Origin of the sequence: Sulfitobacter aestuarii (assembly GCF_042685005.1) — a bacterium.
In the GTDB taxonomy this organism is placed as follows: domain Bacteria; phylum Pseudomonadota; class Alphaproteobacteria; order Rhodobacterales; family Rhodobacteraceae; genus Sulfitobacter; species Sulfitobacter aestuarii.
Genome location: NZ_JBHUMP010000004.1, coordinates 1 through 113,180 on the forward strand (window position 1 = coordinate 1; position 113,180 = coordinate 113,180).

Here is a 113,180-nt window from a genome sequence, read left to right on the forward strand (position 1 = left end):
AAGGGATTTAGTGGCGGAGAGACAGGGATTCGAACCCTGGGAACCCGTGAAGGCTCAACGGTTTTCGAGACCGCCCCGTTCGACCACTCCGGCACCTCTCCGCGGGGGTCTGGTGGGGGGCGTTTAGTCGGGTTTGGCGGGGGTGGCAAGGGGGTTTCGGCATCGAGCCGCCTTTGACGCTGATTTTCATTGCCCCCGGCAGGGGATGACCTAAGCTGAAGGCCAGTTTTTCCGTAAAGGAGCCGCCGATGCCCGCGTCGATCCGACAGATTCCATTCCAGATTATCCTGATCCTGACGCTCCTTGCCGCTTTCGTGACGGGCCCGGCGCAAGCGGCGGATCGGGCCCGGCTCGAGGCGTTTCTTGAGGTCACCGGCTTTGACGTCGCGCTCGAAAGCATCAGGCTTTCCGCCGATTCCGCGCCCGGTATGCTGGGGCTTGAGGCTGAGGATTTCGGTTCCGAATGGTCGCGGCTGGTGCAGGAGATCTTCGCCACCGAACTCATGCATGACATGGCGCTGGAGATTCTCGGCGAGACGCTCAGCGACGCGCTGCTCAGCCATGCCGCCGATTTCTATGCCAGCGAGCTCGGCCAGCGGCTGGTTGCGGCCGAGAATGCCGCGCATATGATCGAGGAGGACGGTCTAAAGACCGAAGCGGGAGAGCAGATCATCGCCGCGCTCGAACGGATCGGCTCGCCGCGGCTGACGATTCTGCACAGGCTCAACGGCGCCAGCGACGTGGAGGATTTTTCGGTGCGCGCCATACAGGAAGTGCAGATCCGGTTCCTGATGGCCGCCGCCGCTGCCGGGGTGATCGAGCTGCGCATGGAGGAGCCCGATCTGCGTGAAGCGATGCGCGCCGAACAGGACGATCTGCGTGCTTCGATCCGCGAGAGCGCGCTGGCCGGATCCGCCTATACATACCAGGCGTTTTCCGATGGGGAGCTGGCCGAATATGCCGAGGCGCTGGAACAGCCGAAGATGCAGAAGGTCTATGAGCTGATGAACGCCGTGCAATACGAGATCATGGCGAACCGTTTCGAGGCGGTGGCGGCGCGGCTGTCGAACATGCAGCCGAGCCAGGACCTGTGATGCGAACTGCTCTGCTGTTGGGGCCGCTGCTGGCGGTTCTGGCGCAGCCCCTCTGGGCGGATGCGCGGATGACAATCCTTGTCGACCTGCTGCAACTGCCGGAGACCGCGCGCATCCTGCATCAGGAGGATCTCGCCTATGCCGAGGAGCTGCACGGCGACATGCTCGGCGGCGATGCGGGGCTGGCATGGCAGGTGCAGGTCGAGGCGATCCTTGAACCCGCACGGGTGATCGAAACCGTCCGGCGGGCGCTGGAGGCCGAGATCGAAGGGCCGCTGCTCGAACAGACGATCACCTTCCTGCGCAGCGACCTCGGCGCCCGCACCGTGACGCTGGAGAATGCCGCCAGAACGGAGATCGCCGACGAAGCGGTCGAGACGGCGGCGCGGCAGCGCTATGCGGAGCTGGCGGGGAGCGGCAGCGCCCGGCTGGCCCTGCTCGAGCGGCTCGCCGCCGCGGGTGACATGATCGACCGCAATGTGACCAGCGCGATGAATGCGAATTTCCAGTTCATGCGGGGCATGGCCGAGGGCGGGGCCTATGAGATGAGCGAGGCGGATATGCTGGCGGACATCACCGGCCAGGCCGATGCCATTACCGAGGACACCGAGGCGTGGCTCTACGGTTACATGCTCCTGGCCTATCATCCGCTCAGCGATGCGGAGCTGCGTGCCTATGCGGAATTTTCCGAGACCGAGGCCGGGCGGGCGCTGAACCGTGGCCTGTTCAATGGGATCGAAGCTTCCTATGCGGATATTTCCTATGGGCTGGGCCGGGTCGTGGCGCTCAACCTGCGGGCCGAGGAACTTTGAGCTTGGGGCCGATGTAAAATCCACGTAATTGTCGGGAGCGGCTTGACTTGCCCGGGCAGAGCGCCGATAAGCCCGCATCCCGACGGAGACTCCGTTTTCGGGAATGTATTCAATGACGCCCAAGGGCGCGCAGTCCGCGGTGACCATCCGGTCGCAAACGCCCGCAAGGGGACCACAAGACGCGAAAGACAAGAGAAGGAAGACGCATGTTTGCGGTCATCAAGACAGGCGGCAAGCAATACAGGGTTCAGTCCGGCGATATGCTGCGGGTTGAACGTATTGCGGCAGATGCTGGTGAGAAGGTACAATTCAACGACGTGCTGATGCTGGGCGGCGATAGCCCCAAGGTCGGCGCGCCGCTGGTAGAGGACGCGGGCGTTCAGGCCGAAGTCGTCGATCAGATCAAGGGCGAGAAGGTGATTCACTTCGTGAAGCGCCGCCGGAAACATTCGTCCAAGCGCACCAAGGGCCACCGTCAGAAGCTGACGCTGGTGAAGATCACTGATATCCTGGCATCGGGCGCGGGCAAGTCCGACGTCAAGCAGGCCATCGGTACCGGTTCGGTCAGCGCGGCCGCGGTTTCGGCGATCAAGGGCAAGTCGGATGCGACTGCCGCGAAACCCGCCAAGACCAAGAAGGCCGCCGCCTCGAAAGCTGCGCCGAAAGCCGAAGCGACCGCAGGCGCCGACGACCTGAAGGCCCTGAGCGGCGTCGGTCCGGCTCTGGAAAAGAAGCTGCATGCCGCCGGCGTGACCTCCTTCGAGCAGATCGCAGGCTGGTCGCAGGACGAGATCGACGCGATGAACGAGAAACTGTCGTTCAAGGGCCGGATCGAGCGTGAAGGCTGGGTCGAGCAGGCCAAAGAACTGAGCAAAGGCTAAGGAGAGACCAAATGGCACATAAAAAAGCAGGCGGCTCATCCCGTAACGGGCGCGACTCAGCGGGTCGTCGTCTTGGCGTGAAGAAATATGGCGGCGAAGCCGTCATCCCCGGCAACATCATCGTGCGTCAGCGCGGCACCAAATTCTGGCCCGCAGAAGGCGTCGGCATGGGCAAGGATCACACGATCTTCGCGACCGTCGATGGTTCGGTGACCTTCCACAAGGGTCTGAAAAACCGTACCTTCATTTCGGTTCTGCCAGTGGCGGAGGCCGCAGAGTAAGCGCCACCCGAAGGGTTTTGAACAATCAGGGATCGGCGGGCATCGCCGGTCCCTTTTCACATTTCCGATCTGAAAAGCTGAGACCTGTCAGCATGAATGTCGCCATCACCAGTTTCGCGATCTTCGCGGCCTCGCAGGTCGGGACCCCGGGCCCGGCCAATATGGCGCTGATGGCCACCGGGGCGCGATACGGTTTTCGCGCGGCATTGCCCTTCGTGGCAGGAGTCGCGCTCGGCAAGCAATTGGTGATCTGGCCGGTGGGCTTCGGCCTGATGGACCTGGCGGGCCGTGCGCCCTGGGTGTTCGAGATGCTGAAATACGCATCGGCGGCCTATATTTTCTGGCTCGCCTGGAAGGTGGCCAATCTGCGCCTTGGTGCCGGTACGGGGGCAGGGGCGGCGGCACCCGGATTCCTGGCCGGGTTGGCGGTGCATCCGCTGAACCCGAAGGCCTGGGCAATGATCGTCGGCGGCTTCACCGCCTTCGTCGCCCCCGGTACCCCGGCTTTGGAAGCGACCGCGATCATCGCCGCGGTGCTGCTGCTCAGCCAGATCGTTTTGCATCCGCTCTGGACCCTCGCCGGTGCACGCATCGCGCGCAGCGTCGCCGGAACCGCGGCGGAACCCCTATTGATGAGGATTTTGGCCGGGCTTACAGTGGCTTCGGTCCTGTTCGTATTGTTCGGAGGAGGGACATAACGATGAACGTACAAGTGAGTTTCAACCAGCAGGTGATCGAAACCGAACGGTTCGACCTGCGGCCGCTGCGCCGGTCCGATCAGGGGCTGATCGAGATGTATGCAGGCGACAAGCGGGTGGCGTTGAACACCTTGTCGATCCCGCATCCGCTGCCGCCCGGGGTCATCGAGGCCTTCATCGCGCGCGCGCTCGCCGAGCCGCGCGACGAGGATGTCTGGGTGATGGACGGCACCAAATCCGACAGCTCCGAAGTGATGGGGCTGATCTCGCTGACCCGGCTCGACCGCAACCAGACCGAGGTCGGCTATTGGGTCGCGCCCGCTTTCTGGAACACCCATCTCGCCTCCGATGCGGTGCAGGCCTTGATCGAGACCAATCCGCTGGGCAACGACACGATGTTCGCCGCGGTCTTCCATGACAATCCGGCCTCGGCGAAGGTGCTCACCAATGCCGGATTCGTCTATCTCGGTGATGCGGAAACCTATTGCCTGGCGCGCGATGCAACCGTACCTACCTGGACATACAGCCGCAAACTCTGACGCCCGAAAGGCCATGCGATGAAATTCCTCGACCTCTGCAAAGTCTATATCCGCTCCGGCGCGGGCGGCGGCGGCTGCGTGTCCTTCCGGCGCGAGAAATACATCGAATTCGGCGGCCCCGATGGCGGCGACGGCGGCAGTGGCGGCTCGGTCTGGGTCGAAGCGGTCGATGGGCTCAACACGCTGATCGACTTCCGTTACCAGCAGCATTTTTTCGCAAAGAACGGCCAGCCCGGCATGGGCAAGCAGCGGACGGGCAAGGATGGCGAGGATATCGTCCTGCGGGTGCCTGTCGGGACGGAAATCCTCGACGAGGACCAGGAAACCCTGATCTGCGATCTGACCGAACTCGGCCAACGCGTGCAGCTCGCGCGCGGGGGCAATGGCGGTTTCGGCAACCTGCATTTCAAATCGGCAACCAACCAGGCGCCGCGCCGCGCCAATCCGGGTCAGGACGGGGTCGAGCGCACGCTCTGGCTGCGGCTCAAGCTGATCGCGGATGTCGGGCTGCTCGGTCTGCCCAATGCCGGGAAGTCGACCTTCCTCGCCGCAACGTCCAACGCGCGTCCCAAGATCGCCGATTATCCTTTCACCACCCTGCATCCGAACCTCGGGGTGGTCGGCGTGGACAATACCGAATTCGTGGTCGCCGACATTCCCGGCCTGATCGAGGGCGCCTCCGAGGGCCGGGGGCTGGGCGATCTGTTTCTCGGCCATGTGGAGCGCTGCGCCGTCCTGCTGCATCTGATCGATGGTACGTCGCAAACCATTGCCGAGGATTACCGCACGATCATCAACGAGCTTGAGGCCTATGGCGGCGAACTGGCGGAGAAACCGCGTGTCACCGTTTTGAACAAGATCGATGCGCTGGATGAAGATCAACGTACAAGTGCCAGAGATGAATTGCAAAAAGCTTCAGGCGGTAAGATCATGCTGATGTCGAGCGTGGCGCGCGACGGGTTGACGGAGGTGCTGCGGGTGCTGCGCAGCAATATCGACGATGACCGGCTGCGCTTCCGCTCCGAAGAGGACGAGACACCGTGGCAACCCTGAGCGACGCACAACGCATTGTGGTCAAGATCGGCTCGGCGCTGCTGGTTGACCGCGACAGCGGCGCGTTGCGCAGCGCCTGGCTGCGCAGTTTGGCCGAGGATGTCGCCTGGCTGAAAGGGCTCGGCAAGGATGTCGTTCTGGTCTCCTCCGGGTCGATTGCCCTGGGGCGCGGGGTGCTCGGCCTGCCGCCCAGCACGCTGGCGCTGGAACAATCCCAGGCCGCCGCAGCCGTCGGGCAGATCCGTCTGGCGCGGGCCTATGAGGAAGTGCTGGCACCGCACGGGATCACCACGGCGCAGGTTCTGCTGACCCTGGACGACAGCGCCGACCGGCGGCGCTATCTCAACAGCCGCGCGACGCTCGAACAATTGCTCAGCCTGGGCGTCGTGCCGATCGTGAACGAGAACGACACCATCGCCACCGACGAGATCCGGTTCGGCGACAACGACCGGCTGGCGGCACAGATCGCCGTCACGGCCGGCGCGGACCAGCTAATCCTGCTGTCGGATGTCGACGGGTTCTATACCGCCAATCCGGCCGATGACCCCGGGGCCACCCGCTTTGACGTGATCGAGCGGATCACGCCGCAGATCGAGGCGATGGCCGGGGATGCGGGTTCGGGCCTCTCGAAAGGCGGCATGAAGACCAAGCTGCTGGCCGCGCGTACCGCGACGGCGGCGGGCTGCGCGCTGGCGATTACCGAGGGCTCCGTCCTGCATCCGCTGACTGCGCTCGAAGCGGGCGCCAACGCGACCTGGTTCACCGCGCAGACCGATCCTCACGCGGCGCGCAAACGCTGGATCGCGGCGATGAAGCCGCGCGGGGCGGTGAGCCTGGATGCCGGGGCCGTCGCCGCCATGGCGCGGGGCAAATCCCTGCTGCCTGCGGGGATCACCGATGTGGCCGGACCTTTCGGGCGCGGCGATGCGATCGCCATGCTCGATGGCGCCGGTCACGTCATCGGCCACGGGTTGAGCCGCTATACCTCGCTGGAGGCGGAACAGATCAAGGGCCATCAGTCGAGCGAGATCGAAGCGCTGCTCGGCTATCCGGGCCGCGCCGCCTTGATACATCGCGACGATATGGCATGCTGATCGACGCTTTCGCCGCCGGTCAGGCCGGGAAAACGCGTTGGGATCACTTCAGGAAACAGGGACAGGTTGATGAAAGATATGGATAACATTCCTGAACTCATGGCCGACATCGGCACGAGGGCCAGAGCCGCGGCAGCGATGCTGGCCAGCGCCAGCCCGGATGCGAAGCAATTGGCCCTCGAAACGGCCGCCGAGTCGGTCTGGGACCGCCGGGCCGAGATTCTGGGGGGCAATGGGCAGGACCTCGCCTTTGGTCGGGACAAGGGGCTGAGTGCGGCAATGATGGACCGGCTCACCCTCGACGAAGAGCGGTTGCGGGGCATCGTTGCTGGTCTACGCAGCATCGCCGCGCAGGTGGATCCGGTCGGCGAAGTGCTGGCGGAATGGGACCAGCCTTCGGGTCTGCACATCAAGCGGGTGCGCACGCCGCTCGGGGTGATCGGGGTGATCTACGAAAGCCGCCCCAATGTGACGGCGGATGCCGGGGCGCTCTGTCTGAAAGCGGGCAACGCGGTGATCCTGCGCGGGGGGTCGGAATCCTTTCACTCCTCGCGCGCGCTGCATGAGTGTCTGCAACACGGATTGCGCGCTGCCGATCTGCCCGAAGATGCGATCCAGTTGGTACCGACCCGGGACCGGGCAGCGGTCAGCGAGATGTTGAGGATGACCGATCACATCGACGTCATCGTGCCGCGCGGCGGCAAGGGGCTGGTCGGGCTGGTGCAGCGCGAGGCCCGGGTGCCGGTGTTTGCCCATCTGGAGGGGATCGTGCATATCTATATCGACAAGGACGCCGATCCCGAGAAGGTGCTGAAGGTCGTGCTCAACGCCAAGACCCGTCGGACCGGGATCTGCGGTGCGGCGGAATGTCTTCTGATTCATCAGGATGTCGCCAAGACCATCGGGCGGGGCGTGATCATGGCGCTGATCGATGCCGGGGTCGAGGTGCGCGCCGATGCGACTCTTGCCGAAATCTCCGGAACCGTTGCGGCAGGTGACGAAGATTGGGGCCGCGAATATCTCGACATGATCATCGCGGCCCGACAGGTGCCCGATATCGATGCGGCGATCGCGCATATCCGTCAATACGGCTCCAGCCACACGGATTGCATCATCACGGAAGATCCCGGAGCGGCGGAGAAATTCATGAACCGTCTCGATTCCGCGATCCTGATGCACAACGTTTCGACGCAATTCGCCGACGGCGGTGAGTTCGGCATGGGGGCCGAGATCGGCATTGCCACGGGCAAGATGCATGCGCGTGGCCCGGTGGGCGCGGCACAATTGACCAGTTTCAAATATCTGGTCACCGGCGACGGCAGCGTGCGGCGCTAGAAACTCAGGGTCACCGTCTGGGTGTCCGTCAGCATGCGCAGGTCACATCCGGCATCGGCGGCGACTTGCGGAAGCAGGGCGAATTGCACATGGGCGGGCTGCAGCTCCGCCTGCTGCTCCTGTCCCTTGAGCAGGCCCCAGAGCGGCGCATCGATGTTGAGCTTCTCCGCGCTGCCGTTCAACTGCCATTTTCCCTGGTTGAGCAGGATCTGCACCTCCCCCCCATAGGGCATCGCGCTTTCAAGGCACATCAACCCCAGGAAGGTCAGCCGCAACATGGTGCGCGGTTGCGATTTCAGCGGCGCGAAGCTGACATCCAGCCGCCCGGTACCGTAAAGGTCGCGCAGGATCGACATCGTTTCCGAACGCCTGATCATCTGTTCGCCCGCCGCGCCGAAGGCGATGCGGAAATAGCGGATTCTCGCGGTCGCGGCCTCGACGCTTTCGTTGATCAGCTCAAGCTCCGCTCCGGCGCCGCCGCCAGACATCGTCAAAAGCTCCATACCGTTGTTGATGGCGCCGATTGGCGATATGAGGTCATGACATATGCGGCTGCCGATCAGGGCGGCCAGATTGATGTTGCTTTGGCCCAATTCAGCCTCCACCAAAGTTAGGAAAGTGAATGGACGATCTCAACGCCATGCTGACACCAGGCATGCTGGTGCGCCATCCTAACAGGCCGGATTGGGGCGTCGGACAGGTGCAGAGCAACATCAACGGCAAGTTGACGGTAAATTTTCGCGATGAGGGGAAGATCGTCATAGAATCCTTCCGAATTGGCATGTTGCCGGTCTTTGATGACGGATCATCCTTTTCAAATGGTTAACGTCGCCGGAATCCTTCGCGGTATCCACTGCGAGCAAGGCCCTGGAGCGGCGCGGGGCGCCGCGAGGATTGCACCGGACCGCGCAAACGCCTATGTCCGGCGCGACCGCATCAGGAAGGCATCCCGGCGATGATCCAAGGCGCTGCCGTAGATTTCACCGTCAGACTGGCCGAGACCGAGGCCGAATTGCGGGCCGCGCAGCGTCTGCGCTACGATGTCTTCGTGACCGAACTCGGCGGCGGCGGGCCGTTGGTGGATCATCAGCAAAGGCTCGAACGCGATCACCTTGACCCGTTCTTCGATCACCTGCTGCTGATCGACAATCGCGACGGCGCGGTGGTCGGTGTCTACCGTCTGCTGCGCTGCGAACAGGCGCGGCGCGCTGGCGCCTTCTATTCGGAAGCCGAATATGACCTCACGGCGCTCAAGACTTCCGGCCGCCGCCTGCTCGAACTGGGGCGTTCCTGTCTTCATCCGGCCTATCGCGGTGGCACGGCGATGCATCATCTCTGGTCCGGGCTTGCAAAATATGTCGCCCGCCACCGGATCGAGGTGTTGTTCGGGGTGGCCAGCTTTCACGGCACCGATGTGAATGCGCTTGCGCAGCCACTATCGCTGCTGCATCACCGGCACCTTGCGCCCGAGAACCTTCGGGTCCATGCGCTGGAACCGGCGTTTCAGCGCATGGACATGATCGCGCAGGAGCATCTCGACCGGCATCGCGCCATGGTTCAGGTGCCGAGCCTGATCAAGGCCTATCTGCGGCTCGGCGGCTGCGTGGGCGAGGGGGCCTATGTCGATCATGCGTTCAATACCACGGATGTCTGCCTGATCATGGACACCGCGCGGCTGAGCCCGCGACAGGCGCGCATATACGGCACTGGCGGGCAGTGAGACGCGCCGCATGAGCATCGTCTGGGACAGCGCCGAGCCGCCGCGCCGGGAGGAGATCTCCGCCTTTGGCTGGCTGCGCATCCTGCTGCGCGGCACGGCGCTGGCGGTGCTGGTCTTCGGGGGCCTGGCGATCATGCTGCTGTTGCGGCTTATCGAGAGGCCGCTCTGCGGTCATGCGCGGCCGGTGACGCCCCATATCACCCGGTCGGTCTGTAAAACCGCGCTGCGAATCATTGGGCTGCGCCTGGAGGTCAGCGGCGCGCCGATGCGTGCGCGGGGGGCGATCGTGGCCAACCACGCGTCCTGGCTCGATATCTTCGCCCTGAACGCGTCCAAGCGGATCTATTTCGTCTCTAAGTCCGAGGTCGCGCGCTGGCCCGGCATCGGCTGGCTGGCGCGGGCCACCGGCACCGTCTTCATCGAACGCAATGCCGCGAAGGCGCGGGAGCAGACGCAAGTGTTCCGTGCGCGACTACTGGCCGGGCACAAGCTGCTGTTCTTTCCCGAGGGCACGAGCACGGACGGCCGCCGGGTGCTGCCGTTCAAGACCACGCTGTTCCAGGCCTTTCTCGCCCCGGAACTGCGCGCCGCCATCGCGGTGCAGCCGGTCACGGTGATTTATCGCGCCCCGGACGGCGCGGATCCGCGGTTTTACGGGTGGTGGGGAGATACGTCCTTTGCCGCGCATCTGCGCGATACATTGGCCCAGAGACGGCAGGGCGCAGTCAAGGTGATCTATCATGCACCGCTGGCGGTCGCGGCATACGGCGATCGCAAGGCGCTCGCCAAAGCCTGCGAGGATGCAGTGCGCGAAGGCTGGCTGACGGGGTCATTCGGCACCGGGGGCTGAGCCGACGTCCGGGCCTTCAACCGCGAAGGGCAGGATCAAGGAACATAGGCGAAGGCGGTGTCGGGCACCGGCAGCATCTGCCCGGTGACATCCCAATCCATCATCAGACATGCTGTGCCCTTGCGCTGAAAATAGGTCGCGGAGAGCTCGTACCAGCCTGCTTCGGGCACCGAGACCTGCTGCGCTCCCGCGGGTTCGCAGCCATGCACCTCATCATAGAGCGCTACCTGCTGGCCGCCGATCGACAGGGCGATCCCGTCATTGCTGATCACATCGACATTGTAGCTGCCGGGCGCATCGAAGCGGATATAGCCGGAGATCGCCGCCGCCACTTTCTGGGCGCTACGGGCGGTCAGGGTCAGGTCGCCCTCGTTGTTATCGTCATAGGACAGCCCGATGAGCGGCGGACCTTCCTTGCCCCGCCCCAGCGCCTCCTCGGCATCCGCGAGCGTGCGAACCTCCTTGGGATAGGCATATTCGACGGCAAGGCCGGGGCTCAGGATGTCCGGGTCGGGCTGCGGATCTGCCGGGGTCAGAATCAACGGTGCGGCATAGGCGGGCAGGGGGAGAAACAGGGCGGCGAGCAGCGTGGTTCTTTTCATGGCGATTTCCCGGCGATCGGCTATAATTGGGCTTTAGCCTCCAAGCTTGCGCGTGTGTTGGGGGTCTTGTCCAATTCTTTCTGCGCCGCGCGATATGTCCTGTGCATATCCCCTTGCGTGTGACCAGCGCCTGCATTATACGCGCCGCACTTAAACCCGCAGTCGGGGTTGGGCCCTTGGGGGAGAAATCCTCATGTGTCCGCCGGTTGGCAGATCCTCTCCCTGTCGTTTCAGAGCGAAGATCCCGTCATACCCCCGATGAGGCTAAACCGGAAAGGTATAAAAGACATGGCTCTTCCTGAGTTCTCCATGCGCCAGCTGCTTGAAGCAGGCGTTCACTTCGGCCACCAGACGCAGCGTTGGAACCCCCGTATGGGTCCCTATATCTATGGCGCGCGCAACGGCATCCACATCATGGACCTGACCCAGACCGTTCCCATGCTGGAACAGGCGCTGCAGGTCATCCGTGACACCGTCGCCAAGGGCGGCAGCGTTCTCTTCGTCGGCACCAAGCGTCAGGCTGCCCAGCCGATCGCCGATGCCGCAGAGAAATGCGCACAATATTACATGAACCACCGCTGGCTCGGCGGCACGCTGACCAACTGGCAGACCGTCTCCCAGTCGATCAACCGCCTGAAGTCCATCGACGAGCAGTCCGAGCGCGGCTTCGCCGGGCTGACCAAGAAAGAGCGTCTGGGCATGGAGCGTGACCAGAGCAAGCTGGAATCCTCGCTCGGCGGTATCCGCGAGATGGGCGGGCGTCCGGACCTGATCTTCGTCATCGACGTCAAGAAGGAAGCGCTGGCCGTTGCGGAAGCCAACAAGCTGGGCATCCCGGTCGTGGCCGTGGTCGACACCAACTGCTCGCCCGACGGCATCGATTACATCATCCCGGGCAACGACGACGCGGCTCGCGCCATTGCCCTCTACTGCGATCTGGCTTCGCGTGCCGCGCTTGACGGCATGAGCGCCCAGCTTGGCGCCGCCGGTGTCGATATCGGTGCGATGACCGAAGCCCCGGAAGAAGAGGCCCTGGCCGAAGAATCCACCGGTGTGGAAGTCGGCAATGCCTCGAGCGAGACCGTGTCCGACGACGCGATCGCGAAAGATGCGCCCTACGATCTGGAATCCAAGAAGGAAACCGTCGAAAAGGCAGCCGAGAAAGCCGACAGCTGAACCGCGACGCGGCGCTGACAGCCGGGGCAGGGATCTCCTGCCCCGATCTCACAAGACAGCGGGCTCCGCGCCCGACAAGCATTCCCAGAGGAGAACCAAGAGATGGCAATCACCGCATCCATGGTCAAAGAACTGCGCGACACCACCGGTGCCGGCATGATGGACGCCAAGAAGGCATTGACGGAAACCGACGGCGACATGGAAGCGGCCGTTGACTGGCTGCGTACCAAGGGTCTGGCCAAGGCGGCCAAGAAATCCGGTCGTACCGCGGCCGAAGGTCTTGTCGCGGTCAAGGTCGAAGGCGGCCATGGCGTCGCGGTCGAGGTGAACTCGGAAACCGATTTCGTCGGCAAGAACGCCGAATTCCAGCAGATGGTCAGCGGCATCGCCGACGTCGCCCTGGGCGTTTCCGATGTTGAGGCGCTGAAGGCTGCCGACATGGGCGGCAAGTCCGTCGAAACCGTGGTCACCGACAAGATCGCCACCATCGGCGAGAACATGTCCGTGCGCCGCATGGTGTCGATCGATGGCGATACCGTCGTCTCCTATGTGCATAACGCGGCGGCGCCCGGCATGGGCAAGATCGGCGTGCTGGTCGCGCTGACCGGCGGCGACGAGACCTTCGGCAAGCAGGTTGCCATGCATATCGCCGCGGTGAACCCGGCGTCGCTCTCCGAAGATGACCTCGACCCGGCGGTCGTGGAAAAGGAAAAGCAGGTCCAGATGGACATCGCCCGTGAATCCGGCAAGCCGGAAGCGGTGATCGAAAAGATGATCGCCGGGCGGATGCAGAAATACATGTCCGAAGTGACCCTGCTGAACCAGAGCTTCGTCGTGAACCCTGACCTGACCGTGGGCAAGGCTGCCGAAGAGGTTGGTGCCACCATCACCGGTTTCGTGCGTCTCGAAGTGGGCGAAGGTATCGAAGTGGTGAAGGAAGACTTCGCCGCCGAGGTTGCCAAGGCGGCCAAGGGCTGATCCGGGCCACATAGACTGGCCACAGGGCGGTACAATTCGGTTGTACCGCCCTTTTTCTGCCGACAAGACCGGCCCGGAACGGCGGAGCACCGCCGAAAATGGCTCGTCCCGTCGAAAATGTGATGGCGCATCCCCAGAAATGTTAAAGACGAAGCAGCCGGATCTGACTGCTTCGTCTTTGTCCGGTTGGGACAGTTACTCGGGGAGGAGCAGCAGGCCCGGACGGTAGCCCGGTCAGCCGGACCGATCAATAGGTCCGACTGATACCGGAGGCGCGGCAGAGCTCTGTAATCTCAGAGATGTGGTGCGCCGGGTGTTTCCGTTGGATAACCCAAGTATCGGGAACAGGTTCACCTAACGTTAATAACCTCGACTCTGCCAGTCTGGGATTCCTTACCTTTCGGTAACTTTATGGAAACAAGTTGCCCGTATTTGGCAGAATCGTTGAACGCCGATTCCGCGCCGTTCCGGAAACATACGAAAAATCAATAACTTGCTAGGAGAAGCCCAATTTTCTACCAAGGCGGGAAAGCGCCATATTGCAGACAGGTTCGGGCCGAATCTTCGATGATGATGCGTGAGCCGATCAAATCTCGTAAATGAACATCTGATTGGCAAAGGCAGCTTTCAGCACGGCCTGGGCCGTGGTCTCGACCGAGAGCGCCTCCCGCGCCAGACGCAGATGTTTCTCGACCGTCGCCTGTGTCAGGTTCATCAGCGTGGCGATATCCTGCGTCGTCTTGCCATCGCCGACCCATTGCAGCACCTCGCGCTGACGCGCGGTCAGGCTGCGGCGTGGCGAGCTATAGGGCAGGGTGAGGATCTTGAGATGCACGAGCTCGTTGATCAGCTCGATATCACAGCCATGCTCGGCCCAGATCGCGTCGACATCCTCCTGGCTGAGACCCGGTCGCGCCGTCAGGGCGATGGCCCCCTTGGTGCGCGTCGAGACGGAGCGGAAACTGATTGTGTAGCCCGCGGTTACGCCGAAAGCACAGTTGAACCGCATGACTTCCTGCTCGTTCTCGCTCAACCCGTCCGGACGTTCCAGCTCGGCGATCGAAGACCAGCTGCGGGCGCCGTCGTTGTTGAGCGCCCATTGCAGCATCGGCCCATGGACAAACCGGCCTTCGCCGACATAGCCGTCGACATATTCACGGCTATGGTTGCTGAAGATCACATAATCATCGGGATCGCCCAGCGAAGTCTCGGTCCGGTAGCGGGTAAAGCCATAGATCAGGCGGTCGAAGCCGTAATCCGCCATCTTCTGGACATGCGCTTCCCAGAGGCTTTCGACATTCGGGGTGCGCATGATGGAATGCAGGACGTCTCGCAGGGTCATCTGGCGTCCAGATGGGCCGCCAGACCGTCGAGCGCCATCAAATAGCCGCGGGCGCCGAAACCGCAGATCTGCCCGAGCGCCACCGGGGCGATATAGGAGGTATGGCGAAAGCTCTCGCGGGCGTGGATGTTGCTCAGATGGACCTCAACGCAAGGCAGTTCCACCGAAGCGATCGCGTCCATCAGAGCGATGGAGCTATGGGTATAGGCGCCGGCATTGAGAATGATCCCGTCGTGGGCACCCCTGGCAGCATGGATATGATCTATCAGCACGCCTTCATGGTTGGATTGGGCGAAGGCCAGGTCGAGCTTCAGTGTCCTGGCGCGTTTCTCGCACATCCGTTCGATATCGGCCAGGGTGGCCGCGCCATAGACGTCAGGCTGCCTTGTGCCCAACAGCTTGAGATTGGGGCCGTTCAGGATCAGGACAGATGACATGGCGGAAACCTCGTTGATTTGCACGCAGTTAACGGTTTCGCCGACGGGCTGTCCAGTGTCGGCTGCCGTCGCCTTACGCGGATGGCAGAAAAGTCATAACGTCGTCCAAAATGCAACGTTAGGAGCACAGGCTCCGATCCTGTGGAAATCCTATAATTGGTATTATGTAAATATTTTCGCCACGGGGCGGGATGAGGACGCTGTTCCTCAAACTCCCTGAGATATTTGAGGTCAGAAGAAGCTGTCAGCCGAGCGCATAGCCGGTGCCGCGGATGGTTCTGATGGGATCAGTGCCGCCATGGCGGCCGAGGGCGCGGCGCAGGCGTGCGATATGGACATCGACCGTGCGGGTATCGACATAGATGTCGCGGCCCCAGACATGATCGAGCAGTTGATCGCGTGAGAAGACGCGGCCCGGTCTTTCCAGCAATGTCAGCAGCAGACGGTATTCCGTCGGGCCGAGCTTGAGCTCCTCACCGTTGCGGCTGACGCGATGGGTCTGCGGATCAAGCGAGATGTCTTCGAAACCGAGTGTGGCACCGGCCGCGGCTGGCCGTGTCCGGCGCAGCTGGGTGCGCACCCGGGCCATCAGCTCCCGCAGGCTATAGGGTTTGATTACATAATCATCGGCGCCGGTTTCGAGGCCGCGTACGGTATCGACTTCCTCGGAGCGCGCCGAAAGCATGATGACCGGAATGGCGCGGGTCTCGTCGCGGGTCTTGAGCTGGCGGCAGACTTCGATGCCGCTCATCAGCGGCATCATCCAGTCGAGGATCACCAGGTCCGGTGCGTTCTCGGAGATCATCAGCAGCGCCTCCTCGCCATTCTCGGCGCGGCGCACCGCATAGCCCTCGGCCTCGAGATTATAGGCCAGCACTTCGCGTTGAGCCGGTTCGTCCTCAACCAGCAAAACCTGGGGCTGCGGGATCGACATGGGCTAGACCTCCGGATCCACCGAGGTGGTATCGGCTTTCGGGCGGGTCTCGTCAGGTGGCTGGCCGGTGACCAGATAGATTACCTGTTCGGCGATGGCGGTGACGTGATCGCCCATGCGTTCGGTATTCTTGGCGATGAAATGCAGATGCATGCAGGCGGTGATGTTGCGCGGTTCTTCCATCATGAAGGTCAGGATCTCGCGGAACATCGTGTTGTACATCTGATCGACCTCCTCGTCCCGCGCGATCACCTCGGCGGCGAGTTCCGGATCGCGCTGGATATAGGCATCGAGCGCATCGCGCAGCATCGCTTCGACCGTCCGGGCCATCCGGCGGATCGCGCCGGTGCTGTCGGCGACGGGCGGCATTCCGGTCAGCACGCCGGTGCGTTTGGCCATGTTCTTGGCGTAATCACCGATGCGTTCGAGATTGGCGCTGATCTTGATGACGCTGAGGATCAGCCGCAGGTCGATCGCCGTCGGGGCGCGCAGGGCGATGATCCGAGCGGCACTTTCGTTGATCTGCTCCTCGAGCCCGTCGATGGCCTTGTCCCCTGCCCGTACTTTTTCGGCCAGCTCCGCATCGCGGGTCTCCAAGGATTGCGCGCTGAGGCGGATCGCATCCTCGACCAGCCCGCCCATTTTCAGGATCTGCGCCTGAACGGCTTCGAGGTCGCGGTCAAAGGCGGATGCAATATGTTGATGTGACATGGTTTTATCCAATCCGGCCGGTAATGTAGCTTTCGGTGCGCGGGTCTTTCGGGTTGGTGAAGATATCGTCGGTATCGCCATATTCCACCAGGTTGCCGAGGTGGAAAAAGGCGGTTTTCTGGCTGACCCGGGCGGCCTGCTGCATCGAATGGGTGACGATCACCACCGAGTAATTCCGCCGCAATTCGTCGATCAACTCCTCGACCTGGGCGGTGGCGATCGGATCGAGCGCCGAACAGGGTTCGTCCATCAGCAGCACTTCCGGTTCGGTGGCCACGGCGCGGGCGATGCAGAGGCGCTGCTGCTGGCCGCCGGAAAGCCCGGTGCCGGGGGCCTGCAGCCGGTCCTTGACCTCCTCCCAGATCGCGCCGCGGCGCAGGGCCCTTTCGACGATCTCGTCGAGCTCGGCCTTGTTGCGTGCCAGCCCGTGGATCCGCGGACCATAGGCGACATTGTCATAGATCGATTTGGGGAACGGGTTCGGCTTCTGGAACACCATCCCGACCTTGGCCCGCAGCTGCACCGGATCGACCTTGCGGTCATAGATATCCTCGCCGTCGATGCGGATCGTGCCCTCGACACGGGAACTCGGGATCGTGTCGTTCATCCGGTTGAGGCAGCGCAGGAAGGTGGATTTTCCGCAGCCCGACGGCCCGATGAAGGCGGTGACGTTCCGATCCTGAATATCGACCGAGACATCGCGGATCGCATGGGTCTGATCGTAATAGACCTGCACATCGCGGGCGGCGATCTTGACCGGCTGTTGTGTCACGTCATTCTCCGAAATCTTGAGGTCTTTCATGAAGAAGAGCTCCGTTTGAGCAAGGGGTCCGGCAATCTCACCGGCTTACCAGCGCCGTTCGAACCGGCGGCGCAGCAGCACCGCGATGGCGTTCATGGTGATCAGGAACACCAGCAGGATGATGATACCGCCCCAGGCGCGTTCGTAAAAGGCCGGGTCGGCGCGTTTGGCCCATTCGTAGATCTGCGCGGGCATGGCCGAGTTCGGCGCCATCAGCCCTTCGGCGATACCGTCGGGCGGGTTCGAGGCGATGAAACCGACCATGCCGATCAGCAGCAGCGGCGCGGTTTCGCCCAATGCCTGTGCCAGCCCGATGATAGTGCCGGTTAGGATGCCGGGGGCGGCCAGCGGAAGAACATGGTGGAACACCGATTGCATCTTGCTGGCCCCTACCCCCAGCGCCGCATCTCGGATTGACGGCGGCACCGCCTTGAGCGCGGCGCGGGTCGAGATGATGATCGTCGGCAGGGTCATCAGGGTGAGCACCAGCCCGCCGACCAGCGGTGCCGAGCTCGGCAGGTGCATGTAGTTGATGAACACCGCGAGACCAAGGATGCCGAAGACGATCGAAGGCACCGCCGCGAGGTTGGAGATGTTGACCTCGATGATGTCGGTGATCCAGTTCTTCGGCGCGAATTCCTCCAGATAGATCGAGGCCGCGACGCCGATGGGCAGCGCCAGAGCCAGCACCACCAGCATCATGAACAGCGAGCCCAGCATGGCCACTCCCATGCCCGCCGCTTCGGGCCGTGCGTCGGACGCGTCGGCGCCGGTGATGAAGTCAAGGTTGAAACGCTTGTTCAGTGCGCCGTCGGCGATCAGCGCGTCAACGAGATCAAGCTGTTCGGCGCTGATGTTCTTGTCGTTGGCGATGCTGTCCCGGGTCACCCTTCCCTTGAGGTAACCATCCACGCGGCTGTTGGTCAGGAACTCGAATTCAATGGTTTGTCCAACGAGATCAGTGTTCTGCAAGACGAAGTCGCGCAGCTGCGCGGCAGCATCCTTGGACAGGATATCGGCCATCTGCTTGGGTTTCAGCCCGGTTTCGATCCCCGCTTTCTCGACCTTAGCTGCCAGCGCTGCGCTCATCAGCGGCGCATAGCCGAAGGTCGAGACCTTCTTGATATCCTCGATGTCGCGGTTGCCTTTCTTGTCGAGCTTGGCAGCGGAGAGCTCGACCGGCAGGGTCAGGAAGCTTTGCTGGAAGGCACCGGTGCCGCGCGACAGGATCGTGCCCAAGAGCACCAGCAGCATCAGCAGGCCAATACAGATGGCGAGGATGCCGTAAAGCTTGAACCGGCCTTCGGCGCGGTTGCGCTTTGCAGTACGCGCGTCCTGCACCAGCAGCGAGGCGCCACGCGGGTCGGCGATGGGCGCTGCCGGGTTGGGGATCTCACTCATTCGTATTGCTCCCGGTATTTGCGCACGATGATCAGAGCCAGCACGTTGAGCCCTAGCGTCAGCACGAAGAGGGTCAGCCCGAGCGCGAAGGCGACCAGCGTTTCGGGGCTGGCGAAATCGGTATCGCCGGTGAGCTGGCTGACGATGCGGGTGGTGATCGTGGTCATGGCCTCGAAAGGATTGGCGGAGATCCGGGCTATCGCCCCGGCGCCGAGCACCACGATCATGGTCTCGCCAATGGCGCGCGAAGCGGCCAACAGCACCGCGCCGACAATGCCGGGCAGCGCCGCGGGCAGCACTACCTGACGAATGGTTTCGGAATGGGTGGCGCCGAGGCCGTAGGATCCGTCGCGCAGGCTTTGTGGGACCGCGTTGATGATGTCATCGGACAGCGAGGAAACGAAAGGGATCAGCATGATCCCCATGACCAGCCCGGCGGTCAGGACCGATGTGGCGCCGCTCATCCAGTCAACGCCGAGCAGCCCCTGATCACCACGTCCGAACACCTTGACCAGAAACGGCCCGACGGTCAGCAGCGCGAAAAGACCGTAAACGATCGTCGGAATACCGGCGAGGATCTCCAGCAGCGGCTTGGCGATGCTTCGGATCCGGTTGTCGGCATATTCGCTCAGATAGATCGCCGCGAACAGCCCGATGGGCACGGCGACCAGCAGCGCGATCAGCGAGATATAGAGCGTGCCCCAGAGCAGCGGCATGATCGACAGGTCTGAATCGCCGCGGAAATTCGGTGCCCAATTGTTGCCGAGAAAGAAGTCCTGCCAAGGGTGCAGGCGGAAGAAATTCAGCGTTTCGAAAAGCATCGACAGGACGATGCCGATGGTGGTGAGGATCGCCAGCAGGGCTGCGAGGATCAGCAGCGCCTTGATGCCCCGTTCCACCATGTTGCGGGCGCGGAAATCCGCGGTACTGACGCGCAGGGACAGAACCAGTCCGGCCAGGGCCAGTGCCAGCACGACGAGAATGCGCCAGACATGGCCGGTGGCATCGAGGCTCCTATAAAGCTGCGCTCCTGCCAGCACCGGCGGGCTGAATTCGCCCCCGAGTGCCACGCCGAGATCGGCAAAGATGCGTTGCAGTTCCGGGGCGTCGGCACTGATCCCCTCGGCCTGCTGCCGGCTCAACATGTCTTCGGCCACCGCGAGGTCGAGCCCACTCGCCATCCGGCGCACGTCGCTCATCACCAGATTGACCGATGCGCCCTCGCCCACGGCGCTTGGCGGGATCGTGTCGAGCACCGAGGACTGGATCAGCATTGGCTGAAGCAACGACCAGAGCGCCAGCACCAGCAGCGCCGGGAGCAGGGTCGTCATCGCGGCATTGGTCCCGTAATAGCGCGGCAGCGAATGAAGTCTGCGTGCGTCGCCCCCGGCAGTTGCGAGCGCGCGGGACCGGGCCAGGAAATAACCTGCCCCGGCCAGCGCCAGCAGCAGGATCGCCAGACCGCCCCCGGTGATGCTGTTGAAGAAATCGCTCACGCTACCCCCGTCTGCCGGTCTCTCGCGCCCCGGCCCGCAAAGAAAAGCCGAAGGGCGCGTGGCACCCTCCGGCATCGTGGTTCAAGCTCAGGAACCGCCGTCCATCACCTTCTCGTCAGCCACGACGCTCTGGGTTTCGGCCAGTTCGGGGTCGGAGACGAGGCCATATTCGGCCAACGGTCCGTCCGGACCGGCAACTTCATCGGCGACGAAGAATTCGACGAATTCCTTGAGACCGGGGATCACGCCGATATGGGCCTTCTTGACGTAGAAGAACAGCGGCCGCGACACCGGGTAATCGCCCGCGGCGATGGTCTCGGTCGTGGGCTCGACACCGCCCATGGTCGCGACCTGCAGCTTGTCAGTGTTGTTCTCGTAAAACGCCAGACCGAAGACGCCGATCCCGTCCTTGTTGCTCTCGATCCGTGCCAGTGTTTCGGTGTAATCGCCGTCGATATCGACCGATTTACCGTCACCGCGCAGGGTGATGCAAGCCTTTTCCGCGGCCTTCTTCCTGGCCTTCTCATCGGCACCCTCTGCGGTTTCCATGAATTTTTCGAAATCGCCGGTCGCCTCGCAGCCCGCGAGGATCACGTTCTCCTCGAAGACTTCGCGCGTGCCGTGCTTGGTGCCGGGGATATAGGCCTGGATCGGCTGGTCGGGGAAATCCGGGTTCACGTCGGACCAGTTCTGATGGGGATTGGCGATCACCTCGCCATCCTTGACAATCTTGTCGGACAGGGCCGTGTACCAGTCGCTCGGGGCGAAGGCGAAGCTCTCGCCGTTGATGTCGGAGGCAAAGACGATGCCGTCATAACCGATACGCACTTCGATGATGTCACTCACGCCATTGGCGGCGCAGGCGGCGATCTCGTTTTCCTTGATCCGACGGCTGGCATTGGCCACGTCGATCGTATTTTCGCCAAGCCCTTCGCAGAACCGCTTCAACCCCGCCGAGGAACCGCCCGATTCCACGACCGGTGTCGGGAAGTCGAAATTCTCGCCAAAGGCTTCGGCGACGATGGAGGCATAGGGCAGCACGGTGGAGGACCCTGCGACCTGCACCTGATCGCGCGCGGCAGCGGCGGTGGCGGATACGGCGGCGATCGCCAGCGCGGATGTGGTGAGTTTTGCGAGTGACATGATGTCTCCTGTCAAATCCGGGTATTCAGGACCACCCCATGGTGGTCCGCCGCCCGTCTAGGCTGCCTGTGCTGAGCTTTTGTGACAGCGACGTTACAGTTTTATGACAAGATGCGACTTTTTGCGTTTCGGCGCGAAAATTCAGCTTTCCGGCGCAGTCAGCGGCAGGATCACCGTGAAGCGCGCACCCTGCCCCGGCGTGCTCGCGATCTTGAGCCGCCCGCGATGCCGGTTGAGAATATGTTTCACGATCGCAAGGCCAAGCCCGGTGCCGCCCATGGCGCGGCTGCGATGGCTGTCGGCGCGGTAAAACCGCTCGGTCAGGCGCGGCAGGTGCCTTGCTTCGATGCCGGGTCCATGATCGATCACCGTGACCCGCACGGCCGGGCCGCGCAGCGCCGCATCGCGCAGGCTGGTCTCGACAAGGAGATCGACCGTCTTGCCGCTGCCGCCATATTTGATCGCGTTTTCCACCAGATTGTTAAAGACCTGCTGGAGCTGGTCCGCATCGCCATAGAGCTGAAGCGCCTCGCTGCCGCAGTCGCATTTCAGGGTCACATCGCTGTCACCGGCCAATCTCTCGAGATTGCGCAGAGTCGCGCCCAACACCGCGCGCAGGTCGATATTGCTGGTCGGGCGGACCCGCTCGTCAACCTCGACCCGGCTCAGCGACAAGAGCTCCCCGACCAGCCGGTTCATCCGCTCGGCCTCGCCCGCCATGATGCCGAGGAACCGCTCCCGCGCCCCGGCGTCATCCCGGGCCGGGCCGCGCAGGGTCTCGATGAATCCCATCAGGGCAGTCAGCGGCGTGCGTAGCTCATGGCTGACATTGGCCACGAAATCCCGGCGCATCTGTCCGGCCTGTTCGAGAGAGGTCACGTCATGAAAGCTGAGCAGCAGAAGGTCGCTGCCCTTTATGACGCGCAGACTGACCTCGTAGGTCGCGTCGCTGCCGCCCTGCTGGCTGAGGTAGGAGGCCATGCGCGGCGCACCGTCGAGCCGACATTGCTCCACCGCTTCGACAAGCGCGGGCTGGCGCAGCACGTTGATATAGTGCCGCCCCGTCGCGCCCTGCCCCAGCAACGTTGTCGCAGCTGCGTTCAGCGCCGCGATATGATCATTACGGTCGATCGCCAGCGCCGCCAGGGGCAGCGCGTCAAGCAGATCGGCCAGCGGCAACGCCTCGCTCACCGCTCAGAGCGGGGTGAGATCGTTGCGAAAGCGCAGGGCGTTACGCTGATAATTCTCGGCACTGGCGGTCAGCGCCGCGATTGCCGCCGCGTCGAGCGTGCGCACGACCTTGCCCGGCGCGCCCATCACCAGCGAACCGTCAGGAATTTCCTTGTTCTCGGTAATCAGCGCTCCGGCCCCGATCAGGCAGTTCCGGCCAATTTTCGCGCCGTTGAGCACCGTCGCACCCATGCCGATCAGCGAATTCTCCCCGATCGTGCAGCCATGCAGCATCACCTTGTGACCGATGGTGCAATTGCGCCCGATGCTGAGCGGATAGCCCATGTCGGTATGCAGGACACAATTCTCCTGTACGTTGCTTCCCGCGCCGACGAGGATCAGCTCGTTATCGCCCCGCAGGGTGGATCCGAACCAGACCGAGGCACCTGTTTCCAGCGTCACCTTGCCAATGATATTGGCATCCGGCGCCACCCAGGCGTCAGGATCGATCGTCGGTCTTGCGTCTCCAAGGGCGTAAAGTGTCATGCCATATCCTCGAATTCAGATTGAAGTTTACGCACGTGCTCGTTGAGCCAAGGCTGCTGGATGCGGCGCAGGCGGGTCGCCTCCACGATGGTCTTCAGCCGCGCCTCGGTCTGGTCGAGATTGTCATTGACCAGGACATAATCATAGCCGCCCCAATGGCTGATCTCGTCCCAGCTCTTCTCCATCCGCCGTCCGATCACCTCGGTACTGTCGAGATTGCGTTTCTCAAGCCGCGCGCGCAGTTCTCGGATCGAGGGCGGCAACAGGAAGATCGACAACGTATGCTGGCCAAGTGCGGAATTGGTGATCTGCTGCGCGCCCTGCCAGTCGATGTCGAACAGCACATCGCGCCCGGCTTCAATCGCCGCCTCGACGGGGCCGCGCGGTGAGCCGTAGAAATTGCCGAAGACATGCGCATGTTCGAGCATCTCGTCGCGCGCGACCTGCTCCTTGAACGTCTTTTCGTTCATGAAATGGTAATCGACCCCGTCCGTCTCGCCTTCGCGTTTCTGCCGTGTCGTGGCGGAGACCGAGAAAGCCAGATCCCGGTCCCATTGGCGCAGCCGCGCCGCGAGGGTCGATTTGCCCGCGCCGGAGGGCGAGCTGAGGATGATCAAAAGACCACGGCGATTATCACTCATGCCGGTTTACTCCACATTCTGTACCTGTTCGCGCATCTGGTCGATCACCGCCTTCAGCGCCAGTCCGATCCGTGTCAGCCCGCTGCTCTGCGCCTTGGCACAGAGCGTGTTGGCCTCGCGGTTGAATTCCTGCATGAGGAAGTCGAGCTTGCGCCCGACAGCGCCGCCCTGCGCGATCAGCTCACGCGCGGCGGCGACATGCGCCGCGAGACGGTCAATCTCCTCTGTGACATCCGTCTTGACCGCGATCAATGCAAGTTCCTGCGTCAGACGGGTCTCGTCGAGCCCGTCGGCATTGTCGAGCAGGAGCGCCAGATTGCGGCGCAGGCTGGCCTTCATCTCCGCGCGCCGCTCCTCTGCCGCCTCCCCGGCCTCTGCGACCAGAGCTTCGATCTCGTCGAGTCTGCCAAGCAGCAACTGCTCCAGCGCGGCGCCTTCGCGGGCGCGCATGTGATCGAAATCGGTCAGTACCGGTACGAAATCGGACAGCAATGCCCGCGCAAGCGCCGCGTTGTCCTCTTCCCGGCTGGCCTGTTCGAGCACCCCGCGCTGGAAGAGGATGTCGCTTGCCTTGGACGGCGCGAGCGAGAGACCGGCGTCCATGGCGCGTCGCTCGATCTCGTGCATCGCGGCGAGCAGATTGTCGAGCTGGGCGATATTGACGCCGAGCGCCGCGCTGTCGTCTTCCCTTGCGAGGCGCAGATTGCAGGTGATGTTGCCGCGCGTCGCTGTCGCGCCGATCTGCTTGCGCAGTCCGGCTTCGAGCCCTTCGATCCAGTCCGGCACCCGCAGCCTCAGATCGAGACCCTTGCCATTGACCGCGCGCAATTCCCAGCTCCAGCTGAACGGTTCCCAGACACCGCTGCCGGAAGCATAGCCTGTCATCGACCTGATCATCGCGCATGTCCCTTCTGCCGGAAGATGGCCCTGCCTTACGTGCAAACCCCGCCTCGGGGCAACCCCCGCCGGGGCGCGATGCCTGTCAACCAGTTAACCAGTCAGCGCGATAGCCCGCCAATTGTCTCAAAGCTGAGATATTAATCCCGGGGTAAGATTCATGAAGATTCGACCCCCTGCCGCGTCTTTCCCGTCGCGGCAAGCCGCATCGGCGAAGGTGCGGAGCGGCCGAAACAGCAGAGGACGCGGATCGATGGACAAGCCGGGCGGGATTTCGCAAAATGTCATCAGCATGACACAGTTTCAGCCAGAGACCGGCTTCACCGCGCTTGCCCAGATCGAAGCCTATTGGGAGGCCCTGCGCGGCGATCGGCTCATGCCCAGACGTTCGGAGATCGACCCGCGCGGGATCGAGGCGGCGCTCGAACATGCGTTCATCGTCGAGCGGATCGCCCCCGGCGTCGCCCGGATCAGGATCGCGGGCAGCCATCTGGGCGAGCTGATGGGCATGGAGGTGCGGGGCATGCCGCTGACGGCCTTTTGCCGGGCCGGTTCACGGCGCATGCTCGGCGATCTGCTGGAGGAGGTTTTCCAGCGTCCGGCCATCTGCCAGCTGCAGCTCGTGACACGTGAAGAGGTGCAGGCACCGGAGGCGCGGATGGTCCTGCTGCCGCTGGAAAGTGATCTTGGCGATGTGAGTCGCATCATCGGCGGGCTGGTCTCGCGCGAGATCCCGTCGGAACCGCCGCAGCGTTTCGATATCCGCGATCATGCAATCCGCCCGATTCTACCGACGCCGCGCAGCTATCCCGTGCCCGCGCCGCTCGCGACGCCGCCCCCGCCTGCACCGGTGCCCCTGCCCGGCTTCGCCGCGCCGCCCCAGACCCCGTATCGGGGCCGCGAACGCGCGAGCCGTCCGCCCTATCTGCGGCTGGTCAAATCCGACGAATGAGCTGTCGGTGCCGGAATGTCGGATCGAAATTGCGAGACGCCGCCCCCTGAACCCGGGGCGGCGTCTTGACCTTGCACTTGCGACGCAGCGACGGTGGCCAGGATCAGCCCGCCTTGGCGGCCTGATTGCCGCGCCGTGCCGAAAGCTCCTCTGCCACGAGGAACGCAAGCTCCAGCGACTGGTTGGCATTGAGCCGCGGGTCGCAGGCGGTGTGGTAGCGGTCCGACAGATCCTCGAAGCTCACTTCGCGCAGACCGCCGGTGCATTCGGTCACGTCCTGGCCGGTCATCTCGAAATGCACACCACCGGGCACCGTGCCTTCGGCGGCATGAACGGCGAAGAATTCGCGTACTTCACGCAGCACCGAGTCGAAGGGCCGGGTCTTGTAACCGTTGCTGGCCTTGATCGTGTTGCCGTGCATGGCGTCACAGGTCCAGACCACGTTCGCGCCCTCTTCCTCAACGGTCTTGATCAGACGCGGCAGATGGTCGCCCACAGCCCCGGCGCCGAAGCGGGCGATCAGCGTCAGGCGACCGGCCTCGTTGTCGGGGTTCAGCGTCGCCATGAGGCGCTTGAGATCGTCGCTGGTCATCGACGGGCCGCATTTGAGACCGATCGGGTTCTGTACGCCGCGGGCAAATTCGACATGGGCGCCATCGGGCTGACGGGTGCGGTCGCCGATCCAGATCATGTGACCGGAGCCTGCCAGCCATTTGCCGGTCTGGCTTTCCTGACGGCACAGCGCCTCTTCATATTCCAGCAGCAACGCCTCGTGGCTGGTATAGAATTCCACCGACTGTAGTGTATGGGCGGTTTCCGAGGTCACGCCGGCGGCGGCCATGAAATCCAGCGTGTCGGAGATCCGGTTGGCGATCTCGCGGTATTTCTCAGCCTTCTCGCCGTCGGTGAACCCGAGTGTCCAGCGGTGCACCTCATGGACATCGGCATAGCCGCCCGTCGAGAAGGCGCGGATCAGGTTCAGGGTTGCGGCCGCCTGGGTATAGGCACGCAGCATCTTGGCCGGATCGGGAATCCGGGCGGCCTCGGTGAACTCGAGCTCGTTGATGATGTCACCCCGATAGCTCGGCAACTCGACGCCATCCACCGTCTCGGTGGCTGCGGAGCGTGGTTTGGCAAACTGGCCGGCCATGCGACCAAGCTTGATCACCGGCACCTTGGCGCCGTGGGTCAGCACGATCGCCATCTGCAGCATGACCTTGAACGTATCGCGGATCATGTCGGAGCTGAATTGCTCGAAGCTCTCGGCGCAATCCCCGCCCTGCAACAAGAACGCCTCGCCACGGCTGGCGGCGCCGAGATGCTGTTTCAGTCGGCGTGCCTCACCGGCAAACACCAGAACCGGATAGCGCGAGAGCTGGCCTTCAACGGCGTGCAGGGCTTCCTGATCCGGATAATCCGGCATCTGGATCCGCGGTTTGCTGCGCCAGCTTGATTTGGTCCATTCGCTCATCGTCTCTCTCCGCATTGGGGGCGCCACGCATGGCGCGATCCTGCCCCATCCTATACAAAAGCAGGCGACAAGTGACCAGAACGGAAATGCGCCCTCTTGACCTGAGAGAAAGGCCGTGAGCAAGGTCAATTGCAATATATGTCGGAACTGTCGCTTCCGGCACAGAAACGACCAATAGAAAGTTGCCGCGATGTCAGAACCGCGCCCGGCTACCCGTATTCCGCCCGAAACCGGCAAGCCACGTCGTTACGTATTCGTCTTACTCGAAAATTTTACGTTGCTGAGCTTTGCTTCGGCGGTGGAATGTCTGCGCATCGCTAACCGCATGGCGGGACGCGAAGCCTATTGCTGGCGGGTCGTCGGCGAGGGCGGCGACACGATCACCAGTTCGGCGGGCGCCGAGTTCCGGCTCGACGGCGATCTTGAGGATCTGTCGCGCGACGATACGCTGCTGATTTGCGGCGGCATCGATGTGCATAACGCCACGACCAAGAAGGTGCTCTCCTGGCTGCGCCGCGAGGCGCGCAAGGGCATGGTGCTCGGCGGGCTCTGCACCGCCGCCTTCACCCTGGCACGCGCTGGTTTGCTCGAAGGCAAGAAGGCCACGGTTCATTGGGAGAACCAGGACAGTTTCTCCGAGGAATTTCCGGATGTTGACCTGACCAAATCGGTTTTTGTGGTCGATGGTCAGCGCATGACGACCGCCGGGGGCACGTCCTCGATTGACCTGATGCTGAAGCTCATCGCCGATCACGAGGGCGAGGATCTTGCCAATGCGGTGGCCGACCAGCTGATCTATTCGTCGATCCGCACCGACCAGGACACCCAACGCCTGTCTGTGCCGACGCGCATCGGCGTGCGGCATCCGAAGTTGAGCCAGGTCATCCAGATGATGGAAGGCAATATCGAAGAGCCGATCAGCCCGTCGATCCTTGCCAAGGATGTCGGCATGTCGACCCGTCAGCTCGAACGGCTGTTCCGGCGCTATCTCAACCGCTCGCCCAAGCGCTACTACATGGAGCTGCGATTGCAAAAGGCCCGCAACCTGCTGATGCAGACCGACATGAGCGTGATCAACGTCGCGCTGGCCTGTGGCTTCGCCTCACCGTCGCATTTCTCCAAATGCTACCGCGCGCATTATGACACCACGCCGTATCGCGAGCGCGGCAGCCATGCGGCGCGGCTGTCGATCTGACCCCGATCAGGACGCCGGTACGATCCGGTAGACCGTTCCATGGGTTTCCGAGATGAACCAGATCGCCCCGTCAGGCGCCTGCACGATGTCCCGCACCCGTTCGGTCTCGGGCGATTTGATCTGCGCGACCTCCTTCAACGGGTCGCCCGACAGCCGCGAGATATAGTCGAACTTGAGCGCGCCGACGAAGATGTCGCCGTGCCAGTCGGGAAACAGCGCACCGTCATAGACCAGCAGCCCCGAAGGCGCGATCGACGGGTCCCAGTAATGTTTCGGCTGTTCCATGCCGGGCTTGCTTGTGCCTTCGCCGATCTTCTTGCCCGAGTAATGCCGTCCGTAGGAGATCACCGGCCAGCCATAATTGGCGCCGCGGCGGATCCTGTTGACCTCGTCACCGCCGCGCGCGCCATGTTCTGAGACCCAGAGATCGCCCGCCCGGTCGAGCCCTGCGCCCTGCGGGTTCCGGTGACCATAGGACCAGATCTCCGGCAGGGCCCCGGGCATGTCGATAAACGGGTTATCTCGCGGGATGCTGCCGTCGCGATTGACGCGGATGATGCTGCCGTTGTGGCGGGAGAGATCCTGCGCGGCGGGGCGGTCGCCGCGTTCGCCGAGGGTGACGAAAAGCCTGCCATCGCGCGCCTCGACCACACGGGAGCCGAAATGCTGTCCGCCGGAATTGCCTGGCTTCATCTCGAATATCTCACGCAGATCCTCCAGCCTGCTGCCATCGCGCGATAACCGCGCCACCGCCAATGTCGTGCCGCTGCCTCCGTCGTGCTGGGTCTTGGCATAGGTAAGAAACAGATCGCGGGTCTCCGCGAAATCGCGGGCCAAGGTGACGTCCAACAAGCCCCCCTGCCCGGCACTGGCCACTTTCGGCAGACCCTGCACTGCTATCCGCTGATCGCCCTTTACATGCAGCAGCCGACCGGCTTTCTCCGTGACGAGCGCCCCGCCCTGCGGCAGAGGTGCGACCGCCCAGGGCATGTTGAGCCCCGTGATCACCGGTTCAATGGGCGGCGTCGGCTGCGCGGCTGGCGTTCCCGCCGTATGGGTATAAATACCAAGAAACAGGACTATCGCGGTAAATTCTCGCAAGAAACGCATGAGCTGGCTCCGGTTGTGAAACAGGATTGCACCAACAATAGTGTCGCGGCGTGGCATTTCGACCTCGCTTCGCGAAACCGTGAGCTTTGCTGCGCAACAAGCAGAAAATCATGCTTTTCTTTTGGCGGAACCCCGCCTAGCTTCCTTGACGAACATTATGTTCCAATGAGGGAGTTACACATGAAAAAGATGCTCATGGCCACGACGGCCGCGGCACTTCTCGCGACCAATGCCTGGGCCGAGAGCCATGCCGGGGACGTCAAGATCGGCATCAGCTTCGGGTTCACCGGACCGATTGAATCTCTGGCCGGCAACATGGCCAACGGCGCCGAAATGGCGATTAACGAAGTCAGCGAAAGCGGCAAGCTGCTCGATGGCGCCAAGGTCACGGCCACGCGCGCCGATACTGGCTGCATCGACAACGGTCTCGCGGTCTCGGGCGCCGAGCGCCTGATCTCGGAAGGCGTGAACGGCATCGTCGGGGGCGATTGCTCGGGCGTGACCGGCGCGATCCTGCAGAACGTCGCGGTGCCCAACGGCATGGTGCTGATCTCCCCCTCCGCGACCTCGCCGGGGCTGAGCACGATGGAGGACAACGGGCTGTTCTTCCGCACGTCGCCCTCGGATGCCCGTGAAGGCGAAGTCATGGCCGAGATCCTCAAGGAACGCGGCATCGAATCCATCGCCCTGACCTATACCAACAACGATTTCGGCAAGGGCCTGTCCGACGCCATCTCCTCGAGCTTCGAGAAGGTCGGCGGCGAAGTCACCATCGTGGCAGCGCATGAAGACGGCAAGGCGGATTACTCGGCAGAAGTCGGTGCGCTTGCCTCGGCCGGCGGTGATATCCTGGTGGTTGCGGGCTATCTCGATCAGGGCGGTGCCGGGATCATCAAGGCGGCGCTGGATTCCGGTGCCTTTGATACTTTCGGCCTGCCCAATGGCATGGTCGGTGATGCGCTTCCCAAGAACATCGGTCCCGATCTCGACGGTTCCTTTGGCCAGATCGCCGGTTCCGAAGGACCGGGCATCGAGGCGTTCAAGAAGATGGCCGAGGAAGTGGGCTTTGACGGCACGTCTTCCTATGCGCCTGAATCCTATGACGCGGCGGCGCTGTTCCTGCTGGCCATGCAGGCGGCCGGTTCCAGCGATCCGGCGGAATATGTCGGGAAGATCACCGAAGTAGCCAATGCGCCCGGCGAGAAGATCTATCCCGGCGAGCTGGCCAAGGCGCTCGATCTCCTCAAGGAAGGCACCGATATCGATTATGTCGGCGCTTCCTCGGTGGAGCTGATCGGCCCCGGTGAATCCGCCGGTACCTACCGGATCATCGAGGTTCAGGACGGCGAAATCGCGACACTCGGCTTCAAGTAAGGTTTGCTGACCTGTTTCTGGCGCGATAGGAAGGAGCAGCCCGGTCAAGCCGGGCTGCTCCTGCATTGACTGCAGGCAAATAAGAAAAGTCCCCGCAGCTGACGGGGTTACAGGGATGAGAATATGATCGTCGTTGACGATGTACATAAACACTTCGGTGGGTTCCACGCCGTTGACGGCGCAAGCCTGTCGATTGCCAAGGGTTCGATCACCGGGCTGATCGGTCCGAACGGCGCCGGAAAGACGACGCTTTTCAACGTGATCGCCGGGGTTCTTAAACCGACTTCGGGCCGGGTCACCATGGATGGCGAGGACATCACCGGCCTGCCGCCGCATGAGCTGTTCCACAAGGGACTGCTGCGCACCTTCCAGATCGCCCATGAATTTTCATCGATGTCCTGCCGCGAGAACCTGATGATGGTGCCGGGCGGACAATCGGGCGAGACGCTGTGGAACACCTGGTTCGGGCGCAAGCGCATTGCCGATCAGGAACGCGCGCTGCGGGCCAAGGCCGACGAGGTGCTGGAGTTCCTCACCATCGAACATCTGGCCGAGCAGAAGGCCGGGCAGATTTCCGGCGGTCAGAAGAAATTGCTGGAACTCGGCCGCACGATGATGGTCGATGCAAAGATCGTTTTTCTCGACGAGGTCGGCGCCGGGGTGAACCGGACGTTGCTGAACACCATCGGCGACGCGATCATCCGGCTCAACAGGGAGCGCGGCTATACCTTCGTGGTCATCGAGCATGACATGGATTTTATCGGCCGGCTTTGCGACCCGGTGATCTGCATGGCCGAGGGTCATGTGCTCGCCGAGGGGACGCTGGCCGAGATCAAGGCCAACGAGCAGGTGATCGAGGCCTATCTGGGCACCGGGCTGAAGAACAAGGCACAGGTGGGCGCGTGATTTCAGTCGAGGAGCGGCGCGGCGGGGCCGCACGCGTTTTCGGGATCCTTGGGGCTCTGCCCCAAACCCCGGAGTATTTCGGGCATAAAGAAGCGAAGGAGCGGCTGCATGGGCAGTGATCCCTATGGCGACCGGGGCAACAAGGACCGCTCGATCGCCAATCCCAAGGGCATGGGCAGCGCCCGTCCGGTGAAACAGGGCGGCAAGGCGCATCCCGCGCCGGGCGGCGCCTTTCTCGTCGGCGAGGCAATGACCGGCGGATATGGCAAGGGGCCGGATATCCTGCATGATTGCACCATTGCCGTCGATCAGGGCGAAATCGCGGTGATCGTCGGGCCCAACGGCGCGGGAAAGTCGACGGCAATGAAGGCGGTGTTCGGGATGCTCGATCTGCGCCAGGGCCATGTGCGGCTCGATGGCGAGGATATCACCGCGCTGAGCCCGCAGGACCGGGTAGCGCGCGGCATGGGTTTCGTGCCCCAGACGAGCAATATCTTCACCTCGATGTCGGTCGAGGAAAATCTCGAGATGGGCGCGTTCATCCGGCGCGACGATTTCCGCGATACCATGGCGCAGGTCTATGACCTGTTCCCGATCCTCAAGGAAAAGCGCCATCAGGCGGCCGGGGAACTGAGTGGCGGGCAGCGTCAGCAGGTGGCGGTGGGCCGGGCGCTGATGACCCAGCCGAAGGTGCTGATGCTCGATGAACCGACGGCCGGGGTCTCTCCGATCGTGATGGATGAGCTTTTTGACCGGATCATCGAGGTCGCCCGCACCGGGATCCCGATCCTGATGGTCGAGCAGAATGCCCGTCAGGCGCTGGAGATCGCCGACAAGGGTTATGTTCTGGTGCAGGGCGCCAATGCCTATACCGGGACCGGCAAGGAATTGCTGGCCGATCCGGATGTGCGTAAATCTTTCCTCGGGGGCTGAGCCATGGAATTTCTCAACGCCCTGGTGGCGGTTTCGAACTACGTTCTGATCCCCGGGATTGCCTATGGCAGCCAGCTGGCGCTCGGTGCGCTGGGGGTGACGCTGGTCTATGGCATCCTGCGGTTCTCCAATTTCGCCCATGGTGACACGATGGCACTCGGCACCATGGCGACGGTGCTGATGACCTGGCTGTTCCAGTCGATGGGTATCGGCTTCGGCGTGTTGCCGACGGCACTGCTGGCCCTGCCCTTCGGCATCGCCTTCGCGATGGCGCTGACGCTAGGCACCGACCGGCTGGTCTATCGCTTCTACCGTGAGCAGAAGGCCAAGCCGGTGATCCTGGTGATTGTCTCGCTCGGGGTGACTTTCATCTACAATGGCATCACCCGGTTCATCATCGGCACCGATGACCGCAACTTCTTCGACGGGGAACGCTTCATCATCTCGGCGCGCGATTTCAAGAAGATGACCGGGCTCGACGAAGGGCTGGCGATCAAGACCACGCAAGGGATCACGGTGATCACCGCGATTGTCGTCGTGGCGCTGCTGTTCTGGTTCCTCAACAGGACCCGGTCGGGCAAGTCGATGCGGGCCTATTCGGACAACGAGGATCTGGCGCTGCTGTCGGGCATCAATCCGGAGCGTGTGGTGATGATCACCTGGCTCATCGTCGCGGCGCTGGCGACCGTGGCCGGGGTGCTCTACGGGCTCGACAAGACCTTCAAGCCCTTCACCTATTTCCAGTTGCTGCTGCCGATCTTTGCCGCGGCCATCGTCGGCGGTCTCGGCAATCCGATCGGCGCCATTGCCGGGGGCTTCGTCATCGCCTTCAGCGAGGTGACCATTACCTATGCCTGGAAAAAGGTGCTGGGCTATCTGATGCCGGAGAGCATCGAGCCGAGCTCGCTGGTGCAATTGATGAGTACCGATTACAAATTCGCGGTCAGTTTCGTCATTCTGCTGATCGTGCTGCTCTTCAAGCCTACGGGCCTTTTCAAAGGACAGACAGCATGAGCGTTCCGATGAAAAACACGCTGCTCTTCGTTCTGGTCGTGGCGATGATCCTTTATGTCGGTGTTTCCAGCTCCTGGAACTCGGCGCTCCTGATCGTGGCGATGGGGCTGATCTCCTCGATCATGGCGCTCGGGGTGAACCTGCAATGGGGGTTTGCCGGTCTGTTCAACGTCGGGATCATGGGGTTCGTTGCGCTCGGCGGCCTGGCCGCGGTGCTGATCGGCATGCCGGTGACGCCCGGGGCCTGGCAGGCGGGCGGTTTCGGGATCGTGGCGGCATTGCTGCTCGGGGCCGGGACGATCCTCGTGGCATCGCTGCTGATGAAGCGGATGGCCCGGGGCTGGCGGCGCAACCTGGTGATGCTGGCGCTGCTGGTGCTCGGGTTCATCCTTTTCCGTGCCCTGCTCGACCCGTCGGTCTCGGCGGTGGAGGCAATCGATCCGGCGCGCACCGGCTATCTTGGCGGGCTCGGCCTGCCGGTGATCCTGGCCTGGCCCGTCGGCGGGCTGCTGGCGGCGGGCGCGGCCTGGCTGATCGGCAAGACCGCGCTCGGGCTGCGCTCGGATTACCTCGCGATTGCGACGCTGGGGATTGCCGAGATCATCATCGCGGTGCTGAAGAACGAGGATTGGCTGACCCGCGGAGTGAAGAACGTCGTCGGCGTGCCGCGCCCCGTGCCCTACGAGATCGACCTGCAGAACAGCCCCGGCTTCGTCGAACGCGCCGCGGCGTTCGGCTTCGATCCGGTGGAAGGCTCGACACTCTGGGTCAAGTTTCTCTATGTGCTGCTCTTTGCGGCGGTGCTGCTGTTGCTGCTCTGGCTGAGCCAGCGGGCGCTGAACAGCCCCTGGGGGCGGATGCTGCGCGCGATCCGCGACAATGAGGTGGCCGCCGAAGCCATGGGCAAGGATGTCACCGCACGGCACCTGCAGGTCTTTGTTCTGGGTTCCGCGATCTGCGGCATTGCCGGGGCGATGATGACCACGATGGACGGGCAGCTGACCCCGGGCACCTATCAGCCGCTGCGCTTCACTTTCCTGATCTGGGTCATGGTGATCGTCGGCGGATCGGGCAATAATTTCGGCGCCGTGCTCGGCGGCTTCCTGATCTGGTTCCTGTGGGTGCAGGTCGAGCCGATGGGCCTGTGGCTGATGAACCTTATCACCTATGGCATGGCCGAAGGCTCAGCGCTGAAGGCCCATCTGATCGAAAGTGCCGCGCATATGCGGCTGCTGACCATGGGGCTCGTGTTGCTGCTGGTGCTGCGGTTCAGCCCCCGGGGCCTGATCCCGGAAAAATAATGCCAAGAATGTGGATCAACTGAACAGGGCGCGGTGCGAAAAAGGCATCGCGCCCTTTTTCATCGCCCCCTGAAAAGACTGCCGAGAATGCCACGGACAATGCGCCGCCCGGTGGTGCCCTTGAGCTCCTTGATCACCACGTCGGCGATGGCACCGCCGATCCCTTCCTCCACCTTGCCCCTCCCGGCGGAGGAACGCTCCACGCGCCTGCCGGAATAGCGCCGCGCCTTGTTGAATTCCCGTTCCTCCGCTTCGGCCGCTTGAGCCTGCCGCTCGGCCTGTTCCGCGTCGGCCGCCGCCTGGGCGGCACGCGCGCGCAACATTTCGAAGGCGGAGTCCCGGTCCAGCCTCGCGTCATATTTTCCCGCCATCCGCGAATTGGCCATCAATACCGCGCGTTCGCTCTCCTTGATCGGGCCGAGCTGCGAGGATGGCGGGCGGATGAGCGTGCGTTCGACCATCCCCGGCACACCCTTGCGCTGCAGCAACGAGGTGACGGCCTCCCCGACACCGACTTCGCGGATCGCCTCTTCGGTATCGAAACGCGGGTTCTCGCGATAGGTCTGCGCCGCCTGGCGCAGCTCCCGGCGGTCCTTGCCGGTAAAGGCGCGCAGCGCGTGCTGGATGCGGTTGCCGAGCTGTCCGAGAATATCCTCGGGCACATCGGCCGGGTTCTGGGTGATGAAATAGACGCCGACGCCTTTCGAGCGGATGAGGCGCGCGACCTGTTCGACCTTGTCGAGCAGCGCCTTGGGTGCATCGTCAAACAGCAGATGCGCCTCGTCGAAGAAGAACACCAGCTTCGGCTTCTCCGGATCACCGACCTCCGGCAATTCCTCGAACAATTCGCTCAGCAGCCAGAGCAGGAAGGTGGCATAGAGCTTGGGCGCCGCCATCAACCTGTCGGCGGCGAGGATATTGATCATGCCGCGCCCCTCGCTGTCGTTGCGCATCAGATCGCGGAGCGCCAGCGCCGGTTCCCCGAAGAATTGCGCCGCGCCCTGGTTTTCCAGCACCAGCAGGCGGCGCTGAATCGCCCCGACCGAGGCTGGAGAGATATTGCCATAGCGCAGACCGAGATCGCGGGCATTTTCCCCGACCCAGACCAGGAGCGCCTGCAGATCTTTCAAGTCAAGCAAAGGCAGGCCGTCTTCATCCGCCACCCGGAAGGCGATGTTGAGAATGCCTTCCTGGGCCTCGCTGAGCCCGAGAAGCTGCGCCAGCAACAGAGGTCCCATCTCCGAAACGGTGGCCCGCATCGGATGGCCATGTTCGCCGTAAAGGTCCCAGAAAGTGACCGGAAAGGCTTGGTAGGAATAATCCTCGAAGCCGATCTTTGCGGCCCGTTCAGCGAAAGCCCCGTGCAGCTTGTGCCCGGCGCTGCCGCTGAGCGCGAGGCCGGAGAGATCTCCTTTGACATCGGAGAGGAACACCGGCACCCCGGCGGCGGAGAAGCCTTCGGCGAGAATCTGCAGTGTTACGCTCTTGCCCGTGCCGGTGGCCCCGGCGACGAGCCCGTGCCGGTTTGCATAACCGAGATCGAGAGATTGCGGAATGGCATGGCCCTCGCCACCGCCGCCGATGAAAATTCCCTTGTCCACTCGATTTCTCCCTGCAAAGTCAACGGCCCGCCGCGCGTATCCCCGAGCATACTAATTTAACCTCTGCAGGGCATAGTCTATTCGTTCTGCCCCACATGTCCTTGGAGGCCGGGCATATCCTCCCTGTCAGACTGGCCGCGCCGCCTCGGCGCGGTCCTTTTTCTTCGGGGCGTCAAAAGAGGGCAAAAGGTCGCATTTTCCCTGTTGACCGCTTGTTGGCGCTCTTCTAACGTGACCGCAATAAGTCGGCCCAGTCCGACGGGGAGAGAGATGCAAAAAGAGGGCGCCGTGGGTGCCCTCTTTTTCGTTTGCCCCGGATAGCATCCGAAATCATTCACATATTGCCGGGCAACGGCGGGTTTTTGCCTTTGATTCAAGTAAATCGCCGCGATCCCCACTGACATCGGTGGGCCCGCATGTTAGGGGGCGATAACGCAACAAACGTGGATTTATCATGAGCAAGTTTTTGACGTCCCTGCCGCTCTGTGCCGCTCTGGCCCTGATGGCACCGGCCGGGGCCTACGCGCAGACCGACACATCCAGCAGCGAAGAAGCCAGCCCGTCCGATGCCGAGGTGAGCACGACCGAGGACAACGGCACGACCGAGGATAGCAGCACCACCGAGGATAGCAGCACGACCGAGGATAGCAGCACGACCGAGGATAGCAGCACGACCGGCAACACCGGCGCCTCGGCTGACGAAGTCGAAAACCAGCTGAGCCTCGGGGAGGACGCCGACAAGGACCCGCAGCTCGGCAAACCCTATACCAAGGAAGAGATCGGCGCCTGGGAAATGCGCTGCATCAAGACCGAGGAAGAGGTCGACCCGTGCCAGATGTACCAGCTGCTCGATGACGGCGAAGGCAATCCGGTCGCCGAATTCTCGCTCTTCCGCCTCCCCGGTTCGGGCAAGGCAGAGGCGGGGGCGACCATCGTCGTGCCGCTCGAGACCGCCCTGCCCCAGCAGCTCACCGTCTCCGTCGACGGCGGCAAGGCGCGCCGTTACCCCTATGCCTTCTGCAATCCGGTCGGCTGCTACGTGCGGCTCGGCCTGACCAAGGAAGACGTCGCCGTCTTCAAACGCGGCAAGAAGGCCATGATCACCATCGTACCGGCACTGGCGCCGGATCAGAAGGTCGAACTCGGCCTGTCGCTCGACGGTTTCACCGCCAGCTATGACAAGGTCTCGGTAATCCAGCAGTAACTGCGTTGCACTACCGCTTGTAGCAAAGCCCGCCGGTCGCGCCCGGCGGGCTTTTTCGCACCATCCGGCGGTGCGATCTTCTTTATGCGCGCAATACTCCGGGGTTTGGGGCAGAGCCCCAATTCACCGCCCCTGTCGCAACCTTCAATCGCCGTTGTTGAGCAAGTTCAGCGCCATGGCCTTCTGCACCGCATGGGCCGTGGTCTGCGCGTTCAAGGCCTCGCGCGCCATGCGCAGATGTTTCTCGATCGTCACGGAACGCACCCCCATGATCGTCGCGATATCCTGCATGGTCTTGCCCTGGCTGCACCATTGCAGCGCCTCGCGCTGGCGGCTGGTGAGGGGGCGGCGCGGATCGGTCTGAGGCAGCGAGGCGACGCGCAGATGCAATAACTGGCAGAGGATCTCGATATCCTTGCCATGCCGTGCCCAGAGCCTGTCTGCTTCGGGCTGGTGTAGCCCGCGCGCCGGGCTCATGCCGATGATGCCCCGCATGCCGGGCACCAGCCCCTTGAGCGAACCGACATAGCCTGAACAAATACCGAAATCGGCATTGAGCTTGAGGATCCGCTTGTGGGTCAGGGTATCGATCGGCCCGAGCGCCGCGATGGCATCGGGCCAGCTGGCAAAGCCGGAATTCTGCGACGCCCAGGCATAGGCGGGTGAACCGCGATAGAGCTCGCTGCCAAGATATTGATCAAGATATTCCTGCGGTCCCAGGTGCAGCAACAGGGCATCGTTGATGTCCTCGACAAGGCACCCGCCCGGCATCCGGATGCCGCAATAGAGGATCTTGTCGAAACCGAAAGCCACCAATGCCGTAGAAAAGCTGCGCCAGACCGCATTGATATCCCTTGCCGCCAGCACATCGATAATCGCATCGCGAAGCGCCGGAGCCTGCCGTTCGATATTCATCGCCCGATCACTTGCTTCTCCCCAATTGACCTCAGTGTCCCTGCATCGGGATATTCAGGCAAGAGAAAAGAAAATTGCTATTCCGCCCCGGCGCCCTTGAAACCGCTGGCCACGACGAATTTTTCCGAGGAATCCGCCCTGCTTGCCGGTGGTTTGATATTCGCGACCTTGGTGAAACGCTGTTTCAGCAATTTCTGAAGATCCCCCTCGGCACCGCCCGCCAGAACCTTGGCAACGAAGGTGCCGCCCTCTTCCAGCACATCGAAGGCGAAAAAGGCGGCCGCCTCGCAGAGCGCGATGATTCGCAGATGATCGGTCTGTTTATGCCCAGAGGACGCGGCGGCCATGTCCGACATCACCACATCGGCCTTGCCGCCGAGCCATTCCTTGACCTTGAGATCGGCATCGTCCTCCATGAAGTCAAGCTGATGCAATTCGCATCCGGCGATGGGCTCCATCTCCTGCAGATCGACGCCGAGGATCGTCCCCACCGCCTTGCCGGACTTTTCGCCGAGCACGTTGCAGCGTTTGACCGCGACCTGGCACCAGCCGCCCGGCGCGGCGCCGAGGTCAACGACACGGGCGCCGGGCACAAGGAAGCGATACTTGTCGTCGAGCTCCATGATCTTATAGGCCGCGCGACCCCGATAACCTTCGGCGCGGGCGCGCTTCACATAGGGGTCATTCAGTTGCCTCTGCAGCCAGCGCGTCGAGCTGAGCTTGCGGCCGCGGGCCGATTTCACCTTCACTTTCAACTCGCGCTGACCGCGTCCAGAAGTGTTCTTGCCGTCCGGTGTCTTGGCCATCAAAAGGCCCCCTCTTCCAATACGCCATCGGCGCTCATCTGCGCATATAGCAGGCCTTCGCGCAGACCGCGATCCGCAACTGACAGCCGATCGGTCGGCCAGCAGCGCATCAGCGCCTGCAGGATCGCCGCGCCCGACATGATCAGCGCCTGCCGATCCTGACCGATGCGCGGATCCGCACGCCGCCCCCCCGGCCCCATTGCCAGGTAGGAATGAATCACCTTGTCGATCTGCGCGGAGGTCATGCGCAGCCCGTCGACCTTGGTGCGGTCATACCTCTTGAGCCCGAGATGGCTCGCCGCGACGGTCGTCACGGTCCCCGAGGTGCCGACGATCTGGAACCGCTCCTGCGGCTGAACCGATTGATAGGGCGTAAATTCGGTCAGGTTCTCCTCGAAGAACCAGGACATCAGCGCGAAACGCGCCGCGTCATCCTCCACGTCGGAAAACTGATCGCGCAGTGTCGCCACGCCCAGCGGAACCGAGATCCAATCCACCACCTTGGCGGCCGGAATATCCGAGACCGCCTGTTTGAAACCGCCATGCAGCCGCATGATCGACTGCGCACGATCGGCGCCCGGCACGTGTTTGATGTCGATCCACACCAACTCGGTCGATCCGCCGCCGATATCGACCACCAGCAGGTTCTCGGTCTTGCGACTGACCAGCGGTGCGCAGGAGATCACCGCGAGCTGCGCCTCTTCCTCTGGTTTGATGATATCAAGCTTCAGTCCGGTCTCGCGTTGAATGCGGGCCATGAACTCGGCCCCGTTGAGCGCGCGACGGCAGGCTTCGGTGGCGACGAGCCGCATGCGGCGTACCTTGTTACGCCGCAGCTTTTGCTGGCAGATCCGCAATGCCTGAATGGTGCGCGCCATCGATCCGCGCGAGAGCCGCCCGGTTTTCTCGAGCCCCGACCCGAGCTGGACGGATTTCGAGAAGGAATCGACCACATGAAAACCGCTGCCCTTGGGCTGAGCGATCAACATGCGGCAGCTATTGGTACCCAGATCAAGGGCCGCGTATAGGTCTGACGATCCGGGCGGTACTGGCGCGGGGCTCAGAGCCGGTATTCTGTCGAGCGCGCCCGCACCTGTGGGACGCTTTGGCGCCATGGGTCGCGCCTTTCATATCGAGTTGCCTCCAAAGTAATGCCTGGAAGGGACCTCTGCAAGCGCCAACGACGGGCTCGGCGGCCCTGCGCGCGCCGCCAGTCGGGCTGACCTGACGTCATTTATAGGGCACTCGCACGCTCAGGGCGGCCCGTGGACCGCCCTCGCTGCCGTTCAAGAAAGGTCGAAAAATACTAGCTGGGCATGACCTCGGGTTCCGGCGCCGCCGGTTCCAGCGGCACCACCGCGCGTCGGTAGAGATGCCAGGTGGCGTGACCGAGCACCGGCAGAACGATGATCATGCCGATGAAAAATGTCACCGCGCCGATCCCCAGCATGACGACCACGACCAGACCCCAGAGCGCGACCGTGCCGGGATTGCGCTTGGTCAACTCCATGGAGGTCACGACCGCATGGGGCACACCGACATGGCGGTCGATCAGCAGCGGGAAGGACACCACGCTGGTTGCCAGCACCAGGGCTGCGAAGAAGAAGCCGACAATCACCCCGATGATCAGCATCGCCCAGCCTGCGCCGGTCGTGAAGATATCGGAGATGAAGCCCGAAATCGAGCTCGGCGCCTCCGGTCCCAAGGTCAGATAGTAGATATAATAGGCGCTGATCATCCAGGCGACGAACATTGCGAAGAGATAGAAGCCAAGCACCAGCACCGGCGCGAAAGCCGGGCTGTTGATCACCGCAAAACCATCACCGAGACTCGTTTCCATCCCCAACTCCCGACGCCGACTCATCTCGTAGAGCCCGATCGCCGCGACCGGTCCGAGCAGCGCGAAGCCCGAGATCAGCGGGAAGGCCAAGGGCAGCAGATTGGTGTTGAGAGCGAACCAGACCAGCAGCAGACCGAGCACCGGATAGATCAGCACGATGAAGATCACGTCGGTGCGCAGAGCGGTGAAATCTTCCATCCCCTTGCGCAGGGCCAGCTTGACGTCATCGGCCGTCAAATCCCTGATCTGCACGACGGCGCCGTGTTCGCCGCCAAGCTCGCTGGTCCCGACCCCGACACGATGCGCGCCCCGGCCAAAGGCCGCGGCCGTCCAGGACAGCGGATTTCCGATAGTACGAACCATATTGATTTTCCTCACTGCAAGCATGTGTTGGGATCGTTTGCGATCCGGAGCCGTAACGGCAGACAGGCAACGAATGATTTCGATCCTACCATAATAACAAGGATTTGTCGCGCATTCTGACGGAGCATCGATTGATGGTTGCGCAGGCCGCCCGGCAGGGCATTGCGGCGGCGCGCAGAGATCAGTGGCGGGGTCGGACCCCCGATCATCCGGTCTCCGGCGACGATTTTGATCCTTCGACGTCGCACATCGCGCGCTACTTGTCGAAATCAGCCTTCGGAGAAGTTACGCTTTCGCTTAGAGAGGGCAAAGGACGCAGGGCGCAGGGAGGTGGAGATGCCAGAAGTCACAATCGTCTATTGGCGCGATATTCCGGCACAGGTGATCGTCGGCAAGGGGCGGCGCGGCTCAAAGCGACCGTTGCCCGAGCGCTTTGAACAGGCCATCGACCGCGCCGCGATGAAGGTCAACGCGCGCGATAGCGACGCCTATCTGGCGGAATGGCGCAAGGCCGACCCCGTCGAGGTCGCGGGCGAGCCCGAGGCCGTGGCCGATGCCGAGGTCACTCGCCTCGATACCGAATACGACAACGACCGCCTTAAGACCCTGATTGCCAACGACGGCTGGGCCTGAGCCCTCCATGTTCAAGGATAACATCATGTCCCTGTTAAACTTCCGCCGCAAGGAAGCCCCTGCCCCGCAGCAGCCCAACGCCGAGGTCGAGGCCTTCTTGCAGGATTACTCGATCGAGGTGATGCCGCGCACCGCCGAGAAGGTGGAGAATTTCCGCGATCTGCTGCCCGAGGGCACCCGCGTCTATATCGCCCATATCGAAGGCACCCCGATCGAGGACATGGTCGCCACCGCCGCACGCCTCAATGCCGATGGCTTCAAGGTCATGCCGCATTTCCCGGCCCGGATCATCAAGGACCGCGCGACGCTGGAAAACTGGATCGCCATGTATCAGGGCGAGGCGGATGTGAAACAGGCGCTGCTGCTGGCCGGCGGCGTGACCGATCCGCATGGAGATTTCTCCGATTCCATGCAGTTGATGGAAACCGGTTTGTTCGACAAACACGGTTTCGAGCGCCTGCACGTCGCCGGGCACCCCGAAGGCAACCGCGACATCGATCTCGACGGCACGCGTCTCAAGGTTGACAGCGCCTTGAAGTGGAAACAGGGCTTTTCCGAGCGCACGGATGCGAAAATGGCCATTGCCACGCAATTCGCCTTCGAGGCCGGGCCGATCATCGAATGGGCCGACAGTCTCAAACACGCGGGCATCGACCTGCCGATCCACATCGGCATCGCCGGTCCGGCGAAGCTGCAGACGCTGATCAAATTCGCCATCGCCTGCGGTGTCGGCCCCTCGCTCAAGGTGTTGCAGAAACGCGCCATGGACGTGACCAAACTGCTGCTGCCCTATGAGCCGACCGACGTCGTTGCCGAACTGGCCGCGCACAGGGCTGCGAACCCCGATTTCAACATCACCCATGTGCATTTCTTCCCGCTCGGCGGGATCAAGACCAATGCGCAATGGGCCATCGACAACGGTGGCCGCGCGACCACCCCTGCAAACGTTTCCTGAAGGACAGTAGAATGACCCGTACCATCGTCGAATCCAAGACCAAGACCGCCATTATCGGCTTTGACCAGCCGTTCTGCGTGATTGGCGAGCGGATCAACCCCACGGGCCGCAAGATCCTGTCCGAAGAGCTGGAGCGCGGCGATTTCTCCCGCGTGGAGGCCGATGCCATTGCCCAGGTCGCCGCAGGCGCGACGGTGCTGGATGTGAACTCGGGCGCGGTATTTTCCAACAAGATGGCCGAAGACCCGCGCTATGCCGACAACAACTTTGTCGAACCGACGCTGATGCCCGAGCTGATCAGGGTCGTGCAATCGGTGGTCGATGTTCCGATCTGTATCGACAGCTCGGTGCCGGGCGCGCTTGAGGCCGGGCTCGAGGCCTGTGAGGGCCGACCGCTCTTGAATTCGGTGACCGGCGAGGAAGAACGGCTGGAGCTCGTGCTGCCTCTGGTGAAGAAATACAACGTGCCCGTGGTGGCGATCTCGAACGACGACACCGGCATTTCAGAAGACCCCGACGTACGTTTCGCGGTGGCCAGGAAAATCGTCGAACGCGCCGCCGATTTCGGCATCCCGGCGCATGACATCGTGGTCGATCCGCTGGTCATGCCGATCGGCGCCATGGCGACGGCAGGTCATCAGGTGTTCACGCTGGTGCGGCGACTGCGCGATGAGCTCGGGGTCAACACCACCTGCGGCGCCTCCAACATCTCCTTCGGCCTGCCCAACCGGCACGGCATCAACAACGCTTTCCTCCCGATGGCCATGGGTGCAGGCATGACCTCGGCGATCATGAACCCGGTGGCAGTGCCGATCAACGCCACCAGGATCGCGGAGAAGAAAGCGGAGATCGCGGCCTCGGGGATCATCCTGCCCGCGGACATGGATGACGAAACCTTCGTCACCCTGTTCGGCCTCGGATCGACCAAGCCGCGGGCGGGCAAGGAGATGGAGGCCATCCGCGCCGCCAATTTCCTCTTCGATCGTGATCCGCACGGAACGGAATGGATCAAGTTCAATAAGGTCGCCCCGAAGGCCGGGCAGGAAGGTCGCGGTCGCGGCGGGCGTGTCGGCGGACGTCGCCGGGCCTGATCCGCAAGACAGAACGGTTGGCGTCCCGATGGCCGGGGCGCCGTTTGCAGACAGGCGTCGGTTCAGATCGCGCGCAGAGCCACCACCGCGTTCATCCCGCCGAAGGCAAAGGCATTGCTGAGCGCCACATCGACCTGCGTCTCGCGGGCCATGTTCGGCACCACGTCGAGCGCGCATTCCGGGTCGGGTTCACGATAGCCGATCGTTGGCGCAATCACGCCATCGCGCAGCGCCATGATACAGGCCAGCAGTTCGACGGCGCCGGTGCCGCCGATCAGATGCCCATGCATCGATTTGGTCGAGGAGATCATCAAGTTTTCGGCATGGTCGCCGAACACCTCCCGCACGGCGGCGCATTCGCTTCGGTCGTTGGCAGCGGTGCCGGTGCCGTGGGCGTTGATATAGCCGACCGCTTCCAGCGCGATCCCGGCATCCGCCAGCGCCCCGCGCATCGCGCGTACGGCACCGTCCCGGCTCGGCATGACGATATCGCTGGCGTCCGATGTCATGGCGAAACCCGCGACCTCGCAATGAATATCGGCGCCGCGGGCCCGGGCATGCTCATATTCCTCGAAGACGAAAATCCCCGCGCCCTCACCCTGCACCATCCCGCTGCGGTCCCTGGAAAACGGACGACAGGCATCATGGCTCATCACCCGCAGCCCTTCCCACGCCTTGACACCACCGAAACACAGCATCGCCTCGGACCCGCCGGTGAGCATGGCCGGGGCCATGCCCGACCGCACCAGCGCAAAGGCCTGCGCCATCGCGTGATTGGAGGAAGCGCAGGCGGTCGAAACGGTGAAAGACGGGCCCTGCAGATTCCAGGCCATGCTGAGATGCGCTGCTGCGGCATTGTTCATGAGCCGTGGCACGGTGAAGGGATGCACCCGGTTGCGTCGCTCTTCATAGACCGCACGATAATTGTCGTCCCAAGTGCCGACGCCGCCCCCGGCCGTACCGAGCACCACGCCCGAACGGCCTGCAAGGTCACCATCGAACTCGAGCCCGGATTGCGCGACCGCCTCCTGCGCAGCGGTAAGGGCGAATTGGGTGAAACGATCATATAGGGTGCGCTGCTGTCGGTCGAACCGGGCATCGCCATCAAAGCCGCGCACCTGCGCGCCTATGCGTATCGACAAACGATCGACATCACGCATATCCAAGGGCCCGATCCCGCAAATCCCCTCGCGCATCGCCGCGAATGTCTCAGGTACCGAATGCCCCAAAGCGTTGATCGTGCCCGCCCCGGTGATCACCACGCGTTTCACGACCCGTTACCCCTGCGCCGCCTTCAGCCCCTCGACCCCGGCGACGATGGCGCCGACGGTGGAGATATCGAAGGCCGTTTCGGCCGGGTTGTTGGCGTTGAAGGGTACGTTGATGTCAAAGGCCTCCTCGATGGCGAAAATGCTTTCCACCAAACCGAGCGAGTCGATCCCCAGCGAGTCCAGCGAGCTTTCCATGCCGATATCCTGCGGTTCGAGCACCGCCTGTTCGGCGATGATCGCGATCACCTGGTCTCTGATGTTCATCGATGATATTCCCCTGCTTCGTCGCGGCGAAATCTAGGCATCTCCGTCGGGTTTTGAAACCGTCTTTTGCAATGCAGCGATATCGCGCAGGGCGCGCGGCAGACGACGCAGCGCGCGGTAGATATCCATCTGCTTGTCCATCGCGGTAGCCGGATAGCCCAGCATCGTGCGTCCTGCCGGCACGTTGGACAGCAGCTTGGTCCCGCCGCCGGCGATCACCCCGTCGCCGATGAAAATATTGTCGCTCGCCCCGACCTGACCGCCGAGCACGACATTGTCCCCGATCACCACCGAACCCGCGACGCCGACCTGGCCGCAGAGCAGGCAATTGCGCCCGACCACCACGTTATGGCCAAGATGGACGAGGTTATCGAGCTTGCTGCCATCGCCGATGATTGTGTTGCGGATGGTGCCGCAATCGATCGTGGCGTTCATCCCGATTTCGACATCGTCGCCGATCTCCACGGAGCCGAGCGAATGAATACGTGTCCAGGGCTGCGCCTTACGTTCGCCCTGATCCCCGAGGGTCTTGCGGGCGGATTCGACGTTCGACGGTTCGGCGGTCACGAAGGAGAAGCCATCTCCGGCCACCCGCGCGCCGGGTTGGGCAATGAACCGATCCCCGATTACCGCCCGGGCACCGATGCTGACCATCTCGCGCAGAAACGCGTCCTTTCCAATCGTGACATCCTGCCCGATATGGCAATGCGGCCCGATCACGCTGCCTGCGCCGATCCGGACCCCGGCGGCAATGACGCTAAGCGGTCCAACGCTGACATCCGCTGCCAGCTCGGCACCGGGATCGATCACGGCACTTGGATGAATCCCGGATGCAAAGCCCTGACCGCGGTCCATCATCCGCGTCACCCCGGCCATGGCGAAACGCGGCCGGTCCGGGAAGATTGCCGCCTTGAGCCCCAGTCCGCGCCAATCGGCTCCGGGCCAGAGCATGGCAGCCTGCGCCCGTCCCTCGGAGAGCCCCGCGGCATATTTGGGATCCATCGCCAGGGCGAGATCGACGGCCCCCGCGGCTGCCGGTTCGGCGAGCCGGTTGACACGAAGAGAAGTGTCACCCGCGGTTTCTGCACCAAGCGCCGCTGCGATCTCGTCAATCGTATAGGTCATTGTCTTCCCCCGTTTCAGGGACCGGATCTACCCCCGATAGGCACGCAATGCCACCCCTGCCTTGCTGAGCGCCGACCAGATCCGCGCGTCCCGGCCATAGATATCGGCACGATACTCAGTCTGGCCCCGGGCATTGGTAAAGGCGGTCCGGTAGATCAGATGCACAGGCACCGGCGGTTCGAGATTGACCCGCGTTTCGCGACCGGTATTGAGTTTGGCATGAAAGAGTCCCTCGGGATCGTCGCTTTGCGGGGCCAGCAGCGCATAGGCGAATTCGAAAGGATCGGCCAGCCGTACGCACCCGTGGCTGAAGGCCCGGACATCGCGCTGGAACAGGCTCTTGGCCGGGGTGTCATGCAGGTAGATATTGTACTTGTTCGGAAACATGAACTTGACCAGCCCGAGCGCATTGTCGTGGCTTGGCGGTTGGCGCATGGAGAAGGGAAAGTTGCGGGCATTGTAATTGTTGAAATTCACCGCACCCCGATTGATCTTGCGCCCCTGCCGGTCGGTGACCTCGATATGACGCACGGCATAGGGATTGCGCTTGAGCTGCGGCAGATATTCCTTCGTGACGATCGAGCGCGGCACATACCAGCTCGGGTTGATCACCATGAATTCCATGCGGTCGGAAAATTCGGGCGTGGGCCGGTCATCGCGCGCGGCCCCGACGACGGAGCGGGTCGAGAAGGTCACCTTGCCATTGTCGATGATCCTTGCGGAAAAATCGGGGATGTTGACGAGGACGTGACGATCCCCGCGGTCGAGGTTCAGCCATCGCTCCCGCTCGAGCGCGACGATCACCGATTGCAGCCTTGTCTCGACCCCGCTGTTGATCTGGCGCATCGTCTCCGGCCCGGCGATACCGTCCTGGTTGAGACCATGCGCCAGCTGAAAGGATTTCACCGCTGTGGTCATCGTCTCGTCATAGCTCTGGGTCAGGGTGCGGTCCAGAAAACCCATCGAGATCAGCCGGTTGCGCAGAGAAAGCACCTCTTTGCCAGTGTCGCCGGGACGCAGGGTGCCCGACTGGACTGTGGGCCCCCAGCCGCCTGCGGCAAGCAACCTCTCCAGCGTCAGCTTCTCCTTCAGCAATGCGTTGTATTCGATGGTTCGCGGCGGCAGCCCGCGGAACAATGCCGCCGGCGCGGTGGTGTTCAGACTGGCGAGATAGGCACCGCGGTCGCGATAGGGGATTTCGCGCACGATCTGACGGTCAATGCGCGACGGGATCAGTACGCCGGTCTGGATGTCCCGGGCATATTGCAGGAAGACCCGGCTCATCGCCACCTCGGCCAGCCCCCTGTCACGCTCGCTGCGCACCGCGCCAAGCTGCGCGACGAGCCCGGCAGGATCGTAGCGGGCGACCGGCAACCCGTGCGCTTCGGCATTTTCGATAGCCCGCAGAAGCTCGGCGCGGCGCGCCCGGTCGCCGTCCCCGGTTCCGGTCCAGAGCGGGGCATATTCATTCTCGCGGTAGAACCCGGCGATATCGCTGTCCTCTGCCGCCGCTTCGGCTACCGCCTGTTTGAACGGGGTCACCTGCGCAACCGCGCCAGAGGCGATCGGCAAGCTGAGCAAGAGGGACAGCAGACCCGGCACCGCGAAACCGCGGCGCATCGATGCGAGACCCATACCTGTCATTCTTTCCCCCGAGCATGTGGCCAGCAATAAAGGATACCGGCATAGCCTAACCCTTGTCCGAAATGCCCCGGATCAAGTCCATTCACATTCGCACCAGCCAAGTAAACAACGGGTAAAGTGATGCGCAAAAGCCGCTCGGATTGGCGAAAACGCGTGCTGAATGGACCCGATATGCGCGAAAAATTGCCGAAAATTTTTGGCAGATGGAACCATCCGGATTCAGTACTTGGTTCATTTTTCCCGCTATGCAATAACCATGTTGCATCTGGGGAAGAGATGAAGTGCCCGTGTAACATCATGGACACATTGTAGGCAGACGACGGGACAGAAAGACATGACAGGCATCAGCTCTTCGGGCATGACCCGACGCGCCGTTCTCGGCGCCTTCGCGGCTACTGCAGTGACAGCCGCACCGACATTCGCCAATGCCGCAGGATTCCTGCGCGGCGCGGGCGACGTTCGACGTATCCGCATGTATTCGGGCCGTACGGGTGAACGGCTCGACATGATTTACTGGATCGAAGGCCAGTATATCAAGGATGCGGTCAAGGAAATCAATCACTTCATGCGTGACTGGCGCACCGATGACGTCAAGAATATCGACCTGCGCACGGTGGATATCATGGCGGCGTCGCACAACCTTCTGGATGTCAGCGAACCCTATATGCTGCTCTCTGGCTACCGCAGTCCGAAGACCAACGCGATGCTGCGGTCCCGCTCGCGCGGGGTGGCGAAAAACTCCCTGCACATGCGCGGTCAGGCCGCCGACCTGCGGCTCGGGTCGCGGACGGTGCACCAGGTCGCCAAGGCGGCGATAGCGTGCCGTGGCGGCGGTGTCGGGCGTTATTCCGGCTCCAATTTCACGCATATGGATTGTGGTTCCGTACGGTCTTGGGGCGGTTGAACCCGGTCATATTACCTTGAAATGAGCGCCCTGCGGGGCGCTTTTTTCATTCCACGAATACAACTTCTATTTCGACACCCGGATCCGCCTGCATACGGGACGTGACCATCCGCGCGAGTTCGCCCGCGTCCCAATTTGTCATGCGCACGCAGCCATGGCTCTGGTTGGTGAACAATTTCGAAGGTTCGGAAGTGCCGTGCAACCCGTAGGTCGGCTTGTCGAGGTCGATCCATGTCGAGCCAACCGGCCCGTTCGGTCCCGGCGGCAGGGTGAGAAACTCGGTATTGTCGCCCTGCTGGAAATTCACATCCGGATTGTAGCTATAGGTCGGATCGGGCGCCACGGCAGTTACCAGATGGGTCCCGCTCGGCGAAGGCGTCCCGTCAGAGCCAATGGTGACGGGATAGTCGGAGAGCACCCGACCGTTGACATCGAGCGCTTGGAGCCGCGAGCGCGGCTTGTCGATGACAATCCGGGCCAGCGGCGCATCTTCGCGGCGCCGCGTGACATCGACGACGGTCACCGTCTCCCCTGCGACCCAATCGAGCCCCGGATTGAGACCGATGAGGAAGTCCTCGTCCATGTGATATTGTTCGGCAATTGCCTCCGACACACGGGTAAAGCCGATACGGTCGAGCTTTGCCAACTCGGCGTAATCGTTTGGCAAGGGACCGGGGGTCAGTTGCGATACGTCGGCTGGCGAAATCACATGCGCCTTGGTCACCTGACCGACCTGCGCCCCGCCAAGCGCGTCCCAGACCTCGCCGTCAAGGACACCGTCCACCGGCAGGTTCTGCTGACGTTCGAAAGCGCGCAGGGCCGTGCCGGTCATGCCGCCGGAATATCCATCGATCACTCCCGGCGACATGGCGGCGCGGTCGAGCAGCACCTGTAGCTTCACGGTCAGGGCCGAGCGCCCCTCGGGCAGCGGTTGATCGCGGTACTCGGCGGCGTCGATCTCCTCGGGATTCGGGATCCGGTGATTCACCTTATCGGCGCGCGAAGGTACCGCCGTTCCCTGATCCGCTGTGCCATCCCCGGTTGCGCTCTCTTCGACCGGAGGCAGCGGCGTCGTGCCGATGCTGTCCTGTTCATTCGCCCGGCGCAGCAATTCCTCGAGCTGCGATTCAGTAACGATCGGTTCTTCGGCGAGGGCGGGACCGGCCAACATGGCAATCATGGGGAGCGCGGCGAGCCGCAGACGGGCGGTACAAGACAATTTCATCGGGGCTTCCTGCTCATTGTTTGCAGGTCAACGCCATCGGATGACGAATTGTTCCTCCCGCGCAGGTGTGACACTATCATCGGATCGATTTGAGATAAAAGGAAAATTGGCGGACCGTAGAGGATTCGAACCTCTGGCCTCTGCCTTCGGAGGGCAGCGCTCTATCCAGCTGAGCTAACGGTCCATGGGGGCGGTATAGCTAGGCTTCCCGCCCCCTGCAAACGGAAAATTGGCGATCAGCCAAAGAGTTCCCGCGCCAGTTCCAGCGCCTCGACAAGCGCGTCAACTTCGGCCTCGGTATTATAGAGACCGAATGACGCGCGACAGGTCGCAGTCACCCCGAGATGGGTCATCAACGGCGCGGCGCAATGATGCCCGGCGCGCACCGCGACGCCCTTCTTGTCAAGAATGGTGGAGATGTCATGGGCATGGGCCGCGCCTTCCAGCGTGAAGCTGAAGATCGCGGCCTTGTCCTTGGTCGTGCCCTGCTGCTGCAACCAGTTGAGCCCGTCGAGCCGCGCGACCGCATAGTCACGCAGCCGGTCCTCATGGGCCGCGATGTTCTCCATTCCGAGGGACATCATGTAATCAAGTGCCGCGCCGAGGCCGATGGTCGCGACGATCCCCGGCGTGCCGGCCTCGAATTTCATCGGTGCATCGTTATAGGTGACGTTTTCCTTGGTCACATAGCGGATCATGTCTCCGCCGCCGATGAACGGGCGCATCTCGGCCATGCGCTCGGATTTGATATAGATAGCGCCGGAGCCCGAGGGGCCGTAGAGCTTGTGGCCGGTAATCGCATAAAAGTCACAGCCGATTTCCCGGACATCGACCGGCATATGCACCGCGCCCTGCGAGCCGTCCACGAGGACCGGCACATCCTTCTCATGCGCCGCCTCGGTGATGGTTTTCACATCGACCTTGGTGCCCAGGACGTTGGAAAGATGCGAGATCGCGACCAGCTTGGTGCGCGGGCCGATAGCATCGATCACCGCTTGGGGGTCCAGCGCGCCGGTGCTGTCCACATCGACCCATTTGAGAACAACGCCCTGCCGTTCACGCAGGAAATGCCAGGGCACGATATTGGCGTGATGCTCCATGACACTCAGCACGATCTCGTCCCCCGCCTGCATCCGCGGCATGGCCCAGCCATAGGCGATCGTGTTGATCCCCATGGTCGCGCCGGTGTTCATCACGATCTCGTCTTCGGATGCGGCGTTGAGGAAGCGCGCGATGGTGCCGCGCACCGCCTCATACTTGTCGGTCGCCAGGTTGGAAAGATAATGCAACCCTCGGTGAACATTGGCGTATTCCATGGAATACGCCTGCGTAATCGCGTCGATCACCACCTGCGGCTTCTGCGCCGAGGCACCGTTGTCGAGATAGACCAGCGGCTTGCCGTTCACCTGACGTGACAGGATCGGAAAATGCGAGCGGATTTCGGTGACATCATACATGGGGCAGTAATCCTTGGGCAGTGATGCCGATGAAGGAGATCAGAAGGCCGAGTCCGAGGATCAGGCCGATTCCGGCGACAACCAGAGTTGCGATGGCGTGGAACAGCGTCGGCAGTTGCAACGCTGTCACGATGAAGTTCAGCAGGATCCAGACGCCCCAAACTGCGACCATCAGCGACAGGATCATCCCGAGCGGCGGCAGCAGCAACGCGATCAGCAGAATGGCGAGCTGTGCCGCGGCGCGCAGCGACTGGAGCCAGATGACGAGCATCAGGACAGTGTCGATATCCCCCTGCCCGCCCAGGGCCCACCCGGCCCAATAAAGCGCGTAGACATAGATGACCAGCAGTCCGGTAAGCAGGAAGAACAGTGCAAGCGGCGCCTCGAAATAACCCGGCAATGCCATCTGCGGCGGCGAGGCCGCGAGCAATAGCACCAGAATCAGCGTGTTGAGCGCCGCCACCAGCGCCAACGCTGTCCAGAGCACATCGCGCCCCGGACGATAGGCAAGGATCACCGCCGCCGCCTGGCGCGGGGTGAAAAGAGTTGCCTGCACCAGCGGCGCGAGAGCCGCGACATTCATGAAGCTTTCCTTTCGGCCACCAGCAAGCCACCGATCCAGAACCAGAGAAACACGCAGAGCCAGAGCAGCCCGACGATGCTGAGTTCGATCCCGGGGCCGACGAAACCGGCCGTCAGCCCGTGCAGAAGGATCAGCGGCGAAGAGGCCAGCAGTGCCCAGAACAACGCCAGACGCGCGTTGTAGAAGCTGCCCCTGCCGCCGAGCAGTCGGGCAACCAGATGACTTACCCCGGCGAGGACGTAGAGCAGCAGCGGCGCGATGAACAGCCACGCCATGAGCGTCGCCCCGAGCAGCATGTCGAGCTCGGTCCCGGTCAGATGCGCCTCTCTGGCCAGTCGCGGGGTCTGCGCCACGAAAATGATCAGGCAGGCGATCATCAGATAGATCAACGCCCGGTCTTCCCGCGGGCCCGGCGCCAGAAGGCGCCGGACCACCGCGGCTGGCCCTCGATAGGTGGCCAGAATATCGCGGGTTGCCGCCATCAGCCGCGGCGACGGTCCAGCCAGGAGGCAAGCCGCCCGTTGATTTCGTCGCGCAGCTCTTCGGTCTCGATTTCCTCCACCGCCTCGGCGAGGAAAGCCATGGTCAACAGATCGGTCGCCTCGCTCCGCTCGATGCCACGGGCGCGCAGATAGAACAGCGCCTCCTCGTCGATCGCGCCCGATGTCGAGCCATGCGAACAGGCGACGTCATCGGCATAGATTTCGAGCTCCGGCTTGGCGAGGAACTGGCTGTCCTCATCGAGCAGAAGTGACTGGCTGATCTGATAGCCGTCGGTCTTCTGCGCGCCTTCCTTGACCAGGATCTTACCCTGGAACACGCCGGTCGCTCCGTTGCGCAGCACCTTCTTGAACACCTGACGGCTCTCGCAGTTCACCGCGTCATGGCTAACGAAAACCGTGTCATCATGATGAAACGCCCCATCGCCGACACAGGCGCCCGCCACATGGGCATTGGCATCGTCGCCGGTGAGTTCGATCACGCATTCGTTGCGCGTCATCTGCCCGTTGACGGTGACGGTGAAGGATTTGAACGAGGATTCACGGCCCAGCCGGGCGAAGATATGTGTCGCCGCCCGCCGTTCATGATCGCGCCCCTGGGCGCGAACATGATGGAACCGCGCCTTATCGGCCACCTCGACCTCCATCACCATGTTGAGCCGCGCCGCCGCCGGACCATTCTCGAGCAGGGTCATTTCGGCCCCGGCATCGAGCTTGATGCAATGGTGCAGGATTGCGTCGGAAGTATCTGATTCATGGAGGTAAATCAGGTTCACAGGCTTGCTCACCCGGTCCGTGACATGGATAAGGATCCCGTCCAGCGCAAATGCGGTATTGAGCGCTGCCAACGGACGCTGCACCGGCGTCTGGCCGCGCGATTCCAACGTTCCGTAAAGGTCGCGCGCCCAATGCAGATCGCTGTCCGCCGCGGCAAGCCTTTCGATCCGGATGCCTTCGAGCGCCAGATCGTCGGAAGCCTCGACGTCAAAGACACCGTCGACGAACACCAGCTTCAGCCGGTCCATCTCGTCGAACAGCGGCGCCTCGTCATGCACGAAGACCGCGGCGGGCACAGGATCGGGTTGGGTCAGCGTATCGGGACGGGTGAATTTCCAATATTCATCGCGCCGCCCGGGCAGACCCATGCTGCGCAACCGCGCCAGCGCATCTTCCCGTGCGGCCCGGCTCCAGCCGCCGCCCGGCATTTCCAGCCCCGCGAGCATCGCGTCGGTGGCGTTCTGTTTCAATTCTGCCAGTGCCATTTAAGCCACCTCGGCGAGAATATCACCATATCCGTTGTTCTCGACCTCAAGCGCCAGCTCCGGCCCGCCGGATTTCACGATGCGGCCATCGGCCATGATATGCACCACATCCGGTTTGATGTGATCGAGCAGACGCTGGTAATGGGTGATGACGAGGAAGCCGCGCCCCGCATCGCGCAGCGCGTTGACCCCCTCGGCCACCAGCTTCATCGCATCGACATCAAGACCGGAGTCGGTCTCGTCGAGGATGCACATCTTCGGCTCCAGCATCGCCATCTGCAGGATCTCGTTGCGTTTCTTCTCACCGCCCGAGAAACCCATGTTGACCGGACGTTTCAGCATGTCCGCATCGATCTTGAGCTCCTTGGCCTTGGCGCGGATCAGCTTGAGGAAGTCGGAGGCCGACATCTCCTCCTCGCCGCGCGCCTTGCGCTGCGCGTTTACCGCGGTGCGCAGGAAGGTCATGTTGCCGACGCCGGGGATCTCCACCGGGTATTGAAAAGCCAGAAACAGCCCTGCCGCGGCGCGTTCTTCGGGTTCCATCTCCAGCAGGTCGACACCTTCCAGCGTCGCGGATCCGCCGGTGACCTCATAGCCCCCCTTGCCGGAGAGCACATAGCTCAGCGTCGACTTGCCCGAGCCGTTCGGCCCCATGATCGCATGGACCTTTCCGGCTTCGACTTCCAGATCCACGCCCTTGAGGATCTGCTTTTCTTCTTCTTCGAGTTCGACCGTCAGGCCCTTGATGCTCAGCATGTCATGCTCCTTCTGGCGGCGTCACGCGCCGCAATGTCAGTAATGTCCCGGGCGTCACGACGCCCGATGTCAGGTCGGGATCAGCCCACCGACCCTTCAAGCGAGATCGCCACCAGCGCCTGGGCCTCCATGGCAAATTCCATCGGCAATGCCTGCAGCACGTCCTTGCAGAAACCGTTGACCACCAGTGCGACGGCCTCTTCCTCGTCCATGCCGCGCGACCGGCAATAGAACAGCTGATCGTCATCGACCTTGGAGGTGGTGGCCTCGTGTTCGACCCGGCTGCTGTTGTTCTTGACCTCGATATAGGGCACCGTATGCGCCCCGCATTTATCGCCGATCAGCAGCGAGTCACACTGGGTGTAGTTGCGGCTCTCCTTGGCCTTCGGGTGCATCGAGACCAGCCCGCGATAGGTGTTCTGCGCCTTGCCCGCCGAAATCCCCTTCGAGACGATACGCGACTTGGTGCGCTTGCCGAGGTGGATCATCTTGGTCCCGGTATCAGCCTGCTGCATGTTGTTGGCGATGGCGATCGAGTAGAATTCGCCCTGGCTGTCATCGCCGCGCAGGATGCAGGAGGGGTATTTCCACGTCACGGCCGAGCCGGTCTCGACCTGCGTCCACATCACCTTGGCCCGATCGCCCCGGCAATCGGCCCGCTTGGTCACGAAGTTGTAAATCCCGCCCTTGCCGTTCTCATCGCCCGGATACCAGTTCTGCACCGTGGAATATTTCACCTCGGCGTCTTCCTCGACGATGATCTCCACCACCGCGGCATGCAGCTGGTTCTCGTCGCGCTGCGGCGCGGTGCAGCCCTCGAGATAGGACACGTAGGAGCCCTTGTCGGCAATGATCAGCGTGCGCTCGAACTGGCCGGTATTCTCCGCGTTGATGCGGAAATAGGTGCTCAATTCCATCGGGCAGCGCACGCCCGGAGGCACGTAGACGAAAGAGCCGTCCGAGAAAACCGCCGAGTTCAGCGTGGCGTAGAAATTGTCATTCACCGGCACCACGGTGCCGAGATATTTCTTCACCAGCTCGGGATGTTCGCGGATCGCCTCGGAGATCGAGCAGAAGATCACCCCGGCTTTTTTCAGCTCCTCCTGGAAGGTCGTCCCGACGGATACGGAATCGAACACCGCATCGACCGCCACCTTGCGCCCCTCGGCCGGTGCATCCTCGGCCCCCTCGACACCCGCCAGGATCATCTGTTCCTTGAGCGGAATGCCAAGCTTCTTGTAGGTCTCCAGCAGCTTGGGATCGACATCATCCAGCGACTTCGGCTTCACCGCCATGCTCTTCGGGCGGGCGTAGTAATACTGTTCCTGGAAGTCGATCTTCGGATAATGGACCATCGCCCATTCCGGTTCTTCCTTGGTCAGCCACCGCTCATAGGCACCAAGGCGCCAGTCGGTCATCCATTCCGGCTCCTCGTTCTTCTCCGAGATCAGCCGCACGATATCGTGGTTGAGCCCTTTCGGCGCATATTCCATCTCGATATCGGTGGACCAGCCGTGCTTGTATTTGCCGCCAACCTCGCGCACGGCATCCACGGTTTCCTGATCGACGCCCTCTTTGACGCCGTCATGTTCTTTGACGATCACATTTTCCAAGGTCTCAATCCTTTCCCGAGGGCGCGTTCACGCAGCCCGCATTACATGTTTCTTCATCTTGGCGATCCACGCATCGGCGAAACGCAAGACATCTTCCCGGCTGGTCTCCAGCCCCAGCGACACCCGGATGGCACTGGCGGCCTCTGTGTCATTATGACCCATCGCGCGCAACACGGCGCTGGCGCGCACCTTGCCGGACGAACAGGCCGAACCCGCCGACACGGCATATCCGGCCAGGTCCATCTGCATCACCTGGGTCTCGCCGCGCCAGCCCGGTGTCATGATACAGGAGGTATTGGGCAGACGGCGGACATCTTTCCCTATAAAAATAGTCGGGCTTGAGGCGGCTGCAAGGGCCTCCTCAAGCAAATCCCGCAGATGCGCCACTTCGTCCCAACGACCCCCCAGCAGATCCCGCGTCGCCGCCTCGGCCGCCGCAGCGAATCCGGCAATTCCGATCAGGTTCTCGGTGCCCGAGCGACGTCCCATCTCCTGCCCGCCGCCCCTGATCTGCGCAGGCACCTCCTGCCCGCGCCGCAACACCAGCGCACCGATGCCTTTCGGTCCGCCGAGCTTATGCGCAGAAATCAACGCCATGCGCACACCGGAAGCGGTGAAGTCACAGGGCAGCTTGCCAAATCCCTGGGTCATGTCGCTGACCGCCAGATCCTGCGGCAGGTCCTGCACAACGCCGGTCTCCGAATTCGCCCATTGCAACGTCGCGCCACCGGGATCCGTCACGGTCACCTGGCCCTGTGCATCCACCGGCAGATCACTGCGCACCCAGGAAGCCACCGCGTCGTGCTCGACCCTCGACCCGCGCAGGTCACGCCCCGCGAGCGCCAGACCAGCAGCCTCGGTCGCACCGGAGGTAAAGACGACATCCGCCTCCTCTGCCCCCATCGTCGCGGCGATCTGAGCGCGCGCGCGCTCGATCAACGCCTTGGCCGCGCGCCCCTCGGCATGCACGCTCGAAGGATTGCCGATGACATCCATCGCCGCGACCATCGCGGCGCGCGCCTCGGTGCGCAACGGCATGGTGGCATTATGATCCAGATAGGCCCTCATCGCGTCTTCTTTATGCTCCGAACACTCCGGGGGTACGGGGGCTGGCCCCCGGTCGCCGTCGCCACGCGGCAAAACGCCGGATCCATGCCGCTGCGCCCTGTTCTGCTCATGATTCATCCACCACGGCAAAGAGATGCGGCACCGCCGGACAGGGCACCATGCCGTTGCTGATCACATCGGATAGTCGCGTCTGGTGCAGGAATACATAGACATGCGCGCTCAGCCCTTCCCAGAGCCGGTTGGTGAGGGATTGCGCGCGGCTCCCCGACAGCCCGCCGGAGGCGCCTGCCCCCTTGTGCATCGCATCGAGTGTCTCATCGACCGCCGCCAGGATCTCCACCACCCGGATCTCCACCGCCGGACGCGCGAGGCGATAGCCGCCGCCGGGGCCGCGCACCGAAGCGACGAGCTCGGCACGCCGCAGCTTGACGAACAATTGCTCGAGATAGGGCAGCGAGATCGACTGGCGTTCGGAAATATCCCCCAGCGAGACCAGGGCATTGTCCGACTGCAATGCGATATCGGCCAGCGCCACCATGGCATAGCGACCCTTGGTCGACAGCTTCATGCCTTTTCCCCCAACCGGGCACGCCACTCGATTGACGCGGCCGCGCGAAATGCCTAAGTCCGAAACCTGACCCGCACAAAGCCTGTGCGCGCAAGATTAGAACCGTTCTAAGGTGTCCTAGCGAATTCGTCAACTATTCGTCTTGCCTTCAGAACCCCAAACAGGGACGCCCATGCCCGAGGTTATTTTTCCCGGACCCGAAGGCCGCCTCGAAGGCCGCTACCATCCGCAGAAGGAACGTGACGCGCCGATTGCCATCGTGCTGCATCCGCATCCGCAATTCGGCGGGACGATGAATCACAAGGTTGTCTACAACCTGCATTACGCGTTCTATAACATGGGCTTCACGGTGCTGCGGTTCAATTTCCGCGGCGTCGGGCGCAGCCAGGGCGAATATGACCAGGGCATCGGCGAGCTGTCGGACGCGGCCAGCGCGCTCGACTATTTGCAGTCGATGAACAACAATTCCAAACATTGCTGGGTCGCGGGCTTCTCATTCGGCGCCTGGATCGGCATGCAATTGCTCATGCGCCGCCCGGAAATCACTGGCTTCATCTCGGTTGCGCCCCCGGCGAACATGTATGACTTCTCCTTCCTCGCGCCCTGTCCGGCCTCCGGTTTGGTCATCAACGGCACCGCCGACCGCGTCGCGCCGCCCGCTGATACGGTGAACCTGGTCAGCAAGCTGCACGAGCAGAAGGGCATCACCATCACCCATCAGGAAATCGAAGGCGCGGGCCATTTCTTCGAGGAACCGCATATGGACACGCTGATCGCCTCTACCTCCGACTACGTGAAGCGGCGGCTGACCGAGAGCACGCGCTGATGGCCGATGCCGCCGTCATCGAGATGGCCAACAAGCTGGCGGAGGAATGTCTGGCCGTGCAGTCGGAGATCGGCAACGACCGGCTGTTCATGGAGATCGGGGCCGAGCTTGGCACTTCCTCCCAGACGCTGGAAGAAGCTTTCCTGACCGCGATCCGTACACGGATGGCCGAGCAGAAGGGCCGCGCCCTGCTGGCACGCAGATTGCGGGAATACCGCGCCCAGAGCGCCCCCGCCTCCGGGGCGCAATGACCCTGCGGCTCGACCAGCAGATCGCCTTTCTGAACGAGGCCGACCGGCTGAAATCGACCTTGCGCGCCACCACGCTCTGCGACGGGTCGCGCCCCGAAAACTCGGCGGAACATTCCTGGCACCTGTGCCTTTACGCGCTGGTACTGGCCGATCAGGCGGGTCCGCAGGTCGAGATCGACCGGGTGATCCGGATGTTGATCCTGCATGACCTTGTGGAGATCGACGCAGGCGACAACCCGATCTACGGTGATTTCGACCAGACCGTTGTCGAGCAGCAGGAACAGCTCGCGGCGGAACGGCTCTTCGGCCTGCTTCCGGACGATCTACGTGATGAGCTGCGCGCCATCTGGGAGGAATTCGAGGCGGCCGAGACGCCCTCGGCCCGCTTCGCCAAATCGCTCGACCGTTTCCAGCCGCCGATGCAGAACCTCGCCAGCGGGGGCGGCAGCTGGATCGACTACAAGGTCACGCCCCAGGATATCGAAACCCGTATCGCCGCCAAGATCACCCGCGGTGCGCCCGGTCTCTGGACCTATGCGAAGCGCCGGATCACCGCCTTCTTCGCGCAGGGCGCCCTCTGAACGCGGCGCGGCCCGGTTTCGGTATGCACTTGTATACCATCTTCCCCTCCCCTGCGTTTTGCGCTACACGGCGCGCAAAGCCACACCAACCCGAAGGAAATCTGCATGACTAAGATCAAGGTGGAAAATCCCGTCGTCGAGCTCGATGGCGATGAGATGACCCGGATCATCTGGGACTTCATCAAGAAGAAGCTGATCACCCCCTATCTCGACATCGATCTCAAATATTACGACCTCGGTATCGAGGCGCGGGACGAGACCGACGATCAGATCACCGTCGATGCGGCCCATGCGATCCAGAAATACGGTGTCGGCGTCAAATGCGCGACGATCACGCCGGACGAGGCCCGTGTCGAGGAATTCGGTCTCAAGCGCATGTATCGCTCGCCCAACGGTACGATCCGCAACATCCTCGGCGGCGTGATCTTCCGCGAGCCGATCATCTGCCGCAACGTGCCGCGCCTTGTGCCGGGCTGGACCCAGCCGATCGTGGTCGGACGCCACGCCTTCGGCGATCAATACCGCGCCACCGATTTCCGCTTTCCGGGCAAGGGCAAGCTGACGATCAAATTCGTCGGCGAGGATGGCGAGACCATCGAGAAGGAAGTCTTCGACGCGCCCTCCTCCGGCGTTACCATGGCGATGTACAACCTCGACGACTCGATCCGCGACTTTGCACGCGCGTCGATGAATTACGGTCTTGCGCGTGGTTGGCCGGTGTATCTGTCGACCAAGAACACCATCCTCAAAGCCTATGACGGTCGCTTCAAGGATATCTTCCAGGAGATCTTCGACGCCGAATTCGCCGAGGAATTCAAGAAGAAGGGCATCACCTACGAGCACCGCCTGATCGACGACATGGTCGCCGCGGCGATGAAATGGTCGGGCGGCTATGTCTGGGCCTGCAAGAACTATGACGGCGACGTGCAGTCCGATACCGTGGCGCAGGGTTTCGGCTCGCTCGGGCTGATGACCAGCCAACTGATGACCCCGGACGGCAAGATCGTCGAGGCCGAAGCGGCGCATGGCACCGTGACCCGTCATTATCGTCAGCACCAGAAGGGCGAGGAAACCTCGACCAATTCGATCGCCTCGATCTACGCCTGGACCGGTGGCCTCAAGCATCGCGGCAAGCTCGATGGGAACGAAGCCCTGATCAACTTTGCCGAGACGCTCGAAAAGGTCGTGGTGAACACGGTCGAAAGCGGCCACATGACCAAGGACCTCGCCCTCCTGGTCGGTCCCGACCAGAAATGGCTCACCACCATGGGCTTCCTTGAAAAGGTCGACGAGAATCTCAACAAGGCCCTGCAGGGCTGAGTTCAGGAGGGCCGCAGCGATGCGGCTCTTTTCGTTTCTCTGCTGCTTTCGATGAGATGACGGGCTCTGAACTCATCAAGGCGAAGCTGCATCACGCCCCGCGAGACTGCGTCCGTTCATAAAGCCGCGCGATGATTTTGCTGGCGGTCTTCTCGAACAGACAGGGAATCAGCGCATGCACCAGCGCCGCCCCGCCCGCAGCAAAAAGCAGGGCAGCAAATTTCATCGCAAAATGCATGTGTTCGAGGAATGTTTCCTCGACTTGGGCGGGATGGCTGAGAAAAATGCGGGCGAACATCGGCAAGAACTCCTGTATCTACGGTTCAGCGCCAGCCTAGCGTTCCATCCGCGAGATTAATTCCCAATTCTCAACGAATTTCTGCTGGCGACGTGAAATCCTCCCGAGTTAAGATAGATAATGATAACAATCGATGATACCGACCGCCGCATTCTGGTGGAACTGCAACGTGACGCCAGCCAGTCGCTCGACCGGTTGGGCGACAAGGTCAACCTGTCCCGCAATGCCTGCTGGCGGCGCATTCGCGCACTCGAAGCTGCCGGGGTGATCAAGGGACGCGTCACGCTGCTTGATGCCGACCGGCTCGGGTTGAGCTTGACAGTCTTCATGCAGATCCGCACCAATGCCCATGCGCCAGACTGGCTGGTACGATTTTCTGATGCGACCAAATCCATGCCGGAGATCCTCGGGGTCGACCGGATGACCGGGGATCTCGACTATCTGATCCGCGCCCGGGTCAGGGATATGGCGGATTATGATCGGTTGTATCAATCGCTGATCCGCAAAGTACCGCTTTCCGATGTCTCCGCGAGTTTCGTGATGGAAGAGATCAAGGAGACGACCGAATTGCCGTTGTGAGGAAGACATCATGCCTGCTTATCTGATCCTGGCCTTTGCCGTGCTGGCCGAAACCGTGGGCACCACAGCCCTGCAAGCCTCCCAGCAATTCACCCGGCTCTGGCCCTCGGTACTCGTCGTGATCGCCTATGCAATCTCCTTTTACCTGCTGTCGATCACGCTCAAGGTGATGCCGGTCGGGGTGGTTTATGCACTGTGGTCGGGCATCGGGATCGTGCTGATCGCGGCCATCGGCTTCGCGGTCTTCGGACAAAAACTGGACTGGGCCGCGGTATTCGGCCTGTCGCTGATCATCCTCGGTATCGCAATCATCCATCTCTTTTCCAACGCGACACCCCATTGAAGCGGGGCGGCAGCGCGTCGGTCAATCCCGATAAAAGCGGGAACCATCACGCAGCGCAAGCGGTTGGTCCCTCACATTGTTTAGGCCGGCGCTGACGACCGGGTTCCCCCGTCTGCTTCTCCGGATAATCTGAAATTGGAGGAAAGATCATGGGTGGCATCATTTATCTCGTCGGGTTGGTGGTCGTAGTCCTGGCGGTGCTGGCGCTTCTCGGACTGGGTTAAGCATCGCCCGATAGCGTGAGCAAATCGGCCCTTCGGGCCACACGTCGGTGCGGCCGACATCGAACTTCGCTGGCGCTGGTCAGGCCGAAGCGAAGCTGACAGTACATAACACAGTCGTTACCTCTTTCACCGAAATCGCATATTTGGCTGGTATTCTGCGGCGCAGCGCGGTATGGGCGCGGCAATTCCCTGACAAAGGCTGACTTCATGGACCTGCGAAACATCGCAATCATCGCTCACGTTGACCACGGCAAAACCACTCTGGTGGACGAGTTGCTCAAGCAATCCGGTACCTACCGGGAGAATCAGGCAACAACTGAACGCGCCATGGACAGCAACGATCTCGAGCGCGAACGCGGGATCACGATCCTGGCGAAGGCCACTTCGGTGGAATGGAAGAACACCCGCATCAACATCGTCGACACGCCCGGCCACGCCGATTTCGGTGGTGAGGTCGAGCGTATTCTCTCGATGGTCGATGGCGTGGTCCTGCTCGTTGACGCGGCCGAAGGCCCGATGCCGCAGACCAAATTCGTGACGTCAAAGGCACTGGCCCTTGGGCTGCGACCGATCGTCGTGGTCAACAAGGTCGATAAACCAGACGGGGAGCCCGACCGCGCACTCGATGAATGTTTCGATCTTTTCGCCAATCTCGGTGCCGATGACGATCAGCTCGATTTTCCGTCGATGTATGCTTCGGGCCGGTCCGGCTGGGCTGACATGACGCTGGACGGTCCGCGCAAGGATCTCTCCGCCCTCTTCGATCTGATTGTCGATCACGTTCCCGCTCCAAAGCAGCTGAGCGCGCGTGACGAACCCTTCCGTATGCTGGCGACGACCCTGGGCAGTGACCCCTTCATTGGCCGCCTGCTGACCGGACGCGTCGAATCCGGCACGCTGAAAGCCGGCGAAACCGTCAAGGCGCTGGCCCGCGACGGCTCGCTGATCGAAAACTTCCGCTGCACCAAGATTCTCGCTTTCCGCGGCCTCGGGCAGCAGCCCATCGACATGGCCGAAGCCGGCGACATCGTTTCGCTGGCCGGCATGACCAAGGCAACCGTCGCCGATTCCATCGTCGCGCCGCAGGTCACCGAGGCCCTGCCCTCGCAGCCGATCGACCCGCCGACCATCACCGTCACCTTCGGCATCAACGACTCGCCCCTGGCGGGCCGTGATGGCAAGAAGGTTCAGTCGCGGGTGATCCGTGAGCGGCTGTTGAAAGAGGCCGAATCCAACGTCGCGATCAAGGTCACCGACACACCGGGCGGCGAGGCTTTCGAAGTCGCCGGACGCGGTGAATTGCAGATGGGCGTGTTGATCGAGAACATGCGCCGCGAGGGATTCGAACTCAGCATCTCGCGTCCGCAGGTTCTGTTCCGCGACATCGACGGTGTGCGTCACGAGCCAATTGAGGAAGCCACGATCGACGTCGATGACGAATATTCCGGTTCGGTAATCGAAAAGATCACCGGCGCACGCAAGGGCGAGTTGGTCGAGATGAAACCCGCCGGTGCGGGCAAGACCCGGATCGTGGCGCATGTGCCTTCGCGCGGGCTCATCGGCTATCACGGCGAATTTCTCACCGACACACGCGGCACCGGCGTGCTCAACCGCGTGTTCCACGGCTGGGCCCCGCACAAAGGCCCGATCCCCGGCCGCCGCGCCGGCGTGCTGATCTCGATGGAGAACGGCACCTCGGTGGCCTATGCTTTGTGGAACCTCGAGGAGCGCGGCAAGATGATGATCGGCGCACAGGCCGACGTCTATACCGGCATGATCATCGGCGAGCACAGCCGGGAGAATGATCTCGAGGTGAACCCGCTGAAAGGCAAGAAACTGACCAACGTCCGCGCCTCGGGGACCGACGACGCCGTGCGTCTGACGACGCCAATTTCGCTGAGCCTCGAAGAAGCGATTGCCTATATCGATGATGACGAACTGGTCGAGGTAACGCCCAACGCAATCCGCCTGCGCAAACGCTATCTCGATCCTCATGAACGCAAGCGGATGGCCAAGGCAGGCTGACCGTCACAATGGCTTTATCTTGAAAGAGGGGCCTCGTCGGAACATATGCCGACGGGGCCCCTTTCTCATTATATGCCCTTGATGTGCATAGGGATTGTGAGGAACGTGCTGAATGCCCTCGATGCGATGCATCAATGGAGTGATATGGATGCCGGTGACAAGGTCTGACGATCTTGCCGTCAAAACTGCGATGTAATGGACGACACAACAAAGGGTTGCGCTTAGCGCTAAGTGCAATGAGACCGGGAGGTTCCCGGCAATCAATCTCGCTCACGACATCATCGACGAATACCAGACCGCCGCCGGGTCGTGCCGATCCTACGTGAAAACGATTTTGTAGCCGATGAACGGCGAACGTCAGGATCGTTTTGGGCGTCCTCTCCGAACCGGCGGACGGAAAGCTGTCCAACCCCGATGAGAGCATCATCGAACCTTATTGCGAAGAAGATCTCCGCATTTACGATTGAGAATTGGCGAACCTGCGTCGCAAATAGGCTCCCGGCTTCGACCGGGAGCCCATGTCCGATATCATCTGCGCTCAGACACTCGTTTCCACGATCAGCAATTCACGCTCCGACGCACCGCGCGCATGTTCGAGCGCCGCTTGATATTCATTGGAATGGTAGCATTTCTCGGCCGTTTCGACATCGGGGAAGCGCGCGACGACATTGCGGGGCCTTTCCTTGCCTTCCAATTGAACAAAGCGCCCGCCCCGGGCGATGAACTCGCCGCCATGCTCGGCGATCGCCACACTCGCCCCGGCGGCGTATTTCTTGTAGGCTTCCTCGTCGGTGACCGTCACATGCGCGATCCATAATGCTGGCATCTTCTATCCTTTCAGAAGCGTTTCGGCGGCGGCAATCGCGGCCTCTGCATTGCTGATGTCCTTGGCGCCGCCCTGGGCCATGTCGGGGCGACCACCGCCACCCTTTCCGCCAAGTTCGGCTACTGCCGCGCGCACAAGTTCGACGGCAGACACGCGGTCGGTGAGGTCCTCGCTCACCCCGGCCGCCACGGCAGCCTTGCCATCCGCATCTGCGATCAGCAGGATCGCACCGCTTCCCATCCGCGACTTGTGTTCATCGACCAATGCTGGCAGATCACGGCCTGTCACACCGTTGAGTACCTGCGCGAGAAATGACACGCCGTTGATCTCCCGCGCCTCGACCTTGGCAGCGCCATTCCCGGCACCCCCGGCCATCGCCAGTTCTCGACGCAGCTGCGCGACCTCGTTCGAAAGCGCCCGCCGTTCATCGAGCAACGCCCGGACCCGTGCGGGCACATCGCCGCTCGACGTTTTGAGCTCGCTGGCGACCTGAGTGAGCGTGGCTTCCTGCTGACGCAACCAGTTCAGCGCCTCGTCGCCGGTCAGCGCCTCGATCCGGCGCACGCCGGCCGAACTGGCGCTGTCGCCAAGCAGCACAAAAGCGCCGATATCCCCGGTCTGGCGCACATGGGTGCCCCCGCAGAGCTCGAGCGAATAGGTCGCCTTGTCGGCGCCCTTGCCCGATCCGTCCTGTCTCCCCATGGAGACGACGCGCACTTCCTCGCCGTATTTTTCGCCAAAGAGCGCCTGCGCTCCGAGCGCGCGGGCGTCATCCGGGGTCATGACCCGCGTATCGACCCAGGCATTCTGCCGGATATAGCTGTTCACCTCACGCTCGACCTGCTTCAGCTCATCGCTGCTCAGGGCCTTCGCATGGCTGAAGTCGAAGCGCAGACGATCGGCGGCATTGAGCGAGCCCCGTTGCGAAACGTGATCCCCGAGCGCACCGCGCAGGGCCTCATGCAACAGATGGGTCGCGGAGTGATTGGCCCGGATCGCCGTGCGCCGGACGTGATCGACTTCCAGTACCGCGGCCTGGTCCGCGCGGACCTCGCCTTCGATGACCTTGCCGATATGGGCAAAGACACCGGCCGTCTTGCGCGTATCCGTGATATTGACGATCCCGGTGTCCGTGCGAATGACGCCGGTATCACCGACCTGACCGCCCGCCTCCGCATAGAACGGCGTCTGGTTCAGCGCGATCTGGACCTCGTCGCCCTGCTGAGCGCGATCGCTGAGTTCGCCGCCCCGTATGATCGCGGTGACCTGGCCTTCCGCGGTTTCGGTATCGTAGCCGAGGAAGTCCGTCGTGCCGTGCCGGTCGGCCACATCGAACCAGATCGTCGCATCCGCCGCCTCGCCGGAGCCGGACCAGGCCGCGCGGGCCTTGGCCTTCTGCGCCGCCATTGCAGTGTCGAACCCTTCGGTGTCGACACTGCGCCCCTGTTCGCGCAGCGCATCCTGGGTCAGGTCGAGCGGGAAACCATAGGTGTCATAGAGCTTGAAAGCCGCCGCGCCGGGCAGATCGGCGCCCTCCGGCAATCCCGCGATCTCGTCCTCGAGCAGGCGAAGCCCCCGGTCCAGCGTCTGTTTGAACCGGGTTTCCTCCAGCAGCAAGGTCTCGGTGATCAACGCCTTGGCCCGGCCGAGTTCGGGATAGGCCGCGCCCATCTTGCCAAGTAATGCCGGGACAAGTTGATACATCAGGGGATCCTTGACTCCGAGCAGATGCGCATGACGCATGGCGCGCCGCATGATCCGGCGCAACACGTAACCGCGGCCGTCATTCGAAGGCATGACGCCATCGGCAATCAGGAACGAGGTCGAGCGCAGGTGGTCGGCGATGACGCGATGATGGGACCTGCCCGGCCCGTCCGGATCGGTGTTGGACGCATGAGCGCTGGCTTCGATCAGATTGCGCATCAAGTCGGTGGCGTAATTGTCATTGGTACCCTGCAACAACGCCGCGACGCGCTCGATCCCCATCCCGGTATCGATCGATTGCGCCGCCAGTTCGCGGCGTGTCCCGTCTTCGAACTGCTCGTATTGCATGAAGACCAGGTTCCAGATCTCGACAAACCGATCCCCGTCCTCCTCCGGCGATCCGGGCGGACCGCCCCAGATATGCGCGCCGTGATCGTAAAAGATTTCCGAAGATGGGCCGCAGGGACCGGTGGGGCCCATCATCCAGAAATTGTCATCCGTCGCGATCCGGATGATCCGCTCGTCAGGCAGGTTGGCGATCTTTTTCCAAAGTGCGGCGGCCTCATCATCTGTGTGATAGACCGTGACATAGAGCCGCTCCGCCGGGATCGCGAAATCGCGGGTCAGCAGCGTCCAGGCAAACTCAATCGCCTCGGCCTTGAAGTAATCGCCAAAGCTGAAATTACCCAACATCTCGAAAAACGTATGATGCCGCGCGGTATAGCCGACATTGTCGAGATCATTGTGCTTGCCCCCGGCGCGCACGCATTTCTGCGCGGTGGTGGCGCGGGCGTAATCCCGTGTCTCGACTCCGGTGAACAGGTTCTTGAACTGTACCATGCCGGAATTGGCGAACATCAGCGTCGGATCATTGCGCGGTACCAGCGGTCCCGAAGGCACGACCGCATGACCCTGCTTGTCGAAATAGGACAGAAAGGTGGAGCGAATATCGTTCAGCGTCTTCATGTTGCGCGGCCTTCCGGGGCAGATTGGTTTGTCTCCAAATACTCGGGTGATTTAGCGCTGTCCACTGCCACGGGCATGAAAAGTAGGCCCGCAGCAGTTGTCTCCATGATCGCTTCAAATGTCCTCCAGCCGAGTGGTCGTCGGCGTCACGCTACGCGGTTTTTGGCGTGATCAGGCCTCGAGAATGTCTGCCTCATCATCCTTGCTCACAAAATCCAGCCCATGCGCCGCCCGGATCTTGTCTTCGATTTCTGCCGCCATCGCTGTATGCTCACGCAGGAAAGTCTTGGCATTCTCACGACCCTGACCAATCCGTTCATCGCCGTAGCTGAACCAGGATCCCGATTTGTCGACCACCCCCGCTTTCACGCCAAGATCAAGCAGTTCCCCCATTTTCGAGATGCCTTCGCCATACATGATGTCGAATTCGACCTGCTTGAACGGCGCCGCGACCTTGTTCTTCACGATCTTGACCCGCGTGGCGTTGCCGACAACTTCGTCGCGGTCCTTGAGCGCCCCGATACGACGAATATCGAGCCGGACCGAAGAATAGAATTTCAGGGCATTGCCGCCGGTCGTCGTCTCCGGCGAGCCGAACATGACGCCGATCTTCATGCGGATCTGGTTGATGAAAATCACCATGCAATTTGACCGACTGATCGAGCCCGTGAGCTTCCGCATTGCCTGACTCATCAGCCGGGCCTGAACCCCGACGCTGCTGTCGCCCATGTCGCCCTCGAGCTCGGATTTCGGGGTCAATGCCGCGACCGAATCCACGACCACCATATTGACAGCACCGGAGCGAACCAAGGTATCCGTAATTTCCAGGGCCTGTTCGCCAGTGTCGGGTTGCGAAATCAGCAACTCATCGATATCGACGCCGAGTTTGCGCGCATATTGCGGATCCAGTGCGTGTTCGGCATCGACAAATGCGCAGACCCCGCCCTTCTTTTGCTGCTCGGCGACACAATGAAGGGTGAGTGTGGTCTTGCCCGACGATTCCGGGCCATAGATCTCGATGATCCTCCCCATCGGCAGACCACCGATGCCGAGCGCAATATCGAGCCCCAGAGAACCGGTGGAACTGGATATGATATCCTGCACCGCGCCCTCGGCTCCCAGCTTCATGATCGAGCCTTTGCCGAACTGCCGCTCAATCTGCGCCAGGGCGCTGTCGAGAGCTTTCTGCTTTTCCGCGCTTTTCTTGTTGTCCATCGTCAAAAGATCTGCCGTTGCCATTTCGCCTGTCTCCTTAGTGTCATACTGACGGGACCGCGGCAATCGCCGACGTGCTTCCCGGTGCCTGTTCCTGTAATGTTCCATATGAGATCAAAAGTGGAACATATCAATCTATTTCTGACCTGACATCGATATTTGTATGCGCATGGTTAAAAAGTGGTGTACGGCATAGGGCCGAGCGAAGATGTAGCGGGAAACTCCCGGATGTTGATTTTCTATAAGGCCAATCTGGCGTTTCTGTCTGTTCCGAAGACCGGAACAACCGCCTATGTCAGGGCGCTCAGGCCGCATGCAGATCTCGTCATTTCAGATCCCCCCGCTCTGAAACATGCGCCGGTCTATCGCTTTAACCGTTTCATCCGGCCCATGTACAAGCAGGTGTGTGAAGCGGAGTTAGAATTGATGGCGGTGATGCGCGAACCGATCGATTGGCTGGGCAGCTGGTATCGCTTTCGGCGGCGTCCCGGTATGCAGGGAAAGCCGAACGCGACATTTGATCTTTCTTTCGACGATTTTGTCGAAGCCTATATGAAGGGCCAGCGCCCCGGGTTTGCCAATGTGGGCAGCCAGTCCAGATTCCTGCGGCCCCAACCCAATGGCATCGCTGTGACCCATCTGTTCAGATACGAGGATCAACCTCGGCTGCAAGGGTTTCTCGAAGAGAGGCTTGGCGTGACTTTCACCCTGGACCGCGAGAACGTGTCGCCTGATATGGCGTTGTCACTCTCCCCGGCGCTCGAAAAAAGGTTGCGGCGCAAGTTCTCCGAAGAATTCGATCTTTATCATTCCATTGCCAAAGCCTCAATGTAGCTGCCTATGTACGGTCTCCGTAAGATCGGTGAGGGAGAAAGGTTTCGGCAGGAAGACCGAATTGGGAATCTTGGTCTGTTCCTCACCGAAGCTGTCCTCGGCATAGCCCGAAACAAAGACCACGCGCACGCCGGGCCGATGTTTCAACGCTTCGCGTACCCAGGTCGGACCGTCCATGCCGGGCATGACCACGTCGGTGACGAAGACATCGATCGTCAGTGCCTCGTCCTCGAGCGTCTTGAGCGCCGCCTCGGCTGATTCAGCCTCTAGCACGGTATAGCCGCGCAGGCGCAGCGCGCGGCTGGCGAAAGCGCGGACTGGTGCCTCATCCTCGACAAGTAGGATTACCCCGTCGGCATGTTTGGTGGGCAGACGCGTTGCGGGCTGGACAGGTCTGGGCCGGGCCGTTTCACCCGCGTCGAGCATCGGAAAGTAGAGAATGAAATCCGTGCCGGTGCCGAGGATACTGTCCACGAAGATGAAGCCGCCGGTCTGCTTGATGATGCCATAGGCGGTGGAAAGGCCGAGGCCCGTCCCCTCTCCTGTGCGTTTCGTAGTAAAAAACGGTTCGAACACCTTCGGCAGCTTGTCAGGTGCAATACCGGTGCCGTCATCGCTGACCTGCACCGTCACATATTGCCCGGCGGGCACGGCCACCCGGTCGCGCAGCAGCGGTTCATCAAGCGCTGTGCATTCGGTAATGATGCGGATCTCTCCGCCGCCGGGCATTGCGTCGCGCGCGTTGACGACCAGGTTCATCAGCACCTGCTCGAGCTGACGTTTATCGGCTCGGATCGGCTGTAACACCGGGTCGTGGTTGAGCGTGAGGGTGATTTTTTCTCCGACCAGCCGGTTGAGCAAATGGGTCAGATCGGCCAGCGTATCGCGCAGATCGACGGTTTCGGGGCGCAGGGTCTGCTTGCGGGAAAAGGCGAGCAACTGCCCGACAAGTGCCGCGGCGCGGTTGGCGTTCTGGTTGATCTGGACCAGGTCTCCGTAATCCGGATCACCCTGGTCATGGCGCAACAGCAGGAGGTCGCAATGGCCGGAGATGGCCGTCAGCAGATTGTTGAAATCATGGGCGACCCCGCCTGCGAGCTGACCGATCGCCTGCATCTTCTGACTCTGGACGAATTGCGCTTCAAGCGATTTGAGCTCGGTAGCATCGTTCAGCACGGCAATCAGAGCCGGTTTGCCCTCTTCGATGACCCGGTTCAGCGTGACCTGCACGAAAGCTTCATGATCCGTACGCGTCAGACGCAGGAACTCCGACTTCTGCACCATCCGTCCGGCCAGCGTATCCTTCAGCCAATCGGTGATCAACTGGCCCAGTCCTTCCATCAGCTGCCCGAGATGAACCTCCGTTGTCAGCGAGTTGCCGATGAGCCTGACCGCCATGCGGTTGAATGACAGGACCGACCCATCCGGGGCAACCTTGATCAGGGGCACTGGCAAGTCTTGCAGAACCTGCCAACGCTGCCCCTGATCGAAGACCTGCGGGTGATCCTTAGGCGGCGGCAGCAGATAGAGCGCGCGACGTCCGGCCCCTGCGGACACCTCCGCTACCATGATCGAGCGGCTATCGTTTTCGGTCGTGATATCGCAAACTTGCCCGGAGCTGACGGGGAGATTGGTGAACAGCCGGTCGAGGGATTTGACGCGGCTCCCGATCAGGGCCCGCGCCGGGGCATTCATGAACAGGATGGCCCCGCTGCGCCCGACCATGATCATTGGCAGGTGCAGGCTTTCGTCGCCCCGGGATGCGGTCCGCGAGGGCACGGGTTCGACCCGCCAGATATAGCCGCCACGCCCCATGTCACGGACGGAAAGGCGCATATGACCGATACGTGTGGCGATATCCTCTTGGGCATGTCCGGCGGATTTCGCGCGTGATTGCAGGCGAAACAGGATGCCACAGGGGTTCGCCAGCATCTTGCTCAGCAATCCTGCGAGGGTTTGTCCGGGCTCTCCCCCGAACTGGACAGTCGCCGCGGTGTTGGCGCTCCGGATTTCGCCGTCGGCGCTGACAATGAAAGTCGCGATGGCATCGTTCTGGATAAAACCGGAGAGGATCTCGAAACGCAATGCCTGCGCGCGTGACCTGCGGTAACGTTGCAGCACCATCAGGATAACAAGGGTCAGAAGCGTCGCCGCCCCGGTCAACAGGGCGAGCGGGAGCGGTGGCGGCGGTGCCTGCAGGGAAAGGAGCGCGAGCAGCAGCGCGACGATCGTCAGTGCTACGAGCCGCCGACCACCGGGGCCGAACTGCCCGAATACCCTCCCGATTTTCAGCGCACCTTTCTGCAAATCTCTCCCTCGTGCATGAATTATCTGTCCATATACGCGCGAGAAGGGTTAATCGCTTCTTAATGAGCGAGCATGTTCCGCCATGAAACGAAGCAAATTCGCGCTAATTACGGGTCAGATGCGCCGTGAAGAAACCGTCGCCGTCATTATCCACCGCAAAACGACGGCTGTAGCTGCAGATCCAGTCCGGATGGCGCTGCAGAAAGGCGGTGACGCGGTCTTCATTCTCGATGCGCAGGACCGAACAGGTCGCATAGACGAGCACCCCGCCCCGGGCGAGCAAAGGCGCGGCGCGATCGAGAATCTCATCCTGAATCTCGGTCAATTGCTGCAGCCGCGTCGCGGTCAGGCTCCATTTCCCTTCGGGCGACCGACGCCATGCACCACTGCCCGAACACGGCGCGTCGCAGAGCACGATATCGAAGGGCGCGTGGGCGCGGAGCGCATCGGTGGCGATCAATCTGATCCGCACAGCGGCCCGTTCGGCACGGGCGGGCAGATCGGACATGCGCCGCGGATCGATGTCATGGGCACTCACCCGGTTTTGGCCCTGCGTCGCGAGGGCCAGCGCCTTCCCGCCGCCTCCGGCACAATAATCGAGCACTTTCCCGGTCGTCGGGATTGCCGCCACGACAGCCTGGCTGGCGGCGTCCTGAAATTCGATCTCGCCGTCGCGGAAACTGGCGGAATTGCGGATCTTGCGGGCGCCCCCGGTGACGTTCAACGCGCTGGCGCAGAGCGGATTTTCCACCGTCGTGATGCCTTCTTCCGAGAGCCTGCGCATGGAGCTTGCAATGTCGGTCTTCGCCGTGTTGACCCGCAAGGTGATCGGCGCACGTTCCTGAAGCGCCAGCGCCGTCGGCTCCGCCGCTTCGCCAAGACTTTGTTGGAAGAGCGGCACCAGCCAATCCGGCAGGTTCCAGGCGGTGGCAAGATCCTCGATCGGCCCGGGCGGGTTCAGCTCGGCCTCGGAAAGTGGATCGGCTGAATGCCCTACCCCATTGAAAAGACCGGGAAGATCGGCGCCGCTTTGTCGCAGCATGCCGATCATCAGCGCCCGACCGTCCTCGCCGCGACCGAAATGCGCCGCGCTGCGGCGGCAGCGCAGGACGTCGAAGACGTGATCCCGCACGGCGGCGCGGTCCTTCGATCCGGCGAAACGGCTGCCCCTGGCCCAGCGGGTCAGCGCCTGTTCACCCGCCAGCCCCTCGCCGATCTGGTCGAGAATTCCGATCGCGGCGGCAACCCGCGCGCCCGGGGTCACGTTGCCGATTCCACTTCAGCAAAATCGTTCAAGGCATTGAACGTCATGTCCTATCCGATCCTGTAATTCGGCGATTCCCGCGTGATCTGCACATCATGCACATGGCTTTCCTTGAGGCCGGAGCCAGTGATCCGCACGAAGCTGCAGTTCCTGCGCATCTCGGCGACCGTGGCGCAGCCGGTATAGCCCATGGCGGCGCGCAGACCACCGACCAGCTGATGCACCACCGCTCCGGCCGAGCCCTTGTAGGGCACCTGGCCTTCGATCCCCTCGGGCACCAGCTTGTCGCTTGCCGCGTCCTTCTGGAAATAACGGTCGGCGGAGCCGCGCGCCATGGCCCCGAGCGAGCCCATGCCGCGGTAGGATTTGTAGCTGCGGCCCTGGTAGAGGATCACTTCGCCGGGGCTTTCATCGGTGCCGGCGATCATCGAGCCGACCATCGCGCAGGATGCGCCGGCGGCGATTGCCTTGGCGAAATCGCCGGAAAACTTGATGCCGCCATCGGCGATCACCGGGATGTCGCCCGCCGCGGCCGCGCAGTCGAAAATCGCGGTTAGCTGCGGCACGCCGACTCCGGCGACCATCCGGGTGGTGCAGATCGAGCCCGGCCCGATCCCGACCTTGACCGCATCCGCCCCGGCATCGATCAGTGCGCGGGTCGCCGCGCCGGTCGCGACATTGCCCGCCACGACCTGAATGTCGTTGCTGAGCTTCTTGGCGCGTGTCACCGCATGGGCGACGCCTTCGGAATGGCCATGGGCGGTGTCGATCACGATCATGTCGACCCCGGCCTCGACCAGCGCCTGGCTGCGCTCATGCCCGGCATCGCCCACCGTGGTGGCGGCGGCGACGCGCAGACGTCCGAGCGCGTCCTTGCAGGCGGTCGGATTGAGCACCGCCTGTTCGGTGTCCTTTAGGGTCAGCAACCCCGTGAGCTTGCCCTTGGAATCGGTCACCAGCAGCTTCTCGATGCGCCGCGCCTTCATCAGGCTGATCGCCTCGTCGCGGTCGGCGGGCTCGTGCAGGATCGCCAGATCCTCGCTGGTCATCATCACCGAAACCGGGGTGCGGTCATCCGAGGCGAAGCGCATGTCGCGGTTGGTGACGATGCCGAGCACCCGGCCTTTCTCATCCACCACCGGAAACCCGGTGACGTTGTAGCGTTCCTGCAGTTCCTTGGCATCGGCAAGGGTCTGATCGGGGCGCAGGGTGATCGGGGTATAGACGATACCGGATTCGAAACGCTTGACCCGGCTGACCTCGCGGGCCTGTTCCTCGATGCCGAGATTGCGGTGCACCACGCCCATCCCGCCGGCCTGGGCCATGGCGATCGCCATCCGGCTCTCGGTCACCGTGTCCATGGCCGAACTCAGCAACGGGATATTGAGCGCGATGCTGCGGGTTACCTGGGTTCGGGTGTCGGCCGTCGAGGGCAGCACCGAAGAGGCCCCCGGAACCAGTAATACGTCATCGAAGGTCAGAGCCTCACGAATCTCCATTTTGCACCTCGGCTTGTCATGGGTTCATTTGGCGGTTTGCTATTTCACGATTATGCGCAGATGGAAAGCATAAACGATGCCGGGGCGGCGGGTGATCCATTGCCGGTCGCGGCCGGATTCCGATGCCGTCGCAGGCAGGTCTTGCAATCGAATTTCCCCTGCGGAATGGTTCGCGCCAAAAGGAGAGCTGAGATGAGTGAACATGGCTATGACAAGGGCAGGCTCGATCTGCCCTTCGTGGGGATATCGACCTTCGGCAAACGGCCCTATGAGCCCGACTGGCGGGCGCTCGATGCCGATGTCGCGATCCTCGGCGCGCCGTTCGATGCCGGGACGCAATGGCGCTCGGGCGCGCGTTTCGGGCCGCGCGGCGTGCGCGAGGCCTCGACCCTGTTCAGCTTCGGTCACGGCGGCGCGTATGATCATGAGGACGACGTGACCTACCTGCCCGCCGACGTGAATATCGTCGATCTCGGCGATGCCGACATCGTTCATACCGACACCGAGAAAAGCCACGCCAATATCGAGACGGGGGTGCGCGCCATTCTCGAGGCCGGGGCGCTGCCGGTGGTGATCGGCGGGGATCATTCGATCAACATTCCCTGTATCCGCGCCTTCGAGGGTCAGGGCGACATCCATATCCTGCAGATCGACGCGCATCTCGATTTTGTCGATGAGCGTCACGGCGTGCGCCATGGGCACGGCAACCCGATGCGCCGCGCCGCCGAGCGCGACTATGTCACCGGGCTGACGCAGGTCGGGATCCGCAATGTCAGCTCTACGGCGCGCGAGGGCTATGAAGATGCCCGCGCCATGGGGTCGGACATCATCTCGGTGCGTCAGGCGCGCGAGCTCGGCACGCAAGGGGTGCTGGCGCATGTGCCCACCGGGGCGCGGCTCTACGTCACGATCGACATCGACGCCTTCTGCCCGTCGATCGCGCCGGGCACCGGCACCCCCTCGCATGGCGGTTTCCTCTATTACGAAGTGCTCGAATTGCTGCAGGCAGCCGCGCAGCGTCACGAGGTCGTCGGGATCGACCTGGTCGAGGTGGCGCCGGATTATGACCATAGCGGCTCGACCTCGATCCTTGCCGCGCAGCTGTTGCTGAACTTCCTCGGCCATATCTTCCACGCCCGCAGCCAGACCTGAGGCGGAATCCCGAAATGGCGCCTCCCGAGTCATCGCCGGTCATGTCGCCAAAACGACGTGATCGGTCTTTATTGATAAAGTTTGTCGCTTAAATGACGCCTGCGCCTCATTTTCTGCCGCTGCCCGGCTACTTGCACCCGCCTGCCCCTCTATACTGCCCAGAAAGACAAGAGGAATGGGCATATGAGCAACGATCCATTGGTGGTGTTCACACCGTCGGGCAAGCGCGGGCGTTTTGCGAAGGGCACTCCGGTGCTGACCGCGGCGCGCCAGCTCGGGGTCGATCTCGACTCGGTCTGCGGCGGGCGCGGAATCTGCTCGAAATGCCAGATCAGCCCCGGCTATGGCGAGTTCGCGAAACACGGGGTCTATGTGGCATCGGATGCCCTGTCCGAATGGAACTCGGTCGAACAGCGCTACAAGGACAAGCGCGGATTGATCGAGGGCCGCCGCCTGGGCTGTCAGGCGACGGTCCAGGGCGATGTGGTGATCGACGTCCCCCCCGAAAGCCAGGTGCACCGCCAGGTGGTGCGCAAACGTGCCGAGGCCCGTGATATCCTGATCAACCCCTCCACCAAGCTCTTCTATATCGAGGTCGCCGAACCCGACATGCACGATCCCTCGGGGGATCTCGAACGGCTGCGCGACGCGCTGCACGAGCAATGGCAGCTGGAGAAGGTCCATGCGGACCTGCATATCCTGCAGATCATGCAGCCGATCCTGCGCAAGGGCAATTGGAAGGTCACCGTGGCGGTGCATCTCGGGGATCAGGAAAACACCCCGCGGATCATGAACATCTGGCCGGGCTTTTACGAGGGCACGGTCTATGGGCTGGCGGTCGATCTCGGCTCGACCACGATCGCCGCGCATCTGTGCGACCTGCAGACCGGCGAGGTCGTCGCGTCCTCCGGCGTGATGAACCCGCAGATCCGCTTCGGCGAGGACCTGATGAGCCGCGTCAGCTATGCGATGATGAACGAGAAAGGCGCCGAGGAGATGACCCGCGCCGTGCGCAGCGGCATGTGCGCGCTTTTTTCGCAGATCTCGCTCGATGCCGGGATCGACCTCAACCTGATCGTCGACTCGGTCTTCGTCTGCAACCCGGTCATGCATCACCTGTTCCTCGGGATCGACCCGTTCGAGCTCGGACAGGCGCCCTTCGCGCTGGCGACCTCGAACGCCCTGCGGCTGCGTGCGGGGGATATCGACCTCAACATCCATCCGTCCGCGCGGGTCTATCTGCTGCCCTGTATCGCCGGCCATGTCGGCGCCGACGCCGCGGCCGTGGCGCTCAGCGAAGCGCCCGATGAATCCGAGGATCTGGTGCTGATCGTCGATGTCGGCACCAATGCGGAGATCTTTCTTGGCAACCGCGAGAAGGTACTGGCCTGTTCCTCGCCCACCGGACCGGCCTTTGAAGGGGCGCAGATTTCCTCGGGCCAGCGCGCCGCGCCCGGCGCAATCGAGCGGGTGGAGATCGACCCGGAGACCAAGCTGCCGCGTATCAAGGTGATCGGCTGCGATCTGTGGTCCGACGAGCCGGGTTTCGAAGAAGAGATTTCCGGCACCGGCGTCACCGGGATCTGCGGCTCGGGGATCATCGAGATGGTCGCCGAGATGCGGGTACATGGGATCGTCGATGCGCCGGGGCTGATCGGCTCGCCCGAACAGACCGGCTCGGCCGCGGTCTTCGCCGACGGGCGCACCTATTCCTACCTCGTCTATGACGCCACCGAGCGCGGCGGCCCGCGCATCACCGTGACCAACCGCGACATCCGCGAGATCCAGATGGCCAAGGCCGCGCTCTATTCCGGCGCGCGTCTGCTGATGGACAAGTTCGGCGTCGACAAGGTCGACCGTGTGGTGCTGGCCGGTGCTTTCGGCGCGCATATCAGCCCCAAACACGCGATGATCCTCGGCATGATCCCCGATGCGCCCTTCGACAAGGTGACCTCGGCAGGCAATGCCGCGGGCACCGGCGCACGGATCGCCTTGCTCAACATCGCGGCGCGCGCCGAGATCGAGGCGACTGTCCGCGCCATTCACAAGATCGAGACGGCGATCGAGCCGCGCTTTCAGGAGCATTTCGTCAATGCGTCGGCGATCCCCAATGCTGTGGAACCCTTCCCGATCCTCAACTCGGTCGTCGATCTGCCGCGGGTCACCTTCAACACAGGCGGCGGCGAAAGCGGCGGCAGCGGGCGTCGGCGGCGCCGCGGCTAGAGCGCGGTTGGGCCGCGCGCTGCCGTCCCAGGTTGGACCCTGACGGCCCGCGCCCTATGCTTCGCGTCAGGCGTGCTCTGATCGAAAGGAAACACCATGACGGATGCGGGCAGCGACAATGCGGAGCAGCGGCAATTCTGGTCCGAACAGGCCGGCGACAAGTGGATCGCCCGGCAGGCGGAACTCGATACGCTGTTCGATCCGGTGCTCGAAGGCGTCCTGGCACGGGCGGATCTCGCGGCGGGCCAGCAGGTGCTCGACATCGGCTGCGGCGCCGGGACCAGCAGCCTGCAAGCGGCGGAGCGCGTCGGGGCGCAGGGCCATGTGCTCGGCGTCGATATCTCCGCGCCGCTCGTCGCCCATGCGCGGGCCCGGGCGGAAGGGCATCACAATGTCAGCTTCGCCCATGAAGACGCCGCCGTGCATCCTTTTGAACCCGCGCATTTTGACCGGCTGATCTCGCGGTTCGGCGTGATGTTTTTCGCAGATTCAACTGCCGCCTTCCGCAATATCGCCAGCGCGTTGAAAGCGGGAGCGAAGATCAGCTTCGCGGCCTGGGGGCAGATCGACCACAACCCCTATTTCACCCTGCCCGCCCAGACCGCCCGCGCGGTTCTCGGTCCGCGTCCGAAGACCGATCCGGACCTGCCCGGCCCCTTCGCATTTCGCAATCCCGGCCGGGTCGAGGATATTCTTCGCAAATCCGGTTTCACCGAGATCGCCAGCGAGGTGGTGCGCATCGACCTGACGCCCCGCGGCAGCAGCGCGGACCTTGCGGATCAGATGTGCGACATCGGCCCGGCCCATGCCGCGCTCGATCATTTCAGCGCCAGCGCCGAACAGCGCGCTGAATTGCGCGACGCGCTCAAGGAGGCGCTGTCCGCCCATGCCTGGCTCGATGGGCTGAAGATCCTCGCCGAGATCAACTTTTTCACAGGGACCCGAGGCTAGGCAGGCGCGTTGCAAAGCCTCTCAAAATCGAGTTTGACGGGACCGCGATTTCACCGCCTGCCACATCCGGTCTTGACGCTCGCAGCGCTTGCGCTTATCTCACCAGCGAGCGCGCGGGTATGGTGAAAAGGTATCACGGCAGCTTCCCAAGCTTTAGTTACGGGTTCAATTCCCGTTACCCGCTCCAACGCTCTTTTTCACAAAACGATCGAAACATCGCGCGCCTTCATGGCGACATGTTTTTTCGCATCTTCGCGCCGCGCGACGTCCGGTTATTGTCGCCTGGCCTTGCCAGCCAGTGATCAGACTTCTACTCAAGTATCATGACAATGCTTTTTCACACGCCGTTGAGCCCCGCGCAGCAAAAGGCCGAAGGGATCGACCCGCCGCAGCCGCTGGCGATGGCCGACCAGGTGCGCTTTTCCGAGCTCGACGTGCTCAACCACGTCAACAACGCAGTCTATATGGAATGGTTCGAACGGTTGCGGATCCGCTATGTGCAGGATTGGGGCCTGTCGGGTTATGACCGGGCGGAGGATCCGCGGATCGTGATCCGGTCCGGTGAAATCCATTACCGGCAGGAAATGCGGATGGACGAAACCTATGTCGTGACCTGCGGCTGCATAGGGTTCCGCAACACGTCCTTCACGCTGCGCCAGCAGGTCTGGTCCGGCGGCAGCCTGCGTGCGGGTTTCGATTGCGTCGTGGTCTAGTTGCTGCCCGACGCCTCCGCGCGCTATCCGATCCCGGAGAGCCTGCGTCGGCGCTTCATCGAAATCGACGGCGCCACGCCCGAAAGCTAACATCAACTGCAGAGGTAAACCATGTCGCTGACCATCCGCCCCCTCGAAGCCAGGGACCGCGCCGCATGGGCGCAGCTCTATGAGGCCTATGCGCGTTTTTACAACGTTGCGCAGAGCGCGGAGATGCGCGAGCGGGTATTCGGCTGGTTGCTGGATGGGGATCATCCCAGCGCCGGGCTTGTGGCAGAGCGCGCGGGGGCGCTTGTCGGTCTCGCCCATTACCGCCCGTTCCCCAGTCCGCTGCGCGCCACGACGAGCTGTTTTCTCGACGATCTCTTCGTCGATGAGAGCGCCCGCGGCAACGGTGCGGCGGATGCGCTGATCGAGGCGGTGCAGCAGGAGGCGCGCCGGAACGGCTGGGCCGTGCTGCGCTGGATCACCGCTGAGGACAATTACCGAGCGCGCGGGCTCTATGACCGACTGGCCGAACGGACCAGATGGGTTACCTATGATCTGAAGCCCTGAGCGTCGGCGCGTGCCACGTCCCGGGAAAACATCCGCGGGGCGCAGCCTCCGCCTGTCTCGAAGGTCGCCCCGCCCGTGAATTTTCTGCAGATCACCTCGCTTCTCATCGTGCTCGCCGGCGGTTTCGGTGCGATCAACTACCTGTTCCTGAAACTGCCCTCGGCGATCGGCATCCTGATCGTGGCGTTGCTCGCTTCCTTCGGTCTGCTGGCAGTCGATCTCATATGGCCCGCGCTCGAGATCGCCGACACGGTGCGCGGCATCGTGACCGGCATCGATTTCTCCGAGGCGCTGCTCGAAGGGATGCTCGGGCTGCTGCTCTTTGCCGGGGCTCTGCATGTCAAGCTGAGCGATCTGCGCCGCGAATGGCCGACGGTGTTCCTGATGGCGACGCTGGGCATCGCGCTCTCGACGCTGATTGTCGGGTTCGGCTTTGCCTGGCTCACCGGCATGCCGCTGCTGCTGGCGCTGGTCTTCGGGGCGTTGATCTCGCCGACCGATCCGGTCGCGGTGCTCGGCGTGCTGCGCGAGGCCGATCTGCCCAAGACACTGGAAACCAAGATCGCCGGGGAGAGCCTGTTCAACGACGGTGTCGGCTATGTGGTCTTTCTGGTGCTGGTCGGCCTGGCCTATCCCGCCGCTTCCCATGGCGGCGCGCCGCAGAACCCGCTTTGGGATGCGATGCTGTTGTTCCTGCAGGAAGCTCTCGGGGGTGCTGCCCTGGGGATCGTGCTCGGCTTCCTGACCTTCCGGGTGATGCGGCACATAGACGATTACGCGCTCGAAGTGCTGCTGACCCTCGGGCTGGCCTTCGGCGGCTATGAGCTGGCCGTGTGGCTGCATGTCTCGGCGCCGATCATGGCAGTCTGCGCCGGGTTGCTGATCGGCGATGTCGGCAGCGCCAGGGGTATGTCGGAGGAAACACGGACCTATGTCGATGCCTTCTGGAAGCTGATCGACGAGATCCTGAACGCCGTGCTGTTCCTGCTGATCGGCTTCGAGGTTTTCGCGATCGCCTTTACCGGGGAAATCCTGTTGACCGGAGTCGCGACGATCGCGCTGGCGCTGTTGGCGCGGCTTGCGGCGGTGGCGGTGCCGATCACCCTGCTGAAACCCTTCCGCAGCTTCAACGCCGGGGTGACGCGGATCATGACCTGGGGCGGGCTCAAGGGCGGGATCTCCGTGGCGCTGGCATTGTCCCTGCCCGAAGGCGAATGGAAACCGCTGATCCTGACCTGCACCTATATCGTCGTGGTCTTCTCGATCATCGTGCAGGGTCTCACCGTCGGAAAGCTCGCCAACAAGGTCGGCCGCGCCCCCGATCTGGTGTGACGCCACCGGGCACTACGGTCCGGGCAACGAGAGGTCATCCCTGTACAAGCAGAAACCTCCCACCTCAATCCCCACGCTCAAAACAGGGAGCGTCCCTCGATCCCGACCCTTAGGACCAGTCCACCTACCCGCGATGTCGCGCGATATACGCAACCAGCGCCGCGGTTGACCCATCCTGCCCTTCGGTGCCCTCCGTGCCCTCCAGCACCGGCTGCAGCGAGGTGGCCAGTTCCTTGCCGAGCTCCACCCCCCATTGATCGAAGGAATTGATGTTGAGGATCACCCCTTCGACAAACACCCGATGTTCGTAAAGCGCGATGATCTGGCCCAGGGTGAAGGGGTCGAGCCGCGGGTAGATCAATGTCGTCGATGGCCGGTTGCCCGGGAACACCCGATGCGCCGCCGCTTCCTCCAGCGCCGAGCCCTTGAGCCCCTTGGCCGCCATCAGCTCGCGCGCCTGCTCCAGGCTGCGTCCAAGCATCAGCGCCTTTGATTGTGCCAGACAATTGGCCAGCAGCAGCAGGTGCTGGTGCGCCAGTTCTTCCTCGTGCCCGCGCGCCGCGACGAGGAATTCGCAGGGAATGACCCGCGTGCCCTGATGGATGAGCTGGTAAAACGCATGTTGCCCGTTGGTGCCCGCCGCGCCCCAGACGACCGGACCGCTGTCGCGCTCCAGGTCGGTTCCGTCGATCTGCACCCGCTTGCCGTTGGATTCCATCTCGAGCTGCTGAAGATAGGCCGGCAGAAGCGCCAGCCGCTGATCATAGGGAAGCACCGCGCGGGTCGCATGGCCGCAGATCTGGTTGTGCCAGATCCCGACGAGGGCCAGCATCACCGGCAGGTTCTCGACAGGCTCGGCGGCACGGAAATGCCGGTCCATCTCCTGCGCGCCGCGCAGGAAGGCGTCAAATCCCTTCGGCCCGATGGCAATCATCAGCGACAGGCCGATCGGTCCCCAGACCGAATAGCGCCCGCCGACCCAATCCTCGAAACCGAAGACCTGTTCAGATGCGATGCCAAAGGCCGCCGTCTTGTCTTCGGCGGTGCTGAGAGCGGCGAATTGTCGGGACGGATCGCCGCCGTGATCGCGCATCCAGGCGCGGGCGGTCAGGGCATTGCTCATCGTCTCGATGGTGGTGAAGGTCTTGGAGGCGACGATCACCAGCGTTTTTTTCGCATCGAGCCCGCGCAAAGTGTCGGCGATATGGGCGCCATCGACATTGGAGACGAAATGGCAGCGCGGCCCGTCGTGATAGGGCGCGAGTGCAGCCACTGCCATCGCCGGGCCGAGGTCCGACCCGCCGATGCCGATGTTGACCACGTCGGTGATCTCGCTTTCGCGAATCTTTTTCGCAAAATCGCGCATCCGCGCCAGCGTCGCCTTGACCTGCGGCATCACATCCTTGCCATCGACCTCGACCGGCCCGCCATCGAGGTTGCGCAGCGCCGTGTGCAGCACCGCGCGCCCCTCCGTGCGGTTGATCGCTGCGCCGCTGAACATCGCGTTACGCCGCCCGGCAACATCGGCCGCCTCAAAAAGCTGGAGCAGCGCGGCACGCGTGTCATTGTCGATATTGGTCTTGGCATAATCGAAATGAAGATCGCCGATGCTTGCGCTGAAGTCGCGCGCCCGGTTTCCGTCCTCGAAAAGGTCGCGGATCTCGCGCTCCCCCTGCGCTGCCGCGCGTTCCTGCAAGTGCTGCCAGATCTCGTTCATGCTGCCCAATGTACCTCCAGATCGTCCCAGACCGCCGCGATCGGGGCCTCTTCGGGGCTCAGATCGCCCGCCTTTTCCAGCGCGGCGCGTTTGTCATCGCCATAGATCACCAGATGTTTCTCCATCGCGTCCCGCAGCGCGGGAGCGCTCAGGGTGACGCGCGAGACCTCTCCGTCCGGCTCGATCGGGCAGAGCGTCGGCGCGTCCGACGCCAGCGCCGCATCGAGACCCTTGGCGCCGGGAAACAGCGAGGCGGTGTGCATGTCCCCGCCCATGCCGAGCAGCAGCAGTGACAGGGGCAGTTCGTCATCCAGCGTCGGGTTGACTGCCGCGCAGCCTTCCGCCGGGGACATGCCCTCGCGGTAATAGGGAATGAAACGCGCCGCCCCGGCCGGTCCGGTCAGCAGATGGGCACGCACCAGCCGCGCGTTGGATTGCTCGTCGCTCTCTGGCACCCAGCGCTCGTCGCTCAGCAGGACATGGACCCGGTCCCAATCGAGCTCGGTGGCGCTCAGCATGTCGAAGATCGGCCCCGGCGTGGTGCCGCCGGGCACCGCGAAGGACACGAAATCATTGCCGAGCAGAGCATTCTTCAGCGACCCGGCCAGCACATTGGCCAGCCCCATCGCGAGCAATTCGCGGTCGGCATATTCGATGATGTTCATGGAGAAACCTTTCGCCATTCGCGGCTGTCGCGCCGCATGAGTTCAGTCGCATCCGTCGGCCCCTCGCTGCCGCTGTCATAGGGTTTGGGCACATCGTTGCGCGCCTCCCAGCCGCTGATGATCGGATCGGTCCAGGCCCAGGCGGCCTCGACCTCGTCACCGCGCATGAACAGGGTCTGGTTGCCGCGGATCACGTCCATGATCAAACGTTCATAGGCATCGACCTGTTCCGCGCCTTCCTCGCCCAGGGCCTCGGCAAAGGTCATGTCGAGCGGCACGTCGATCAGCCGCATCCCGCCCGGTCCGGGTTCCTTGATGGTGACGCCGAGGGTGATGCCCTCGTTGGGTTGCAGCTGGATCGACAGCACGTTGCGGTGGCGTCCGGCATCCTCGGCGAAGATCGAATGGGGCGTGTCCTTGAACACGACGGTGATCTCCGAGGAGCGCGCCGCCATGCGCTTGCCGGTGCGCAGGTAAAACGGGGTCGAGGCCCATCGCCAGTTGCTGATATGGGTCTTGAGCGCGACAAAGCTCTCGGTCCGCGAGCGCGGATTATCCACGGCGGTCCGATAATCGGGCATTTCCTCCTCGTTGCCCGGTTCGGCACCGTATTGACCGCGCACCAGGTGATGCGGCTTTACCGGGTCGAGGGCGCGGATGACCTTGAGCTTCTCGTCGCGCACGGCATCCGGGTCAAAGCGTGCGGGCGGCTCCATGGCGATCAGGCACAGGAGCTGCATCAGGTGGTTCTGCACCATGTCGCGCATCGCCCCGGCCTTGTCGTAATATTCTGCCCGCCCGCCGACCCCGACGGTCTCGGCCACGGTGATCTGGATGTGATCGACATATTGCGCGTTCCACAAGGGCTCGAAGAGCATGTTGCCGAAACGCACCGCCATCAGGTTCTGCACCGTCTCCTTGCCGAGGTAATGGTCGATCCGGTAGATCTGATCCTCGTTGAAATAGGTCGCCAGCGTCTGGTTGAGCTCCCGCGCCGTGGCCAGATCGCGACCGAAGGGCTTTTCCACCACGATGCGGCACTCGGAATCGGCCATGCCCCAGCGCTGCAGACGCTCCGCCAGATCGCCGAAGAGCCGCGGCCCGACGGAGAAGTAATAGGCCTCGATATGGGGCGAGCCCGCCATCAGCTCCTGCAGCTCCTTCCAGCCGGTCTCCCCCAGCGCATCGATCGGGACATAATCGAGATGGCTCAGGAAATCGGTCAGCTGGTCTTTCGTGTAGTCGTGATGGCCGATGAATTCGCCGATGGCCTCGGCCACCACGTCGCGATAGCCGGACGCGTCAAGCTCGGTGCGCGCCGCGCCGATGATCCGCGCCTCCCGCGGCATCTGTCCGGCGCAGAACCGCCGGAACAGCCCCGGCAGGATCTTGCGGCGCGCCAGATCGCCGGTGCCGCCGAAGATCACCAGGTCGAAGGGATCGACCGGAATGACGCGTGAAACCATGGCAATCTCCCCTGCCCTGACCCGGGCTAGCCCCTTGATTATCTTTACCCTACGCACCGTCACGCCCGCATCACAAGAAGGTGCGTGCCCGTGCTTGGCCTTTTCCTGTGCTGCGCCATATCCTAGCACAAGTGACAATATTGAGTAGCAGGACACAAGGACCAAGCATGAAAGATTTGCAGGACGCAAATATCGGCAAATTTGAAGATCCGCACGTCACCGCGACCGGAGAGACGCGCGCCCGGGTGTCGCTGCGCGCGGCGCAGACGCTGTGGTTCAACACTGGCACGCTGTGCAATATCGAATGCGTGAACTGCTATATCGCGTCGAGTCCGAGCAATGATGCGTTGGTCTATATCACCACGGCCGAGGTCGAGGATTATCTCGATCAGATCGAGGTCCGCAACTGGCCGGTGCGCGAGATCGCCTTCACCGGCGGCGAGCCCTTCATGAATCCTCAGATGATCGAGATGGCCGAGGCGGCGCTGAAGCGCGGTTTCGATGTGCTGATCCTGACCAATGCCATGCGACCGATGATGCGCAATGCCATGCAGCGCGGTCTGCTGCGCCTGCGGGATGCCTATCCGGGTCGGCTCACCCTGCGGATCTCGGTCGATCACTTCCGCGCCGATCTGCATGACCGCGAGCGCGGCGCCGGGGCGTTCGAGAAGACACTGGCGGGCATGTGCTGGCTGCGCGACAACGATCTGCGCATGGCGGTGGCGGGGCGCTCCGCCTTTGGGGACAGCGATGCCGAGAGCCGCGCGGGCTATGCCGCGTTTTTCGCGGAACACGGCTTTGACATCGACGCGCGGGATCCCGGCATGACCGTGCTGTTTCCGGAGATGGACGAGACCGTCGACGTGCCGGAAATCACCGGTGAGTGCTGGGACATCCTCGGCAAATCGCCCGACAGCGTGATGTGCGCCTCCTCGCGGATGGTTGTCAAGCGCAAGGGGGCGGACAGGCCGGCCGTGCTGGCCTGCACGCTGCTGCCCTATGCGCCGGAATTCGAACTGGGCGAGACATTGGCGGAGGCCGAGAAGGACGTCGCCCTCAACCACCCCCATTGCGCAAAATTCTGCGTCCTAGGCGGCGCGAAGTGCTCGGCCTGAGCCGAGCATCTGTTACAGATGGAGCGCGGGTCTTGAAGGGGTACTTCCCGGGGGGAGATACTCGGCTTGAGGCCGAGTATGACGCCGATGGAGTGCGCGTCTTGGACGGGGTGCCCTCGGAGAGGGGTACCCGGCTCGAGGCCGGGTATGACGCCAAAACGAAGGGCGTCTTGGACGGGGTGCCCTCGGAGAGAGGTACCCGGCGCGTGGCCGGGTATGACGCCAAAACGAAGCGCGTCTTGGACGGGGTGCCCTTGGCGGGAGAGGTCACCGGCTCGAGGTCGGGTATGACCCCTCCTCACCTTCTCAATGCAGCACGAACTCCCCTTTCACATTGCGCCACTCCCCCGAGGACAGCATCTTGCGATGGGTAAATCGGACCGAATGGAGCGGCCCCTCGATCTCCTTGCGCCAGAATTCGACGAATTCGAACAGTTTCGGATGATCCGGGGCGATATCGTATTCCTGCCAGACGAAGGAGTTCAGGACATGCGTGTAATCGGGCATGTGATAGAAGAATTCCGCCGTGGTCAGACCGTACCCCTTGAGCATCAGCTCGGTTTCTGAACGGAGCATCTTGCGCCTCCTTTGCAGCCGCTATAGGACCAGCTTGACGGATATTTTTTACTTTTCAATTATAACAGTATGTTAGCAATCACAGCGGATTGCTGCCAGTGCGTTTCTGCCACAGGCATTGCACCCGATATGCCCAAGCTGCTATAGAAAACCGCAAGATATAGAACCTTCCCAAGCTAGGCAGATGACGTGAACGATACGCCGGAACCCCCCGAAAACGCAGACGAAAACTTGCCGGATCGGCCGATCTACGACGGGCCGACGGTGAGCATCGAACACGAGATGCGCACGTCCTATCTCGACTATGCCATGTCGGTCATCGTCAGCCGGGCGATCCCGGACCTGCGCGACGGGTTGAAGCCGGTGCACCGGCGGATCCTCTATGCGATGCACGAGACCGGCAACACCCATGACAAATCCTACCGCAAGTCGGCCCGCCCGGTCGGCGACGTGATGGGTCAGTACCACCCGCATGGCGACAGCGCGATCTATGACGCGCTGGTGCGGATGGCGCAGGATTTCTCGATGTCGCTGCCGCTGCTCGACGGTCAGGGAAACTTCGGTTCGATGGATGGCGATAACCCCGCCGCCATGCGCTATACCGAAGTGCGGATGGACAGACCCGCCGCCTATCTGCTGGCCGATATCGACAAGGATACTGTCGACTTCCAGGACAATTACGACGGCAAGCAGAAGGAGCCGAGCGTGCTCCCGGCGCGTTTCCCGAATATGCTGGTCAACGGCGCGGGCGGCATTGCCGTCGGCATGGCGACCAACATCCCGCCGCATAACCTCGGCGAGGTCGTGGATGCGACGCTGGCGCTGATCGAGGATCCGGACCTGACTTCCGAACAATTGATCGATTATGTGCCCGGACCGGATTTCCCCACCGGGGGCATCATGCTCGGCCGCTCTGGCGCGCGCAAAGCCTATCTGGAGGGGCGTGGCAGCGTCATCATCCGCGCCAAGACGCGGGTCGAGGAGATCCGCAAGGACCGCTTCGCCATCATCGTCGACGAGATTCCCTATCAGGTGAACAAGGCCACGATGATCGAGAAGATCGCCGAACAGGCCCGCGACAAGAAGATCGAGGGCATCGCCCATGTGCAGGACGAGAGCGACCGCAACGGCGTGCGCGTGGTCATCGAGCTGAAGCGCGATGCCACCGCCGAAGTGGTGATGAACCAGCTCTATCGCTTCACGCCGCTGCAGACCTATTTCGGCTGCAACATGCTGGCGCTGAATGGCGGTCGCCCCGAGACGCTGACGCTGCGCCGCTTCCTGACCTGTTTCATCGATTTCCGCGAGGACGTGGTCGCGCGGCGCACCGCCTATCTGCTGCGCAAGGCCCGCGAACGCAGCCATATCCTCTGCGGTCTCGCCGTGGCCGTGACCAATATCGATGAGATCGTGGCGACAATCCGCGCCTCCGCTGACGCCGCCGAAGCGCGTGAAAAGCTGATGACCCGGCGCTGGCCTGCGCGGGACATCCTGCCCTATATCGCGCTGATCGACGATCCGACCCATACCGCCAATGATGACGGCACCTATAACCTGTCGGAAACACAGGCCCGGGCAATTCTGGAGCTGCGCCTGCAGCGGCTGACCCAGATCGGCGTCAAGGAAGTCACCGACGAGCTTGAAGAGCTGGCGGGCAAGATCAAGGAATATCTCGAGATCCTCGGTTCGCGCGAGCGGATCATGGGAATCATTGCCGACGAGCTGCGCGAAGTGCGCGAGCTCTTCGCGGTGCCGCGCCGCACCGAGATCGTCGACTGGTCCGGCGACATGGAGGACGAGGACCTGATCGCGCGCGAGGACATGGTCGTGACCGTGACCTCCGGCGGCTATATCAAGCGCACCCCTCTCGCCGATTTCCGCAGCCAGCGCCGCGGCGGCAAGGGTGTGTCGGGCATGCAGACCAAGGAAGAGGATGTGGTTACCACGCTCTTCGTGGCCAATACCCATACCCAGCTGCTGTTCTTCACCACCGACGGCATGGTCTACAAGCTCAAGACATGGCGTTTGCCGCAGGGCGGGCGCACCTCGAAGGGCAAGGCGATCGTCAACATCCTGCCGATCCCGGTCGGCGTGTCGATCGCGGCGATCATGCCGGTGGATCGCGACGAGAAGGAATGGGACGACCTGCAGGTTGTCTTTGCCACGTCCGCGGGCACGGTGCGGCGCAACAAGCTGAGCGATTTCACCAATGTCATGCGCAATGGCAAGATCGCGATGAAGTTCGAGGACGAACATGCGGAGACGACCCTGATCAATGCGCGCATCGCCTCGAACGACGACGACGTGATGCTGGTCACCAATTCGGGCCGGGCCATCCGCTTCCCTGCGAGCGACGTGCGGGTGTTCAACTCGCGCGCCTCCGTCGGGGTGCGGGGCATCCGGCTGCACGGGGATGACCGCGTCGTGTCGATGTCGATCATCCGCCATTTCGATGCCACTTCCGAAGAGCGTACCGCCTATCTCAAGATGCGCCGCGCCATGGCCGGGATCGCGGACGAGACCGAGGGCGAGGAGGAAGAGGCCCCGGCCGATCCGAATTTCTCCAACGAGCGTTATGTGGAGATGTCGGCAGCGGAGAACCTGATCCTGACGATCACCGCCAAGGGTGCGGGCAAGCTCAGCAGCAGCCATGACTATCCGGTGCGCGGGCGTGGCGGGCTCGGTGTTACGGCGATGGACAAGGCGATGCGTGGCGGCGAGATCGTCGCTTCCTTCCCGGTCGAGATGGACGATCAGATCATGCTCGCCACGTCGCGGGGCCAATCGATCCGGGTGCCGGTCGAGGGAATCTCTTTCCGCTCGCGCAGCGCCGGGGGGGTTCGGGTCTTCAACACCGGCAAGGGCGAGGAAGTGGTCAGCGTGGCTTGGATCGCCGATCAGGGCGACAATGGCGATCTGCCGGAAGCCGAAGACGTGGAATAACGCGCGGGTCCAACGTGACTGGATGGGATTGGAAAGGGCCGCCGACGCGGCCCTTTCGCGTTTCTGACCGCCGAAGCACGGTCAAAGCCAAATTCTAACTGCACTGCACCTTGCCAACAGGAAACGCGGCCCCCGTTTCCGGGAGCCGCGTCATTTCAACTTTAGGGTCGTCCCGGCGCCGGGGCGCGCGGGTGTGCGATCAATCGGTTGTCGAAGTGCTGGTGGAGTCGTCGTCATCGCTGGCGGCGAGAGCGACCAGGGCCAGAACGCCCGCTGCAGCAGCGGCACCGGCGCCGGTCACGCCTGCGCCTGCGGCGAAGAGGCCAGCATTGCCGCCCGCAGCCAGGCAGGGACGCGCACGCACGCCGTCAACCACGACGATTTCAGGCTTGCAGTTATAGATCACGCCATTGGCGCCCTGTACCTGAACCGAATAGACCGGATCGTCGGAGGTGCCAAGGACGGCTTCCTGCGTGGTGGTCTGTGCCGATGCAACGCCTGCGCTCAGCGCGACTGCAGCGATTGCTGTCATCATCATTTTCATCTTGGCCTACTCCCGTAATCTGGCTCAAATCTTCAATTCTCAATCTCGCGACGGCCAAGCCGGGCTTTCAAAGTTGGAATTCCCAAAGCTTGGCCTGCGACACGCGCTCACGTTATTATCGAACCGATCAACTTGCAATTGGTTCCTGAGCAGAAGCGCATTAGAGCGTATTATTGCGCGACATTCCTGCCACGGGCCCACCTGCATGCGGGCGAGACGGTGAAAATAGCCGCGAAACGCCTACAAAACATGCAAAAGCGGCCTGCCGAAACCGCAATGGATTCGCGGCAGCGGCTCGCGGAGCACCGCCCCGCGAGCCGCTGCGAATCCAACCCGTTTCAAAGCCTGTAGAGATCGGAGAATTTGGCCTTGAGATAACCCAGCAGCGGCGCTTCGTCGGGTGTCTTTCCGCAAGCCCGCGCGATGGTGTCACGCGGTTCATAAAGCCCGCCGTGGGTTTGCACATTCTGCCGCAGCCAGCCGGTGGCGCTGCTGGTGTCGCCCTGGGCGAGGTCATCATCGAGCGTCGGCACCGCCCGGCGCAGCGCCTCGTAGAGGCAACCGGCATAGACATTGCCGAGGCTGTAGGTCGGGAAATAGCCGAACAGCCCGACCGACCAATGCACATCCTGCAACACGCCGTTAGAGGGGCGATCCACCGGAAAGCCGAAATCGGCCTCGAACCGCTCGTTCCATGCACTTTCGAGGTCATCGACCAGCAGATCGCCACGCATCAGCGCGCGTTCGAGATCGAGCCGCATGAGCACATGCAGATTGTATTGCAGCTCGTCGGCTTCTGTGCGGATGAACCCGTCCGAAACCCGGTTCACGATGCGATAGAAGGTTTCCGCATCGGCCACGCCGAAATCGCCGAAAGCATCGCGCATCTGAGCGTAGAGCCAGGAGGTGAAGGCGCGGCTGCGGCCGAGCTGGTTCTCGTAGATCCGGCTCTGGCTTTCATGCACGCCCATCGACACGCCCTGCCCCAGTGGCGTCAGCAGATAGGCGTGGTCGATATTCTGTTCATAGGCGCCATGGCCGACCTCGTGAATCGTCGAATAGAAGCAGTTGAACGGGTCAATCGCGTTGGTCCGGGTGGTGATCCGCACATCGAGCCCGGAGCCCGAGGAGAAGGGATGCACCGCCTTGTCGACCCGGCCACGGCTCATGTCATAGCCGAAGGTCCTGGCGAGCTGACGGGTCAGCTTCATCTGCGCGGATTCGTCAAACACGCCCTCTAGGATGGGCGGTGCTTCGGCCTCTCGGACGGCGGCACGCAGGGCGGTCAGCTCGGGACGCAGCGCGCCGAACATCGCCTGCAGATCCGCGCCGCTGGTGCCGGGCTCGTAATCGGCCAGCATCGCGTCATAGACATCGCCGCCATTGGCCAGCGCCTGCCCCTCTTCGCGTTTCAGAGCCACGACTTCGGCCAGTACCGGGGCGAAGGCGGCGAAATCATCCGCGGCCCGAGCCTCGGCCCAGCTGCCCTGCGCCTGGCTGGTCACCCGCGCGATCCGTGCGGCCAGCGCCGCCGGAACCTTGGTGGCGCGGTCGAAATCACGACGGATGTGACGGAGCTGCGCGCGTGCCACATCGTCAAGGCGATCCGGGTCGATGGTGGCGAGCCATTCGCCGACCTGCGGGGCCATGCGACGCGCATGGAGCACGCCCTCGATGGCGGCCATCTCCTCGCCCCGTTGCGGCGCGGCGCCGCGCGGCATCACCGTTTCCTGATCCCAACCCAGCCGCCCGGCAATCTGCGCCAACGCCTCGGTCTCCCTTTGAAAGGCCATCAATTCGTCATAGGCGCTCATGCTAGCTTACCTCGCAGCGATGCGGGAATCGGATAGGCGCTGAGGAAACGCGCCCGCAGGATCAGCACGAAAAACACCACCGCCAGTGCCTGATGGGTCAGTGCGATATGCACCGGCGCGGCATAGAGCACGGTGGCGATCCCCAGCACGACCTGCAGCGCAAGCGCCACAAAGGCCGCATTGAAGGCGAAGCGGGTCTGCGGATGCACCGAGCGGCGACCGCGCAGCCATACGACGATGCCGAAGGCGAAGAGCAGATAGCCGACCATCCGGTGCATGAACTGCACCAATCCGGGATTTTCGAAGAAATTGCGCCACAGCGGCTCGATCTCGAAAGCATCGGGCGGGAAGAACTGGCCCTGCATCAGCGGCCAGTCGACGAAATAGCGCCCCGCGTCGATCCCGGCCACCAGCGCGCCGATCAGGATCTGCAGGAAGGCCAGATGCAAGAGCCCGGTCGCGAGCCCGTATTGCTTGCGCTCCTTGGCACGGCGCGCCTGCATCAGGTCACGTTCGCTGCGCCCGAGCAGCATCGCATACCAGGTGATCACCCCGAGGATGACGAAGGCCAGGCCGAGATGCGTCGCCAGACGATAGCTCGCCACATGGGTCACCCGGGCCCCGCTGGTTACGCCCGATGACACCATCCACCAGCCGATCGCGCCCTGCGCGCCGCCGAGCGCGCCGAGCAGCAGCAGCCGCCTGTGCCAGCCCGCCGGGATCTGTCGCCGGATCAGGAACCACAGGAACCCGAGCGCCCAGACAATGCCGATCACCCGGCCCAGTTGGCGATGGCCCCATTCCCACCAGTAAATACGTTTGAAATCAGCAAGCTGCATCCAGGAATGCATTTCCTGAAACTGGTCAATCTCCTGATATTTAGCGAATTCGCTCTGCCAGTTGGCCTCGTTCATCGGCGGCAGCGCCCCGGTGACCGGCTTCCATTCGGTGATCGACAATCCGCTGTCGGTGAGCCGGGTCGCGCCGCCAACGGCGATCATCACGAAGACCAGTGCAAAGAGCAGGAACAGCCAGACCCGGATCGCGCCGCGCGCCCCGCCGCGGCCACGGTCGATCGTGCCGGTCTGCGCCACGGGCCGTGCGGGCTGAGCCTCGCCGACTTCCTCGAACAATTTGCGTTTTTCCGCCATGCCGCGCCCTCTCTTCTTGACTTGCCGATAGGTAGGGCAAGGGCGCGCGAAGGTCTAGTCGCGCTCTTTCCAGCGCACCATTTGCCGCATCATGCCATGCAGCATCTGCGCATCCGCACGGGTCAGCGGCAGGCGTGACCACATGTTGCGCAGGTTGGTCTTCATCGACGTGACCTTGTGCTCGGGAAAGAAGAACCCCGCCTCGTCGAGCCGGTCCTCGTAGTGACGGGCCAGCGCCTCGACCTCACGGTGCTGCGCCCAGTCGGTGCCCGCCATCTCGTCGCTGCGCGGCGCCACATCGCTGCTGGCGCGCATCCATTCATAACCTGTCAGCAGCACGCATTGCGCGAGATTGAGCGAGGCGAATTGCGGGTTGACCGGCACCGAGATCAGCGCATTGGCCTGCGCCACATCGGCGTTTTCCAGCCCGGCCCGTTCGGGCCCGAACAGCACGGCGATGCGTTCTCCAGCCGCAATCTTCTGTGCGGCAAGCTGCATTGCCGCTTCGGGGCTGTAGACCGGTTTCGTCAGATCACGGCTGCGCGCGGTGGTGGCGAAGGTGAAGGTGCAATCGGCCAGCGCTTCGGGCAGGTCCGCACAGAGCAGCGCCTCGTCCAGCAAGCGCCCCGCGCCGGAGGCCAGGGCCACGGCGGAAGGGTTCGGCCAGCCGTCGCGCGGCGCGACGATGCGCATGTGATCGAGACCGAAGTTCCACATCGCCCGCGCTGCCGCGCCGATATTCTCGCCCATTTGCGGACGCACCAGGACGAAGGCGGGAATGGCGGGTGTGCTCTGTCGATCAGTCATGGCCGCCTCTTACGCTGCGGCGAAGACCCGCGCAATGTGCGCGCTGCATGGCCTCGCGCAAAATTCGATCTCCCGGCGGCCGCCGCCGTGCCATATCCGTTTTCTTTTCCGCACCCATCCGCTAGTCACGAGGACAAACATCTGAAGGACCTTCTCCCATGGACGCCCCCGAACAGCCGCAGATCTACCTGATCACCCCGCCCGAGATCGAGCTCAGCCAGTTCCCCGCGCAGCTTGCCGCGGTCCTTGATGCCCATCCCGTCGCCTGCGTCCGTCTGGCGCTCGCCACCCGCGACGAAGACCGCCTGTCACGCGCCGCCGATACGCTGCGCGAGGTGACCCATGCCCGCGACGTGGCGCTGGTGATCTCGGATCATTCGCTGCTGGCCGAGCGGCTCGGGCTCGATGGCGTGCATCTGGGCGATGCGGCGCGCTCGGTGCGCCATGCCCGCAAGACGCTGGGCGAGGATGCGATCGTCGGCTCCTTCTGCGGCGGGTCGCGGCATGACGGCATGGCCGCGGGAGAGGCCGGGGCAGATTACATCAGCTTCGGTCCGGTGCAGGGCAGCGGGCTCGATGACGGCAGCTTTGCCGAGGCCGATCTGTTTCAATGGTGGTCCGAGGTGATCGAAGTCCCGGTGGTGGCCGAGGGTGCGCTTGACGAGGCGCAGATCCGTGCCCTCGCCCCCTATACCGACTTCTTCGGCATCGGCGAGGAGATCTGGCGCCATGAAAACCCCGCCGAAACGCTTGCCGCGCTGATCAAGGCCATGGGCTGACCCCCGGCGGGGCGGCCCGGCGGCCGCCCCGATGCTTCACAGGAATACCCGTTCGACGAACCAATAGGCGCCGACAAGGGCGATCGCCCCCGAGGCCGGGACTGCGACGAAGCGGCGATAGCCGGCCGGGTCGGGACGTCGGCTCACCTGCGCCAGACAGGCCAGGAACACCCCGGCCAGCGGCAGCGCGAACAGCGCCACCGGTGCGTCGAGTAGCGCCGCGAGGCCAGGCAGCGGCACGAAGGCCAGCGCAACCGCGAGAAGGCCCAGCCCGGCATAGAGCAGCCGCGCGCCCCTCGTCCCGGCCTGCCCGCGGCTCACACGCACGGCCTGCCAGACGCAGAGCGCCATAACGGCGATCACCGTGAGCTGGCCCAGCTCGACGCCGATGTTGAAGCCGATCAGCGCGGGCAGGAACTGCGCCGTCGGGAGACCGAACTCCGCCAGCACCGACGCGAATCCGAGCCCATGCAACAATCCGAAGCCGAAAATCACCAGCGGCCGCCATGGGCTCAGCCCCGAGGTCAGGATATTCTCGATCGCGACATAGGTGATCGAGGCGGCGATCAGCGGCTCGACGACGCTCGCCGGGATGGAGATCCAGCCCATCGCCCCCAGTGCGAGCGTGACAGTATGCGCGAGGGTGAAGGCCGAGACCTGCCAGATCAGCGGCCGCAGACGGGTCGAGAGGAAGAACAGCCCGAGCACGAAGAGGATATGATCGAGTCCCTTGGGCAGGATATGGTCGAAACCGACGGGGATGTAAGCGAGGAAACTCTGCCAGCCGCCCTGTGCATCCCCGCCGCCCAGGGCGATCTCGGGACTGGTCTCGCCGCCGTCGAGATAGCCGGTGAAAGGCTCCTAGACACCCTGCTGGCGCAGCACCATGGCACCGCTTCCGGCAGGCCAGTTCATCTGTATCACCCGGGCGTCCTTCGGCACCGCGCCGCGCAGGTGCCATTGTGCGATGCGCGGCTGGTCTTCGGGCACATCCTGCGGCAAATCCAGCGCGACCGTTGCAAGCGGCACCGGACGGCCTTCGACCGTCAGCAAAGGCAACGCGTTCCAGCCTGCCAGCAGCCGCGACGCCCGGGCGGCGACCGTTTCGGCAGGCAGAGCGCGCAGGGCGTCGTAATCCCCGGCCTCATCGGCCTCGTTGGTGTCCTCAAGCCCGTCAAGGTCGATCCCGGCGAGAAAGGCATCCAGATTGATGCGCAGGTCGAGACGCGCGGCGCCTTGCGTCACCTCGAAATCGGCGATGGTGGGCTGCAATTCATGGGCACCCGCCCGGTCCGGCGCGCCGCTCAGCGCACTTGACAATATCACCACCAAGGTCAGTTTCGAAAGAAACGTCAAGAAAGACCGCATTATGTACCTGCCCCGCATCAGTTTTCTCATTGCCGGTCTTATTGCAGCATCGCCGGTCCATGGACATGAGTTTTGGCTCGAAGCGCGGCAGTATCAAGTCGCGCCGGGCGAGAATATCACGGTGAACCTGCGCAACGGCGAGCATTTCGAGGGCCGTACGCTGGCCTATTTCGACCGCAGCACCACGCGTTTCGGGCTGTCCTTCGGCGGCGAGATCACCCAGATCGAAGCCCGCAGCGGCGATGTTCCCGCGCTGGATATCCCCGCGCCTGCCGACGACGGGCTGCTCGGCGTGGTACATGAGGCGGCTCCGAGCAGCGTGACCTATGACGATTGGGAAAAGTTCGTCTCCTTCGCCGAGCACAAGGATTTCGACACCGTGATCGAGGCGCATATCGCGGCGGGTTTTCCGCGGGATCGGTTCAAGGAGAGCTACACTCGCCATTCAAAGGCGCTGATCGCCGTCGGTACGGGTGAGGGCAGCGATCAGCCACTGGGGCTCGAGACGGAAATCACCGCGCTCAGCAATCCCTATGCGGCGGATTTCGACGGGGTGATGCGGGTTTCGCTGAGCTATCAGGGTGTGCCGAGGGAAGCGGCGCAGATCGAGGTCTATGCGCGTGCGAAGACCTCGGAGGTCACGATCCGCAAATACACAACAGACGCCGCCGGTCTGGCGCAATTCCCGGTGGAGCGCGGCATCACCTATCTCGTCGATGCGGTCCTGCTGCGCCCGGCGCCCGAGGCGGGCGCGGAGCCGGGGGCGCCGCTTTGGGAAACGCTCTGGGCCTCGCTCACCTTCGCGGTGCCGCGATAAGGGTGCTTGCTTGTGGCGCGGCAGCAGAGATACATGTCGGACATGACGGCAACACCTGACATATTATGCATCGGTTCGGTGCTCTGGGACGTGATCGGCCGCAGCGAGGCGGCGATGCGCCAGGGCTCGGACATGCCGGGGCGGATCAGTCGCCTGCCCGGCGGCGTGGCGCTCAACATCGGCATGGCGCTGGCGCGTTTCGGGCTGCATCCGGCCCTGCTCACCGCCGTGGGGCGCGATGCGGAGGGCGATGAGCTGATCGCGGCCTGCGCTCTGCGCGGGCTGACCACCGATCTCGTCTATCGCTCCGAGGATCTGCCGACCGACCGTTACATGGCCGTCGAAGGGTCCAACGGGCTGATCGCGGCGATTGCCGATGCCCATTCGCTGGAGGCGGCGGGCGACAAGATCCTGCTGCCGCTGACCGATGGCAGCCTGCCGCGGCCCTATCGCGGCGCGGTGGCGCTCGATGGCAACCTGACGCTCGACCTGCTCGCCGGAATCGCCGCCAGCCCGCTGCTGGCAGAGGCCGATCTGCGCATCGCGCCGGCCTCGCCGGGCAAGGCCCTGCGGCTCTCGCCCTTCATGCAATCGGGGCGCGGCACGCTCTATGTCAATCTCGAGGAGGCCGGGCTGCTCTGTCAAAGCGGTTTCGAGACCTCCCGTGCTGCTGCCGAAGGGCTGCTGGCGCGCGGCGTGCGCCGGGCCATCGTCACCGACGGCGGCAATCCCGTCAGCGTCGGCGGTCCCGAAGGCGTGATCACCCAGGCGCCGCCGCCGGTGCATGTTGCGCGGGTGACCGGGGCCGGCGATACTTTCATGGCCGCGCATATCGCGGCCGAATTGCGCGGCGCCCAAGCCGAGGTCGCGCTGACCGAGGCGCTGCGCGCCGCTGCCCTCTATGTTTCCGGAGAAACCAAGATATGACCAGACCCTCCCTGCCCCTGCGGTTCAGCAAAGAAGTCGCCGAAGCCCGTGACAAGGGCGCGCCGCTGGTAGCGCTGGAAAGCACCATCATCACCCATGGCATGCCCTATCCGCAGAATCTCGAGGTGGCGCGGCAGGTCGAGGAGGACGTGCGCGCCGCCGGGGCGATTCCGGCCACCATTGCGGTGATCGACGGGGAATTGCACATCGGGCTCGAGGCCGACGAGCTCGAGACGCTGGCCAATGCCAAGGGCGTGGCGAAACTGTCGCGTGCCGACATGGCCGTCTGCATCGCCACCGGGGGCACCGGCGCCACCACCGTGGCCGCGACGATGATCGCGGCGCATGCAGCCGGGATCGAGGTCTTCGCCACCGGCGGCATCGGCGGGGTCCACAAGGGCGCGGAAGAGAATTTCGACATCTCGGCGGATCTCATGGAGCTTGCGCAGACCCCGGTGAGCGTGATCGCTGCGGGTGCCAAGGCAATCCTCGACGTGCCCAAGACGCTGGAAGTGCTCGAAACCCAGGGCGTGCCGGTGATCACCGTGGGGCAGGATCATTTCCCGGCCTTCTGGAGCCGTCTGTCGGCGCTGAAATCGCCGCTGCGGCTCGACGATCCCGAGGCGCTGGCTGCGGCGCACCGGGCGCGTGCGGCGCTCGGTCTGCCGGGCGGACAGCTCATAGCCAACCCGATCCCCGAGGCCGATGAAATCAGCCGCGACGAGCTCGCCCCGATCATCGCCCAGGCCCAATCCGATGCCACGCATCACGAGATCAAGGGCAAGGGCGTGACCCCCTATCTGCTGCAGCGCATCTACGAGCTGACCGAAGGGCGCTCGCTCACCGCCAATATCGCGCTGGTGCGCAACAATGCGCGGCTCGGCGCGGCGGTTGCGATCGCCCTGAGCGCCAGCGCCCCGGCAAGGAAGAAATGAGTGACATCAGGACATTCGGCGGGATTGTGCCGGGGCGGCAAAGCGCTTAGCTGTAATCTGACCCCCATACGGACCCGCATTCCCCGATGAACACGCCTTTCGATCCTGATCCCCTGCCGCCGCGCCGCAGCCTCGTGGCACGGCTGCGCGCCTCCTTCCTGACCGGGCTCGTGGTCATCGCGCCGGTGGGGCTGACCATCTGGCTGATCTGGTCGGTGATCGGCTGGATCGACGGTTTCGTGCTGCCGCTGGTGCCGCAGGCCTATCACCCGGACAGGATGATCCAGGACTTCTTCGGGCTCGATCCCTCGGTGCAGGTCAATGTCCGCGGGCTCGGCGTGGTGATCTTCCTGGTCTTCACGATCCTCGTCGGCTGGATGGCCAAGGGGATCATCGGGCGTTCGCTGATCCGCTTTGCCGAGAGCCTCGTCGAGCGCACCCCGGTGGTGCGCACGATCTATTCGGGGATTAAGCAGATCTCCGAAACCATCTTCGCGCAATCCGAACGCAGTTTCGAGACCGCCTGCCTGATCGAATATCCGCGCCGCGGGATCTGGGCGCTCGGTTTCATCTCGACCACCGCGAAGGGCGAGGTGGCGGCGAGGTCCGATCCGGGGGGCGAGATGATCAGTGTCTTCCTTCCGACGACGCCGAACCCGACCTCGGGTTTCCTGCTGTTCTTTCCCAAGAAGGACGTGATCGAGCTCGACATGTCGGTCGAGGACGCGGCCAAGCTGGTGATCTCGGCCGGGCTGGTCTATCCGCCGGACCGCAGCCTGCAGGACGATGAGGATTCGCTGAAGATCATCTGAGGGAATGAGGGACGCCGTCCCTCAAACTCCCTGAGGTATTTACGGTCAGAAGAAGCCCGGTACGCGGCTAGAGCGCGGTCCAGCCGCCGTCGACGCTGATCGTGGTGCCGGTGATCTGGGCGGCGGCGGGCGAGCACAGGAAGGTGGCGGTGCCGCCGATCTGCTCCACCGTGGCGAAATCCCGGCTCGGTTGTCGGGTCAGCATCACCTTCACGATCACCTCTTCGCGGCTCATGTCATATTCCTTCATCGTGTCGGGGATCTGGTTCTCCACGATCGGGGTCAGCACGTAGCCGGGGCAGATCGCGTTGCAGGTGATGTCATCCCGGGCGGTCTCGAGCGCCGTGGTCTTGGTCAGGCCGACGATGCCGTGCTTGGCGGCGACATAGGCGGATTTGTAGGGCGAGGCGGTGAGGCCATGGGCCGAGGCCACGTTGATCACCCGGCCCCAGCCCGCGGCGCGCATCATCGGCAGGGCGACGGCGCTGGTATGGAAGGCCGAGGTGAGGTTGATGGCGATGATCGCATCCCATTTCTCGGTCGGGAAATCGGGGATCGCGGCGACATGCTGGATCCCGGCGTTGTTGACAAGGATGTCGCAGCGTCCGGCACGTTCGATCAAGCCGCGGCATTGATCGCCCCGCGACATGTCGGCCTGCAGGTAGCGCGCCGTGACTCCTGTCTCGCTGGCGATTTGCGCGGCCAGCGCATGGTCTTCCTCGGTGTCGGTAAAGGAGTTCAGCACGATATCGGCTCCCGCCCGGGCCAGTTCCCAGGCGATCCCGAGGCCGATGCCGGAGTTCGACCCGGTGATCACCGCCGTCTTTCCCGAGAGGTCGATGCTGAATGCCATTTGCTGTCTCCTTCTGCGCTTCATGCTGCGCAGGCACCATGGCCGAGGGCCGCGGCGAAGGGAATGGCAAAAGCGGGGCGACGGGACGCGACCGCAGCGCCGTGCTGCGGGCAAAAAAAACGCCCGCACGAAGCGGGCGTTAAGTTATTGAGGCAGGTTTCATACAGGCAAGAAACCTATCGAGCAGTGCAGTCTTTATAGGCAATCGGGCGCCTCATTCCAAGCTAAAAGTTTGATATGGCAGGAAAGCACCGTTATGGAATGGGCCAATAAAACAAGGGTCGAGCGGCATGGGAGCGAAAATGGACGGCAAATTTTTGGTTTTTGGACGCGGGATCGCGGCGGTAGGCGCGCTGATTCTCTGGACCGGCGCGAGTCAGGCGGTGCCGCAACATGGTATATCTATGTATGGAGACCCCGCCCTTCCACCTGATTTTGTGTCCCTGCCCCATGCCAACCCCGCCGCACCCAAGGGCGGCGCGATCACCCTGGGCAATACCGGGGGGTTCGACTCGCTCAATCCTTTCGTGCGCAAGGGTACCGCGCCCTGGCAACTGCCCTTCTTCACTCACGAAAGCTTGATGGGCCGCTCCTGGGACGAACCCTTCACGCTCTACGGTCTGCTCGCCGAATCGGTGGAGGTGCCCGAGGACCGGTCCTGGGTCGAATTTACCCTGCGCGAGGGGGCGCGCTTCTCCGATGGCAGCCCCGTCACCGTGGATGATGTGATTTTCTCCTACGAGCTGCTCGGCAGTGCGGGGCATCCGCGCTATCACGGGTTGCAGTCGCAGATCGAGCGGATCGAACAGACCGGGCCGCGCAAGCTGCGCATGACCTTCAATACCGAGAACCGCGAGCTCGCGCTTCTCGCGGGGATGCGCCCGATCCTGAGCCGTGCGCAATGGAAAGGACAAGATTTTGCCGATGCGCCGCTTTCGGAGATCCCGCTCGGCACCGGACCCTATGTGATCGCGGAATACCAGGCGGGCCGACAGGTCACCTTGCGGCGCAATCCGGATTACTGGGGCGATGATGTGCCCTTTCGCCGGGGCACCAACAATTTCGACGAGATCCGCATTGATTTTTACGGCGATGCCAACGTGCTCTTCGAGGCATTCAAGGCCGGGCAGATCTCTGCCGTGCGCGAGTTCAACGCCGAGACCTGGGAGACGCAGTATGATTTCCCCGCCATCGCGCGGGGCGAGGTGGTGAAATCGGTATTCCCGCATCACCAGCCCTCCGGCATGACCGGTTTCGTCATGAACACGCGGCGTGCGCCCTTTGATGACTGGCGGGTGCGCGACGCGATGATTGCGGCGTTCAATTTCGAATATATCAACGAGACGCTGACCGGCGGGGCGCAGCCGCGGATCACCTCGTATTTCTCCAACTCCACCCTCGCGATGCGCGAAGGTCCTGCCGAGGGTGCCGTGGCTGACCTGCTGGCACCCTTTGCGCAGGATTTGCCGCCGGGGGCGCTGGAGGGCTATTCCCTGCCGATCTCGGACGGGTCGGCACGCAACCGCTCGGGGATCCGTGCGGCGATGAAGCAGTTGCAGGCGGCGGGCTACAGCGCCGAGGACGGGACCATGCGCGGGGCCGACGGCAGGCCGCTCGCCTTCACGATCCTGCTGGCCAAGGGCAGCAGCGAGAATCAGGCGATCGCGGAACTCTATCTGCAGGCGCTGAAACGGCTGGGGGTGCGTGCGGGGATCGAGATGGTCGATGACGCGCAATTCGTGGCCCGCCAGAACGAATATGATTTCGACATGACCTTCTTTCGCCGTTCGCTGTCGCTTTCCCCGGGCAATGAGCAGCGCTATTACTGGGGCTCCGAGGCGGCCGGGGAACCCGGGACGCGCAACCTCATGGGGGTGCAATCTGCGGCGATCGACGCGATGATCGACACGATGCTGGCGGCGCGGGACGCTACCGAATTCACCGCCGCGGTGCGGGCTCTCGACAGGGTACTGACCGCCGGGCGCTACGTGGTGCCCTTCTGGTCGTTCAGCGAAGGGCGGATCGCCCATGTGGCTGAGATGAAATATCCCGACAGGCTGCCGCTCTATGGTGACGGGCCGAATTTCATGCCCGAGCTCTGGTGGTGGGAAGACAGGGAGTGATGCCGCGCAGGCCGTCTGCGGCGTTCGCCTGTGCTCAGGCCAGCGAGGTGACCCAGAGGATCGTCGCATCCTCGTCGCTCAGCGACACGACGTTATGGCCCATGGTGGCGTCGTAATAGGCGCTGTCGCCGCGGCGCATCTCGACGGGTTCGTAGAATTCGGTGTAGAGCCGGATCATCCCGGTCAGCACATAGAGGAATTCCTCGCCGTCGTGGCGCACCCAGCCGTCGAATTCCTCCATCCGCCGCGCCCGGACCTTGGCGCGATAGGGCAGCATCTGCTTCTTGCGCAGCGCATCGCCGAGCAATTCATGCTCGTAGGTCGTCGTGGCCTGCCCGCGACCCTCGCCCGATTTCGTCACCGTCATGCGGCCGTTGATCTGCCCGGCGACCGGCGGGGTGAAGAGCTGCGGGACCGAGATTTCCAACCCGACGGCAAGTTTCTTCAGCGCGTCATAGGTCGGCGACATCTGGCCGTTCTCGATCTTGGAGAGCGTCGAGCGGGCCAGCCCGGCCTGGCTGGCGGCCTGTTCCAGCGTCCAGCTGCGCGCCTTGCGCAGCTCGCGCACCCGCGCGCCGAGATCGACCGGCGGCACCGCTTCGGTCTCGCCGTTCTCGCGGGCCAGCTGGATCAGGGAGGGTCTGCGTGTCTCGGCGCTCATACAGGCGCTATAGCGCCGCGCCCCGAGCCTTGCAACGACGCAGATCGCAGGCTAGCCAAGCGGGATGGACTCGATTTTCGATCACGGCGGCTTCGCGCCCTGCCCGGCGCCGTTCAACATGGCCGCCCATGTGCTCGCCCTGGCCGGGGAGCTGGGCGACAAGACCGCGCTGTCGATCCTGCATGAGGATCGCACCGACGATTGGAGCTTTCACGCGCTGAGCCGGGCTGTGCGCGGTACCGCGACGGGATTGCGGGCCCGCGGCCTGGATCCGGGTGCGCGGGTGTTGCTGCGGCTCGGCAACGAGGTCGATTTTCCCATCGCCTATCTCGGCGCCCTGACGGCGGGGCTGGTGCCGGTGCCCACGGCGGCGGGGCTGACCGAGCCCGAGGTCGCACGGATCATCGCGGGGCTGTCGCCGGGCGCGATCCTGCGCGATCCCGCCATTGCCTGTCCCGATGACGCGGCGGTCATCGGGCTTGACGATCTCAGGAAGATGCGCAGCCTGCCTGCCGCAGAGTGGCATATGGGCGATCCGGAACGGGTCGGATATATCATCTATACCTCCGGCACATCGGGGCAGCCCATGCCGGTGGTCCATGCCCATCGCGCGATCTGGGCCCGTCGGATGATGCATCAGGGCTGGTACGGGATCGGCGTGCAGGACCGGCTTTGCCATGCCGGGGCGTTCAACTGGACCTATACGCTCGGCACCGGTCTCATGGATCCCTGGAGCGTCGGCGCCACCGCGCTGATCCCGGCGCCGGGCACCGATCCGGCGCGGCTCCCGGCACTGCTCAAACGACATCAGGCGAGTATCTTTGCAGCGGCGCCGGGGGTTTACCGGCAAATCCTCAAACATCACCAGAAGCTCGATCTGCCCGATCTGCACCACGCGCTGAGCGCTGGTGAGAAGCTCAGTCCGACTATCCGCAGCCGCTGGCACGAAGCGACGGGGGGCGAGATTCACGAGGCCTTCGGCATGTCGGAATGTTCGACCTTCATCTCCGGCTGCCCCGCCGATCCGCCGCAGGGGGAAAGCCTCGGGCGGCCGCAGCCGGGGCGCCGGGTGGCGCTGCTGGATGCCGATGGGCCGGTGCCGCTCGGCCAAAGCGGCACGATCGCCATTCATCGCAGCGATCCGGGGCTGATGCTCGGCTATCTCGACGCGCCGGAGCAGACCGTGGCGCGGTTTCAGGGCGATTGGTTCCTGACCGGCGATCAGGGGGCGATGGATGCGCAGGGGCGCATCACCTATGAGGGGCGGCGCGATGACATGATGAACGCGGGCGGTTTCCGGGTCTCGCCGCTGGAGGTCGAGGGCGCGCTTGCCGGGTTTCCGGGGCTCGAAGCGGTGGCGGCGGCGGAAGTCACGATCAAGACCGACGCCAGCGTGATCGCCGCCTTCTATACCGCCGCCTGCCCACTGGACGAGGCCGCGCTGCGCGACTATGCCGGGGCGCGGCTGGCGCGCTACAAGCAGCCGCGGCTCTATATTCACCTGCCTGCGTTGCCGACCGGCGCCAATGGCAAGATCCTGCGCCGCGCCCTGCGCGAGCATTACGAGGTTTCAGACCATGGCCGACCCGATCAAGCTTGATATCATGTCAGACCCGATCTGCCCCTGGTGCTATATCGGCAAGGCGCAGCTCGATCGCGCGTTGCAGGATCATCCCGACCATCCCTTCGTGATCGAATGGCATCCGTTCCAGCTCAACCCCGACATGCCGCGTGACGGCATGGACCGGCGGACCTATCTCGAAGCCAAGTTCGGCGGCAAGGAAGGCGCGGTAAAGGCCTATGCCCCGGTCGCCGAACATGCGCGCAATGCCGGTCTCGAGATCAATTTCGAGGCGATGCAGCGCACGCCCAACACGCTCGATGCGCACCGCCTGATCCATTGGGCAGGGATCGAGCAGCGCCAGACCGCCGCGGTATCGGCGCTGTTCAAGGCCTATTTTACCGAAGGCCGCGACATCGGCGAGATCGACGTTCTAGCTGATATTGCCGATTCCATCGAAATGGATGCCTCCGTGGTGCGCCGTCTGCTGGAATCGGACGCCGATGCCGATGACATCCGCGCCCGCGATGCCCATAGCCGGGAGATGGGCATTACCTCGGTGCCGACCTTCATCATCGCCAACCAGCACGCGGTGCCGGGCGCGCAGCCGCCCGGGCTCTGGGCTAAGGTGATCGCCGAGCTGACCGGGGCTGCGTGAGGCGCAATCCCGCCATGCGCGGCCGATTTCCCCGATTGTACCAATCGCAACCATGGGTTATGAAAGGCGCGCATTCGCGCCGGACCTGACGCGCCTGCCTTGCCAGCGGAGTATCGCGTGACCAGCCAACAGCCTGAATTCAGAATGGGACGTGCCGAATTCATCGCGCTGATCGCGATGATGTTCGCCACCATCGCCTTTTCCATCGACGCCATGCTCCCGGCCCTGCCCGAAATGGGCGCCGAACTGGCCCCCGAGGCCCCGCATCGCGCCGGGCTGATCCTCACCGCATTCGTCTTCGGCATGGGACTGGGCACATTTTTCACCGGTCCGCTGTCGGATGCTTTCGGACGCAAGAACGTGATCTATGCCGGTGCGGCGCTCTATATCATCGCGGCCGCCGTCGGCTGGGCGAGCAATACGCTGGAGGTGATGCTGGTGGCGCGGGTCTTTCAGGGGCTCGGCGCCGCAGGGCCGCGGGTGGTCTCGCTGGCAATCATCCGGGACCTGTTCTCGGGGCGCGAGATGGCGCGGATCATGTCGATCGTGATGATGGTCTTCACGCTGGTGCCGGCATTCGCCCCGGCAATGGGCGCGGCGATCATCGCTTTCGGCGGCTGGCACGGCATCTTCTTTGCCTTCATCGTCTTCTCGCTGGTCTCGGCTCTCTGGATGGGCCTGCGCCTGCCCGAGACCCTTCCCGTGCAGCAGCGCCGCCCGCTGCGGCTGCGGCTGATGATGGGAGCGGTGCACGAAATGTTCGCCCACCCCTCGGTGCGCCTGTCGATTATGGTTCAGACGCTGGCGTTGTCCATGCTCTTCGTCACGCTGATGCTGGTGCAGCCGATCTATGACCAGATCTATGACCGCGGCGAGAGCTTTCCCTTCTGGTTCGGGCTGGTGGCGCTGATCTCCGGCTCCGCGAGCCTGCTCAATGCGCTGCTGGTGGTGCGCTACGGGATGCGGCGGCTGGTCAGCATCGCGCTTGGCGGCCAGATCTTGCTGTCGGGCGCCTATTTTCTCTTCGACCTCACGGCCATGGCAGAGCCCTATGGGTTTGCCGCCTTCGTGCTCTGGCAGACCTGCCTGTTCTTCCAGGCCGGGCTCACCCTGGGCAATCTCAACGCCATTGCCATGGAACCGATGGGGCACATCGCCGGCATGGCGGCCTCCGTCACTGGCGCGGTCTCGACCGTGCTGGCCGCGCTCATCGCCTCGCCGGTGGGGCTGCTCTTTGACGGCAGCACTCGCCCGCTTGTCGGCGCGGTGTTGCTGCTGGCCCTCGTCGGCTTCGCGCTGATGCTGCACATGGGTCGGGTCGAGGCACGACTGGCCGCGGCCGAATAGCGCGCGCCAGCCGTTCCGAATGCTTGGCGGGGAAGTCAGGCTGTGGCCTTCTTCCCCCCCTTCTTCTGCTTTTCCAGCGCGATCACATGCTCGGCCAGATCGCGGGCGATGGCGAAGGCACCCTTGATCTTGTCGCTGTCCTTCTTCCAGTCGCGCCGCACCACGATCTTGTTGTCCTTGACCTTGGCCAGCCCGCGCTGGTCCTGAATGAACTGCACCAGCCCCTCGGGCGAGGCGAACTTGTCGTTGTGGAACTGGATCGTCGCGCCCTTCGGCCCGCCGTCGAGCTTGGCGATCCCGGCGCGTTTGCACATCGCCTTGATCCGCACCACCAGCAGCAGCGTGTTGACCTCCTTGGGCAGCTTGCCAAAACGGTCGATCAACTCCGCGGCGAACCCTTCGAGCTCGACCTTGGTGGTGAGCCCGCTGAGACGGCGATAGAGGCCGAGCCGCACGTCGAGATCGAGCACGTAATCCTCCGGGATCAGCACCGGCACGCCGAGGTTGATCTGCGGCGCCCATTGCTCGTCCGCTTCCGAAAGTCCTTCGAGCTCGCCCGCCTTGATCTTGGCAATCGCCTCTTCGAGCATCGACTGGTAAAGCTCGAAACCCACGTCGCGCATCTGCCCGGACTGCTCCTCGCCGAGCAGGTTGCCCGCCCCGCGAATGTCGAGATCCTGGCTGGCTAGGGTGAAACCCGCGCCCAGCGTATCGAGCGAGCCGAGCACCCGCAGGCGTTTCTGCGCCGTGTCGGTCAGCCGGGCACGCGGCTTGATCGTGAGGTAAGCATAGGCCCGCGTTTTCGAGCGCCCGACCCGGCCGCGGATCTGGTAGAGCTGCGCGAGGCCGAACATGTCGGCGCGGTGCACGATCATGGTGTTGGCGGTCGGAATGTCGAGACCGGATTCGACGATCGTCGTGGCCAGCAGGATGTCGAACTTGCCGTCATAGAAAGCGTTCATCCGATCATCGAGCTCGCCCGCCGCCATCTGCCCGTGGGCGACCACATAGGACAGCTCCGGCAGCTGCGCCTTCAGAAATTCCTCAATCTCCGGCAGATCGGAGAGCCGCGGCACGACGTAGAAGCTCTGCCCGCCGCGATAATGTTCGCGCAGCAGGGCCTCGCGGATCGTCACCGCGTCGAATTCGCTCACATAGGTTCGGATCGAGAGCCGGTCCACCGGCGGTGTGCCGATGATGCTGAGATCGCGCACGCCCGTCAGGCTGAGCTGCAGGGTCCTCGGGATCGGCGTGGCGGTCAGGGTCAGCACGTGGATATCGCTGCGCAGGGCCTTCAGCCGCTCCTTGTGAGTGACGCCGAAATGCTGTTCCTCGTCGATCACAAGCAGCCCGAGGTTGTTGAACCTGATGCCCTTTGCGAGCAACGCATGGGTGCCGATGACGATATCGACGGTGCCCTTGGCCATGCCGTCGCGGGTGGCGGCGGCCTCCTTGGCGGAGACGAAACGGCTGAGTTGGCGCACGTTGATCGGAAAGCCCCGGAAACGCTCGGCAAAGCTCTTGTAATGCTGGCGTGCCAGCAGCGTTGTCGGCGCGATCACCGCGACCTGCACGCCGGACATGGCGGCCACGAAGGCCGCGCGCATCGCCACTTCGGTCTTGCCGAAACCCACATCGCCGCAGACCAGGCGGTCCATCGGGTTGCCGGAGGTCAGATCGTCGATCACGTCGCCGATGGCGCGCAACTGGTCGTCGGTCTCGCTATAGGGGAACCGGGCGCTGAAGGCGTCCCACATGCCCGGCGGCGGATCGAGCACCGGCGCCTTGCGCAGCGCACGTTCGGCGGCGATGCGGATGAGCTTGTCCGCCATCTCGCGGATGCGTTCCTTGAGCTTGGCCTTCTTCGATTGCCAGGCACCGCCGCCGAGCTTGTCGAGCAGCCCTTCCTCATGGCCATAACGGCTGAGCAATTCGATATTCTCGACCGGCAGGTAAAGCTTGGCACTCTCGGCATATTCGAGCACGAGGCACTCATGGGCCGCGCCGAGTGCCGGGACCACCTCCATGCCATGATAGCGCCCGATGCCATGATCCACATGCACCACCAGATCGCCGGGGCTGAGGCTCTGCGCCTCGGTCAGAAAATTCTCGGCCCGCCGCTTGCGCTTCGGCGCACGGATCAACCGATCCCCCAAAACGTCTTGCTCGGACACAACAGTGATCCGAGCATCTCCCCCCTCCACGCCGTAGCCACCGACGCCGTAACCGCTCTCGCCACCGCCCCAGGGCGCCTCGAACCCGTGTTCCAGAGCCCAGACAGCCAGATGCAGCCCGCGCTTGCCGACCCGGGTGGCGTCCTTCACCGGGATCGCCTCGGCCAGCCCCTCATCCTCGATCAACCCGGTCAGCCGTTCGCGCGCGCCTTCGGAATAGCTCGCGATCAGCACCGGCCCCTGTTCGAGTTTCTCTTTAATATGCGCGGCCAAGGCACCGAAAAGGCTGATACTTTCCTGTTGACGCTCCGGCGCGAAATTGCGTCCGATCCGGGCTCGCGCATCGAGCACACCGGGCCCCGTGGGCTGCGGCAGAGGGTTGAACTGGATCACCCGGCGCGGCGCAAGTGCCGCGTCCCAGGCGCTGTCCGTGAGATAGAGCGCCTCGGGCGGCGCCGGTTTATAGACGCTGTCCATCTTCGAGCGGTTGGCCATGGCGATCTTGCGGGTCTCGTATTGATCCGCAATGCTCTCCCAGCGCGCCAGCCGCTGCGGGGTGATCTGATCGTCCAGCGTGATCGCAGCGCCGGGCAGGTAGTCGAACAGCGTTTCCAGCTTTTCATGGAAGAACGGCAGCCAATGCTCCGCGCCCTGATGCTTGCGCCCGGCGCTGATCGCCTCATAGAGCGGATCATCGGTACCGGCCGCGCCGAATTCGATCCGATAATTCTGCCGGAACCGGGTGATCGCCGCCTCGTCGAGGATCACTTCGCTGACCGGTGCAAGCTCGACCAGATCGAGTTTCTCGGTGGTGCGCTGGGTTGCCGGATCAAAACGCCGCGCGCCGTCGAGCACATCGCCGAACAGGTCGAGCCGCACCGGGCCGAGATCGCCGGGCGGATAGATGTCGATGATACCGCCCCGGATCGCGTAGTCGCCGGGTTCCATCACTGTCGGGCTTTGCGAAAAACCCATGCGAACGAGGAAGTTGCGCAGCGCAGTTTCATCTATCCGGCTGCCGACCCGGGCGCTGAAGGCGGCATCGCGCAGCACCTCGCGTGCCGGGATGCGCTGGGTGGCGGCATTGAGCGTGGTGAGCAGCACGAAACGCTCGGGCATCCCGTGCACCAGCGCCGCGAGCGTCGCCATGCGCCGGGCGGAGATGTCAGCATTGGGCGAGACGCGGTCATAGGGCAGGCAATCCCAGCCGGGGAAGACGACGACGGGCATGTCCGGTGCAAAGAAGCGCAGGGCTTCCTGCAACGCCGCCATGCGCTTGTCATCGCGCGCCACATGCAGCACCGGCGCGCCGGATTTCTCTACCTCGCCGAGGATTGCCTTGGCGTCATACCCTTCGGGAACGCCGGAAAGAATGATCTTGCTCTGCTCTGCCATGGCGCCTCAATTGGCCTTCGCCGCCGCGCTGTCAACCGCCGAGCGGGCCGATGGCCAGGTTTTGATACATGCCCCAGAGGGCGGTGACGAAGATCGAGACCATCCCGATGACCTGCACATAGAAACGGTGCCGCATCAATCGGCGGCGCAGATGCTCGCCGCGCGCATCCTCGCCGCGGATGCGCCGCGCGGTCGCGAGGCTGAGCAGCCCGACCAGCGACAGGGGGAAGCCGAGCAGCAGAACCGCCTGGGCGAATTCGATTTCATAGACGATCCCGAGCAGCGCCAGCGAGGTCAGGGCGAAACACCCCAGGGCGATCAGCCAGAGCCCCGACACCTCGGCGATGTAAAGCAGGCGATTGACATAGATCCGCACCAGATCTTCGAGATCGGCCTCGGCCTGTCCGCCTTGCTGGCGGGCGCGGACCACCATGTCATAGGGCACGCCGAGCACCCAATGGCTGGCCGTGGACCAGATCACCGCGAGCACGATCCAGAACCAGAGGTTCGAGAAGGACCGCATGTCGATCTGTTCAAAGAGGGTCTGGTACCAGTCCAAGGTCTACTCGTCATCGGGGCGGCTTTGCCAGTCATAGCCGGGGATTGCGGCAATTCCTACCCTTGAGACGGGCAAAAATACATGGCACTTCGGAGAGGCAGAATTTGAGGTATCTCCGCATGAACCCGCTCCAAGCACCCTTCCCCGCCACCCGCCTGCGCCGCACGCGGCAGAACCCGGCCATTCGCGCATTGGTACGGGAGAACGAGCTGCATGTCGGCGATCTCATCTGGCCGGTCTTCGTGCGCGAGGGCGAGAATGTCGAAGAGCCGGTGCCCTCGATGCCCGGCGTCCTGCGCCGCTCTGTCGATCGCATTGTCGAAGCCGCCCGCGAGGCTGCCGATCTCGGTATCAGGTCGATGTGCATCTTTCCCTATACCGGGATGGAGGCGCGGACCGAGGATTGTGCCGGGGCCTGGGATCCGAAGAACCCCGCCAACCGCGCCATCGCCGCAATCAAGCAGACCCTGCCCGACATGGTGGTGATGACCGACGTGGCGCTCGACACCTATAACATCAACGGCCATGACGGCTTTGTCGAGGATGGCAGGATCGTCAATGACCGCACCGTCGAGGCGCTGGTCAAGATGGCACTGTCGCAGGCCGAGGCCGGGGCCGATATCATCGGGCCATCGGACATGATGGACGGCCGCATCGGTGCAATCCGCAACGCGCTCGAGGCGGGCGGTCATCAGGACGTGATGATCCTCAGCTATGCAGCGAAATATGCCTCTGCCTATTACGGCCCGTTCCGCGACGCGGTCGGTGCTTCAGCGGCATTGAGCGGGGACAAGAAGACCTATCAGATGGATCCGGCCAATTCCGACGAGGCGTTGCGCCTTGTGGCGCGTGACCTCGCCGAGGGTGCCGACATGGTCATGGTCAAGC

General features: G+C 63.1%; 105 protein-coding genes, 3 tRNA genes and 1 pseudogene (1 of these 109 running past the window's edge). 53 read left to right on the plus strand and 56 right to left on the minus strand.

Annotation, left to right across the window (positions count from 1 at the left end):
- Positions 1 to 11 precede the first annotated feature (11 nt).
- Positions 12 to 101, minus strand: a tRNA-Ser gene (locus ACFSUD_RS06470).
- A gap of 147 nt (positions 102 to 248) precedes the next feature.
- Between ACFSUD_RS06470 and ACFSUD_RS06475 the strand changes: the two genes are divergently transcribed.
- The 9 genes from ACFSUD_RS06475 (at position 249) to ACFSUD_RS06515 (ending at position 7,787) form a co-directional block, all read left to right on the plus strand.
- A complete protein-coding gene (locus tag ACFSUD_RS06475) occupies positions 249 to 1,094 on the plus strand; it encodes a DUF2059 domain-containing protein (protein WP_386372616.1) in 846 nt (281 codons plus the stop codon).
- Positions 1,094 to 1,906 (plus strand): hypothetical protein, encoded by an 813-nt coding sequence (locus tag ACFSUD_RS06480; protein WP_386372618.1) that lies wholly within the window; start codon positions 1,094 to 1,096, stop codon positions 1,904 to 1,906. The genes ACFSUD_RS06475 and ACFSUD_RS06480 overlap by 1 nt, the downstream gene beginning before the upstream one ends.
- A gap of 206 nt (positions 1,907 to 2,112) precedes the next feature.
- Entirely contained in the window at positions 2,113 to 2,787 is a 675-nt protein-coding gene (locus tag ACFSUD_RS06485) for a 50S ribosomal protein L21 (RefSeq protein WP_386372620.1), read from the plus strand.
- Positions 2,788 to 2,798: 11 nt separating this feature from the next.
- Positions 2,799 to 3,068, plus strand: a complete 270-nt coding sequence (gene rpmA / locus ACFSUD_RS06490) for a 50S ribosomal protein L27 (protein ID WP_025046312.1) — start codon at positions 2,799 to 2,801, stop codon at positions 3,066 to 3,068.
- A gap of 92 nt (positions 3,069 to 3,160) precedes the next feature.
- Positions 3,161 to 3,766 carry a LysE family translocator gene (locus tag ACFSUD_RS06495; protein WP_386372623.1) on the plus strand — a complete coding sequence of 202 codons (606 nt, stop codon included), beginning with the start codon at positions 3,161 to 3,163 and terminating at the stop codon, positions 3,764 to 3,766.
- 2 nt (positions 3,767 to 3,768) lie between these two features.
- On the plus strand, positions 3,769 to 4,305 hold the full coding sequence (locus ACFSUD_RS06500; RefSeq protein WP_386372625.1) for a GNAT family N-acetyltransferase: 537 nt from the start codon (positions 3,769 to 3,771) through the stop codon (positions 4,303 to 4,305).
- An 18-nt stretch (positions 4,306 to 4,323) separates the two neighbouring features.
- Positions 4,324 to 5,358, plus strand: a complete 1,035-nt coding sequence (gene obgE, locus ACFSUD_RS06505) for a GTPase ObgE (RefSeq protein ID WP_386372627.1) — start codon at positions 4,324 to 4,326, stop codon at positions 5,356 to 5,358.
- Complete coding sequence (gene proB, locus ACFSUD_RS06510; RefSeq protein ID WP_386372629.1) at positions 5,346 to 6,452, plus strand: glutamate 5-kinase; 1,107 nt, start codon at positions 5,346 to 5,348, stop codon at positions 6,450 to 6,452. Before obgE ends, proB begins: the two co-directional genes overlap by 13 nt.
- A gap of 69 nt (positions 6,453 to 6,521) precedes the next feature.
- Positions 6,522 to 7,787: a glutamate-5-semialdehyde dehydrogenase gene (locus tag ACFSUD_RS06515; RefSeq protein WP_386372631.1), complete on the plus strand. Its 1,266-nt coding sequence runs from the start codon at positions 6,522 to 6,524 to the stop codon at positions 7,785 to 7,787.
- Here ACFSUD_RS06515 and ACFSUD_RS06520 read toward each other — a convergent pair.
- Positions 7,784 to 8,380, minus strand: a complete 597-nt coding sequence (locus ACFSUD_RS06520) for a histidine phosphotransferase family protein (protein WP_386372633.1) — start codon at positions 8,378 to 8,380, stop codon at positions 7,784 to 7,786. The two genes, ACFSUD_RS06515 and ACFSUD_RS06520, sit on opposite strands and share 4 nt — an antisense overlap.
- A 29-nt stretch (positions 8,381 to 8,409) precedes the next feature.
- Here ACFSUD_RS06520 and ACFSUD_RS06525 point away from each other — a divergent pair, with 29 nt between their 5' ends.
- The 3 genes from ACFSUD_RS06525 to ACFSUD_RS06535 all read left to right on the plus strand — a co-directional run bounded on the left by ACFSUD_RS06525 (position 8,410) and on the right by ACFSUD_RS06535 (position 10,357).
- Positions 8,410 to 8,613, plus strand: coding sequence for a DUF3553 domain-containing protein (locus tag ACFSUD_RS06525; RefSeq protein ID WP_386372635.1), 204 nt, complete (start codon positions 8,410 to 8,412; stop codon positions 8,611 to 8,613).
- A gap of 129 nt (positions 8,614 to 8,742) precedes the next feature.
- Positions 8,743 to 9,507: a GNAT family N-acetyltransferase gene (locus tag ACFSUD_RS06530; RefSeq protein ID WP_386372637.1), complete on the plus strand. Its 765-nt coding sequence runs from the start codon at positions 8,743 to 8,745 to the stop codon at positions 9,505 to 9,507.
- A 10-nt stretch (positions 9,508 to 9,517) separates the two neighbouring features.
- Positions 9,518 to 10,357 (plus strand): lysophospholipid acyltransferase family protein, encoded by an 840-nt coding sequence (locus ACFSUD_RS06535; protein ID WP_386372639.1) that lies wholly within the window; start codon positions 9,518 to 9,520, stop codon positions 10,355 to 10,357.
- 35 nt (positions 10,358 to 10,392) lie between these two features.
- Here the strand turns inward: ACFSUD_RS06535 and ACFSUD_RS06540 are convergent, their stop codons facing one another.
- Positions 10,393 to 10,959 carry a hypothetical protein gene (locus ACFSUD_RS06540; protein WP_386372641.1) on the minus strand — a complete coding sequence of 189 codons (567 nt, stop codon included), beginning with the start codon at positions 10,957 to 10,959 and terminating at the stop codon, positions 10,393 to 10,395.
- Positions 10,960 to 11,247: 288 nt separating this feature from the next.
- On the opposite strand from ACFSUD_RS06540, the gene rpsB reads away from it, so the two are divergent.
- Positions 11,248 to 12,135 (plus strand): 30S ribosomal protein S2, encoded by an 888-nt coding sequence (gene rpsB / locus ACFSUD_RS06545; RefSeq protein ID WP_386372643.1) that lies wholly within the window; start codon positions 11,248 to 11,250, stop codon positions 12,133 to 12,135.
- A gap of 102 nt (positions 12,136 to 12,237) precedes the next feature.
- The gene (gene tsf, locus ACFSUD_RS06550; RefSeq protein ID WP_386372645.1) at positions 12,238 to 13,113 is read left to right on the plus strand and encodes a translation elongation factor Ts; all 876 of its coding nucleotides are present in this window, start codon (positions 12,238 to 12,240) and stop codon (positions 13,111 to 13,113) included.
- A 586-nt stretch (positions 13,114 to 13,699) separates the two neighbouring features.
- On the opposite strand, the gene ACFSUD_RS06555 is transcribed toward tsf, so the two are convergent.
- The 12 genes from ACFSUD_RS06555 to ACFSUD_RS06610 form a co-directional block, all read right to left on the minus strand.
- Positions 13,700 to 14,455: a LuxR family transcriptional regulator gene (locus tag ACFSUD_RS06555; RefSeq protein WP_386372647.1), complete on the minus strand. Its 756-nt coding sequence runs from the start codon at positions 14,453 to 14,455 to the stop codon at positions 13,700 to 13,702.
- Positions 14,452 to 14,892, minus strand: coding sequence for a type II 3-dehydroquinate dehydratase (gene aroQ, locus ACFSUD_RS06560; RefSeq protein ID WP_386372649.1), 441 nt, complete (start codon positions 14,890 to 14,892; stop codon positions 14,452 to 14,454). The genes ACFSUD_RS06555 and aroQ overlap by 4 nt, the downstream gene beginning before the upstream one ends.
- Before the next feature lie 244 nt (positions 14,893 to 15,136).
- Positions 15,137 to 15,826: a phosphate regulon transcriptional regulator PhoB gene (gene phoB, locus ACFSUD_RS06565; RefSeq protein WP_386372651.1), complete on the minus strand. Its 690-nt coding sequence runs from the start codon at positions 15,824 to 15,826 to the stop codon at positions 15,137 to 15,139.
- 3 nt (positions 15,827 to 15,829) lie between these two features.
- Positions 15,830 to 16,537, minus strand: a complete 708-nt coding sequence (gene phoU, locus ACFSUD_RS06570) for a phosphate signaling complex protein PhoU (RefSeq protein WP_386372653.1) — start codon at positions 16,535 to 16,537, stop codon at positions 15,830 to 15,832.
- Between the two features lie 4 nt (positions 16,538 to 16,541).
- Positions 16,542 to 17,339 (minus strand): phosphate ABC transporter ATP-binding protein PstB, encoded by a 798-nt coding sequence (gene pstB / locus ACFSUD_RS06575; RefSeq protein WP_386372655.1) that lies wholly within the window; start codon positions 17,337 to 17,339, stop codon positions 16,542 to 16,544.
- A gap of 45 nt (positions 17,340 to 17,384) precedes the next feature.
- Positions 17,385 to 18,740, minus strand: a complete 1,356-nt coding sequence (pstA, locus tag ACFSUD_RS06580; RefSeq protein WP_386372657.1) for a phosphate ABC transporter permease PstA — start codon at positions 18,738 to 18,740, stop codon at positions 17,385 to 17,387.
- The gene (gene pstC / locus ACFSUD_RS06585; RefSeq protein WP_386372659.1) at positions 18,737 to 20,236 is read right to left on the minus strand and encodes a phosphate ABC transporter permease subunit PstC; all 1,500 of its coding nucleotides are present in this window, start codon (positions 20,234 to 20,236) and stop codon (positions 18,737 to 18,739) included. The genes pstA and pstC overlap by 4 nt, the downstream gene beginning before the upstream one ends.
- A gap of 87 nt (positions 20,237 to 20,323) precedes the next feature.
- Positions 20,324 to 21,379, minus strand: a complete 1,056-nt coding sequence (locus tag ACFSUD_RS06590; protein ID WP_386372661.1) for a substrate-binding domain-containing protein — start codon at positions 21,377 to 21,379, stop codon at positions 20,324 to 20,326.
- A 141-nt stretch (positions 21,380 to 21,520) separates the two neighbouring features.
- The gene (locus tag ACFSUD_RS06595; RefSeq protein ID WP_386372663.1) at positions 21,521 to 22,570 is read right to left on the minus strand and encodes a sensor histidine kinase; all 1,050 of its coding nucleotides are present in this window, start codon (positions 22,568 to 22,570) and stop codon (positions 21,521 to 21,523) included.
- Positions 22,571 to 22,573: 3 nt separating this feature from the next.
- On the minus strand, positions 22,574 to 23,095 hold the full coding sequence (locus tag ACFSUD_RS06600) for a gamma carbonic anhydrase family protein (protein WP_386372665.1): 522 nt from the start codon (positions 23,093 to 23,095) through the stop codon (positions 22,574 to 22,576).
- Positions 23,092 to 23,736, minus strand: a complete 645-nt coding sequence (gene gmk, locus ACFSUD_RS06605) for a guanylate kinase (protein ID WP_386372667.1) — start codon at positions 23,734 to 23,736, stop codon at positions 23,092 to 23,094. The genes ACFSUD_RS06600 and gmk overlap by 4 nt, the downstream gene beginning before the upstream one ends.
- 6 nt (positions 23,737 to 23,742) lie before the next feature.
- The gene (locus ACFSUD_RS06610; RefSeq protein ID WP_386372669.1) at positions 23,743 to 24,633 is read right to left on the minus strand and encodes a YicC/YloC family endoribonuclease; all 891 of its coding nucleotides are present in this window, start codon (positions 24,631 to 24,633) and stop codon (positions 23,743 to 23,745) included.
- A gap of 292 nt (positions 24,634 to 24,925) precedes the next feature.
- On the opposite strand from ACFSUD_RS06610, the gene ACFSUD_RS06615 reads away from it, so the two are divergent.
- Positions 24,926 to 25,585, plus strand: coding sequence for a PAS domain-containing protein (locus ACFSUD_RS06615; RefSeq protein ID WP_386372671.1), 660 nt, complete (start codon positions 24,926 to 24,928; stop codon positions 25,583 to 25,585).
- Between the two features lie 103 nt (positions 25,586 to 25,688).
- Here the strand turns inward: ACFSUD_RS06615 and ACFSUD_RS06620 are convergent, their stop codons facing one another.
- Entirely contained in the window at positions 25,689 to 27,056 is a 1,368-nt protein-coding gene (locus ACFSUD_RS06620) for a class II 3-deoxy-7-phosphoheptulonate synthase (RefSeq protein ID WP_386372673.1), read from the minus strand.
- A 190-nt stretch (positions 27,057 to 27,246) separates the two neighbouring features.
- Here ACFSUD_RS06620 and ACFSUD_RS06625 point away from each other — a divergent pair, with 190 nt between their 5' ends.
- A complete protein-coding gene (locus tag ACFSUD_RS06625; RefSeq protein WP_386372675.1) occupies positions 27,247 to 28,251 on the plus strand; it encodes a GlxA family transcriptional regulator in 1,005 nt (334 codons plus the stop codon).
- 6 nt (positions 28,252 to 28,257) lie between these two features.
- On the opposite strand, the gene ACFSUD_RS06630 is transcribed toward ACFSUD_RS06625, so the two are convergent.
- Complete coding sequence (locus ACFSUD_RS06630; protein WP_386372677.1) at positions 28,258 to 29,361, minus strand: PQQ-dependent sugar dehydrogenase; 1,104 nt, start codon at positions 29,359 to 29,361, stop codon at positions 28,258 to 28,260.
- A gap of 180 nt (positions 29,362 to 29,541) precedes the next feature.
- On the opposite strand from ACFSUD_RS06630, the gene ACFSUD_RS06635 reads away from it, so the two are divergent.
- The 5 genes from ACFSUD_RS06635 (at position 29,542) to ACFSUD_RS06655 (ending at position 34,889) form a co-directional block, all read left to right on the plus strand.
- Positions 29,542 to 30,735: an ABC transporter substrate-binding protein gene (locus ACFSUD_RS06635; protein WP_386372679.1), complete on the plus strand. Its 1,194-nt coding sequence runs from the start codon at positions 29,542 to 29,544 to the stop codon at positions 30,733 to 30,735.
- Positions 30,736 to 30,858: 123 nt separating this feature from the next.
- Positions 30,859 to 31,641 (plus strand): ABC transporter ATP-binding protein, encoded by a 783-nt coding sequence (locus tag ACFSUD_RS06640; RefSeq protein ID WP_386372681.1) that lies wholly within the window; start codon positions 30,859 to 30,861, stop codon positions 31,639 to 31,641.
- Positions 31,642 to 31,749: 108 nt separating this feature from the next.
- Complete coding sequence (locus ACFSUD_RS06645; RefSeq protein ID WP_386372683.1) at positions 31,750 to 32,574, plus strand: ABC transporter ATP-binding protein; 825 nt, start codon at positions 31,750 to 31,752, stop codon at positions 32,572 to 32,574.
- A gap of 3 nt (positions 32,575 to 32,577) precedes the next feature.
- The gene (locus ACFSUD_RS06650) at positions 32,578 to 33,588 is read left to right on the plus strand and encodes a branched-chain amino acid ABC transporter permease (protein ID WP_386372685.1); all 1,011 of its coding nucleotides are present in this window, start codon (positions 32,578 to 32,580) and stop codon (positions 33,586 to 33,588) included.
- Positions 33,585 to 34,889, plus strand: a complete 1,305-nt coding sequence (locus ACFSUD_RS06655) for an ABC transporter permease subunit (RefSeq protein ID WP_386372687.1) — start codon at positions 33,585 to 33,587, stop codon at positions 34,887 to 34,889. Before ACFSUD_RS06650 ends, ACFSUD_RS06655 begins: the two co-directional genes overlap by 4 nt.
- A gap of 59 nt (positions 34,890 to 34,948) precedes the next feature.
- Here the strand turns inward: ACFSUD_RS06655 and ACFSUD_RS06660 are convergent, their stop codons facing one another.
- Positions 34,949 to 36,490 (minus strand): helicase HerA-like domain-containing protein, encoded by a 1,542-nt coding sequence (locus tag ACFSUD_RS06660; protein ID WP_386372689.1) that lies wholly within the window; start codon positions 36,488 to 36,490, stop codon positions 34,949 to 34,951.
- A 454-nt stretch (positions 36,491 to 36,944) separates the two neighbouring features.
- Between ACFSUD_RS06660 and ACFSUD_RS06665 the strand changes: the two genes are divergently transcribed.
- Positions 36,945 to 37,694: an invasion associated locus B family protein gene (locus ACFSUD_RS06665; protein WP_386372691.1), complete on the plus strand. Its 750-nt coding sequence runs from the start codon at positions 36,945 to 36,947 to the stop codon at positions 37,692 to 37,694.
- Positions 37,695 to 37,838: 144 nt separating this feature from the next.
- Here ACFSUD_RS06665 and ACFSUD_RS06670 read toward each other — a convergent pair whose 3' ends face one another.
- The 4 genes from ACFSUD_RS06670 to ACFSUD_RS06685 all read right to left on the minus strand — a co-directional run bounded on the left by ACFSUD_RS06670 (position 37,839) and on the right by ACFSUD_RS06685 (position 41,618).
- Positions 37,839 to 38,609, minus strand: coding sequence for a helix-turn-helix transcriptional regulator (locus ACFSUD_RS06670; RefSeq protein WP_386372693.1), 771 nt, complete (start codon positions 38,607 to 38,609; stop codon positions 37,839 to 37,841).
- Positions 38,610 to 38,686: 77 nt separating this feature from the next.
- The gene (locus ACFSUD_RS06675) at positions 38,687 to 39,415 is read right to left on the minus strand and encodes an RlmE family RNA methyltransferase (protein WP_386372695.1); all 729 of its coding nucleotides are present in this window, start codon (positions 39,413 to 39,415) and stop codon (positions 38,687 to 38,689) included.
- A complete protein-coding gene (locus ACFSUD_RS06680) occupies positions 39,415 to 40,530 on the minus strand; it encodes a Ppx/GppA phosphatase family protein (RefSeq protein ID WP_386372697.1) in 1,116 nt (371 codons plus the stop codon). Before ACFSUD_RS06680 ends, ACFSUD_RS06675 begins: the two co-directional genes overlap by 1 nt.
- 191 nt (positions 40,531 to 40,721) lie before the next feature.
- Positions 40,722 to 41,618, minus strand: a complete 897-nt coding sequence (locus ACFSUD_RS06685; RefSeq protein ID WP_386372699.1) for a DUF2189 domain-containing protein — start codon at positions 41,616 to 41,618, stop codon at positions 40,722 to 40,724.
- A 336-nt stretch (positions 41,619 to 41,954) separates the two neighbouring features.
- Here ACFSUD_RS06685 and ACFSUD_RS06690 point away from each other — a divergent pair, with 336 nt between their 5' ends.
- The 3 genes from ACFSUD_RS06690 to ACFSUD_RS06700 are packed head-to-tail and all read left to right on the plus strand — an operon-like array spanning position 41,955 to position 44,297.
- Positions 41,955 to 42,251 carry a virulence factor gene (locus ACFSUD_RS06690; RefSeq protein WP_386372701.1) on the plus strand — a complete coding sequence of 99 codons (297 nt, stop codon included), beginning with the start codon at positions 41,955 to 41,957 and terminating at the stop codon, positions 42,249 to 42,251.
- 25 nt (positions 42,252 to 42,276) lie between these two features.
- Positions 42,277 to 43,206, plus strand: a complete 930-nt coding sequence (locus ACFSUD_RS06695; RefSeq protein ID WP_386372703.1) for a methylenetetrahydrofolate reductase — start codon at positions 42,277 to 42,279, stop codon at positions 43,204 to 43,206.
- A gap of 11 nt (positions 43,207 to 43,217) precedes the next feature.
- Positions 43,218 to 44,297 carry a methyltetrahydrofolate cobalamin methyltransferase gene (locus tag ACFSUD_RS06700; RefSeq protein ID WP_386372705.1) on the plus strand — a complete coding sequence of 360 codons (1,080 nt, stop codon included), beginning with the start codon at positions 43,218 to 43,220 and terminating at the stop codon, positions 44,295 to 44,297.
- 62 nt (positions 44,298 to 44,359) lie between these two features.
- Here ACFSUD_RS06700 and ACFSUD_RS06705 read toward each other — a convergent pair whose 3' ends face one another.
- From ACFSUD_RS06705 to ACFSUD_RS06720, 4 genes are read right to left on the minus strand one after another with little or no spacing between them, the layout of a single operon-like run.
- The gene (locus tag ACFSUD_RS06705; RefSeq protein WP_386372707.1) at positions 44,360 to 45,568 is read right to left on the minus strand and encodes a beta-ketoacyl-[acyl-carrier-protein] synthase family protein; all 1,209 of its coding nucleotides are present in this window, start codon (positions 45,566 to 45,568) and stop codon (positions 44,360 to 44,362) included.
- Positions 45,569 to 45,574: 6 nt separating this feature from the next.
- The gene (locus ACFSUD_RS06710) at positions 45,575 to 45,832 is read right to left on the minus strand and encodes an acyl carrier protein (protein ID WP_386372709.1); all 258 of its coding nucleotides are present in this window, start codon (positions 45,830 to 45,832) and stop codon (positions 45,575 to 45,577) included.
- Positions 45,833 to 45,865: 33 nt separating this feature from the next.
- The gene (lpxD, locus tag ACFSUD_RS06715) at positions 45,866 to 46,957 is read right to left on the minus strand and encodes a UDP-3-O-(3-hydroxymyristoyl)glucosamine N-acyltransferase (protein ID WP_386372711.1); all 1,092 of its coding nucleotides are present in this window, start codon (positions 46,955 to 46,957) and stop codon (positions 45,866 to 45,868) included.
- A gap of 27 nt (positions 46,958 to 46,984) precedes the next feature.
- On the minus strand, positions 46,985 to 48,592 hold the full coding sequence (locus ACFSUD_RS06720; RefSeq protein ID WP_386372713.1) for a L,D-transpeptidase family protein: 1,608 nt from the start codon (positions 48,590 to 48,592) through the stop codon (positions 46,985 to 46,987).
- A 343-nt stretch (positions 48,593 to 48,935) separates the two neighbouring features.
- Between ACFSUD_RS06720 and ACFSUD_RS06725 the strand changes: the two genes are divergently transcribed.
- Positions 48,936 to 49,505, plus strand: a complete 570-nt coding sequence (locus ACFSUD_RS06725; RefSeq protein WP_386372715.1) for a YcbK family protein — start codon at positions 48,936 to 48,938, stop codon at positions 49,503 to 49,505.
- Between the two features lie 46 nt (positions 49,506 to 49,551).
- Here ACFSUD_RS06725 and ACFSUD_RS06730 read toward each other — a convergent pair whose 3' ends face one another.
- From ACFSUD_RS06730 to ACFSUD_RS06775, 10 genes are all read right to left on the minus strand, one after another.
- Positions 49,552 to 50,730 carry a L,D-transpeptidase family protein gene (locus tag ACFSUD_RS06730; protein ID WP_386372717.1) on the minus strand — a complete coding sequence of 393 codons (1,179 nt, stop codon included), beginning with the start codon at positions 50,728 to 50,730 and terminating at the stop codon, positions 49,552 to 49,554.
- Between the two features lie 107 nt (positions 50,731 to 50,837).
- Positions 50,838 to 50,914, minus strand: a tRNA-Arg gene (locus tag ACFSUD_RS06735).
- A gap of 52 nt (positions 50,915 to 50,966) precedes the next feature.
- A complete protein-coding gene (locus ACFSUD_RS06740; protein ID WP_386372719.1) occupies positions 50,967 to 52,187 on the minus strand; it encodes a cysteine desulfurase in 1,221 nt (406 codons plus the stop codon).
- Positions 52,180 to 52,770, minus strand: coding sequence for a YIP1 family protein (locus ACFSUD_RS06745; protein WP_386372721.1), 591 nt, complete (start codon positions 52,768 to 52,770; stop codon positions 52,180 to 52,182). The genes ACFSUD_RS06740 and ACFSUD_RS06745 overlap by 8 nt, the downstream gene beginning before the upstream one ends.
- Positions 52,767 to 53,252 (minus strand): YIP1 family protein, encoded by a 486-nt coding sequence (locus ACFSUD_RS06750; RefSeq protein WP_386372723.1) that lies wholly within the window; start codon positions 53,250 to 53,252, stop codon positions 52,767 to 52,769. Before ACFSUD_RS06750 ends, ACFSUD_RS06745 begins: the two co-directional genes overlap by 4 nt.
- Complete coding sequence (sufD, locus tag ACFSUD_RS06755) at positions 53,252 to 54,532, minus strand: Fe-S cluster assembly protein SufD (protein WP_386372725.1); 1,281 nt, start codon at positions 54,530 to 54,532, stop codon at positions 53,252 to 53,254. The genes ACFSUD_RS06750 and sufD overlap by 1 nt, the downstream gene beginning before the upstream one ends.
- Positions 54,533 to 55,288, minus strand: a complete 756-nt coding sequence (gene sufC, locus ACFSUD_RS06760; RefSeq protein WP_386372727.1) for a Fe-S cluster assembly ATPase SufC — start codon at positions 55,286 to 55,288, stop codon at positions 54,533 to 54,535.
- 80 nt (positions 55,289 to 55,368) lie between these two features.
- Positions 55,369 to 56,892 (minus strand): Fe-S cluster assembly protein SufB, encoded by a 1,524-nt coding sequence (gene sufB / locus ACFSUD_RS06765; protein ID WP_386373004.1) that lies wholly within the window; start codon positions 56,890 to 56,892, stop codon positions 55,369 to 55,371.
- A 36-nt stretch (positions 56,893 to 56,928) separates the two neighbouring features.
- Complete coding sequence (locus tag ACFSUD_RS06770) at positions 56,929 to 57,969, minus strand: cysteine desulfurase family protein (RefSeq protein WP_386372729.1); 1,041 nt, start codon at positions 57,967 to 57,969, stop codon at positions 56,929 to 56,931.
- A gap of 106 nt (positions 57,970 to 58,075) precedes the next feature.
- The gene (locus tag ACFSUD_RS06775) at positions 58,076 to 58,537 is read right to left on the minus strand and encodes a Fe-S cluster assembly transcriptional regulator IscR (protein WP_386372731.1); all 462 of its coding nucleotides are present in this window, start codon (positions 58,535 to 58,537) and stop codon (positions 58,076 to 58,078) included.
- 172 nt (positions 58,538 to 58,709) lie between these two features.
- Between ACFSUD_RS06775 and ACFSUD_RS06780 the strand changes: the two genes are divergently transcribed.
- From ACFSUD_RS06780 to ACFSUD_RS06795, 4 genes are all read left to right on the plus strand, one after another.
- Positions 58,710 to 59,363, plus strand: coding sequence for an alpha/beta hydrolase (locus ACFSUD_RS06780; protein WP_386372732.1), 654 nt, complete (start codon positions 58,710 to 58,712; stop codon positions 59,361 to 59,363).
- Positions 59,363 to 59,614, plus strand: coding sequence for a hypothetical protein (locus ACFSUD_RS06785; RefSeq protein ID WP_386372734.1), 252 nt, complete (start codon positions 59,363 to 59,365; stop codon positions 59,612 to 59,614). The genes ACFSUD_RS06780 and ACFSUD_RS06785 overlap by 1 nt, the downstream gene beginning before the upstream one ends.
- The gene (locus ACFSUD_RS06790; protein WP_386372736.1) at positions 59,611 to 60,195 is read left to right on the plus strand and encodes an HD domain-containing protein; all 585 of its coding nucleotides are present in this window, start codon (positions 59,611 to 59,613) and stop codon (positions 60,193 to 60,195) included. Before ACFSUD_RS06785 ends, ACFSUD_RS06790 begins: the two co-directional genes overlap by 4 nt.
- 105 nt (positions 60,196 to 60,300) lie before the next feature.
- Positions 60,301 to 61,515: an NADP-dependent isocitrate dehydrogenase gene (locus ACFSUD_RS06795; RefSeq protein ID WP_386372738.1), complete on the plus strand. Its 1,215-nt coding sequence runs from the start codon at positions 60,301 to 60,303 to the stop codon at positions 61,513 to 61,515.
- A gap of 91 nt (positions 61,516 to 61,606) precedes the next feature.
- Here the strand turns inward: ACFSUD_RS06795 and ACFSUD_RS06800 are convergent, their stop codons facing one another.
- Positions 61,607 to 61,813, minus strand: a complete 207-nt coding sequence (locus tag ACFSUD_RS06800) for a DUF6356 family protein (protein ID WP_386372739.1) — start codon at positions 61,811 to 61,813, stop codon at positions 61,607 to 61,609.
- A gap of 120 nt (positions 61,814 to 61,933) precedes the next feature.
- On the opposite strand from ACFSUD_RS06800, the gene ACFSUD_RS06805 reads away from it, so the two are divergent.
- From ACFSUD_RS06805 to typA, 3 genes are all read left to right on the plus strand, one after another.
- Positions 61,934 to 62,392 carry an Lrp/AsnC family transcriptional regulator gene (locus ACFSUD_RS06805; RefSeq protein ID WP_386372741.1) on the plus strand — a complete coding sequence of 153 codons (459 nt, stop codon included), beginning with the start codon at positions 61,934 to 61,936 and terminating at the stop codon, positions 62,390 to 62,392.
- Positions 62,393 to 62,402: 10 nt separating this feature from the next.
- Positions 62,403 to 62,735 carry a DMT family transporter gene (locus tag ACFSUD_RS06810; RefSeq protein ID WP_386372743.1) on the plus strand — a complete coding sequence of 111 codons (333 nt, stop codon included), beginning with the start codon at positions 62,403 to 62,405 and terminating at the stop codon, positions 62,733 to 62,735.
- A gap of 431 nt (positions 62,736 to 63,166) precedes the next feature.
- The gene (gene typA, locus ACFSUD_RS06815) at positions 63,167 to 64,984 is read left to right on the plus strand and encodes a translational GTPase TypA (RefSeq protein WP_386372745.1); all 1,818 of its coding nucleotides are present in this window, start codon (positions 63,167 to 63,169) and stop codon (positions 64,982 to 64,984) included.
- 538 nt (positions 64,985 to 65,522) lie between these two features.
- Here the strand turns inward: typA and ACFSUD_RS06820 are convergent.
- From ACFSUD_RS06820 to recA, 3 genes are all read right to left on the minus strand, one after another.
- Positions 65,523 to 65,810 carry a DUF1330 domain-containing protein gene (locus ACFSUD_RS06820; RefSeq protein ID WP_386372747.1) on the minus strand — a complete coding sequence of 96 codons (288 nt, stop codon included), beginning with the start codon at positions 65,808 to 65,810 and terminating at the stop codon, positions 65,523 to 65,525.
- 3 nt (positions 65,811 to 65,813) lie between these two features.
- Positions 65,814 to 68,480: an alanine--tRNA ligase gene (gene alaS, locus ACFSUD_RS06825; protein ID WP_386372749.1), complete on the minus strand. Its 2,667-nt coding sequence runs from the start codon at positions 68,478 to 68,480 to the stop codon at positions 65,814 to 65,816.
- Positions 68,481 to 68,651: 171 nt separating this feature from the next.
- Positions 68,652 to 69,719, minus strand: coding sequence for a recombinase RecA (gene recA / locus ACFSUD_RS06830; protein ID WP_386373006.1), 1,068 nt, complete (start codon positions 69,717 to 69,719; stop codon positions 68,652 to 68,654).
- A 204-nt stretch (positions 69,720 to 69,923) separates the two neighbouring features.
- On the opposite strand from recA, the gene ACFSUD_RS06835 reads away from it, so the two are divergent.
- On the plus strand, positions 69,924 to 70,529 hold the full coding sequence (locus ACFSUD_RS06835) for a gamma-glutamyl kinase (protein WP_386372751.1): 606 nt from the start codon (positions 69,924 to 69,926) through the stop codon (positions 70,527 to 70,529).
- Here ACFSUD_RS06835 and ACFSUD_RS06840 read toward each other — a convergent pair.
- The 3 genes from ACFSUD_RS06840 to guaB form a co-directional block, all read right to left on the minus strand.
- Positions 70,521 to 72,836 carry an ATP-binding protein gene (locus tag ACFSUD_RS06840; RefSeq protein ID WP_386372752.1) on the minus strand — a complete coding sequence of 772 codons (2,316 nt, stop codon included), beginning with the start codon at positions 72,834 to 72,836 and terminating at the stop codon, positions 70,521 to 70,523. The genes ACFSUD_RS06835 and ACFSUD_RS06840 overlap by 9 nt on opposite strands.
- A 103-nt stretch (positions 72,837 to 72,939) precedes the next feature.
- Entirely contained in the window at positions 72,940 to 74,100 is a 1,161-nt protein-coding gene (locus ACFSUD_RS06845) for an RsmB/NOP family class I SAM-dependent RNA methyltransferase (protein WP_386372754.1), read from the minus strand.
- Positions 74,101 to 74,150: 50 nt separating this feature from the next.
- Positions 74,151 to 75,599, minus strand: coding sequence for an IMP dehydrogenase (gene guaB / locus ACFSUD_RS06850; protein WP_386372756.1), 1,449 nt, complete (start codon positions 75,597 to 75,599; stop codon positions 74,151 to 74,153).
- 192 nt (positions 75,600 to 75,791) lie between these two features.
- Between guaB and speB the strand changes: the two genes are divergently transcribed.
- From speB to ACFSUD_RS06885, 7 genes are all read left to right on the plus strand, one after another.
- Complete coding sequence (speB, locus tag ACFSUD_RS06855) at positions 75,792 to 76,751, plus strand: agmatinase (protein WP_386372758.1); 960 nt, start codon at positions 75,792 to 75,794, stop codon at positions 76,749 to 76,751.
- A gap of 183 nt (positions 76,752 to 76,934) precedes the next feature.
- Positions 76,935 to 78,974: an ASKHA domain-containing protein gene (locus ACFSUD_RS06860; RefSeq protein WP_386372760.1), complete on the plus strand. Its 2,040-nt coding sequence runs from the start codon at positions 76,935 to 76,937 to the stop codon at positions 78,972 to 78,974.
- Between the two features lie 96 nt (positions 78,975 to 79,070).
- On the plus strand, positions 79,071 to 79,925 hold the full coding sequence (locus tag ACFSUD_RS06865; protein ID WP_386372762.1) for a class I SAM-dependent methyltransferase: 855 nt from the start codon (positions 79,071 to 79,073) through the stop codon (positions 79,923 to 79,925).
- A gap of 113 nt (positions 79,926 to 80,038) precedes the next feature.
- Positions 80,039 to 80,112 (plus strand) — tRNA-Gly (locus tag ACFSUD_RS06870).
- A gap of 136 nt (positions 80,113 to 80,248) precedes the next feature.
- A complete protein-coding gene (locus ACFSUD_RS06875) occupies positions 80,249 to 80,638 on the plus strand; it encodes an acyl-CoA thioesterase (RefSeq protein ID WP_386372764.1) in 390 nt (129 codons plus the stop codon).
- 111 nt (positions 80,639 to 80,749) lie between these two features.
- Positions 80,750 to 81,193, plus strand: a complete 444-nt coding sequence (locus ACFSUD_RS06880; RefSeq protein ID WP_386372766.1) for a GNAT family N-acetyltransferase — start codon at positions 80,750 to 80,752, stop codon at positions 81,191 to 81,193.
- A 75-nt stretch (positions 81,194 to 81,268) separates the two neighbouring features.
- Positions 81,269 to 82,525, plus strand: a complete 1,257-nt coding sequence (locus tag ACFSUD_RS06885; RefSeq protein WP_386372767.1) for a cation:proton antiporter — start codon at positions 81,269 to 81,271, stop codon at positions 82,523 to 82,525.
- Between the two features lie 124 nt (positions 82,526 to 82,649).
- On the opposite strand, the gene pgi is transcribed toward ACFSUD_RS06885, so the two are convergent.
- From pgi to zwf, 3 genes are read right to left on the minus strand one after another with little or no spacing between them, the layout of a single operon-like run.
- Positions 82,650 to 84,242 carry a glucose-6-phosphate isomerase gene (gene pgi / locus ACFSUD_RS06890; protein ID WP_386372769.1) on the minus strand — a complete coding sequence of 531 codons (1,593 nt, stop codon included), beginning with the start codon at positions 84,240 to 84,242 and terminating at the stop codon, positions 82,650 to 82,652.
- Complete coding sequence (gene pgl / locus ACFSUD_RS06895) at positions 84,239 to 84,907, minus strand: 6-phosphogluconolactonase (RefSeq protein ID WP_386372771.1); 669 nt, start codon at positions 84,905 to 84,907, stop codon at positions 84,239 to 84,241. The genes pgi and pgl overlap by 4 nt, the downstream gene beginning before the upstream one ends.
- Positions 84,904 to 86,373 (minus strand): glucose-6-phosphate dehydrogenase, encoded by a 1,470-nt coding sequence (zwf, locus tag ACFSUD_RS06900; protein ID WP_386372773.1) that lies wholly within the window; start codon positions 86,371 to 86,373, stop codon positions 84,904 to 84,906. The genes pgl and zwf overlap by 4 nt, the downstream gene beginning before the upstream one ends.
- 167 nt (positions 86,374 to 86,540) lie before the next feature.
- Here zwf and ACFSUD_RS06905 point away from each other — a divergent pair, with 167 nt between their 5' ends.
- Entirely contained in the window at positions 86,541 to 87,488 is a 948-nt protein-coding gene (locus tag ACFSUD_RS06905) for a radical SAM protein (RefSeq protein ID WP_386372775.1), read from the plus strand.
- A gap of 306 nt (positions 87,489 to 87,794) precedes the next feature.
- On the opposite strand, the gene ACFSUD_RS06910 is transcribed toward ACFSUD_RS06905, so the two are convergent.
- Positions 87,795 to 88,064 (minus strand): usg protein, encoded by a 270-nt coding sequence (locus ACFSUD_RS06910; protein WP_386372777.1) that lies wholly within the window; start codon positions 88,062 to 88,064, stop codon positions 87,795 to 87,797.
- Between the two features lie 189 nt (positions 88,065 to 88,253).
- Here ACFSUD_RS06910 and gyrA point away from each other — a divergent pair, with 189 nt between their 5' ends.
- Positions 88,254 to 91,007 (plus strand): DNA gyrase subunit A, encoded by a 2,754-nt coding sequence (gyrA, locus tag ACFSUD_RS06915; RefSeq protein WP_386372779.1) that lies wholly within the window; start codon positions 88,254 to 88,256, stop codon positions 91,005 to 91,007.
- A gap of 199 nt (positions 91,008 to 91,206) precedes the next feature.
- Here gyrA and ACFSUD_RS06920 read toward each other — a convergent pair whose 3' ends face one another.
- The 4 genes from ACFSUD_RS06920 to ACFSUD_RS06935 form a co-directional block, all read right to left on the minus strand.
- Positions 91,207 to 91,551 carry a hypothetical protein gene (locus ACFSUD_RS06920; RefSeq protein ID WP_386372781.1) on the minus strand — a complete coding sequence of 115 codons (345 nt, stop codon included), beginning with the start codon at positions 91,549 to 91,551 and terminating at the stop codon, positions 91,207 to 91,209.
- A 338-nt stretch (positions 91,552 to 91,889) separates the two neighbouring features.
- A complete protein-coding gene (locus tag ACFSUD_RS06925; RefSeq protein ID WP_386372783.1) occupies positions 91,890 to 93,365 on the minus strand; it encodes a carboxypeptidase M32 in 1,476 nt (491 codons plus the stop codon).
- Entirely contained in the window at positions 93,362 to 94,516 is a 1,155-nt protein-coding gene (gene ctaA, locus ACFSUD_RS06930) for a heme A synthase (protein WP_386372784.1), read from the minus strand. Before ctaA ends, ACFSUD_RS06925 begins: the two co-directional genes overlap by 4 nt.
- 54 nt (positions 94,517 to 94,570) lie before the next feature.
- Positions 94,571 to 95,323 (minus strand): RNA methyltransferase, encoded by a 753-nt coding sequence (locus ACFSUD_RS06935; protein WP_386372786.1) that lies wholly within the window; start codon positions 95,321 to 95,323, stop codon positions 94,571 to 94,573.
- Between the two features lie 158 nt (positions 95,324 to 95,481).
- Here ACFSUD_RS06935 and ACFSUD_RS06940 point away from each other — a divergent pair, with 158 nt between their 5' ends.
- A complete protein-coding gene (locus tag ACFSUD_RS06940; RefSeq protein WP_386372787.1) occupies positions 95,482 to 96,102 on the plus strand; it encodes a thiamine phosphate synthase in 621 nt (206 codons plus the stop codon).
- 36 nt (positions 96,103 to 96,138) lie between these two features.
- On the opposite strand, the pseudogene ACFSUD_RS06945 reads toward ACFSUD_RS06940, so the two are convergent.
- A pseudogene (locus tag ACFSUD_RS06945) lies at positions 96,139 to 97,473 on the minus strand (HupE/UreJ family protein).
- On the opposite strand from ACFSUD_RS06945, the gene ACFSUD_RS06950 reads away from it, so the two are divergent.
- The 4 genes from ACFSUD_RS06950 (at position 97,472) to ACFSUD_RS06965 (ending at position 100,961) form a co-directional block, all read left to right on the plus strand.
- Positions 97,472 to 98,287, plus strand: coding sequence for a DUF4198 domain-containing protein (locus tag ACFSUD_RS06950; RefSeq protein WP_386372789.1), 816 nt, complete (start codon positions 97,472 to 97,474; stop codon positions 98,285 to 98,287). The pseudogene ACFSUD_RS06945 and the gene ACFSUD_RS06950 sit on opposite strands and share 2 nt — an antisense overlap.
- A gap of 42 nt (positions 98,288 to 98,329) precedes the next feature.
- Positions 98,330 to 99,214 (plus strand): PfkB family carbohydrate kinase, encoded by an 885-nt coding sequence (locus ACFSUD_RS06955; RefSeq protein ID WP_386373008.1) that lies wholly within the window; start codon positions 98,330 to 98,332, stop codon positions 99,212 to 99,214.
- Positions 99,211 to 100,149: a pseudouridine-5'-phosphate glycosidase gene (locus tag ACFSUD_RS06960; RefSeq protein ID WP_386372791.1), complete on the plus strand. Its 939-nt coding sequence runs from the start codon at positions 99,211 to 99,213 to the stop codon at positions 100,147 to 100,149. Before ACFSUD_RS06955 ends, ACFSUD_RS06960 begins: the two co-directional genes overlap by 4 nt.
- 86 nt (positions 100,150 to 100,235) lie before the next feature.
- Positions 100,236 to 100,961 (plus strand): DUF502 domain-containing protein, encoded by a 726-nt coding sequence (locus ACFSUD_RS06965; RefSeq protein ID WP_386372792.1) that lies wholly within the window; start codon positions 100,236 to 100,238, stop codon positions 100,959 to 100,961.
- A 67-nt stretch (positions 100,962 to 101,028) separates the two neighbouring features.
- On the opposite strand, the gene ACFSUD_RS06970 is transcribed toward ACFSUD_RS06965, so the two are convergent.
- Entirely contained in the window at positions 101,029 to 101,814 is a 786-nt protein-coding gene (locus ACFSUD_RS06970; RefSeq protein ID WP_386372794.1) for a 3-hydroxybutyrate dehydrogenase, read from the minus strand.
- Positions 101,815 to 102,218: 404 nt separating this feature from the next.
- Between ACFSUD_RS06970 and ACFSUD_RS06975 the strand changes: the two genes are divergently transcribed.
- Positions 102,219 to 103,937 carry an extracellular solute-binding protein gene (locus ACFSUD_RS06975; RefSeq protein WP_386373009.1) on the plus strand — a complete coding sequence of 573 codons (1,719 nt, stop codon included), beginning with the start codon at positions 102,219 to 102,221 and terminating at the stop codon, positions 103,935 to 103,937.
- 34 nt (positions 103,938 to 103,971) lie between these two features.
- On the opposite strand, the gene ACFSUD_RS06980 is transcribed toward ACFSUD_RS06975, so the two are convergent.
- A complete protein-coding gene (locus tag ACFSUD_RS06980) occupies positions 103,972 to 104,598 on the minus strand; it encodes a helix-turn-helix domain-containing protein (protein WP_386372796.1) in 627 nt (208 codons plus the stop codon).
- Between the two features lie 64 nt (positions 104,599 to 104,662).
- On the opposite strand from ACFSUD_RS06980, the gene ACFSUD_RS06985 reads away from it, so the two are divergent.
- From ACFSUD_RS06985 to ACFSUD_RS06995, 3 genes are all read left to right on the plus strand, one after another.
- A complete protein-coding gene (locus tag ACFSUD_RS06985) occupies positions 104,663 to 106,198 on the plus strand; it encodes a class I adenylate-forming enzyme family protein (protein WP_386372797.1) in 1,536 nt (511 codons plus the stop codon).
- Positions 106,176 to 106,817, plus strand: coding sequence for a DsbA family oxidoreductase (locus ACFSUD_RS06990; protein WP_386372799.1), 642 nt, complete (start codon positions 106,176 to 106,178; stop codon positions 106,815 to 106,817). Before ACFSUD_RS06985 ends, ACFSUD_RS06990 begins: the two co-directional genes overlap by 23 nt.
- A 117-nt stretch (positions 106,818 to 106,934) precedes the next feature.
- On the plus strand, positions 106,935 to 108,164 hold the full coding sequence (locus ACFSUD_RS06995; protein WP_386372801.1) for a multidrug effflux MFS transporter: 1,230 nt from the start codon (positions 106,935 to 106,937) through the stop codon (positions 108,162 to 108,164).
- 35 nt (positions 108,165 to 108,199) lie between these two features.
- On the opposite strand, the gene mfd is transcribed toward ACFSUD_RS06995, so the two are convergent.
- Both mfd and ACFSUD_RS07005 read right to left on the minus strand, forming a co-directional pair.
- On the minus strand, positions 108,200 to 111,733 hold the full coding sequence (gene mfd, locus ACFSUD_RS07000) for a transcription-repair coupling factor (RefSeq protein ID WP_386372803.1): 3,534 nt from the start codon (positions 111,731 to 111,733) through the stop codon (positions 108,200 to 108,202).
- Between the two features lie 31 nt (positions 111,734 to 111,764).
- Positions 111,765 to 112,292: a component of SufBCD complex gene (locus tag ACFSUD_RS07005; protein WP_386372804.1), complete on the minus strand. Its 528-nt coding sequence runs from the start codon at positions 112,290 to 112,292 to the stop codon at positions 111,765 to 111,767.
- A 119-nt stretch (positions 112,293 to 112,411) separates the two neighbouring features.
- Between ACFSUD_RS07005 and hemB the strand changes: the two genes are divergently transcribed.
- Positions 112,412 to 113,180: the 5' portion of a porphobilinogen synthase gene (gene hemB / locus ACFSUD_RS07010; RefSeq protein ID WP_386372806.1), read on the plus strand. It continues 230 nt past the right edge of the window; only the first 769 of its 999 coding nucleotides appear in the window; its start codon is at positions 112,412 to 112,414; the stop codon falls past the right edge of the window.

Coding starts and splice junctions, on each gene's coding strand:
- ACFSUD_RS06750 (WP_386372723.1), bottom strand. CDS start 53,252: ATGGCGGCAACCCGCGATATTCTGGCCACCTATCGAGGGCCAGCCGCG.
- ACFSUD_RS06960 (WP_386372791.1), top strand. CDS start 99,211: ATGACCAGACCCTCCCTGCCCCTGCGGTTCAGCAAAGAAGTCGCCGAA.
- ACFSUD_RS06630 (WP_386372677.1), bottom strand. CDS start 29,361: ATGCGTTTCTTGCGAGAATTTACCGCGATAGTCCTGTTTCTTGGTATT.
- ACFSUD_RS06500 (WP_386372625.1), top strand. CDS start 3,769: ATGAACGTACAAGTGAGTTTCAACCAGCAGGTGATCGAAACCGAACGG.
- pstA (WP_386372657.1), bottom strand. CDS start 18,740: ATGAGTGAGATCCCCAACCCGGCAGCGCCCATCGCCGACCCGCGTGGC.
- ACFSUD_RS06730 (WP_386372717.1), bottom strand. CDS start 50,730: ATGAAATTGTCTTGTACCGCCCGTCTGCGGCTCGCCGCGCTCCCCATG.
- ACFSUD_RS06950 (WP_386372789.1), top strand. CDS start 97,472: ATGTACCTGCCCCGCATCAGTTTTCTCATTGCCGGTCTTATTGCAGCA.
- ACFSUD_RS06615 (WP_386372671.1), top strand. CDS start 24,926: ATGACACAGTTTCAGCCAGAGACCGGCTTCACCGCGCTTGCCCAGATC.
- ACFSUD_RS06940 (WP_386372787.1), top strand. CDS start 95,482: ATGGACGCCCCCGAACAGCCGCAGATCTACCTGATCACCCCGCCCGAG.
- guaB (WP_386372756.1), bottom strand. CDS start 75,599: ATGGAGATTCGTGAGGCTCTGACCTTCGATGACGTATTACTGGTTCCG.
- typA (WP_386372745.1), top strand. CDS start 63,167: ATGGACCTGCGAAACATCGCAATCATCGCTCACGTTGACCACGGCAAA.
- tsf (WP_386372645.1), top strand. CDS start 12,238: ATGGCAATCACCGCATCCATGGTCAAAGAACTGCGCGACACCACCGGT.
- ACFSUD_RS06590 (WP_386372661.1), bottom strand. CDS start 21,379: ATGTCACTCGCAAAACTCACCACATCCGCGCTGGCGATCGCCGCCGTA.
- ACFSUD_RS06485 (WP_386372620.1), top strand. CDS start 2,113: ATGTTTGCGGTCATCAAGACAGGCGGCAAGCAATACAGGGTTCAGTCC.
- ACFSUD_RS06690 (WP_386372701.1), top strand. CDS start 41,955: ATGCCAGAAGTCACAATCGTCTATTGGCGCGATATTCCGGCACAGGTG.
- rpsB (WP_386372643.1), top strand. CDS start 11,248: ATGGCTCTTCCTGAGTTCTCCATGCGCCAGCTGCTTGAAGCAGGCGTT.
- pgi (WP_386372769.1), bottom strand. CDS start 84,242: ATGAACGAGATCTGGCAGCACTTGCAGGAACGCGCGGCAGCGCAGGGG.
- ACFSUD_RS06875 (WP_386372764.1), top strand. CDS start 80,249: ATGACAATGCTTTTTCACACGCCGTTGAGCCCCGCGCAGCAAAAGGCC.
- ACFSUD_RS06920 (WP_386372781.1), bottom strand. CDS start 91,551: ATGAAAATGATGATGACAGCAATCGCTGCAGTCGCGCTGAGCGCAGGC.
- ACFSUD_RS06535 (WP_386372639.1), top strand. CDS start 9,518: ATGAGCATCGTCTGGGACAGCGCCGAGCCGCCGCGCCGGGAGGAGATC.
- phoB (WP_386372651.1), bottom strand. CDS start 15,826: ATGTCGATCCCGCAGCCCCAGGTTTTGCTGGTTGAGGACGAACCGGCT.
- ACFSUD_RS06700 (WP_386372705.1), top strand. CDS start 43,218: ATGACCCGTACCATCGTCGAATCCAAGACCAAGACCGCCATTATCGGC.
- lpxD (WP_386372711.1), bottom strand. CDS start 46,957: ATGACCTATACGATTGACGAGATCGCAGCGGCGCTTGGTGCAGAAACC.
- ACFSUD_RS06810 (WP_386372743.1), top strand. CDS start 62,403: ATGCCTGCTTATCTGATCCTGGCCTTTGCCGTGCTGGCCGAAACCGTG.
- recA (WP_386373006.1), bottom strand. CDS start 69,719: ATGGCAACGGCAGATCTTTTGACGATGGACAACAAGAAAAGCGCGGAA.
- ACFSUD_RS06795 (WP_386372738.1), top strand. CDS start 60,301: ATGACTAAGATCAAGGTGGAAAATCCCGTCGTCGAGCTCGATGGCGAT.
- ACFSUD_RS06640 (WP_386372681.1), top strand. CDS start 30,859: ATGATCGTCGTTGACGATGTACATAAACACTTCGGTGGGTTCCACGCC.
- ACFSUD_RS06525 (WP_386372635.1), top strand. CDS start 8,410: ATGGACGATCTCAACGCCATGCTGACACCAGGCATGCTGGTGCGCCAT.
- ACFSUD_RS06745 (WP_386372721.1), bottom strand. CDS start 52,770: ATGAATGTCGCGGCTCTCGCGCCGCTGGTGCAGGCAACTCTTTTCACC.
- ACFSUD_RS06860 (WP_386372760.1), top strand. CDS start 76,935: ATGAGCAACGATCCATTGGTGGTGTTCACACCGTCGGGCAAGCGCGGG.
- ctaA (WP_386372784.1), bottom strand. CDS start 94,516: ATGGCGGAAAAACGCAAATTGTTCGAGGAAGTCGGCGAGGCTCAGCCC.
- ACFSUD_RS06515 (WP_386372631.1), top strand. CDS start 6,522: ATGAAAGATATGGATAACATTCCTGAACTCATGGCCGACATCGGCACG.
- ACFSUD_RS06680 (WP_386372697.1), bottom strand. CDS start 40,530: ATGGCGCCAAAGCGTCCCACAGGTGCGGGCGCGCTCGACAGAATACCG.
- ACFSUD_RS06925 (WP_386372783.1), bottom strand. CDS start 93,365: ATGAGCGCCTATGACGAATTGATGGCCTTTCAAAGGGAGACCGAGGCG.
- ACFSUD_RS06820 (WP_386372747.1), bottom strand. CDS start 65,810: ATGCCAGCATTATGGATCGCGCATGTGACGGTCACCGACGAGGAAGCC.
- ACFSUD_RS06905 (WP_386372775.1), top strand. CDS start 86,541: ATGAAAGATTTGCAGGACGCAAATATCGGCAAATTTGAAGATCCGCAC.
- ACFSUD_RS06655 (WP_386372687.1), top strand. CDS start 33,585: ATGAGCGTTCCGATGAAAAACACGCTGCTCTTCGTTCTGGTCGTGGCG.
- ACFSUD_RS06790 (WP_386372736.1), top strand. CDS start 59,611: ATGACCCTGCGGCTCGACCAGCAGATCGCCTTTCTGAACGAGGCCGAC.
- pgl (WP_386372771.1), bottom strand. CDS start 84,907: ATGAACATCATCGAATATGCCGACCGCGAATTGCTCGCGATGGGGCTG.
- ACFSUD_RS06480 (WP_386372618.1), top strand. CDS start 1,094: ATGCGAACTGCTCTGCTGTTGGGGCCGCTGCTGGCGGTTCTGGCGCAG.
- ACFSUD_RS06650 (WP_386372685.1), top strand. CDS start 32,578: ATGGAATTTCTCAACGCCCTGGTGGCGGTTTCGAACTACGTTCTGATC.
- pstB (WP_386372655.1), bottom strand. CDS start 17,339: ATGAAAGACCTCAAGATTTCGGAGAATGACGTGACACAACAGCCGGTC.
- ACFSUD_RS06725 (WP_386372715.1), top strand. CDS start 48,936: ATGACAGGCATCAGCTCTTCGGGCATGACCCGACGCGCCGTTCTCGGC.
- rpmA (WP_025046312.1), top strand. CDS start 2,799: ATGGCACATAAAAAAGCAGGCGGCTCATCCCGTAACGGGCGCGACTCA.
- ACFSUD_RS06955 (WP_386373008.1), top strand. CDS start 98,330: ATGACGGCAACACCTGACATATTATGCATCGGTTCGGTGCTCTGGGAC.
- ACFSUD_RS06970 (WP_386372794.1), bottom strand. CDS start 101,814: ATGGCATTCAGCATCGACCTCTCGGGAAAGACGGCGGTGATCACCGGG.
- ACFSUD_RS06610 (WP_386372669.1), bottom strand. CDS start 24,633: ATGATCAGGTCGATGACAGGCTATGCTTCCGGCAGCGGTGTCTGGGAA.
- alaS (WP_386372749.1), bottom strand. CDS start 68,480: ATGAAGACGCTGAACGATATTCGCTCCACCTTTCTGTCCTATTTCGAC.
- ACFSUD_RS06835 (WP_386372751.1), top strand. CDS start 69,924: ATGTTGATTTTCTATAAGGCCAATCTGGCGTTTCTGTCTGTTCCGAAG.
- ACFSUD_RS06555 (WP_386372647.1), bottom strand. CDS start 14,455: ATGACCCTGCGAGACGTCCTGCATTCCATCATGCGCACCCCGAATGTC.
- ACFSUD_RS06475 (WP_386372616.1), top strand. CDS start 249: ATGCCCGCGTCGATCCGACAGATTCCATTCCAGATTATCCTGATCCTG.
- ACFSUD_RS06740 (WP_386372719.1), bottom strand. CDS start 52,187: ATGTATGATGTCACCGAAATCCGCTCGCATTTTCCGATCCTGTCACGT.
- ACFSUD_RS06600 (WP_386372665.1), bottom strand. CDS start 23,095: ATGACACTTTACGCCCTTGGAGACGCAAGACCGACGATCGATCCTGAC.
- ACFSUD_RS06775 (WP_386372731.1), bottom strand. CDS start 58,537: ATGAAGCTGTCGACCAAGGGTCGCTATGCCATGGTGGCGCTGGCCGAT.
- phoU (WP_386372653.1), bottom strand. CDS start 16,537: ATGTCACATCAACATATTGCATCCGCCTTTGACCGCGACCTCGAAGCC.
- ACFSUD_RS06685 (WP_386372699.1), bottom strand. CDS start 41,618: ATGGTTCGTACTATCGGAAATCCGCTGTCCTGGACGGCCGCGGCCTTT.
- ACFSUD_RS06770 (WP_386372729.1), bottom strand. CDS start 57,969: ATGAGGGCCTATCTGGATCATAATGCCACCATGCCGTTGCGCACCGAG.
- ACFSUD_RS06720 (WP_386372713.1), bottom strand. CDS start 48,592: ATGGGTCTCGCATCGATGCGCCGCGGTTTCGCGGTGCCGGGTCTGCTG.
- ACFSUD_RS06620 (WP_386372673.1), bottom strand. CDS start 27,056: ATGAGCGAATGGACCAAATCAAGCTGGCGCAGCAAACCGCGGATCCAG.
- mfd (WP_386372803.1), bottom strand. CDS start 111,733: ATGGCAGAGCAGAGCAAGATCATTCTTTCCGGCGTTCCCGAAGGGTAT.
- ACFSUD_RS06785 (WP_386372734.1), top strand. CDS start 59,363: ATGGCCGATGCCGCCGTCATCGAGATGGCCAACAAGCTGGCGGAGGAA.
- ACFSUD_RS06805 (WP_386372741.1), top strand. CDS start 61,934: ATGATAACAATCGATGATACCGACCGCCGCATTCTGGTGGAACTGCAA.
- ACFSUD_RS06530 (WP_386372637.1), top strand. CDS start 8,743: ATGATCCAAGGCGCTGCCGTAGATTTCACCGTCAGACTGGCCGAGACC.
- ACFSUD_RS06800 (WP_386372739.1), bottom strand. CDS start 61,813: ATGTTCGCCCGCATTTTTCTCAGCCATCCCGCCCAAGTCGAGGAAACA.
- ACFSUD_RS06965 (WP_386372792.1), top strand. CDS start 100,236: ATGAACACGCCTTTCGATCCTGATCCCCTGCCGCCGCGCCGCAGCCTC.
- ACFSUD_RS06495 (WP_386372623.1), top strand. CDS start 3,161: ATGAATGTCGCCATCACCAGTTTCGCGATCTTCGCGGCCTCGCAGGTC.
- ACFSUD_RS06710 (WP_386372709.1), bottom strand. CDS start 45,832: ATGAACATCAGAGACCAGGTGATCGCGATCATCGCCGAACAGGCGGTG.
- sufC (WP_386372727.1), bottom strand. CDS start 55,288: ATGCTGAGCATCAAGGGCCTGACGGTCGAACTCGAAGAAGAAGAAAAG.
- ACFSUD_RS06540 (WP_386372641.1), bottom strand. CDS start 10,959: ATGAAAAGAACCACGCTGCTCGCCGCCCTGTTTCTCCCCCTGCCCGCC.
- ACFSUD_RS06880 (WP_386372766.1), top strand. CDS start 80,750: ATGTCGCTGACCATCCGCCCCCTCGAAGCCAGGGACCGCGCCGCATGG.
- aroQ (WP_386372649.1), bottom strand. CDS start 14,892: ATGTCATCTGTCCTGATCCTGAACGGCCCCAATCTCAAGCTGTTGGGC.
- ACFSUD_RS06985 (WP_386372797.1), top strand. CDS start 104,663: ATGGACTCGATTTTCGATCACGGCGGCTTCGCGCCCTGCCCGGCGCCG.
- ACFSUD_RS06635 (WP_386372679.1), top strand. CDS start 29,542: ATGAAAAAGATGCTCATGGCCACGACGGCCGCGGCACTTCTCGCGACC.
- ACFSUD_RS06695 (WP_386372703.1), top strand. CDS start 42,277: ATGTCCCTGTTAAACTTCCGCCGCAAGGAAGCCCCTGCCCCGCAGCAG.
- ACFSUD_RS06935 (WP_386372786.1), bottom strand. CDS start 95,323: ATGACTGATCGACAGAGCACACCCGCCATTCCCGCCTTCGTCCTGGTG.
- ACFSUD_RS06910 (WP_386372777.1), bottom strand. CDS start 88,064: ATGCTCCGTTCAGAAACCGAGCTGATGCTCAAGGGGTACGGTCTGACC.
- ACFSUD_RS06670 (WP_386372693.1), bottom strand. CDS start 38,609: ATGAATATCGAACGGCAGGCTCCGGCGCTTCGCGATGCGATTATCGAT.
- speB (WP_386372758.1), top strand. CDS start 75,792: ATGAGTGAACATGGCTATGACAAGGGCAGGCTCGATCTGCCCTTCGTG.
- ACFSUD_RS06980 (WP_386372796.1), bottom strand. CDS start 104,598: ATGAGCGCCGAGACACGCAGACCCTCCCTGATCCAGCTGGCCCGCGAG.
- ACFSUD_RS06675 (WP_386372695.1), bottom strand. CDS start 39,415: ATGGCCAAGACACCGGACGGCAAGAACACTTCTGGACGCGGTCAGCGC.
- sufD (WP_386372725.1), bottom strand. CDS start 54,532: ATGGCACTGGCAGAATTGAAACAGAACGCCACCGACGCGATGCTCGCG.
- ACFSUD_RS06990 (WP_386372799.1), top strand. CDS start 106,176: ATGGCCGACCCGATCAAGCTTGATATCATGTCAGACCCGATCTGCCCC.
- ACFSUD_RS06625 (WP_386372675.1), top strand. CDS start 27,247: ATGTCAGAACCGCGCCCGGCTACCCGTATTCCGCCCGAAACCGGCAAG.
- obgE (WP_386372627.1), top strand. CDS start 4,324: ATGAAATTCCTCGACCTCTGCAAAGTCTATATCCGCTCCGGCGCGGGC.
- zwf (WP_386372773.1), bottom strand. CDS start 86,373: ATGGTTTCACGCGTCATTCCGGTCGATCCCTTCGACCTGGTGATCTTC.
- gmk (WP_386372667.1), bottom strand. CDS start 23,736: ATGAGTGATAATCGCCGTGGTCTTTTGATCATCCTCAGCTCGCCCTCC.
- ACFSUD_RS06865 (WP_386372762.1), top strand. CDS start 79,071: ATGACGGATGCGGGCAGCGACAATGCGGAGCAGCGGCAATTCTGGTCC.
- ACFSUD_RS06665 (WP_386372691.1), top strand. CDS start 36,945: ATGAGCAAGTTTTTGACGTCCCTGCCGCTCTGTGCCGCTCTGGCCCTG.
- ACFSUD_RS06780 (WP_386372732.1), top strand. CDS start 58,710: ATGCCCGAGGTTATTTTTCCCGGACCCGAAGGCCGCCTCGAAGGCCGC.
- ACFSUD_RS06975 (WP_386373009.1), top strand. CDS start 102,219: ATGTATGGAGACCCCGCCCTTCCACCTGATTTTGTGTCCCTGCCCCAT.
- ACFSUD_RS06645 (WP_386372683.1), top strand. CDS start 31,750: ATGGGCAGTGATCCCTATGGCGACCGGGGCAACAAGGACCGCTCGATC.